This is a genomic window from Ferrovibrio sp. GW821-FHT12F09, assembly GCF_058806775.1.
In genome coordinates this window covers 2,301,485-2,411,461 of sequence record NZ_JBXAPZ010000001.1, presented here as the reverse complement: position 1 = coordinate 2,411,461, position 109,977 = coordinate 2,301,485, and the positions used below count along the sequence as shown (strand labels likewise).

The window sequence follows — 109,977 nt, the reverse complement described above, 5'->3', positions numbered from 1 at the left end:
AAGATGCGGAAATGCGGCAGGTGGTCAATCCGTTCGCCGTTGAAGCTGATCTGACCGGCGCTCGGACGGTAGGCCCCGGCCATCATATTGAACAATGTGGTCTTGCCGGCGCCATTGGGTCCGATCAGGCCAGTGATGGTTCCTGGTTCAATACGGAAGGAAACATCGTCGACGGCCCTGAGGCCGCCGAACTCCTTCACCACCCCCGTCAACTCCAGCATTCCCCGATCTGCCCCCGAAAACACCCGCCGGACCATCGCCCGGCAGTCCCTTGGCCGAAATGACCTAGCCAAACGAGCCTGTCTTTGTTATGCTATCTTTGATCAAAGATCACGGCAAGCCGAAATGCAGCGAACCCGCGCATCCGGTCGGACCGGCGCCAGACGCGGTGCAGACCGCGGATTGGCATCAGAAAGTGGAGGCAGCGCAGCAATGGCACTTCTGTCCAGCATCGGTCTTGGCGTCACGCCTATCCAGCGCGAAACCGTACAAAACTGCATTCATCGCCAGTTGCGCGATCTGTTGATGCGCGGCCGCTTTCAGCCCGGCCAGCCCTTGAAGATCCAGGATATGGCCGACCTCTTCGGCACCAGTACTCAGCCGGTACGCGAGGCGATCCGGCAGCTGGTTGCGGAAAATGCTCTTGAGGCCCTGCCCAATCGCACCGCGCGGGTGCCGGTTTTCAACCGCGAGCGACTGGAAGATCTGCGCCGCGCGCGCATCGCCATCGAAGGCCTGGCCGCCGAACTGGCAACCGCACGGGCCACCAAAGCGGATATCAAGATGCTGGAAAGCCTGGTGGAGGTGGAAACCGCCGCCGATGACGCCGACCAGGCCGAATTGAGCGTGGCCCAGAACCAGCGCTTCCACTTTGCTTTCTATCGGCTGTCAGGCTCTGCCGTGCTGCTGCCGATCATCGAGGGCCTCTGGCTGCAGATCGGTCCGTTCATCCGTAAATCGGCGGAATATTTCGATGCGCGCGAAGGCCGGGGCGCTGAGCACCATGTTGCCGCCCTCTCCGCCCTGCGCCGCCGCGATCCTGCCCGCGTGCGTCGCGCCATCGAGGCCGACATCAACCGGTCGTTCGACATCGCCCGCGATGCGATGTTCCCTGCCGACCGCGCGGCCTGAGAACGCTCATGAGCTACGGCGAAATCAAAGGCGATATACCCGACGGCTTCGAGCTTTATGACCTGCGCGTCGAGGTCGTGGCGCCGCCCGGAGCAAAGCTGCTCTGCAACAGTGTGGCCGGCGATTATTTCGAGGTGCGTGGTGAACTGCTGCATTTCCCGCAGGGCAAGGGCTTCAGTCTGTATAACCTTGCCGCCATCATCCCGATGCTGCCGGCCAAACAGCGCCCGACCGACAAAAACGACTGGATGACCACCGATGCGGACATTGCCTGTCCGGATCCGAACTGTCCGAGCCGGTTCCGCATCACCAGGCTGGGCAAACGCCGCTTCAGTCACGCCGAAACCACGGCAGTCCCGCTGCCCAAGGATTGATCGCCGTTCGGAGGATAAGATTTGTCGCAGGTTGAACGCATCGAGTTGACGCCAGGCTATACGATGTCCCGCCTCCTCAAGGGCGGCTGGCATCTGGCCGGCGGACATGGTCAAGTGGATCGCACCCAGGCGATCAAGGATATGGCCGCTTTCGTCGAGGCTGGCATCACCAGCTTCGATTGCGCCGATCATTATATCGGCGTCGAGGAACTGATCGGCGATTTCCGCCGGGATTATCCCAGCCTCGCCCCGTTGGTCCAGGTTCATACAAAATTCGTCCCCGATCTTGCTTCACTTGCCACCATGAATCGGGAAGGCGTTGTCAGCGTCATCGATCGCTCCCTGAAGCGCCTGCGTGTCGAACAGCTTGATCTGGTCCAGTATTTCTGGTGGGACTGGAGTGTAAAGGGTGCCGTCGATATCGCACTGGTGCTGAGGGATCTGCAGCGTGAAGGCAAGATCGCCCGTATCGGCGTCACCAATTTCAACACGGCCTACCTCGCCGAACTGATTGACGCCGGCGTTCCGGTTGTCGCGAACCAAATTCAGTATTCTCTGGTGGATCGTCGACCCGACTGGAAAATGAATGCCTACTGCCAATCGAAGGGCATCAAGATTCTCACCTACGGCCACCTGCTCGGCGGCTTCTTCTCCGAAGACTGGCTGGGCAAGCCCGAGCCACAGGGTCAGTTCGAGAACCGCTCCTGGACCAAGTACAAACTGATCATCGATGAGTTTGGCGACTGGTCATTGTTCCAGGCACTGCTTGCGGCATTGCAGACCATTGGCAAGCGGCATGGCGTCGGCATCGGCGAAGTGGCCGTGCGCTGGGTCCTGGATCGCCCGAATGTCGCTGGCTGCATCATTGGCGCAACCTCAACGCGCCACCTGGCGCGCAACCTGAAGATTTTCGATTTCGCGCTGACCCGCGAAGACCTTGCCGATCTGGCGCTGATTACCGATAACCGCCGCGGCCCGCCGGGCGACTGTTACCAGCTTGAAAATGATCGTACCGGTCCGCATGGCCGGATCATGCGCTACAACCAGAATGAAGTGAATCAGAAGCCGGCGGCATAAAGAGCCAGCCGGAAACCGCGTGCGTTTGTTTGAGTGGAATGAGGGGGCCGATCCGATGCTCGGGCGGTTCGGATTAAATCAGACAAGACCAAACGGAGGCTTACATGGCGATGAAGCATAATGCGATGCTGGCGGCAGTTGCCGCAGCAGGTTTAACCATCGGCGCACCGGCTTTGGCCTGTCCGGCGAAAATCGGTGCCACCCTGTCGATGACCGGGACCTACTCCACCTTTGGCATCCCGATCAACAACGCCTCCCAGCTCGCTGTCGAGCGCCTGGCTGAAGCGGGCTGGAAGGTCGGCGATTGCAGCAAGCTTGAGTATATTGTGCGCGACGACCAGACCCAGCCTTCGGTCGGTGTGGACGCAGCGCGACGCCTGATCGATCTCGATGGCGTGGCCGCCATTGTTGGCCCGATCAGCTCCGGCGTCACCGGACCGATCCTGTCGTCCGTGACGGTCGAAAAGAACGTCCTCATGATCCCGGCTGCGTCATCCTCACCCACTTTCACCGATATGGCCCGGCAGGGGAAACTGAACGGCCTGTTCTTCCGCGTACAGCCCTCCGATGCGCTGCAGGCCGTGGCTGCCGCCAAGATGGCCATTGATGCCGGCCACAAGAAAATGGTGGTCGTGAATCTGAATAACGACTGGGGCAACAACCTTTCCAAGCAGTTCATTGCCACCTTCAAGGCCATGGGCGGCACGGTGACCGGACAGGTTACTTACAATGCCGAGCAGCCGAGTTACCGCGCCGAAGTGAACAAGGCCCTGGAAGGCACACCCGACAGTCTCTATCTCGCTGCATCGGTGATCGATGGCAGCAAGATCATGCGCGACTGGCTGGCACTGGGCGGCGAGCAGAAATATGTCTTCCCGCTCGGCCTCAATGACCAGAAGTTCATCGATCAGATTGGTGAACAATATCTGAAGAATGCCCTGTTCGTGACGCCTGGTTCGCCGGCGCCAAACTCGGCCACGATCTATCGCGAGGTTTATGAAAAGCGCTGGAACTCATCCGGCGTCGGTCCTGGTCGCGATTCCGGCTACGATGCAGCTTCGCTGATCGGTCTCGCCATGGTTGCCGCGAAAGATTACAAGGACGGCAAGAAAATTGCCGCCGGGCTGCCGAAAGTGACAGACCCGAAAGGCGAGCCGATCACGCTCAGCGCCGATGATCTCAAGAAGGGCATCAAGCTGCTCAGCGAAGGCAAGACCATTCGCTATATCGGGGCCAGCGGTGCGATGAGCTTTGACCAGTATGGTGATGTCAGCACACCCTTCGTGGGCTGGATGGTCGAAGGTGGCAAACTGGTGGCCAAGAAAGATGTCAGCGCCCAGGATGTCGCCGATACCAAAAGCAAAACCGGCACGTGATTCAGCGAGTATGACGGGCAGGCGGGCTGAGATTCAGCCCGCCTGTTACGTTCAGATTTCCATGACAGCGGCCCTGCCAACCGTCGAAATCCGTCACGGTCTGACCCTGCCCCGTCTCATCCGTGGCACCTGGCAATTGCATGAGCGAGCGGGCTGGATTTCGCGCGAGGCCGCCATCGCCGATCTGCTCTCAGGATTCAACCTGGGTTTTACGACGATCGAAGCATCCGACAGTTATGATGGCGTCGAAGAATTGCTCGGCCAGTTTCGCACCGAACTTCTGAACAAACGTGGTCGTGACGCTTTAAAATCGCTCCGTGTCCACACCCGCGTTACACAGACTGGTTCCACGCCGTTGAGTCCGGCGGATATACGCGCCCGCACACACCGCTCCTGTCAGCGCCTAGGCCAGACCCAGCTTGACCTGGTGCAGTTGCAATGGTGGAACCTGACCCTGCCCGGCTGGCGCGAGGCCACACATGTCTTACAGGATTTGCAAGCAAGCGGCGTGATCCTCGATATCGGTCTGGCAAATTTTCCCACCGCTGAAATGCAGTCGATCCTGGCGGATGGCATAAAGCTGCTTTCAAACCAGGTACAGGTCTCTCTGCTCGATCCACGAGCCGGCAATGGCGTTATTGCCGCGTGCCACGCACATCGCATGCAGGTCTTCGGCTACGGTCCTCTGGCCGGTGGCTTCCTGAGCGAGTCCTGGCTCGGCGCGGCCAATCCGGGTTTCGAGCCGAGCGCGGAGAAGCCGTTCGGCAAAGTCTATCGGCAACTGATCGAGCATTTTGGCGGCTGGGACTGGCTGCAACGCCTGCTCGGCGCTCTCAAAACCTGCGCCCTGCGCCACGACACCGATATTCCCGCTGTTGCACTCGCCTGGACTCTGCAGCAAGGAGGCGCCAATGCCCTGCTCGTCGGCATGTCGTCCCATGACCGTGCCATGGCTTATGTCAGGGCAGCACAGCTGGAACTGACCGGTGCTGATATTGCAACCATCGGCACTGTACTGGCCGAACGCGGACCGGTCGATGGCGACGTCGCCGGCGTGGAGCGCGCCGAGATGCAATCCGCTATCGCTGCGAGCTATACGGCCTCGGTCTAGCCTATTCCGGTCGTGCCACCTCTCCGCCATGCTGGGCAGAGATGTCATGCCGCAATTCCCATAATTCCGGGAAGAAGATGTAGCCCATCGTGCCGGCGAGATAGTCCTTGCCGAACGTGCCACCGGTGCCCTTGGTGCGCATGCCGATCTGCCGGCGCACCATCAGGATATGGTTGTACCGCCAGGCCTGGAAACGGCGATCAAGCTCGATGGCATTTTCGGCCAGCGAGAACAGTTCGAAATGTTGCCAGCGCTGGGCGTAGATTTCGAGCAGCGTGAGGCCGGATCGCTCAACTGCAGCAAAAAATGCCTGCCGCAGCGTGACGGGATAGGCCTCGATCATTCCCGGCCAGGCCGCACGCACACTCGCCGTATATTTTTCTCCAGCCAGTTCGCATAACCCGCAGATAACCTCGACTTCACGGAACTGGCGAGATTGCATCCCGCTGGCTCCGGTCAGATAGGGACGGAATTCATGGAAGTCGGGGGCGGAAAGCGTCTCCAGCACCGTCCAGTGCGCATCAGCCAGCCGCATGATCTCGCCGAGCCGCTTCAGCAGCCAGTTGGCTTCGGCCAGGCGATTATCCGCAATCATGGGCAGAATGCGCTTCAGATCGAAGATGATGTGCTTGAACCAGATTTCCAGCGCATGGTGCGTGGTGAGGAAAAGATGTTCCTCCGGATGCGGGGTAATCGGCTGCATGGCGGACAGCAGCGTGTCGAGTTGCAGATGCGCGATATAGCTGAACTGGTCTTTGTTGAGGGGCGCGTCCGCCATGAATCCTCCATTTACGCTGCCGGCCAAGATTAGTTTATATTTAAAGTATATAGATTCTCGGCCAGCAGAGACAGGGATTTATGCTTTAATCCTGCGTGTTCGCGGCCAGCGTGCAACGAAGCCCGAAGGGATGCTCTTCGGCGAGAGCCGCGAAAATCAACCGATCGACCCACTCGCCTTTTATCAGCTCGGCCTTCCGGAAATGGGCCTCGCGCCGGAGCCCCAGTTTTTCCAGTAATCCGGCCGACGCCCCGTTCCGGGCGTCGCATCGGCCAATGACCCGGCGAAAGCCCGCCAGGGAGAACGCAATACGCAAAATGGCCGCCGCCGCTTCGTAGGCCAGTCCCCGCCCCTGATACTGCGGATGCAGGATGAAACCGATCTCGCCCTGCATCAGCTCGCGGTTCACCAGAATCAGCGCCACCTCGCCGACCAAAGCGTCTGTGCCCTTTTCAGTGACGGCCAGAACGAGCTTGTCGCCATCCGCGGCCAGCCCGCGCACGGCCATGCGCGTCTCAAGCAGCAGGCGGCTGTCATTCAGATTGGCGTGAGCCGGCCAGGAGACATACCGAACCACATCCGGCCGGGAATGAATGTCGTGCAGGGCCTGAATGTCCCCAGAGCTGAACCGGCGCAGACACAATCGGTCAGTTTCGATTGGCGCGGCGGGCTGCCACAGCATATCGGTCAAAAGATGCCTCCATCCCAAGCAAACTTATGCCGTGAATTTAACCAGACTAAAATTATTTTACTAAGGTGAAAATTCGGGTAGCTTGCCGGGATGGATCGAGACTCGGGATTCCCCGCCATTGCAGAGCCCGCAGATGACGCCGCCCAGGCGGCTCGCGAGGCGCTGGTGTCGAATCTGGGGGCCGTCATTCGCCAGGAGCGGCAAAAGCGCAAGCTGACCCTGGTACAGGTCAGCGAAAAAGCCCGACTGTCGCCGGCTTTTCTGTCACTGGTCGAGCGCGGTATGGCGACCCCGTCGCTCGGCAGCCTGGCCGGCATTGCCTTTGCTCTTGATCTGCCGGTTTCAACCTTCGTCCATGTCAGTTCTGCTGCCGGGGCCGTGACGCGCGCCAGCCAGCGCGCCCAGTTCGGCATTGAAGCCTCCGGCCTGCGTTACGAGCGGCTGTCCACGGTCTTCCCCGGCCAGCATATGGATGCCGTTATCATTCATGTTCCCCCCGGATACAGCGCCGAGACAATCGCCCATGTCGGCGAAGAGTGGCTGTATGTACTGGCCGGAGAACTGGAGCAGACAATCGACGGCACTACCGTACAACTCGGCCCGGGCGATACCTGCCATTTCCGTGGCGACACGCCGCACTCCTATGGCAACCGCGGCAAAATCCCGACCGCCGTGATCTGGGTCGGTACCGTTCCTGTTTTTCGCAGTGAAGACTCCCAAGGATTTCATCCATGACGTCAGTCGGTAGTTTGGTTCTGGACGTACAGGCCGCCTGGGCAGCGCCGGAGCAGCCCCGCACCCTGCTCGAAGCCGTCGGCAAGGCCTTCGCGCAAACCGTCGGCTTCAAGCTCTATACGGTGACGCAGATCCTGAAGGGCGGCCGTGAGGTGGAACGCATCCACTCGACCAACCAGGACGTCTATCCGGTCGGCGGACGCAAGCCGGTTCTCGCCAATGCCTATAACGAGCGCGTGCGCAGCCAGATGCAGCCCTTCCTGGGCCGCACGGTGGAAGACTTCAAGCCGTTCTTCCCCGATCACGAAACCATCGCCGGCCTGGGCCTGGGCTCGGTAATGAACCTGCCCATCGTCTATGGCGGCGCCGTGCTCGGCACTGCCAACCTGCTCGACAGCCCGCTCGCTTACGACACGCAGCATCTGGAACCGGCCATGACCATTGCCCGGCAGCTGCTGCCGGCATTGCTGACCACTGAAATCTGACATTACTTCTTCGCATCATCTGACCAAGGGGGACCGACAATGAACAGAGTAAGCCTGACGCTGGCCGCGACACTCTTTACCGTCGTCGCAGGCACCGGTTTTGTCGAAGCGAAGACACCCGCGAACCTGCTGGTTGTCGCCAAGAATATCGATGATATCGTCAGCCTGGATCCTGCCCAGGCTTACGAATTCACCAGCGGCGAAGTCGTCGCCAACATCTACAACAAGCTGATCGAATACAATCCGGCCCAGATCGAGACGATCGTGCCCGGACTGGCCGAAAGCTGGAAGATTTCCGACGATGGCAAGACCATCACCTTCAAACTGAAGAGCGGCGTGAAATTTGCCTCCGGCAATCCGGTGCGCCCCGAAGACGTCGTGTTTTCCCTGCGCCGCGTGATCGTGCTGAAAAAGGCACCGGCCTTCATCCTGGCACAGTTCGGCTGGACCGCCGACAATATCGACCAGATGGTGAAGAAGGTTTCGGACAGCGAAGTCGCCATCACCATTGCCGAGAATTTCGCTCCCTCCTTTGTGCTGAACGCGCTAGCCGCCCGCCCCGGCTCGATCGTTGACGAGAAGGAAGCGACGAAGAACGCTAAGGACAACGACCTGGGCAATGCCTGGCTGTCGCGCAATTCGGCCGGCTCCGGCCCCTTCGCGCTGCGCGTCTGGCGCCCGGGCGAGTCTCTGGTGCTGGATGCGAACAAGAACCATGCCGGCGGGCCGCCGAAGATGACGCAGATCGTCTTCAACCATGTGGCGGAAGCCTCGACACAGCGACTCATGGTCGAATCCGGTGATGCCGATATCGCCCGCAATCTCGGCCCCGACCAGATTGCCGCCGTCAAGGACAAGGCCGGGATCAAGGTCGAGACCTATCCCCAGGCCGCTCTGCATTTCTTCAGCTTCAACCTCAAGCACGAGAAGCTGCAGAACCCTGCCCTGTGGGAAGCGATGCGTTACCTCATCGATTATGACGGCATCGCCAACACGCTGCTCCGCGGCCAGATGAAGGTCCATCAGACCTTCTGGCCATCGGGCTTCCCCGGCGCGGTGGAAGACAAGCCCTTCAAACTGGATGTCGCCAAGGCGAAGGACATTCTGGCCAAGGCCAATATCGCACCCGGCCTGTCCATCGACATGGACATGATTTCTTCGGCACCCTTCACCGATATCGGTCAGTCCATGCAGGCGACGATGGCACAGGCCGGTATCAAGCTGAACCTGCTGCCCGGCACGTCGGCACAGGTCATCACCAAATATCGTGCCCGCCAGCATGAAATGATGCTGCTCTACTGGGGCCCGGATTTCATGGACCCTCATTCGAATGCCAAGGCATTTGCCTATAACGTCGATAACGGCGACGGCACACCGCAAAGCACCACCACTTGGCGCAATGCCTGGCTGGTGCCGGAGCTGTCGGCCCGGACCCGTGCGGCACTGGTGGAACGCGACCCGGCCAAGCGCCTGGACATGTACCGCGACCTGCAGCGGGACGTGTTGAAGTCGTCTCCCTGGGTGATGACCTTCCAGGCCCAGGCCCAGGTTGCCCTGCGCAGCGAGGTCAAGGGCTTCATCCACGGGCCGACGAATGATCTGGTGCTGTATCGCAACGTCACCAAGTAAATACCGCTCGGCTGATCTGGCATGATGGGGAGCGCATCCGGATTTCTGCTGTTCCTGCGTGGCGTGGCGACCCTGGTCGTCACGCTCGCAGGGCTCCTCTTTGCCACGTTTATCATCGGTCGGGTGATGCCGATCGACCCGGTCATTGCCGTGGTCGGCGACAAGGCTTCGCAGGAAACCTATGCCCAGGCCCGCGTGCAGCTCGGCCTCGACCGTCCAATCTGGGTACAGTTCGGCCTTTATATCGAAGGCATCGCCCGCGGCGACTTCGGTCAGTCTTCAGCCAGCGGTCAGCCGGTACGCGAGGATATCGCCCGGGCATTTCCCGCCACCCTGGAGCTTGCCACGCTGGCCATCGTGGTCGGCATTGCCGTCGGACTGCCGCTCGGCGTCTATGCGGCTCACAGGCGCAACACCTGGTTCGACCATGCAGCCCGGGTGCTGTCGCTGATTGGTTATTCAACGCCGGTCTTCTGGCTCGGCCTGATCGCCCTGCTGGTATTCTACGCCCAGCTTGGCTGGACCGGCGGACCGGGCCGCATCGGCACGGCTTATCGCTATACTGTCGAGGACTGGAGCGGCCTTCTGCTGATCGACACCTTGCGCAGCGGTGACTGGTCCGCGTTTCGCAGCGCCTTCTCGCATATCATCCTGCCCGGGCTGCTGCTTGGCTATTTCTCGCTCGCCTATATTGCACGCATGACGCGGAACTTCATGATTGAGGAGCTGAATAAAGAATATGTCACCATGGCCCGCATCAAGGGGGCCTCCGAGACCCGCGTGCTGTGGCGGCATGCCTTCCCCAATGCTCTGGTGCCGGTGGTGACCGTCATTGCATTGTCGTTCGGCCATCTGCTGGAAGGCGCCGTACTCACCGAGACCGTCTTTGCCTGGCCGGGCCTCGGGCTTTATATCACCAAGAGCCTGTTCTCGGCCGATATGCCGGCCGTCCTGGGTGGCACTTTGGTCATCGGTATCTGCTTCGTGCTGCTCAACAAGCTGACCGATGTCATCTATCCCCTGCTCGATCCGCGGACGCGCGCCCGATGAGCGCTGCTGCGAATATGCTCGCCCCCAACTCGCGACGCGAAGCACGCCTGATACAGATCAGGATCGGCCTGCGTCGCATCATGCGCAATCCGTCAACCCTGGTCGGTGGGCTCCTGGTCCTGACATTGCTGGTCATGGCGCTGGTTGCCCCCCTGCTCGCCACCCACGACCCGATGGCCCAGACCCTGACCGATCGCCTGCAGCCGCCCGGCGCCGCCCACTGGCTCGGCACCGACCAGCTCGGGCGCGACATCTACAGCCGGCTGTTGTACGGCGCACAGCCCACGTTGCTGATCGTGATTCTCGTCATCGCCTTCTCTGCACCCTTCGGTCTTGCCATCGGCATGATCGCCGGTTATCTCGGCGGCTGGGTCGAAACCCTGCTCATGCGGCTGACTGACATCTTCATGGCCTTCCCGCGCCTGATCCTGGCGCTGGCACTGGTTTCCGTTCTGAAGCCTGGCCTGACCAATGCCGTCATCGCCATCGCGATTACCGCCTGGCCTTCCTATGCGCGGCTGGCGCGCGCCGAAACACTGACACTGCGGCATGCCGAATTCGTCGAAGCAGCCCGCGGCCTGGGCCAGTCCGGTACGCGCATCGTGATCGGCCAGATTCTACCGCTCTGCCTGTCTTCGGCCGCCATCCGCGCCACGCTCGACATGGCCGGCATCATCCTCACCGCTGCTGGTCTTGGTTTCCTGGGCCTGGGAGCACAGCCGCCTATGGCGGAATGGGGTGCCATGATCGGAACCGGGCGCGACCATGTGTTCGATGCCTGGTGGGTTGCAACCGTGCCGGGGGTGGCCATCCTACTGGTCAGCCTGGGCTTCAACCTGCTGGGCGACGGCCTGCGCGATGTCCTTGATCCGAAGCATCACGACTAGGCCCTGCGATGACCGACACTCCGCTGCTGGACATCGACGGCATGACCGTCAGCTTCCCCTCCGACCAGGGGCCGGTATCCGTGGTGCGCGACTTTTCGCTCAACATCGGCCGCGAAAAGGTTGGCATCGTCGGCGAGTCCGGCTCGGGTAAATCGATGACCGCCCGCGCCATTCTGGGCCTGATCCCTAAACCGGGAATGATGACGGCACGATCCATGCGCCTGCGCGGTACGGATCTGTTGTCGCTGGACAAGATCGGCTGGCGGCGTTTGCGCGGCAAGCAGGTGGGGATGATCCTGCAGGATCCGAAATTCTCGCTCAATCCCGTTATGCGGATCGGCGACCAGATCACCGAAACTCTGGTCCTGCACGAAAACATCAGCCGGAGTGAGCAGCGCGAGCGCGCCCTGGCGATCCTGGCCGCTGTGGGCATCGACGACCCGGCCAGGGTTTATGCTGCCTACCCTCATGAACTCTCGGGCGGCATGGGGCAGCGCGCCATGATTGCCGCCATGCTGGTTTCCAGCCCCGATCTTATCATCGCCGATGAGCCGACAAGCGCGCTTGATGTGTTGGTGCGCGAGCAGGTTCTGAAACTGCTGGATGACCTGGTCACCCGGCGCGGCATCGGTCTGATCCTGATCAGCCACGACCTGCCCATGGTGGCGCGATTCTGCGACCGTATTCTGGTAATGTATCGCGGCCGGATCGTCGAACGCCTGGACAGCAAACATCTCGACCGGGCCGAGCATCCCTATACCCGCGGCCTGATCGCCTGCCTCCCCTCGCCTGTCCTGCGCGGTCAGTTGTTGCCGAATCTCAACCGCGACCCTGCCTGGGAAACCGCATGACGACTGCAGCGATTACGGTAGCTGGCGTCGATATCTTTCATGGCGACGGGAAGCAGCGTTTCCATGCCGTGCGCCAGGCTGAACTGACCGTTGCGCCGCGCGAGACATTCGGGCTGGTCGGCGGTTCCGGTTCGGGCAAATCGACCCTGCTGCGTGTGCTGGCCGGGCTGTCCTCGAACTGGACCGGGGCCATCACGGTTGCCAGCGAAACCCTGCCGCCGGGTCAGCGCCCGCCACGCAGCTATCACCGTCATGTCCAGATGGTGTTCCAGGATCCCTATGCCTCGCTCAATCCCCGTCATACGGTGGATCGCATCCTGTCCGAGGGGCTGGTGCTGCACGGCTTCTCCGATGTGGAACGCCGCATCCGCGATCTGCTCGACCAGGTCGGCCTGGGTCCACGCTTTCGCTTCCGCTACCCGCATGAACTGTCTGGCGGCCAGCGCCAGCGGGTTGCGATTGCACGCGCCATAGCACTGGAACCCGAGATCCTTCTGCTCGACGAACCGACCAGCGCGCTGGATGCCTCGGTGCAGGCGGAAATCCTCAACCTCCTGATGGCAATCCGCAAGGAGCGATCCGTCACCTGCGTCTTCGTCAGCCACGATCTGGCCGTGATCGCGCATCTCTGCGACCGGGTCGCTGTGATGGAGAAAGGTGTCATCGTCGAACGGCTGTCGACCGACGACCTGATCGCCCGCCATGTCCAGCATCCATATACGCGCCAGTTGCTGGCCGCTTCGGAAGGCCATATGGCCATTCCACATCCCGACCTTACGCACGGTTAAGCGGGCGTTTTAGCGCCGGGTAACCTCAGGATGATCCAGGCTGCTGGTGTGGCGCGGATCAGCGCCGCCGGGCCGGCCCCAGTTGGTGACCGCCGGACCGAAGAATTCCGCATTGATCTGCAGGAAGGCGCTTTCTCTGGCCGGCAGTGCCATATCTTCGAAAATCGCCTCGACCGGACAGACAGACAGGCAAAGACCGCAGTTGATGCATTCATCCGGGTGGATATACATCATGCGGCCGCCCTCGTAGATGCAGTCGACCGGGCAGACTTTCTGGCAGGCCCCGTCCTTCACATCGATACAGGGAGCCGCCACTACATAGGTCATGGCGCTCAGCAGCCCTGCCAGACCGGTGCGCGTTTTTCCTGAAAGGCCCGCACGCCTTCGTCCGAATCTCTGGATTGCAGCGCCTCGACCAGAGCCGGCAACCGCAGCGCCTGTGCCTCCTGCGGAGTCAGTCGGCCGCCCTGACGCACCATCTGCTTCACAGCCCGCAGACTGAGCGGTGCGCAGGCCAGGATATCGACAAGCCAGCGTTCCACCGCGGCATCCAGATCGGCATAGGGCACAACCTCATTGATCAGGCCCAGGGATTTCGCTTCTGCGGCCGGGATGCGTCGACCGGTGAGCAACAGGCCCATGGCATTGACGTAATGCATCCGGCGCGCCAGCAGGGCAATGCCGCCATCCAGCGCCAGCCGTCCGACCCGCGGTTCAGGCAGGCCCACGGTCGCATGCTCGGCGGCAATGACGATGTCGCAACCCAGCATGATTTCCATACCACCGCCTAGCGCGTGACCATTGAGGCGCGCAATCACCGGAACATTCAGCGTATCGCGCAGCGACAGGCCGCCGAATCCGCCCGGTCGGGGCGCCGCCCAGTATTCCAGCCCGGTCTTGCCGTTGCCGCCCTTCATATCAGCACCCGAACAGAAGGCCCGTTCGCCACTGCCGGTAATGACGACGGCGCGGATATCGCGATCCCGCTCGATCGTTTCCCAGATGCGGATCAACTCGGCTTCGGCGGTTGCATCGATGGCGTTCATCCGCTCCGGCCGGTCGATGGTCACCCGGGCGATATGATCGGCGATATCGAAGCGAATGCTCATGCCACCACCTTGGCATCGCGCAGCCTGGAAATCCGGTCGGATGAATATCCCAGTTCGTTCAGGATGGCGCCGCCATGCTCACCCAACTGCGGCGGCAGATGACGCAGGCGAAAAGCGGTTTCATCCATATGCAGGGGCGAACCAAGCAATTGCATGGCATCGTTCGCCTGCGCGCCGCCGGTCGGCCGCGTCATTGACACCACCATGCCATTGACCGCGGTCTGCGGCGATTCCAGGGCCTGGGCAAGATTCTGCACAGGAGCTGACAGAAGATCCTGCTCCTCCAGCCGGGCCATCCAGTATGCCGTACTGTTGGTCGCGACACGCTCGCGGAACATCGTCTGCAGCAGGCTGCGATTCTCGGCCTGCCGCGCCGGGCTGGAGAAGCGCGGATCCTGCGACAGGTCGGGCAATTCCAGCGCCGCGCAGATATCCTGCAGCGGATTGGCCTTGAAGGCACCGACGATGACCACCGCTCCATCCGTGGTGGCAAAGACGCCGGTCAGCGGCATGCCGCCCCAGTTCAGTTCGCGATTGCGCTGCAGCCACATGGCCGCTTCCTGCATCTGCATCGCCAGCATCGAGTCATACAGCGAGACTTCCACCTGCTGACCCATGCCGGTCTTCTCGCGCTGCAGCAGCGCCAGCAGAATGGCCTGCACCAGATGCATGCCGGCGCTGTAATCGGCCAGCGCCGTCGAATAGATCGTCAGCGGCTGCTCCGGATCGGGACGGCGCGCCATCACGCCGCTCAGGGCCTGGGCCAGGATATCCTGGCCGCCTTTGTGCGAGAGCGGGCCGCTCTGGCCAAAGCCCGAACCGAAGGCGCAGATGATGCGCGGATTCAGGCTGCGCAGATGCTCGTATCCGAAGCCCATACGTTCCATGACGCCCGCGCGGAAATTGTTGACCACGATATCCGCATCACGCACCAGGTCGCGCACGATCTGCCGGCCATCTTCGCTGCGCAGGTCGATGGCAATGCTGCGCTTGTTACGGTTCAGACTGCGGAACACCGGATTATCCAGCCCGTCCGGGTCGCCTGAAATGGCGGTGCGCGACAGGTCCCCGGAACCGGGACGCTCGATCTTGATGACATCAGCACCGTAATCGGCAAGCACCTGGGTCGCACAGGGCCCCAGCATCACCTGGGTGAAGTCGATGACCTTGATCCCGGAAAGCGGCTGCGGCGCAGTGTCTGTTTTCTGCGTAGACGTCATGTCAGGCGGCCTCTCCCAAAGTCGCATTCTCTGCCGGCCGGTCCCCCGGATCGGCACCCTGCTCGCGCAGCTTGCGCTGCAGTTTGGTGACATCCACCGCCGCAACGTCGACACCGGCCTCAACAGCCAGCGCTGCCGCGATACCCGTTGCCTCGCCCATGGCCATGCAAGGCGGGATTTCGCGGGAAACCTTCTGCGCCGAAGAACTGGCCGAATAATGCCGGCCGGCGACAAGCAGGCCCTTCGTTTCCTTGGGCAGCAGGGCACGATACGGCGTGTAATAGTCGCGTCCGCGCGCCACGCTGTCGGTGAAGTGCCGGCGCTCGGCGATGTCTTCCTTGGTTACCACGTAAGCACCTTCCAGCAACCGCGTCTGGCGTATGCCCAACTGCGGCGCGACATCGACAACAACGCAGCGCTCGAAGCCGGGCAGATTCTGGCGGATATAGGATACCAGGGCAGCAATGCGATCACGGCCCATGAAGTCGGCGCGCGTCATGTCTTCGACCTTCAACCCGTCGAGACTGGGCATATGCGGACAGTTGCACCAGACGATGCCAGGCAGCGGTGTCTTGAGCCACCATTTGTCCCAGGAACCGCCCATGATCCGTTTGGCCTCGCGGTCGATCAGGGCAAATTTCTCTGGCTCTTCGAACTCGAAGCGCTCCGCCGCCTCGGTATCCACGCCACCAAGGCGGAAAACCGTCGTTGTGATATAGGAACCACTGATGAAGCCGGCACCAGCCGAGGCTGCCACATCGAGGTCGCCAGTGGCATCGATCACCACGGTCCCCAGAACGGCTTCCGGCCCCGATTTGGTCTGACTGATCACACCACGGATGCGATTGCCGTCCATGATCGCCTGAGAGAACCAGGAATGCAGACGCAACTGAACACCGGTTTCACGCACCAGATCGTTCGAGACGCGCTTCCAGCCATCAGGATCGAAAGCCGTGGCGTAACAGATCGGCTGCGGTTTGACATGGGCATGGAAGTTAAAGACGCCCCAGCGCGACCATTTGCGCCACAGGCCCCAGTCGGCGCGCCATTCGGATTCCGGCGGCGTGACGGCAAGACCGAGCGCCTCCATCCGGGCAATGAATTCGCTGCAGATGCCAAGGACCGATTTCTCGTTGCCATTGCACATATCGTCGAGGACGAGAACCATGCCGCCTGACGCCAGGCCGCCCAGATACGGATAGCGTTCGAGCAGGATCACCGACAGGCCGTTGCGTGCTCCCGCCACGGCCGCCGCCAGACCAGCCGGACCGCCGCCGACCACGACCAGATCGGCGCGGGCCACAACGGGAACCGATTGGCCGGCCTGCTCGACATGGCTTTCACTCATCATGTCTTCACTCCATTGCATGGAAAACGATCACGGCGTTTTGTCGACGCTCCAGCGCACAACACGGCGTTCAATCATCACAATTGCGCCGAAGAACAGCGCCGAAAATGTCGACCCGACCACAATGGTCGCGTAAAGCAGCGGCGAATCGAAACTGTAGGTCGCCTGGATGATCAGGGCGCCGATTCCGACGGTGCTGCCGATCCATTCACCGACGATAGCGCCGATCACGGCTGTGCTGGCCGCGATGCGCAACGCCGAAAACAGATAGGGCAATGCATTCAGAACACGCAGGCGGAAGAAGATTTCCCGCGGCGTGGCTGACAGGACCTTCATCAGCTCCATCTGCTGCGGATTGATGTCACGCAGACCGCGGGTCATGTTGACCAGCGTCGGGAAAAAGCAGATCAACGCGGCAATGGCGATTTTCGGCTCCATGCCGTTGCCCAGCAACAGCACCAGGATCGGCGCCTTGGCGACCACAGGAATGGTGTTGACCATGACCGCAACCGGGAAAAACGCTTCCTCCACGGTCTGCTTGTGAACGAAAACGGTCGCAATGATGATGGCCACCGTATTGCCCAGCAGAAAGCCTAAGAATGCTTCTATGGCGGTCGGCAGCAGATTGCTCATCAGCATGTCGAACCGTGAAACCAGCACCTTGGCCACCGCGATCGGCGACGGCGCGATATAAGGCTTGATCTCGAAAATCTCGACCACCTGCCACCACAGCAACAGCAGAGCGAGCACGGCAACCAATGGCAACAGGCGTTTGCGCCAGGCCAGTCGGTTCTGCTGCTTGAGGAAGTTCGCCTTTTCAACAGCATCGTCATCGAATGCGGACGATACGGCTGGTGCCACGGCAACCATGCGGGTCATCAGCAGCTCTCCAGTACGCGGCGCAGATAACTGGCCAGCTCGACGAAGCGAGGCATCTCGCGCACGGCCAGACTGCGATTCTGCGGCAGATCGATGGTGACCAACTCGCGAATCCGGCCCGGCCGCGCCGCCATCATCAGGACCTGCTCGCCCAGAAACACCGCTTCATAGATGCTGTGGGTCACGAACAGGATGGTCGTACCGGTGCTGCGCCAGACCGACAGCAGCTCCTCATTCAGGCGATCCCGCGTGATCTCGTCCAGGGCCCCGAACGGCTCGTCCATCATCAGGAGTTTCGGACCGGTAATGAGAGCACGGGCAATGGCGACCCGCTGACGCATGCCGCCGGACAGTTCATGCGGATAGGCGCCTTCCCAGCCGGCAAGACCGACAAGCTCCAGCAGTTCCCTTGCCGAGCGCGGCCCCGGACGCGCCTTGCCGCCGCCAACCTCCAGCGGCAATTCGACATTCTGCAAAGCCGTCCGCCAGGGCAGCAGCGCGGCATCCTGGAAGACGAAGCCGATCTCACGATTGCGGCGCGCTTCGGCCGCAGCTGCCCCCAGTACACTCAACTGGCCGGCTGTCGGAGCGATCAGATCCGCGATCACCCGCAGTAGGGTCGACTTGCCGCAACCGGAGGGCCCAAGCAGGGTGAGAAAGCGCCCGACCGGCACCGTGAGGTCTATATTGTCGAGCGCGGTGACCGTACCGCGCTCGGTGGTAAAACGCACAGTGATGCCCTGGCAGGAAACCGCCGGCCTGACGGCCGGTTCGGCACTGGAAACGGGCGGCATTGCCGCCATTGCCATGACGCTCACCGTATCACCCGATCTTCGGACGCTTGTCGCGGGTTGCATCCAGAATCGTGGTGGTGGCAACCTTGTCCAGGCTCGGTGCGCCGGCCGAGAACTGCTTCAGGTCGTCATAGAGGGCGATCTGGCTTTTCCAGACATCCATATCCATGGCGCCCCAGCCATTGGCCTTGGTGTAGCCGGTGAAAGCGAATTTCACCATGATATAGGCAGCTTCGATTTCGTCGCTCTTCGTCAGATTCGGGAATTCCTTGAGCAGCAGATCGACCGACTTCTCCGGATTCTCGTAGGCGTATTTCCAGCCCTTGGCCGTGGCACGGACAAATCCGGTCAACAGATCGGCTTTACGATCCACGGTTTCCTTGGTGGCATAATACGGCAGGGCATAAAGCTTCACACCGTTGTCCCAGAGGCGAAGATCGACGCGTTCGTTTCCCAGTACACGCAAGGCCGACGTATTGGTCTGCCAGCCGGCAAAGGCATCCACCTGCCCGGTCATCAGCGGTGTCATGTCGGCGCCGACAATCACCACTTCCACCTGATTTTCCGGAATCCCGTTCTTGCGCAGCAGGCCGCTCAGCAGCGGGCGGCCAGTGGCCTGGATACCGACCTTCTTGCCGATCATGTCTTTCGGCGAGGTGATCGGCTTTTTCTTCAGCGAGAAGAAGGTATAGGGATGCTCCTGGGCGCCGACGGCGAAGCATTGCACCGGAATGGCCTGAGAGGCTGCCAGCATCAGTGACGGGCTGGAGGAAACCTGGCCGATCTCGTACCGGCCAGACGCCACGACCGCAACACCATCGATGCTGGGACCGCCGGGCTGGATCAGCAGGTTAAGTTTTTCTTCCTCATAATACCCAAGGTGCTTGGCCACCACCTCGCCAAGCTGGTTGCCGCCGCCGATCCAGCCGAGCTGCATGTTGATCGTGGTGGTCTTGGCCTGGGTGTAGCCGATCCGCGGCAACAGGCCGGCAGCCAGGCCGGCGCCGGCCGTCGCCAGCATCTGCCGGCGGTTCATCGCTGCCGTCGCGCGGCGCGCAGAAAATTTCGTCATGGTCCCCGTCTCCCTGTCTGGCAGCCCGTCGCCATACGGCAACGCCAGCCGCGCGCATCGTCGTCGCACGTTTCTCGGTCCGGGCCAGGCTTGGTGTTTTATTGGCGAGATCGGGTTTGCCGCCCCGGTTGAGCAAAAGCCTAGGCCTGTCAGAGCGCTCTCGAAAAGAAGAGATTTTAGCTCGTAGTGATGCTATTTTGGCATCACTGAAACCTGCCCTGTTTATGCCATGCATGCTGCAATTTTACGCTACTTCGACCAGGTGGTCCGCCACGGCTCCATCCGCAAGGCGGCCGAAGCCCTCAATGTCGCCTCCTCGGCCGTCAACCGGCAGATTCTGAAGCTTGAGGAGGAGCTTGGAACCCCGCTGTTCGAACGGCAGCGCAATGGCGTCAAGCTGACTGCCGCCGGCGACATCCTGTTGCGCCATGTCCATGAAACCATGGGCAACTTCAGCCGGGTGCGCGACGAGATCGACAGCCTGGGCGGCCGCGTGATCGGTGGTGTGCATCTACTGGCCCTGGAATCGCTGATGGTTGGCCTGGTCCCGGACGTGGTGAAGAGCGTTTCGGCTAAGCACCCCGGCATCACCTTTTCCGCCATCGGCCGCGATACGGCCGACATCACCACCGAGCTGCGGGCCGGCCGCACCGATATCGGCCTGCTGTTCATCGACCGCCGTCTGGCCGGCATCGAGATCGTGGCAGAATTCCCGGTCTCCTTCGGCGCCGTGATGACGCCGAAGCATCCTCTGGCCAAGCGCCGTCATCTCAATGTGGCTGATTGCGCCGCCTATCCGGTGGTGATGCCGGATTACAAATCGATGCTGGAGCCGGTGATCGAATCGGAATTTCCCCATAGCGGTGCGACCTTCGACTGCCGGGTGATCTCCAACTCCTTCCCCTTCATGGGCAATATCCTGCGGGCTGGGCTGGGCATCGGCTTTTTCTCACCGATCGGTTTCCTCGACGACATCAAGACCGGCCGTCTGGTGCATATCCCGTTCAACGACCCGTTGCTGGCGCGGACCGCCATCGGCGCGGTGGTCCTGAAGAATCGTCCGTTGTCCGCACCGGCAGCCATTGTGCTGGATCATATCCGCGAACATTTCCGGCAGTTGTCCCAGGAACTCAGCCGCCTGCCAAAACCCGGCAGCGTAAAACGGCGATCCTGAACCACCGGCAATATGGCTTGGCAGATTGCACAGGCCTGCATAGCATCGCCTCACACTCAGACGAGGCGAGCATGGATATCGACAGACTCCTGGATCAGGCCATCGCCGTTGCCCGCCACAGCCCTAATCGGCCACGCAAGGTCGGCGCCATCATCGTGCTGGCCGATGGTGAAACCCGGATCGAGGCCTGCAACGACTTTCCACAAGGGGTGCGCGACCTGGAAGAACGTCATGGCGAGGAACGTCTGATCTGGATGGAGCATGCCGAGCGCAACGCCATCTTCGCAGCCGTGCGCCGGGGGCTGAGCACCGATGGCGCCTCGCTGCTGTCGACCTATTTCCCCTGTGCCGACTGCGCCCGGGCCATCGTCCAGTCCGGCATTCGCCGGCTGTATACCCTGCCCGCTGATCTGGACGACCCCGTCTGGGGGGCCGCCTTTCTGCGCTCTCAGGTCATTCTGGCCGAGGGCGGCGTGGAGATTGTCCACATCGACCGTGACCTGAAAACCGTACACGCCCAGACATTGGGCGAGATGGCCTGACGAGGCTTAGCCGGCTTTTTTGACCGGGCTGGCGTCAGGTTCGGCAATATCGCCCACCACACGGACGCGGACGCGCATGGCATTGCCCGGCAGGTAGGCGATCGGCAGATCCTCGATCTCGACCAGCTTCAGGGTGCGACCATCGGCGCCACCATGGACCGCTTTCTCTTCGGCCAGGCCCCGGGCCCGTGACAGAGCCTCGTCGCGGCTCAGGCCGCTGAACACCTGGTCGATCTCGCCCGATACCTGCGCAATGGCGGCGCCCACGGCATTGGCGACCGAGGAATGCTCCACATGCAGCACCTTGCCCACACCGGCGAGCTTTTCCGGAATCAGGAAAGCGCCACCACCGGCCGCGATCAGGGTGACATCATCGGCCTGGGTCTTCATCCGATCGACGCCCTCTTCGAGCATCTCGGTCATACGCTTCAGGGCGCTATCGACCAGGCTGCGCGACAGGTGCTTCACCCGCCCCTTGTCGCCCAGATCGATCAATCCGGCAGCGACACCGATATCCGTGCTGGTCAGCGTCTTGCCGCCGAAGACCAGCGCCTCCTGCGGCAGTTTGTAACCGACGCTGCGCGGTCCAACCGTCAACGGATTCTCGGTGATCAATGTGCCGCCGCCAAGACCGAGCGAGAGCAGATCGGGCATGCGGAACAGCGTACGCACACCACCGATTTCCACCACATTGTTGGCTTCGCGCGGGAAACCGTGTACCAGGCAGCCGATATCGCTGGTGGTGCCGCCGACATCGATCACCATGGCGTCTTCCACCCGGGTGAGAAAAGCGGCGCCACGCATCGAATTGGTCGGGCCGGAAGCAAAGCTGTAGACTGGGAATTCAGCTGCCACATCCGCCAGCATCACAGTGCCGTCATTCTGGGTCAGATAGAACGGCGCGCGAATGCCGGCACCGGCCAACGCAGCCTTGAAAGCATCGGTGGTCTTGCGGCCGAGCTCAACCAGACAGGCATTGAGCAGAGTCACGTTTTCGCGTTCCAGTAGACCGATACGGCCGAGCGTATGCGACAAGGTGATGGAGGCTTCGGGATAGACTTCCCGCACGACCTCGGCCGCCCGCAGCTCATGCTCGGCGGTCAATGGCGAGAAGGTAGCGGAAATACCGATGGAACGAATGCCCGCATCGCGGATACGGCGTGCCGCATCGCGTACCGCATCCTCGTCCAGCGGCATGAACATGCGGCCATCGTATTCATGGCCGCCCTCGACCATGAAGATCATCGGATCGACGGTTTCACGCAAATCCTGCGGCCAGTCGATCATCGGTTCCAGCGATTGCGAAGCCGGCAAACTGATCCGGATGGCAGCCACGCGGATCAGGTCGCGCCGTTGCACCACCGCATTGACGAAATGCGTGGTGCCGATCATCACGGCCTCGATGCCGGCGATGCGGTCGCCAGCCTTCTGCAGCAACTGCTTCAGGCTCTGCACAACGCCGGACATGACATCCTGGGTCGTTCCCGTCTTGATGGCGGCAACGACCGTGCTGTTCTCAACCAGAACAGCGTCCGTGTTGGTGCCGCCCACATCAATGCCAATGCGTTTCATGCTGCAAATACCGATTTGAATTCGAGATCGTAACCGAAGGCCCGCGGCCCCACATGCTGCAGGCCCTTGCCGGTGGTCAGCACCGCGGGCGCCGGCAGGGCGATCACAGTGACGCGTTGGCCATAGCGCAGGGTCTCGGTGCCGATGGCGTCACCCGACACCGTGTCCAGCACGCAGATCAAGTCCGGCGTCATCACCACCGCTTCACCATTCACGGCACCGACGGTGAATTCGTTCTGGAAGTCCAGCACCATGCTTTTGCCGCGATTGGCGTCCAGGCCCTCGATGGTGGCCTTGCCGCGCAGGAAGCCTTCCGTGGCCCGGCGCTGCACGTCGGAAATCTTGCCCTTGAAGACTTCCTTGCCGCCTTCCAGCGCCAGCACGGCAGCAATCGGATCGCTATGCGCCTTGCGCGCCTTCAGAACGGCCTCGCCGATCCGGATCGCCTTGGTCGTGGTGTAGTGGATGCCCCACTGCTTGACTTCCTTGCCGCTGCGCGGCGCCTTGCAGGTGGAGGCAATCGACCCGACCTCGACGCAGATCTTGCGGCTGATCCGCTCCATCCATTTCCAGGTCGTCACCTTGGTGACGAAGGTTTCATGGCCGCGCACATCGCAAAGGCTGAGCGGGTACATCGGCAGGTCGCCAATGGCAAAGCTGGTCATCTGGGCTTCCGGATAGGCCCGGCCCATGGCATCGGCATCCACCACCGGCACCCGCATCTGGGCCGCCACCAGCAGGGGCTGCAACCCGTTGCCGCCGCCGATCTCCACGCTCATCACGGCGCGGAATTTCTTGCCGAGATATTCTTCCATCATCTCGACCGCACGGGCAGCCGTCGCCGGATCGTTCAGCCGTTCCTGCCCCACCAGCGGCGCGCCCATATTGGACACCACGGCCACCAGATCGTCGTCTTTCAGGTCCATCGGGTCCATCAGTGAAACGCGATGACCCTGGGCGTACAGCTTGCGCAGGTTCAGGTAGTTGAGATACGGGCTGCCGCCACCGCCGGTCCCCAGAATCCAGGCACCGATGGCCAGTGGTTCGATCTCATGCTCGCCAATTTCGCGCATCATGCGCCCCCAATCCTTATCCCGACTTCTGCCGAATCCAATGGTGGCCACGCTACGCCGCAAATCCCGTGCTCGGGTATCAGGATCGATACTTAGTAAAGGCTTGTCCCCCCAGCGCAGAGGAGCTTAGATGACAGTATGATTGCTGAGCGCGGGACGGCATTTTTGCCCACGAATTCATCATTGCTCCGCCGTGTGGCGAGCCTGACCGTCGGCCAGACGCCGCGGGCCGATGTGCTGCCCGACATTATGGCCCATATGCCGATTCCGCTGGAAGTCGAGGAGTTTGGCGCGCTCGATGGCCTCAGCGAGGCCGAAATCGCCGACCTTACCCCCCGCGCCGACGAATACTGCCTGGTTACCCGCCTGCGTGACGGGCGCGAGGTGCTGGTCTCCAAGCCCCGGATCACCGAACGGCTGGAAACGATCTGCCGCTCGCTCGACAGCACGCGCTTCGATCTGGTGGTGATCCTGTCCACCGGCCTGTTCAAGGAATTCGAAAGCCCCTGCCCCATGGTGAACGCCCAGCGTGCCATGGAAGCCTCTATCGATGCCATTGCAGCGGCCGGCCAGACCGTGGGGGTGATCTACCCGACGCATCGGCAGATCGCCGAGAATGCCGGATATTCGGTACCCGGCCTGTCGCTGCGCTTCAGCTATGCCGAAAGCGGCGTGGCCGACAGCCTGCGCGAGGCGGCCACCGACCTCGATTCCTGCGACCTGATCGTGCTCAATTCGGTCGGGTTCACCGAGGCCGACCGTGGCATCGTCACCCGGCATACCGGCAAACAGGTGATCCTGGCCCGCCGCATGGTGGCCGGCGCCATCCGCCTGCTGCTGGACCCCGGCATGCGGACATCGGCCCCCGCCGTGGAAAAGCCGCGGGTCAACCACGAGATGGATGAGCGCATCGGCAGGCTGACCCCGCGCGAGCGTCAGGTGATGTCCCTGGTGGCGGAAGGGCTGTCTAACAAGGCCATTGCGCGCCAGCTTGATATCAGTCCGCGCACGGTGGAAATCCATCGCGCCAAGATGATGGAAAAGATGGGAGCTGCCTCGGTTGGCGCCCTGATCCGGCTGGTTCTTGCCTCGCAGCACGCTGATCACTGACGACCGCCCGAACTCTTTCCGGCCCGATTTTTTACCGCAGCGCACAAAAAAGACGCAGGCCCGGCCGGCCGCTTAGGTGTTCATCCGTATTTTGTCCTGTACCGGCCTTCGCATAGCCTTCCTGCTGCAGATCAGGAGTCTCCAGCCAACCGGGAAGGCCGCTTATGTCGCGTACCTCACGTATCGCCTTCGTCACCATCGGCCAGTCTCCGCGCATCGACCTGACGCCGGAAATCCTTGAGCGGGTTGGCAGCCAGGTTGAGGCGGTGGAGTTTGGTGCCCTGGACGATCTCAGCGCCGCCGAGGTGGCCACCATGGCTCCGGCGCCGGGCGAGGCCAGCCTGTGCACCCGCATGCGCGATGGCAGCGAAGTGGTGATCGGCAAGATGCAGACCCGCGACCGCCTGCAGACGCTGTTCGACCGGCTCGACGCCGAGAAATTCGACGCCATCACCCTGCTCTGCACCGGCCATTTCGAGCATCTGGGCAGCAAGACCCTGCTGATCGAATCGCAGCGCGTGGTCGATGCCACGGTCGATGCGCTGTCGCTCGGTTGCCAGAATCTCGGCGTGATCCTGCCCCTGGAACGACAGGTGAAGGAATTCCACGTCCAGTCCGATGATGGACGCAAGGTGAAAGCGACCCATTATTCGCCCTATAGCGGCGACCGCTTGGAAACCGCGGCTCAGGAGGTCGCCGATTGCGACCTCATCGTCATGCATTGCATGGGGTACTCCGAGGCGATGCGGACCAAAACCGCCGCCGTCACCAAGAAGCCTGTGCTGCTGGCCCGTCGCATTGTCGCCGGTGCCGTGCAGCAGATCATCTGATTTTCAGAATCCAAGAGGGGAAGGAGTTTCTGCCATGAAGAAATTTGTCATGCTCGGCCTCGCCGCCGCGCTGCTGTCATCTGCGGCCCTGCCGGCTGCAGCCTTCGAGCGGGTCGGCGATCGCAAGGTCATCGTTTTCGGTGGCCGCCAGCAGGTGCCGGTTCTGGACCCGCATGTGCGCTACGACTGGTCGACCCGCATGATGCAGCAGGGCATCTATGATGCGATGGCCAAGTATGTCGGCAACCCGGCCAAGATCGAGCCCTGGCTGGCCGAAAAGTGGGAATCCAGCGCCGACACCAAGACCTGGACCTTCCATCTGGTCAAGAATGCCAAATTCCACAACGGCGATCCGGTGGATGCCGAAGCGGTGCGGTATTCCTTCGAGCGCGGCCTGAAGCTCAACAAGGGCGTCGCCTGGATGCTGAAGGACTTTCTCGACCCTTCGGGCATCGAGGTGGTGGATGCGCATACTGTCCGCTTTACTCTGAAGCAGTCCTACGCACCGTTCATCAGCTGGATTCCGTGGTGGTATATCGTCAACCCCAAGCAGGTGAAGGCCAACGAGGTCGATGGCGATTACGGCCAGAAGTGGCTGACCGAGAATTCGGCCGGCAGCGGCCCGTTCAAGCAGAAGCGCTGGGAACAGAATGTGCTGCATGAACTGGTAGCCGTGGACGACTACTGGAAGGGTTGGCCGCAGGGCGAGAAGAACCGCCCGGCCGGCGTGATCTACAAGATCATCCGCGAACCCGCCGCCCAGAAGGCCGCCGTGCAGCGTGGCGAGGCCGATATCGTCGAGGGCCTGACGCCGGACGACTTCGACCAGATGAAGAAGCAGAAGGGTATCGTCGTGCAGGATCCGGCCGGCATGACCACCTTCGGCATCAAGATGAATACCCAGCAGGGCCCGACCAAGGATATCAACCTGCGCAAGGCGATTGCCTATGCCATGGATTATGAGGCTCTGATCAAGGTCTATAACGGTGCCGCGATCCTGGAAACCAGCCCCTTCCCGCGTGGCATGCAGGGCCATATCGACGTGCCGGATCGTCCGAAGATGGACCTGGCCAAGGCCAAGGAATACCTGGCCAAGACGGCGACGCCCAATGGCGGCATCGAGCTGGACTACTATCACGTCGCCGGCCTGGAAGAGGCCCGCCGCATCGGCCTCGTTCTGCTCGATAACCTGTCGAAGCTGAACATCAAGGTGAACGTGATTCCGGAACAGTGGCCGAATATGGTGGCCAAGGGTTCGAAACCGGACACGGCCCCGCATATGACCAGCGTGTTCGTCACACCGATCTCGACCGACCCGGACTCGGTGGCCTACCAGTATCACCGCAGTGCCTGGGGTCAGTATTTCGCCATGAGCCACTACGACAACCCGGAGGTCAACGCGCTGATCGACAAGGCGCGCGGGCTGGGCAAGTGGGAAGAGCGCGCGCCGCTTTATGCCGAAATCCAGAAGAAGATCGTGGCGGACCAGCCGGAAGTCTTCGGCATGATCCAGAACCGCCGCTGGGCCCATCGCGACTATCTGAAGGGCTTCGTGTTCAGCCCGGTCCGGTTCACCGGCGAAGTCGACCTGTATCCGCTCTGGATCGACGCCAAGTAAGCAGCGTAACGTAGGGCGGCCGGCTGCCAGGGCCGGCCGCCCGAAACGGAAAGTGCCCCATGCTCCTATTTGTCGGCAAACGGCTGCTGTTGTTCAGCTTCATGCTGTTCGGCCTGCTGACAATCATGTTCATGGTCACCAATGTGGCCCCAGGCGACCCGGCCAAGCTGATGGCCGGCCAGAACGCCACCCAGGACATGGTCGAGACCATCCGCCGCGAATACGGCCTCGACAAGTCGTTACCGGAACAGTTCGTAGTCTATGCCGGCGGCGTGCTGCGCGGCGATCTTGGCCGCTCCATCGTCTCGACCAAGCCGGTGGTCGACGAATTGCTGCGCTATTTCCCGGCCACCTTCGAACTGGTTCTGGTGGCCATGGGTCTCGGCATCCTCGTCGGCGTTCCCTTCGGCATGCTGTCGGCGGTTTACCGGGACAGCTGGATCGACCATGCCGCCCGCATCTTCTCGGTCTCCGGCGTCGCCCTCCCCGCCTTCTGGTTCGGCTTGCTGCTGCAACTCTATTTCGCCGTGCATCTGGAATGGCTGCCGGTTTCGGGCCGGCTTGAACTGATTACGCCACCGCCGGAACCGATCACGCATCTGTATCTGGTCGACAGCCTGCTGCGCGGTGAATTCGACACCTTCCTCGAAGCCCTGCATCACATCATCATGCCGGCGCTGGTGCTGTCCTTCCCCTGTCTGGCCTCGATCCTGCGCGTCAACCGCGCCGAGATGATTGAAGTCCTGCAATCGGATTACATCGTCGCCGCCAAAGCCAACGGCATCCCGGCGCTGCGTATCGTCGCCGTCTACGCGCTCAAGAACGCCATGCTGCCAACGCTCGCGATCATCGGCCTGCGTTTCGGCTGGATGCTGGGCAGCACGGTGCTGGTCGAGACTGTGTTCGACTGGCCGGGCATCGGCCTCTACGCCGTCCAGTCTGCGCTCTACTCCGATTTCAAGCCGGTGCTCGGCGTCACCCTGATGATCGGCTTCTGCTTCATGTTCATCAACTTCCTGATCGATCTGGCCTATGGCTGGCTTGATCCGCGCCTGCGGGAACAGTGATGGCGACCGACCTCACCCCCGCTGTGGCGCCCATGGGCTGGCGCGAACGCCATGCCGGCACCATCCGGCAATGGCGCCTCTATGCCCATCTGTTCAGCCGCAGCTTCTCGTCGATGCTCGGACTGTTTCTGGTCCTGCTGTTCCTGATCCTGGCCGCCGCCGGGCCGAGCCTCGCACCCTATCCGGAAGACACCATGGGTGCCGTAAAGCTGGACCAGCGCCTCCAGCCGCCCTCGATGACACATCCCTTCGGCACCGACGAGATGGGCAACGACATCCTGAGCCGGGTGATCGTCGGCACCCGAACCTCGCTGTGGATCGGCCTGATCATCACGGGCGTCGCGGCCCTGATCGGTGTGCCGCTGGGCATCGTCGCCGGCTATATGGGCGGCCGCATCCGCGAGGTAATCATGCGGATCACCGACATATTCCTCTCCGTGCCCGGCCTGGCGCTGGCGCTGGCCATCGTCGCCTCGCTCGGCCCCGGCATCACCAATTGCGTGATCGCGCTCTCACTGGTCTGGTGGCCCGGCTATGTGCGGCTGATCGACAGCAAGACACTGGCGCTGAAGGAAGAGCTCTATATCGAAGCCGCTCGTGCCATCGGAGCCCGTACACCGCGCATCCTGTTTCACCACATCCTGCCCAACTGCGTCTCGCCGCTGATCGTCAAGGCCAGTATGGACATGGGCATGGCGATCCTTTCGGCCGCCAGCCTTGGCTTCATCGGCCTCGGCGCCAAGCCGCCGAGCCCGGAATGGGGCGCCATGATCAGCGTGGCACGCAGCTACATGCCCGACTGGTGGTGGTATGCGCTGTTCCCCGGCCTGGCAATCTACCTGACTGTTCTGGGCTTCAACCTGTTCGGCGATGGCCTGCGCGACATTCTCGATCCGAAGAGCCGCGGCCGATGACCGCCCTGCTCGATATCCGCGACTACCGTCTCGACTTCGATACCTTCGATGGCGCCTATAAGGTGCTTGATGGAATTGACCTCGAACTCGCCGAGGGCGAGACACTCGGCATTGTCGGCGAGACCGGCTGCGGCAAGTCGGTCTTGGCCAAAAGCATTATGGGCCTGCTGCCCGCGCCACCGGCACGGCCGGTATCCGGCGCAATCACGTTCGAAGGCCGCGATCTGCTGAAATCCGGCCCCGCCGACTGGCGCGCGATCCGCGGCCAGCGCATCGCCATGATTTTCCAGGACCCGATGACCTTCCTCAACCCGGTGCTCACCATCGGGCAGCAGATCTGCGACGTCATCGCCGCCCAGCAGTCGACCAAAGCCCCTGCCCAACGCCTGAGCCGTTCTGACATACGCGCCCATGCCACCCGTATGCTGGAACTGGTGCGCCTGCCTGATGCCGCCGACTTGCTCAACCGCTATCCTCACCAGCTCTCGGGCGGCATGCGCCAGCGCGTGCTGATCGCGATGGCGCTCAGCGGCTCGCCCCGCCTTCTGATCGCCGATGAGCCGACGACGGCGCTGGACGTCACCATCCAGGCCCAGGTTCTGGCTCTGATCGACGATCTGGTGCAGCGCCTGAAACTCGCGGTCATCATGATCAGCCACGACCTCGGCGCCGTGGCCGCGATCTGCAAACGCATCGCCGTGATGTATGCCGGCACGGTGGTGGAAGACGCACCCACCGCAGAGCTGCTGGCGCAGCCGCGCCATCCCTATACCCGTGGCCTGCTCGCCGCCCTGCCAGATATCACTGGCGGCGAGGCAGAACTGACCGGCATTCCCGGCAGCATCCCCAATCTGCTCAACCCGCCGCCGGGCTGCCGCTTCCATCCGCGCTGCCCGCTGGCCACTGACCGCTGCCGCATGGAAAAGCCGCTGCTGCGCGAACTGGCGCCCCGTCACCGTGTGGCCTGCCATCATGCGTGATCCCCTGCTGAAGGCCGAAGGCCTCACCAAACACTACACCGTCAAACGCGGCTCCTTCTCCACCGCCACGGTCAAGGCCGTGGATGGCATCGATCTGCATGTCATGCCGGGAGAGTCGCTCGGCGTGGTGGGCGAGTCCGGTTCGGGCAAATCGACCATCGCCAAGCTGCTGCTGCGCCTGACCGATCCCACCGCCGGCCGCATCCTGTTCGACGGACAGGACATCACCACACTGGAGGGCGAGCCATTACGCCGCCTGCGGCGCGAGATGCAGATCGTCTTCCAGAATCCGCATTCGGCGCTGAACGGCCGGCATACCATCTTCGATGCCATCGCCGAACCGCTGATCGTGCAGGAAGGGTTGCGCGGCCAGGCCCTGATCGCGCGGGTCGCCAGGCTGATGGATCTGGTTCGCCTGCCGCAGACCTTCATCTATCGCTATCCGCATGAACTGTCCGGCGGCCAGAAGCAGCGCGTCTGCATCGCCCGCGCCGTGGCGCTCAATCCGCGCCTGCTGATCCTGGACGAGCCGACCTCGGCGCTGGATGTTTCCGTGCAGGCGCAGATCCTGAGCTTCCTGAAGGACCTGCAGCAGGAGCTCAAGCTCACCTACATCTTCATCTCGCACAACCTTGCGGTGGTGCGGTATCTCTGCGACCGGGTCGCCGTGATGTATCTGGGCTCGGTGCTGGAACAGGGCCCGGCCGCCAGCGTCTTCGACACGCCGCAGCACCCCTATACCCGCGCCCTGATGGCGGCCGTGCCACGGCTTGCGGCGGCGACGCCGCTCGGTCTGCTCGGCGGCGATATCCCCACCGCCAGCCGCATGCCGCCCGGCTGCCGCTTTCACACCCGCTGCCCCGAAGTTATGCTGCCGCTCTGCCAGTCGCAGCAGCCGGCCCTCGCACCCGTCACGCCGGACCATCTCTGCGCCTGCTTCGCCCGCCAGCCGCGCTGAACCGCGGTCGCATCGCTGCGGAGGATCCGGATGACTGCTGCAATCCCTGCCGTGACCCTGCCTTCGGGTGAAACCGTGCCGGCGCTCGGTCAGGGCACCTGGAACATGGCCGAACAGCCGAAGCTGCGGCAGGCCGAGATTGCCGCGCTGCGGCTCGGTATCGATCTGGGCATGACCCTGATCGATACCGCCGAAATGTATGCCGATGGCGGCGCCGAGACCCTGACCGGCGAAGCGATCAAGGGCCGCCGCGATGGCGTGTTTCTGGTCAGCAAGGTGCTGCCGCAGAATGCCAGCCGGCGCGGCACCATTCAGGCCTGCGAGCGCAGTCTGAAGCGACTGGGCACCGACCGTATCGACCTTTATCTGCTGCATTGGCGCGGTTCCCATCCGCTGGCCGATACCGTTGCCGCCTTCGAGGAGCTCCGGCAGGCCGGCAAGATCCGCTATTGGGGCGTCAGCAATTTCGATCCCCGCGACATGCAGGCCCTGCCGCCGGGTGCCGCCTGCGCCACCAACCAGGTGCTCTACAATCTCACCCGCCGTGGCATCGAATACGACCTGCTGCCAACCGCGCAGAAGCAGGGTATGCCGGTGATGGCCTATTCCCCCATCGAACAGGGGCGACTGCTGAAGAACAGGACTCTGCTGGAGGTCGCCGCGCGACACCAGGCGACTGCAGCACAGATCGCGCTCTCCTGGCTGCTGCGTCAGCCGGGCATCATCGCCATCCCGAAAGCCACCGCCGAGCAGCATGTGCGCGACAATCGTGCGGCGACGGGTATCACCCTGACAGCGGAAGACATCGCTGCCCTGGACCAGGCCTTTCCGAAACCGACCAGGGCGCAGCCGCTGGAAATGCTCTAGGCGTCGCGCCCCTACTGATTCAAGGCGGCCCACATCTGCTGGTCGCGCTCTGCCGTCCAGATGCGCGGATGATCCAGCCCCAGCGCTTCGTCATAGGCTCGCGCCACATTGAAGGGCTGGCAGTGGTCGAAAATGGCAAAGTTGCCGAAGCGCGGCCGCATCGCATCGTTGCAGCGATCGAAGGCTTCTTTCAGAGGCAGGCCCTTGGCCGCGCTTTCCGAAACCGAGCCGTACAGCGTCGTCAGGAAATCGCGGGTCAGTTGCAGGCCGTCGCCCACCGCCTTCGGATTGCCCAGCGCATCGCCCCGGCCGGGCACCAGGGCCTTGGCATTGAACGCCGCGATCTTGTCCAGCGTCTGTGGCCAATCCCTGAAATGGGCATCACCGCAATAGCAGGCCGAGTGGTATTCGACCAGATCGCCGGAGAACAGCACGCCGGCATCGGGAACCCAGGCCACCGTATCGCCGGCCGTATGCCCGCGGCCCAGATGCATGATCTCGACCCGGCGCTTGCCCATGTAGAGGGTGAATTTCTGCGGGAAGGTCATGGTCGGCCAGGTCAGGCCCGGGATGCTTTCGGCGGCGCGAAACAGACGCGGGAAGCGGCCATATTCCGAATCCCAGTCTTCCTTGCCGCGCTCGACGATCAGGCTGCGGGTCGCCTCCGAAGCGAGAATCTGTTCGGGCCGGTAGGCCGAAGCGCCCAGCACGCGCACCGCGTGGTAATGGGTCAGCAGCACATACTTGATCGGCTTGTCGGTCACCTTGCGGATATACTCGATCACCTGCCCGGCCATCTTCGGCGTCGCCTGGGTGTCGATCACCATCACGCCATCATCGCCGACGATGACGCCGGTATTGGGGTCCCCCTGGGCCGTGAAAGCATACAGCCCCTCGCCCAGCTGGCTGAAGGTGACAACCTTTTCTTCGGTGTCGGCGGTCGAGGCGAAATTCTTCGACATCATTCTTCTCCCTGGGGACTAGAGACTGCGGGCAATCCGGTTCGCGCCCTGGCCAGCGCATCCTTCAGAACGTCAAGGTCGCCGATATGGTTAGCCAGCAGCAGGATCAGCCGCGCATTGGCCATTTCGCTCTGCGCCGGCGTCAGGCCGCGATGCATCTCGATCAGCGCGGCGTAGAATTCATCCGGCTCGGCGATGGCGGGGTCCGTGTTCAGCGTCATGGCTTACCCATGGCACGGTTGAGGGCGGCGCGCACCAGGGCCGGATCGTAATGGCGCCAGCGGGCGCAGACATGCTGGTCCGGCCGCAGCAGATAGGTCGTGCCCTCCCGCGCATCGAAACGCTGCTGCAGCAGGCCAGCGGCATCCTCGACCGCATCCGGCCCGATGCGTAGGACCGGCACCGGGCAATCGGCTGGCGCCTGGCGACCGAAATGCAGCAGGGTGAAATCCCGCCCGAGCTGCTCCAGCAGCCAGCCATCCCTGCGATGCACCCGCACCGGCGCATCGGCGGCCGGCGCGCCCGGCACCATCGGACCGGCGAAGCTGTCGGTGTCCTGGGTATTGAGGGTGGACTCTTTCAGCACGGCCGGCACCGACAGGCGACCGCTGTTCACCAGGCGGCGGGCAAAGGCGTAGTCTTTCGCCAGCTGCAGCGTCGCATCGCGGAAGACCCGGCTGACGGCGCTGGTCGGCGAGATGAAATCGGTGGCCCGCGTCGAATGCAGGATATTCTCGTCGGCAGCGTATTCGCGTTCGGCGGCATAGCTATCCAGCAGCCGATCCGGCGCCGCGCCCTCCAGCACCAGCGCCAGTTTCCAGGCCAGGTTGTCGGCATCCTGGATGCCGCTGTTGGCGCCGCGGGCACCGAACGGCGATACGCCATGGGCGCTGTCGCCGGCAAACAGCACGCGACCATGGCGGAATGTATCCATCCGCGAACAGGCGAAGGTGTAGACGCTCACCCATTCCAGGGTGAAGGCGACATCCTCACCCAGCAGTGCCCTGATACGCGGGATGACGCGCTCCGGCTGTTTTTCCGCTTCAGGATCGGCGTCGCGCCCAAGCTGGAAATCAATGCGCCAGACATCATCGGGCTGGCGGTGCAGCAGCACGGACTGATTGCGATGGAACGGCGGATCGAACCAGAACCAGCGCTCGGTGGGGAAGGCCGCCGCCATTTTCACATCGGCAATCAGGAAGCGGTCGTTGAACACCCTTCCCTTGCTTTCCAACCTGAGCTGTCCGCGCACGGGACTGCGGGCGCCATCGCAGGCGACGAGATACCGGCAGCGCAGACGATATGTCCCGTCCGGCGTCTCGATGACAATCTCGGCATGATCCGCATTCTGGGTGACCGCAACCACCTTGTTGAGCCAGCGGATATCGAGGTTGTCCAGGCTGCCGGCATGATCGGTCAGATAGCCTTCGACATAATACTGCTGAAGATTGATGAAGGCTGGACGGTGATGACCGGTATCCGGCAGCAGGTCGAAGCTGTAGGCCATATCGTCGCGAAAGAAGACCTTGCCGACATTCCACGACACGCCCTTGTCGACCAGGCGCTGGCCGCAGCCGAGGCGGTCGAAAATCTCGAGCGAGCGTTTGGCGAAGCAGATGGCGCGCGAGCCCGACGACAGCCGGTTACTGTCGTCCAGCAGCACGACCGGCACGCCGCGCTGGGCCAGATCGATGGCCAGTGTCAGTCCCACCGGCCCCGCGCCCACGATCGCCACAGGGTGCACGGCTGGGATCGCCGCGTCCTGATCCGGCGCGCGGCGATATTCCAGGGTCAGGGTCTGGTAATCGACACCCATCCGCGTTCCACCCGATCCGGATTGCTTCCGGTATCCGTCAATACTGCCCAGCGGGCCGCAGAAAAGCGAGGGGTGGAAAAGCAAGGGCCGCGCCTCCTGGGAGGCACGGCCCTGCGGTTTGATCAGAAAGAATGGGGTTTGATCAGAAAGAAACCGACGCGGTCAGCCGACCGCCTCCTTCAGCGTCTTGCCGGCGCGGAATTTCGGCTGCTTCGTCGGCGGCAGATCGATCCGCTCACCGGTTCGTGGGTTACGGCCCGGGCTTGCCGCCCGGGTTCCCACAAAGAAGCTGCCGAAGCCAACGATCCGGACCTCATCCCCGCGGCGAAGCGCCTCGGTGATAAGGTCGAAGACCGATTCCACGGCCCGTTCCGCCTGTTCCTTGCTGAGGCCCGCGCTGTCGCGCACCTGGGCCATCAGGTCCTGTTTATTCACGCTGGCGCCCTCCGGACTGCTGCCTGCGGTCAATGCTTGACCATGCCCTCACGGTCGCCTTCGCCTTCCGGCTCGACCACCGCAGGTTTGTTCAAATCGTCAACGTCTGCCCACTCAATTGGTTTCAATTCCGCCACTAAAGCGTGCTTGAGAACCTCCTCACAGGTGGCCACCGGGACGATTTCGAGACCCTTTTTGACATTGTCCGGGATCTCGACCAGGTCCTTTTCGTTCTCCTTCGGGATCAGAACCTTCTTGATGCCGCCGCGATGGGCCGCCAGAAGCTTCTCCTTCAGGCCGCCGATGGGCAGGACCCGGCCCCGCAGGGTGACCTCGCCAGTCATCGCCACGTCCTTGCGGACCGGGATGCCCGTCAGCACCGAGACGATCGAGGTGACCATGGCCACGCCGGCCGAGGGGCCGTCCTTCGGGGTTGCCCCCTCCGGCACGTGGATATGGATGTCCCGCTTGTCGAAGATCGGCGGCTTGATACCGAAGGCCACCGCCCGGGCGCGCACGAAGGAGCGTGCGGCCTGCACGGATTCCTGCATCACTTCGCCCAGCTTGCCGGTGATGGTCATGCGGCCCTTGCCGGGCAGCATCACCGCTTCGATGGTCAGCAGCTCGCCGCCCACTTCCGTCCAGGCCAGGCCGGTGACCGTGCCGATCAGATCCTCCAGCTCGGCTTCGCCATAGCGGTGACGACGCACGCCGGCATACTTGTCGAGGTTCTTCGGTGTGACCTTCACCGACTTCACGCCCTTCGACAGGATTTCCTTCACCGCCTTGCGGGCCAGGTTGGCCAGCTCACGCTCCAGCGAACGCACGCCGGCCTCACGGGTGTAGTAGCGGACCAAGTCGCGCAGGGCCTCGTCCGTGATCGACCACTCGCCCTTCTTCAGGCCGGCGGCTTCGATCTGCTTGTTGATCAGGTGGCGCTTCGCGATCTCGATCTTCTCATCTTCGGTGTAACCCGGGATGCGGATGATCTCCATACGATCCAGCAGCGGCTGCGGCATGCGCAGGCTGTTGGCCGTGCAGATGAACATCACGTCCGAGAGGTCGTAATCGACCTCGAGATAGTGATCGCTGAAGGTACTGTTCTGCTCAGGGTCGAGCACTTCCAGCAGCGCCGAGGACGGATCGCCGCGGAAGTCCTGGCCCATCTTGTCGATCTCGTCGAGCAGGAAGAGCGGATTGTTGGTCTTCGCCTTCTTCATCGACTGCACGACCTTGCCGGGCATCGAGCCGATATAGGTGCGGCGATGGCCACGGATTTCGGCTTCGTCACGCACGCCGCCGAGCGACACGCGCACGAAGTTGCGGCCGGTCGAGCGGGCGATCGACTTGCCCAGCGAGGTCTTGCCGACGCCCGGCGGGCCGACGAGGCACAGGATCGGGCCTTTCAGCTTGCCCGAACGCTGCTGCACGGCGAGGTACTCAAGGATACGCTCCTTGACCTTCTCCAGACCGTAGTGGTCGTCGTTCAGCACCTTCTCGGCGTTCTTGATGTCCTTCTTGACCTTGCTGCGCTTGCCCCACGGGATCGACAGCATCCAGTCGAGGTAATTGCGGATGACGGTGGCTTCGGCCGACATCGGGCTCATCGAGCGCAGCTTCTTCACCTCGGCCACGGCCTTTTCACGGGCTTCCTTGCTGAGGCGGGTCTTCTTGATACGCAGTTCGATCTCGGCCACCTCGTCGCGGCCGTCCTCGCCCTCGCCCAGCTCCTTCTGGATCGCCTTGAGCTGTTCGTTCAGGTAATACTCGCGCTGGGTCTTCTCCATCTGGCGCTTCACGCGCGAGCGGATCTTCTTCTCGACCTGCAGCACGCCGATCTCGCCTTCCATCATGGCGTAGACGCGCTCGAGGCGTTCCACCACATTGGCGATTTCCAGCAGCTCCTGCTTATCGCTGATCTTGATGGTCAGGTGCGAGGCGACCGTGTCGGCCAGCTTGGAGGCGTCGTCGATCTGGTTCAGTGACACCAGGACTTCCGGCGGAATCTTGCGGTTCAGCTTCACATACTGTTCGAACTGGTTGATCACCGAACGCGACAGCGCTTCGATCTCACGACCTTCGCCGACATCGTCGCTCACCACTTCGGCCTGAACCTGGAAGAAGTCGGCGTTCTCGTTGAACTTGACGATCTTGGCGCGCTGGCTGCCCTCGACCAGCACCTTTACGGTGCCGTCAGGCAGGCGCAGCAGCTGCAGCACCGAGGCGATGGTGCCGACCGTGTGAATGTCTTCGGGGTTCGGATTGTCCTGGCCGGCGTTCTTCTGGGCGACCAGCATGATCTGCTTATCGTCCTTCATGACATCTTCGAGCGCCCGCACCGATTTCTCGCGACCGACAAAAAGCGGCACGATCATGTGGGGGAATACGACGATGTCCCGCAGCGGCAGGACAGGGAAGACTTGGGCGCGGGGTGCTGTAAACATGCTTGGCTTCATCCTGAAGGACGGCTATTGGGAGGCCGGAAAGGCGCCCGATTTTGCCGCCTGATGGCAGTTAAGATGGGAATTCCGGCAAGGTCCGTCAAGCCACGGTCCCTGCAACAAAAGGCATAGTGATGATACAACCCGAGTCGCAACCGAACGAGATACTGGAACTGGCCCTGCTTGACGTTCGCGGCGGACAGACCCGGGCCTTTGAAACCGCACTCAGCGAGGCTTTGCCGCTGATCCGGCGCCAACCCGGCTGTCTGAAAGCCGAGATAAGGCCCTGTGTGGAAAACCCAAACAGATACCTGTGCTGGTGACCTGGGTCACACTGGCGGCCCATGAAACCGGCTTCCGCCAATCGCAGGATTACCGCCGGTGGCGCGCCTTACTGCACGGATTCTACGAACCTTTTCCCGTCGTGGAACATTACGGGCCGCCACTCGGCTGAGCGCGGCCCGCAACTTATCAACAGGGTTAACGCCGTCAGAAAGCAGCAACGCCGTCAGGCGCTGACGTCTTCCTGCTTGCGGTCGGCGTAAATCAGCAGCGGCTTGGCGCGGCCCTCGACCACGTCTGGCGCGATCACCACCTCCTCGACACCGTTCATATTCGGCAAATCGAACATCGGGTCGAGCAGGATCGATTCCAGGATCGAGCGCAGGCCGCGGGCGCCGGTCTTGCGGGCAATCGCCTTGCGCGCCACCGCACCGACGGCTTCTTCGGAGAAGGTGAGCTTGACGTCTTCCATCTCGAACAGGCGCTGATACTGCTTGATCAGGGCATTCTTCGGCTTGGTCAGGATGTCGACCAGCGCCGGCTCGTCCAGATCGTTGAGCGTGGCGATCACCGGCAGACGGCCGATGAATTCCGGGATCAGGCCGAACTTGAGCAGATCGTCCGGCTCGACTTCTGCCAGGATCTCACCCGAGCGGCGCTCGTCCGGACCACGCACTTCGGCGCCGAAGCCGATCGAGGTGCCCTTGCCGCGACCGGCAATGATCTTCTCCAGGCCGGCAAAGGCGCCGCCGCAGATGAACAGGATGTTGGTGGTATCCACCTGCAGGAATTCCTGCTGCGGATGCTTGCGGCCGCCCTGCGGCGGCACGGAGGCGACCGTGCCTTCCATGATCTTCAGCAGGGCCTGCTGCACGCCCTCGCCCGACACGTCGCGGGTGATGGACGGGTTGTCGGACTTGCGGCTGATCTTGTCGACTTCGTCGATATAGACGATGCCGCGCTGCGCCCGCTCGACATTGTAGTCGGCCGACTGCAGCAACTTGAGGATGATATTTTCCACGTCCTCGCCCACGTAACCGGCTTCGGTCAGCGTGGTGGCGTCAGCCATGGTGAAGGGCACTTCCAGGATGCGGGCCAGCGTCTGCGCCAGCAGGGTCTTGCCGCAACCGGTCGGGCCGACCAGCAGGATGTTCGACTTGGCCAGTTCGACGTCGTTGTTCTTGCCGCCATGGCCGATGCGCTTGTAGTGATTGTGCACCGCGACCGAGAGAACCTTCTTGGCGTGGTTCTGGCCGATCACATAATCGTCGAGCACCCGGCAGATTTCCTGCGGGCTCGGCACGCCGTCCCGGGTCTTCACCAGAGCGGACTTATGCTCTTCACGGATGATATCCATGCAGAGCTCAACGCACTCGTCACAGATGAACACCGTCGGACCGGCAATCAGCTTGCGCACCTCGTGCTGGCTCTTGCCGCAGAACGAGCAGTACAAGGTGTTCTTGGAGTCACCGCCGCTCAATTTGGTCATACCTGCTCCACTGAGCGGGCCGGCGCCGGGCGACGCAGGCCCCTATTCCATCGAATCGTCATCATAAGGAAGCCACGCTCCGCACACAACGGAGATAGGCCCCCGAAGCCCCCACCAAAAGCCCGGAAAGGGGTCACATTACGATGATTTAACGCCCTCAGGCCGCCCGGCAAGCCGGCTGGCTGCCCAAGCGCCTGACATAGCGGCGAAAATCGCCGCCGGGCCGTACCGGGAACGAACCGTCCCTTACTTCTTGGGAGCGGTTTCGGGGCGCTTCTCCGCAACTTCGTCGACCAGACCAAAAGCCTTGGCTTCGGTCGGGGTCAGGAAACGGTCGCGTTCCATCGCCGTCTCGATCTTGTCCACATCCTGGCCGGTATGCTTGGCATAGATGGCGTTCAGGCGGTTGCGCAGATTCAGGATTTCCTGGGCGTGGATTTCAATGTCCGCCGCCTGGCCCTGGAAGCCGCCCGAGGGCTGATGGACCATGATCCGGGCATTGGGCAGGGAATAGCGCATGCCCTTCTCACCCGCCGCCAGCAGCAGCGAGCCCATCGAGGCCGCCTGGCCGATGCACAGCGTCGAAATCTTCGGCCGGATGTACTGCATCGTGTCGTAGATCGCCAGGCCGGAGGTCACCAGACCGCCGGGGCTGTTGATATACAGCGAGATTTCCTTGTTCGGGTTCTCGGCTTCCAGGAACAGCAACTGCGCCGTCACCAGGGAGGCCACCGCATCGTTGACCGGGCCGACCATGAAGATGATCCGCTCTTTCAGCAAACGGGAGTAGATGTCGTAAGACCGCTCGCCCCGGTTGGTCTGCTCGACCACCATCGGGACCAGCATGTTCATGTAAGTATCGACCATCTTTTCCATGGGACGCCCTGCAACTGAGAAATTTGTTCCCTTAATGTGGCGCAGACCCCCGCGTCCTTCAATGGCCCGGGACTGGGAACTTGCCCAACCGGAGGCCTGTTAGCGTCTCGGCTGACGAAGGAGGTGCCAATGGCCGACTGTGCATTCTGGCAATGCCTGTACACGCCCGGGCATGATGCGGCCTGCCTGGCCCGTCGCGGCACGGACGGCTGGCTGCTGCACGGAACCACCGTATTCCGGCACGAGGCTGGGCCCGCTTCCGTCAATTATGCCGTCGAGATCGACGCGGCATGGCGGAGCCGGCGCGGCACCGTACAGGGCTGGCTGGCTGGCCGCCGGCTGGATCACGTGATCGAGCATCGGCCCGGCAATGGCCCTCTGGGTGGCTGGTATCTCGACGACAGGCTGATCGACGAGCTCGGCCATCTTGTCGACCTTGATTTCGGCTTCACCCCAGCAACCAACCTGCAGCAGCTGCGCCGCGCAGACCTCAAGCCGGGCCAGACCATCGACATGTCAGTCGTCTGGTTCGATCTGAATGAGACTGGCCTGGTCGCGCTGCCCCAGCATTACGAGCGCCTTGATGAGACGCGCTATCAGTATGCCTCGCCGTCGGGACCCTACGAAGCGGTTCTGGAACTTGCGCCGAACGGCTTCACGAAAACCTATCCCGAGCTCTGGCGGATGGAGTCCTGAACGAAAATGAAAAAACGCCGGGCAAGCCCGGCGTTTTCCTTACATTGGCATAGGATCGGACGATCAGGCGACCGCCTCGACCTCCTTCTGCAGTTCTTCCTTGCTGACCGGCTTGTCGGTCACGGTGGCCATCTCGAGGATGAAATCGACCACCTTGTCTTCGAAGATCGGGGCGCGCAGGCTGTTGGCGGCCTCCGGGTTCTTCTGGAAATACTCCATCACCTGGCGCTCCTGGCCGGGGAAGCGGCGGGCCTGCTCGACCATCGCGCGGGTGACTTCGTCGGGCTTCACTTCGATGTTGTTGACGCGGCCGACTTCCGACAGCAGCAGACCGAGGCGGATGCGGCGCTCGGCGATCTTGCGATACTCGGTCTTCAGTTCGTCCTCGGTCTTCTTTTCTTCGGTCAGTTCGGCTTCCAGGCGCGCCTTGTCGCCGCTGATCTCGGTCCAGATCTGCTGGAATTCCATATCGACCATGCCTTCCGGCACGGCGAAGCTGTTCTGCTCAGCCAGCTGGTCGAGCAGGCCGCGCTTCAGCTTCATGCGCGACAGGCTCTTATACTCCTGGCCCAGGTCGCGCTTGATGTTCTCCTTCAGCTCCTGCAGCGAGCCGAGGCCGAAACGCTTGGCCAGCTCGTCGTCGATCACGACAGCGCCGGCGCCGCGGACTTCCTTCATGGTGCAGGCGAATTCAGCCGGCTTGCCGGCGAGGTCGGCATTGCCGTAATTCTCCGGGAAGGTGACGGTGACGGTCTTGTCGTCGCCGGCCTTCAGGCCGACCAGCTGGTCCTCGAAGCCGGGGATGAAGCTGTTGGAGCCCAGCACCAGCGGATAATCGCTGGCGGTGCCGCCTTCGAACTTCACGCCGTCGACGCTGCCCGAGAAATCGATCACCACCTGGTCGCCCTTTTCAGAGGCGCGCTCGACCTTCTCGTAGGTCTTCTGCTGGTCCGACAGGCGGGTCAGGAATTCATCGACTTCCGTATCGGCCGGCTCGACCACCAGACGCTCAAGCTTGATCGCCTTGTAGTCGCCGGCCGGGATTTCCGGCAGCACCTCGATGGCGATGGTGCATTCGAAATCCTTGCCTTCCTCGAAGGTCTGGATGTCGACCTTGGGCTGCATCGCCGGACGCAGGTTCTTTTCTTCCAGGGTCTGCTGAAGCGCGGTGTTCACCGACTCTTCCATCGCCTCGCCCAGCAGGGCGCGACCATACTGCTTCTTCACCAGCGCGGCCGGCGCCTTGCCCGGACGGAAGCCCGGCATGTTGACCTGGGCGCGGATGGTTTCCAGCTTCTGGTTGACGGTGCTTTCCAGCGCGGCGGCGTTGATAACCACCTTGTATTCGCGCTTCAGGCCGGAGGCGCTGATTTCCGTGATCTGCATGACCGAACTACCTGTCTCTTCGTAAGAAATTTCGTGGCGCCAGCGCTGCCGGGAAACTGGTGCGGGCGGAGGGACTTGAACCCACACGCCTTGCGGCACAGGAACCTAAATCCTGCGTGTCTACCAGTTCCACCACGCCCGCTTTTCCCGCGCCGGGGCCGGCGCGAAGGCGGAAGTCTATAGCACGGTCAATACGGCCGCGCGAGGCTTTTGGGGGGTTTTCCGCAGGCCCGGAAAACCGGGATTAACGGCTTGTTTCAGCTGGGCTTTTTGGCCGGGCGCTGGTCGCAGCGCAGCATCGCCGCGCGCTCGGCGAACCACTTGTCGCTGTAGCCGCAATCGCGGAACTCGTCATAGAACGGCCCGCCGATCGTGTAATGCACGATGGAGACGTCCTTTTCATAAGGATCGTAGTCGGCCAGGTGGTTCCAGCGATGCGGCAGGTCGCCGATCTGGTGGTCGCCGTCCAGCCATTTGAACTGGTGCAGCTGCAGCCCGGTGGCGGTGTTGACGAAATCGGGCGTCAGCGCCGTGCATTTGGCGCAGTTGAACAGCATGACGCTGGACCAGTTCTTCTTCTCGTATTTGGTCTGCACCTTGTCGAGGAACTTCAGGTCCTCGGCCGGCACATGGTTGTGTTTGACCACCTGCACGGCATAGCGCTCGTCGCGCAGGTCCCACAGCTTGGCGATGTCGTCCACCACCGCCATGTCGTCGTCCATGAAGATCGCCCAGCCCTCGAAACCGGCCAGATACGGGGTCAGGAAGCGGGAAAACGAGAAATCGGTCGACTGGATGGCGTCATGCGGGCGCTTGTAGATGCCCTGGAGCTGGTTCAGCGCCAGATGGGTGATGGCCACCGGCTGCGAACTGTTGCGAATGATGCTGTGGGCGGCGACGCTGGAGGCCACCGGGGCCGCCCGGCTGTAGCCGATAAAGACGCGAATCATCCTGACTCTCCCGAAGATCCTCCGTGCTTACCCTACCAAACTCTACCAATTATTAACGGCGGCGGTCTGCCGTTATCCCCGGACGGGTTCCGGATGCTTCCCGATAGTTCCGGATGCTTCCCGCAGCTTCCCCCGACCTTCGTTTGCGTTCGTTTCGCTTCGTTTGGGCTTCGATTGCGTTCGCTTGGCTTCGTTCGGCTTCGTTCGGCTTCGTTCGGCTTCGCGTTAACTAAAACATCCACTCAAAGTGGTAATTTTAACTTTCTTAATATAGAACTTAAAGAGAACATTTCAATGGGCATTTTCCGAACCTCTGGCTGGCCCTGCCGCGACTACCCCGGCTGAGCGGTCCCGGAGGCCGAAGCCCTGGCGTCACGGCGCAGCGTGGCAGTCCGCTTGCGGTACCAGATGATGACACCCGTAACCGACAGCGCTGCGACGACGATGCCCATGACCGAAACAACGATGCGCCCCGGCAGGCCGAGGATGCGGCCTGAATGCAGGGGAAACTGCAGGCGTAAAAAGACATCGCCCGCGGTGCCCTGCCACGGAAGCTGCTCGCCGCGCGATCGTCCGGTCTCGCTGTCGAAGTAGAGCACTGTCGCGCCTCCGGCCGTTGACGCGAATTCATCGCCCGGCACGAAGAAGCTCACGCCATACACGCCGAAGCGGTCGGCATACGACACCTTCCCGACCGGCGCCGTCCAGCCGCGCCGGTCGGCCTCGCTACGGCCGATATCCGCGATGCCGGAAAAGGAAATCGCCGGATGTCCCGGATCAGGTGTCACGCGCCGGTACTGCCTGTCGTAAGGACCAGGCGTCAGGCCGGAGAGGAAAGACATGAGAGGCCGGGCGGCTTCGTTATACAGATTGATCGACGCACCGCTGAGCGCGAGCACGAACAGCAGTATCCAGGTCCACAGGCCGAAGGCGCGATGGATATCGAAATTGATGCGATACGCACTGCCACCGGTCTTGATAACCCAAGCCGGTCGCCAGCGCGCGAACCAGCCGCGTGCCAGCCGCCGCTCCACCGCCGGCAGCCGATCGGCCCTGGCAGCGCGGCCGGGCGGCAGCGTGAGCCAGAAGCCGACAAAACAATCCAGCATCCAGATCACGGCGATTGCGCCCATCAGCCAGATGCCCCAGCGCGCCGGCAGGTGAAGCGAATAATGGAAAATGTACAGGAAGGGAATCAGGTGCGCACGATCGACACGGCCTGCACCGTATTGGCGCTGGCCGAGAACTGTGCCGGATGACGGATCGATGAAAATCTGGTTGTAGCCGATGACGAAATGCGTGCCCGTCGCGGGATCGATACGCGGCGCGACATAGGCCAGCGCGGCGCGCCCCGGCGCATCCGGCACCTGGATAGTGGTGACATAGATCTGCGGCCTCGCCGCCTGCACCGCCGACACCAGCTCGCCGAGCGGACGATCCGGCCCGACAGCAGGAACCCGGAACAGATCCGGGTTCAGCCATGTGTCAAGTTCGGCATGGAAGGCGACGATGCTGCCCGTCAGCCCGGCGACCACCAGAAAGACGGCGAGCGCCAGGCCGGCATACCGATGCAGCTTCGTCAGGATGACGCGGCGCACGAACCCCCGTCACCAGGCATATTTGAGCGTGGCGAGCACCACGCGCCTGCCGCCGAACTGGCATCCGGTCAGGCTGGCGCAGTTGGATACATATTCCTTGTCGGCAAGGTTAGCACCATTGATGGCGATCTGTGCCCCCGCCAGCGACGGACTCAACTGCTTCAGGTCATAGCTGACCTCGGCATCGAAGACCGTGAAGCTCGGAACCTCGAAGCTGTTCGTGGTATCGCCGAAGGTCGCGCCGATATAGCGGCCGCCCACGCCCAGGCGCAAACCGGCCATCGGCCCATACTTGAAAGTGTAATCCGTCCACAGCGCAGCCATGTTGGTCGGGACAGCCGTTGGCGTCTTTCCCCGGTCCGTGCTGTTGCTCTTCGTCACTTCTGCATCGGTATGAGTATAGGCGGCGACCAGGTTCCAACCTTCGGTCAGGCTTGCCTTGCCTTCCAGTTCAAAGCCTTTTGAGCGCACCTCGCCGGTCTGGATCCTGAAACTGGTGTTTGCCGGGTTGGGTGTGGTGACATTCTCGCGGCGCAGGTCGTAGGCCGATGCCGTGATAAAGCTGTTGTATCCGGTCGGCTGGTATTTGACGCCGATCTCGTACTGCGTGCCGGTCTCCGGCTTGAAAGGCTGCCCGGCGATATCGGTGCCGGAAACAGGCAGGAAGGATTCGCTGTAGCTCACATACGGCGCCAGGCCGTTGTCGAACAGATAGACCACGCCTGCACGTCCGGTGAAGGCATTGTCGGTCATGTCCGTCTTCGTATTGCCGAGACGGTTATCGGTCTGGGCCCGCGCCCAGTCATGACGGCCGCCGAATGTCAGCACCCAGTTCCTGTCGAACTTCACCTGGTCCTGCAGATACAGGCCGAGCTGATCGGAATGCATGTCGGTGCTGGTCGTGATGGCCGGCATCGCGATGCTGCTGCCATAGACCGGATTGAACATGTCCAGGGTCGTCACCGCCGTGCCACCCAAGCGATGATCCACGGTGGTGCCATAATAGTCGGCCCCCATCAGCAGGGTGTGGTCGATATTCGCGGTCTTGAACTTCACCTCAGCCTGGTTATCGAGCGTGGCGATCTGGGCGTCGCCGAAGGTTACCGACGTGCTGCGATTGATGGTGCGCTGGTTCGCCTGGATGCCGGTTACGCGGATGAAGCGCCGGTCGACTTCCATGTCTCGGTAGCGGGCATTCTGGCGCAGGGTCCATGAGTCGCTCAGCAGATGTTCGAGCTGATATCCGATCGATGTTGCTTCGTTGGTCATCTGGTCGAAATTCGGCTCGCCGACGAAGAGGCTGGAGGGAATCTTGCCGTTCGGGTTGGACAAGACGGAACCGGCTGCGGGCACGCCCGTATTGAAGGCGCCGTCCTGGCGGATGTAGTCGGCGAAGAGCGTCAGGCTGGTCGCGTCCGTCGGATTCACGGACAGTGAACCCGCGACGAAGACACGGTTGTCCTTGGTATAATCGACCTGCGTGTCGCTATCGCGGCCGAGCGCCGTCAGCCGATAGCTGACCTTGCCATTCCCGATCTGGCCGCCTGTATCGCCTGCAATCTGCTTGCGGTCGAAGTTGCCGCCCTGCACTTCAACTTCACTGAATGGCGTGCCGGTCGGGCGCTTGGTGACGCTGTTGACGATGCCGCCGGGAGAATTCATGCCATACAGGACCGACGCCGGGCCGCGCAGAACCTCGACCCGCTCCAGAGCGTATGGCTCGGTGATGTCGTAGCCATAGAAATCCGTGGTCGAGCGGCGCAGGCCATCCTGGTACAGGTTGCCAGCGAACTGCGTGAAGCCGCGAATGATCAGGCCGTCATGCACGGCCTGCACGCCGGCCGATTCCGTCCGGATACCGGAGGTATAGCGCAGCGCTTCGGCCACCGTGCGAGGCTTCTGCGTCTCGATCTGGTCGCGCGTCACGACCGAGATCGCCTGCGGCGTCTCGATCAGTGGCGTGTCGGTCTTGGTTGCGGTCGCACTGCGTTTTGCCACGAAGCCATCCACCGGACCCCAGGCGGTTTCAGGGGCGCGCTGGCCCTGCACCGTCAGGGTCGGCAGCACTGTGTTGCCGCTGCCGCGCGGCGCTTCCACCAGGCTCAATCGGCCGGGGCCGGTCTGGCTGTAGGTATAGCCGGTGCCGTCCAGCATGCGGGCCAGCGCTTCCTGCGGCGTCATCGAACCCGAGACGGCCGCGCTGCGCAGGCCCTGCACCTTGGCGGAATCATAGACGATCTGGATGCCGGCACGGTCGGCCAGTGCCAGCAGGGCGCGGTTGAGGTCCTGGGCCGACAGGTTGAACTCGATACGCTGTCCAATCTGCATTTGTGCCTGCGCAGCCGGGACGGCTGCCATCAGCCCCACAGCCAGTGCCATTGCACCCAGCGTCGCGCCCAGACGGTTGCACGACATCGGTCCCGGCAGTGTCGGCCGGGTAAAAGGCTTCGCCCCCATACTCAAATCCCCCTTACGCCCATATGACTATGCGCAAATGCCTTGCAGTTGCGACTTCATTACGAGGACGTGCCAGGGCGCAGAACCGAGTAAGGCTTTTTATAAAATGTTGTTTTGAGGCTGATTTCTGCTGTCAGTAGATCACAGCCAGCAGCGGCAGCAGCCGCGCCTGGGCTTTCAACTCGCTGGCAATGGCTTTCACGGCGCCATCGATATCGTCGGTATTGAAGATGCCACTGATCCGCCGGTCGGCCAGGCTGCGATCGGCAATCACGATCTGCCCGCGCCGGTAGCGGTTCAGCGCGGCAATCACCTCAGACAGCGGCTGCTGGTCGAAGATCAGTTTGCCGCGCTGCCAGGCCGTCATGCGGGCCACATCCGCCGCATCGAGCGGCGCGATTCTCCCCGCGGTGTCATAGGCAATCGCTCGGCCGCTCGGCAACACGGTCCGGTCGGTCTGGTTTGTCGTGCCAGTCGCGACTTCCACTGCATGTTCGGTGACGGCGACCTGCACGCCGTCCGCTAAAAGCTCGACAGAAAACTGCGTGCCCAGAGCGCGGGTCGAACCGTTCCGGCCCGCCACCACAAACGGGCGGCCGCCCGCGGTAGCCAGCGGCGCGACGGTGAAATAGGCCGAACCGGAGAGCAGTTCGACGCGGCGCTCGGTGCCCGAGAAATTCAGGGCCAGCGCAGAGTCCGGTGCGAGATCCGCCGTGCTGCCATCGGGCAATTTAACGCTGCGCATCGTGGCTGGCGCGGCGGCATAATCGGCGCGCAGCAGCAGAACGGGATTGCCGAACCAGAATGATGCGGCCGCAACGATCACCGCAATCGAGGCCGCCATCGCGCTGATGGCCGGCCAGTGACGCACACGGCCCGGCCGTGCCGGCTGATCCAGCAGAGGCGCGATATCCTGCCGCAGATATCCCGGCTCACGGCCCACCGCGGCCATCCGATGCCATGCTGCCTCGGCCGCGTCGAAGGCGGTGCGATGGGCGGTACTGCGGTTCAGCCAGATCTCGAACCTGCGCTGCTCGGCGGGACTGAGGGCGCCGCCAAGCTGTCGCGCAAGCCATTCGCTGGCTTCATCCGCGACGGTGTTATCCGGATCGACGAGCGGGTTCACGATGCTGGTCCACGACATGCTTTCATCACGAAGACGATTCATTACTAAGACGATGGGGGCGTCCGAATCACGTAACTCTGGTGGCAAGACTCAATCCGACTGCAACTTTATGCGTCTGGTGACATGCCGGATCGCCCGGCTCAGATGCTTCTGGACCGTACTGGTTGAAACATCCAGCGCGGCGGCGGCCTCGGCATAGCTCATGCCTTCTGCGCGCACCAGAAGAAAGGCCTGGCGCGTCAGCAGGGGCAGTTCGGCGACAATGGCCTGCAGGCGCTCCAGCTCCTGCCGCGCCTCATAGGCGCGGTCGATGGCCGGTGCGTCTTCGGCGACTTCGGCCATCGCGTCATGGGCGGTGGGCGTCGTCTGCTGGCGGCGCTCCATGCGGATATGATCGATCGCCAGGTTGTTGGCGGTGCGGAACAGGTAGGACCGCTCTTCCAGGATGACGCCGGAGCCGTTCTGCTGGGCGAAGCGGATGAAGGTTTCCTGCGTCAGGTCGGCAGCCAGCTCCATATTCCGGAGCTTGCGGTGCAGGTAGGCCTGGATCTCGGCCCGATGGGCGAGAAACAGACGTTTTAAATCCCTGCCTGGCACCCTGTCCGCCTTACCCTGACCCCGAAGACCGACAGAATAATGCTAGTGATAACCAGTCGCAACAAATAACCGTGGTGAATCGCCCGACTACGGTATTATAATACCACTATCGCCGCGGGGTCCCGGCGTCTGGCATATTGGCGCAGCACGGGGCGCTGCATGTTCATACCGAAGCTGATCACCTGTCTGCGGGAAGGCTATGGCCTGGCCGTGCTGCGGCGCGATGCGCTGGCGGGGCTGACGGTGGCCATCGTTGCCCTGCCGCTGGCCATGGCGATTGCCATCGCCTCGGGCACCACGCCGGACAAGGGCCTGGTCACCGCGATTGTCGCCGGCTTCCTGATCTCGGCGCTGGGCGGCAGCCGCCACCAGATCGGCGGGCCGACCGCCGCCTTCGTCATCGTCGTCTATGGCGTGATCGAGACACATGGCTTCGACGGCCTGCTGATCGCCACCCTGATGGCCGGGGCCATGCTGATCCTGCTCGGCGCGCTGCGACTGGGCACGCTGATCAAATACATCCCCTATCCTGTGGTTGCCGGTTTTACCGCCGGCATCGCCCTCACCATCCTCTCCACCCAGGTGAAGGATTTCTTCGGCCTCGACCTCGCCCGTGTGCCAGCCGATTTCCTCGCCCGCTGGAGCGACTATGCGCGCGCAGCACCCAGCATCGACCCGATCACCACCGCGATTGCGCTGGTCACGCTGGGCCTCATCCTGATCCTGCGCAGTTGGAAACCGGCCTGGCCTGCCATGCTGATCAGCATCGTCATCGCAACCGTGCTGGTGCATCTGCTGGACCTGCCGGTCGAGACCATCGCCGATCGTTTCGGCGCCATCCCCAGCCAGTTGCCCGCACCATCGATCCCCGCCGGCATGACCTGGCAGCGCCTGCTGGACCTGCTGCCCAGCGCCATCACCATCGCGCTGCTGGCCGGCATCGAGAGTTTGCTGTCCTGCGTGATCGCCGACCGCCTCACCGGACGGCAGCACAAATCCAATATCGAACTGATCGGCCAGGGTGTGGCCAATATCGCCTCGGCGCTGTTCGGTGGCCTGCCGGCGACCGGCGCGCTCGCCCGCACCGCCACCAATATCAAGGCCGGCGCTGTAACACCGGTGTCAGGGATGCTGCATGCCGCCTTCCTGCTGCTGTTCATGTGGCTGCTGGCGCCGCTGGCCGGCATGGTGCCGCTGGCGGCGCTGGCCGGAATGCTGGTGATCGTGGCCTGGACCATGAGCGAGGCCGAACGGCTGCCGCAATTCCTGCGGGCCACCCGCGGCGAGCAACTGGTGCTCGTCGTGACCTTCGTGCTGACCGTGGTGGTGGACATCACGGCAGCACTGCTCGCCGGCGTGGCGCTGGCGCTGCTGCTGAAGCTGCCGGCTATGATCCGCGCAAGGCGGCCAACGGACGCCTGACCGCATCGGGCAGGTCATCGGCGATCAGTCCGGCGCCAGCTTCCGATGCCGCCGCACCATGCAGCCAGACGGCGGCGCAGGCCGCCTCGAAAACCGGCATGCCCTGCGCCAGCAGCCCGACGCAGAATCCGGCGAGCACATCGCCGGCCCCGGCCGTTGCCAGATCAGGAGACGCATTCGTGTTGATCGCCGCCTGCCCGTCAGGACTGGCGATCACGGTGTCGGCGCCCTTCAGCACGACCACGGCGCGGCTCAGCCGCGCGGCGGCGCGTGCCCGCGCCAGCTTGGGCAGGTCAACCAGATCGGGAAACAGACGCGCGAATTCGCCGTCATGCGGCGTCAGGATCGTGGGTCCCCTGACGGCGGCGAATAGCGCCTTCGGGGTGTCGGCAAAGACGGTGAGCGCATCGGCATCCAGCACGACACTGCGTTTGGTGGCCAGCGCCGCCAGCACCGCCTGCCGCGTCGCCATGCCACCGCCATTGCCGGGGCCGAGCAGCAGCGCATTGCAGCGCGGATCGGCGATCCTGCGGCGCCAGTCGGGGATACCGTCGCAGCGCAGGCGCATCAGCGCATCGGGACTGCCGGCCTGCAATATGGCTGCCTCAGGCTGCGCCAGCGTCACCAGCCCCGCACCGATGCGCAACGCCGCATGGCCGGAGAGCCGCGCGGCCCCGGCCAGCGCACCGCCGCGCACCAGCGCATGGCCGCGCGCAAATTTGTGGCCGTCAACCTGCCGCACCGGCAGACGGTGTTTCCACAGCGCCGGATCGTTGCGCCACTGCTGCGGCGCGATGGCGTCCAGAACGCCATCGGGAATGCCGATATCGGCCACATGCAACGCGCCGCAGAGCAGACGGCCCGGCAGCAGCAGATGGCCGGGCTTGGGCCGGAAGAAGGTGACCGTGCGGGTGGCGCGGATCGCCGTGCCACGGATTTGGCCATCGTCGCCATGCAGGCCGCTGGGCAGATCGACGGCAATCACCGGCTTGCCCTTGGCATTCACCGCCTCGACCAGCGCCAGGGCTGCGCCGTCGAGAGGTTTGCTGAGCCCGGCGCCGAACAGCGCATCGACAATGATATCGGCCTGCATGACCTGCGCCGGCGTCGCGGCGATCACCGGGCCGGTCCAGCGCTGCGCCATCGTGGCCGCGTCGCCCTTCAGTGCATCGCGCGGCCCGAACAGCAGCAGCCGCACGGTGCGGCCGGCCGCCTGCAGCAGCCGCGCCGCGACGAAACCGTCGCCGCCATTGTTGCCCGGACCGCAGAGGATCAGCACGCTGCCCTGCGGATGATGCCGCTGCACCATGCGCGCCACGGCGGCGCCGGCCGCTTCCATCAGTTGCACGCCCGGCAGGCCGGCAGAAATGGCGGCGCGGTCGGCTGCCGCCATTTCCGAAACCGTCAGCAGGGCGGCATTGGCGTTCATGCGATCTGCGGCCGCGGCTTGTGCCAGTCGGTCGCCGCTTCATAGGCCGCGCCGGCGCGCAGCAGCAGCTCTTCGCGATGCATCGGCCCGACCAGTTGCAGGCTGACCGGCAGGCTAGATTTCGAGAAGCCGCAGGGGATCGACAGGCCCGGCTGCTGGGTCAGGTTGAAGGGATAGGTGAAGGGTGTCCATTCAGTCCAGTAGGCATCGCCCATGCTTTCGGGCGCCAGGCGACCGGCGGTGAAGGGCAGCACGGCAAGGCTGGGCGTCAGCAGCAGGTCGTATGTCTCATGGAAACGCTTCATCAGCACGCCGAGTTTGCCGCGCTCGTTCTGCGCCTGCAGGTATTCCTTCGTGGTGATCTTCGCACCCGCCTCGGCGGTCTTCTGCAAGCCGGGATCAAGCAGCGCGAATTTCTCTTTCGAGAGCGCCATGGTGGCGTTGTGCGCGCCAAGGAACCAGTGCACATGAAACATTTCGATGGGATCGGGGAAACCCGGATCGACCTGCTCGACGATAGCCCCCAGAGCGGCAAACTGCTTCGCCGCCACATCCACGGCCGCCGCGATCTCGGGATCGACTTTGGCAAAGCCCAGCGTCGGGCTGTAGGCGATCTTCAGCCCCTGCACGCCCTCGTTCAGGTTTGACGTGTAGTCGCGGCCATCGTAAGGCAGCGCGAACCAGTCGCGCGCATCGGGCTTCACCATCTCGTTCAGCATCAGGGCCGCATCGCGCACCGTGCGCGTCATGGGCCCGAGATGCGCGACGGTGCCAAACGGGCTGAGCGGCGCGGCCGGCACGCGGCCGAAATTGGGTTTGAGCCCGACGATGCCGGTGAAGCCGGCCGGAATGCGGATCGAGCCGCCCCCATCGGTGCCGACGGCAAAAGCCCCCAGCCCGGCCGCCACCTGCGCCGAGGCGCCGCCGGACGAGCCGCCGGGCGTGAGGTCGGTGTTCCACGGATTGCGCGTTATGCCGGTGAGTGGAGAATCCGTGACACCTTTCCAGCCCAGCTCCGGCGAGGTGGTCTTGCCGAGGATGACGCAGCCGGCCTCGCGCAGGCGCGCGGTGACGGGGGCATCCTCATCCCAGGCCTGATCGGGATCGACGGTCTTCGAGCCGCGCAGGGTCGGCCAGCGCCGGGTCAGGATGATGTCCTTGATCGAGGCGGCAACGCCATCGACGGGGCTGAGCGGCCGGCCGGTTTTCCAGCGCGCCTCGGAGGCTTGCGCATCGCGCAGCGCAGAGCCCTCGTCCACCAGGTTATAGGCGTTGAGCTTCGGGTTGACGGTGGCGATGCGCTTCAGCAGCGCCTGCGTCACCTCCACCGGCGACAGCGTGCCGGCACGGAAGGCATCGGCCTGGTCGGCCGCCGGCAGGTAGCACAGGTCTTCACTCATCGGATATCCCCGGTCAACGCGGCTGGAGGGTCATCGGCAGGCCGGGCGACGGCCGCAGGGTGATCTTGGCCACCGGTGCGACCTCCGCACCCGGCACCAGACGCGCACGCAATTTCTGCGCCAGCGTCGCCAGGATCAGCACCGCCTCGATCATCGCAAAGCCCTGCCCGATGCAGATGCGCGTTCCGGCGCCGAACGGCAGATAGGTGTAGCGGCGGCGCTGCGCGGCCTTGCCGGGGGCGAAGTTCTCCGGATCGAAGCTGTCGGGGTTCTGCCAGTACAGCCGGTGCCGCTGCATGATCCAGGGCGAAACAATCACCATGGTGCCGGCCGGGATGGCCATATCGCCAAAGCGATCATCGGCGACGGCCTGCCGCGCCGTGGTATGGGCCGGCGGGTAGAGTCGCATCGTCTCCTCGATCACCATGCGGGTATAGACCAGCTTCTCGTAATCGCCATAGACCGCCGCGCGGCCGCCCAGCACGGCATCAAGCTCGGCATGCAGCTTTGCCTCCACGTCCGGCGCATGGCTGAGCAGATACCAGGTCCAGGCCAGCGCCGTGGCCGTGGTCTCATGCCCGGCAAGGAAGAAGGTGGCCATCTGGTCGCGCACCTCGCGGTCGTCCAGCGCCGCTCCGGTTTCCTCATCGCGCGCGGCCAGCAGAAGGCCGAGCAGGTCTGAACCCAGATCGCCGCCATTCTGCGTGGCCCGCTCGCGCCGGCGCTGGATCAGGCCGTTGATGATGGCATCCATGTCGGCCAGCGCACGCTGGCCCTCGCGCGCATCGGGACGCGGCACCCAGCGCGGCAGCCCGAGCAGATCCGGGATATTGGGCCGCACTGTGACCTGGTAACGATCCATCGCTGCGCCCACAGCCGAAACGTCGGTGCCGTCATCCGAACCGAACATGGTGCGGGCGATGATATCCAGCGTCAGCAGCATCATCTGCTCGGCCAGGTCTATGCTCTGCCCCGCCGGCAAGGCGGTCAGCCGTGCGGCCAGCTTCGCTGAGAAGTCGGTCATGATCTCAGCAAAGCCGGCGAGCCGGCGCGGCTGGAAGATCGGCGCCATCATGCGGCGCTGGCGCTTCCACTCCGCGCCTTCGCTGGTCAGCAGGCTGTTGCCCAGACCGGGCTCCAGCAGGCGCTTGCCCACAGGATCGCGCTCGTAGTTCGCCGCATTGTCGAGCATGACATGGCGGATCAGATCCGGGTGGTTGGCCAGGATCATCGGCTTGAAGCCGAGACGGTAGAGGATGATGTCGCGCTCGAAGGCGTCTTTCGTGTAGGTGCCGACGGTATTCTCGCGCAGGGTCCGCAGCAGCTTGAACAGCGGCAGGCGCCGGTCGTGCCGTGGCGGAAATGCCGGAATGAAGGGCAGCGTATCGGCGGCGGTCATGCGGTTTACAGTGTCGTCGTCATGCCGCCATCGACGGTGAGCAGATGGCCGTTCACATAGGCGGCCGCCGGCGAGGCCAGGAACAGCGCGGCGCCGGCCAGTTCCTCGGGTTTGCCCCAGCGCCGCAATGGCGTGCGGTCGTTGACGAATTTCACGAACTCGGCGTTCTTCATCAGCTCGAGATTCAGCTCGGTCTCGAAATAGCCCGGCGCAATGGCATTGCAAGTAACGCCCGATGGCCCCAGCTCGGCGGCGAAGGCCTTGGTCAGGCCGAGAATGCCATGCTTGGCCGCCGAATAGGCGGGAATGCTGGCACGGCCCTTGATCGACAGCACCGAGCCGATGTTGATGATGCGGCCATGGCCGCGCCTGGCCATGCCGAGGCCGGCGGTGCGCGAGAGCGCGAAGGCCGCCGTGAGATCGACCTCCAGCACCTGGCGCCAGTCGTCCAGCGTATAGTCGCCGAGCGACTTGCGGATATTGATGCCGGCATTGTTGACCAGGATGTCGAGCTTGCCATGGACCTTCTCGATGGCGGCAATCGCCGCCTCGCCGGCGGGAATATCGGCGACGTCGAAGGCCGCGATCTCGGCCATGCCGTGTTTGCGCACCACCTCGGCTGCCGTTTCAAGGGTCTCGACATGGCGGCCGTTCAGCACCACCAGCGCGCCGGCCTCGGCAAACAGTTTGGCGAATTCCAGTCCGAAGCCCCGGGACGCTCCGGTGATCAGGGCGACCTGGCCGCTGAGATCGAACAGACGCTGCATCATGCCCATGATTGTTCCTCCGCTGCCGCAGAGTTTAGCGTTTTGGGCGTGGGATGCCAGCCTGCCGGCGTCAGAGGAACAGGGCCAACACGCCGGTATAGCCGTAGAGCCGGGCCTGGGCGATTTCGCCGCCGCAATACATGCCGACCAGCGGCAGATCGGGGAAGACGGTCTGGATGCGGGCCAGCTCGCTCGGATTCTGCACGAACTGGTCCTGGCAGCGCGCCATGCAGGAATACCACAGCGCCCCGCGCGGCACGCGGTCGCCGCAGCGGCGCTTGAGATCAGTGAGCATGCGGTCCATGTCGCGGCCCGCACTCTCGATATCGCGGCGACAGAAGAAGATCTGGTCGCCCTCCTCCACCATGGCGCCGATGGCGAGGCCGCCGGCCTGCGGATCGATGCCGACGATGTTGCGCACCAGGTAATCCGGCCGGTCGGCGCCGGTGATCGGCAGGCCAACCATCAGGCCGCTGCTGAGCTTGCGCAGATCGGTCAGCGACTGCACGGCGAAGCTGTCGCGCAGTACGTCATAGGCCGGCTTGGAATCCAGTTCGAGAATCACATTGCCGTCGGCGGCGGTGATGCTGTGCATCTCGCCGATCTGGGTGCAGCCCTGGGTCAGGCCGGTCAACACCGGCTGGGCATCGGAGAAGACCAGCCCCGACATGCCGCCCTCAACCGCGCCATCGGCCCATTGCGGACGCGGGCCACGCGCCGCGATCAGGCCGCCAATCAGATAGGCGCCGCAGGCCTCGGCAAAATCCTCGATCAGTTCAGGCAGGGCCGGAACCTGCGGATCGGCATGCACGATGCCGAGCCAGCCCTGCGGCCGCTCGGTCGGACGCTTGAAGATGGTGGCGCTGCCTTCGGGCACGGTGCCGACCAGGCAGGCGACGACGGGCTCGTCGCAGAATTCGGTATCGCCGGCGGCAACGCTGTAACCACAGGCGGCAATCATGGCGGAGATGCCGGTCGCCTCGGACAGGCGTTTCAGGATTTGCGGCAGGCGGTCGGCCATGCGGTCGCTGACATAGACGAAGCCGACATTGGCGGAGTCCGGCAGCGGCATGAGCTGCAGCAGACAGCCATCCACGGCCATCCGCCAATCCTCCGCGGCGCCGACTCCAAGGCGGAATCGCGAGCCTGTGGTCTGTTCGCTCATCGCCATCCTCCTGTGCTGCCGATCACAGTATAATAGACTGGCGGCTGCCGAAATGGGTCAAACCGTGAAATGATGCAATTGTTCCAGCCGGGAAACTGTCATGTTGCACCGCTTCTGCCTGCTCCTCATCCTGATCGCCTTGCCGGGCCTGGCCGCGGCAGCCGACCTGACCAGCCCGGTCGGGCGCTGGAAGACCATCGATGACGAGACCGGCAAGGAACGCAGCATTGTCGAGGTCAGCGATACCGGCACGGAGCTGCAGGGCCGCATCCTGAAAATCTTCTACCAGCCCGGCGACAAGATCGATCCCGTTTGCGAATTGTGCGAAGGCGAGATGAAAGACAAGCCGGTGATCGGCCTGACCTTCCTCTGGGGCCTGAAGCGTGATGGCAGCGACTGGACCGGCGGCGCCGTGCTCGATCCGAAGAACGGCAAGATCTACAACGCCAGGGTCAGCCTGACCGATGGCGGGAGCAAGCTGCGGATGCGCGGCTATATCGGCACGCCGCTGCTCGGTCGCACGCAGGTCTGGCTGCGCGAAGCCGACTAAATCCCGGAAAGATGTTTCGCCAGCGCGGCTGACAGCCCGATGCTGGGCACCTGGGGCGGCAGCGCGAAAGTGCCGGCCATCGCCTTGTCGAAGTTCGATGCCGCCACCGCCTCGGCCATGCGCATCACCGCGACGGTGCTGTCGATCACCGGCACCGGCACGCGGTCACGGATCATCGGCACCAGGCCGGCCAGACCGGCGCCACCAAGGATGACATGGTCAGCGCCGTCTTTCGCCGCAGCCACACAGGCATCGGCCAGCAGCGTCATCGCCGCATCGGGGTCGCGTGCGATATCGCCGCCGGTGGGCGCGACGGTCTGCACCGAGGCGAGCTTGTCGCTCATGCCGCGGCTGGCGACGAATTCGCGCAGCATCGGGCCCCAGCGTTCGCCGCCGGTGACGATGCCGAATGCCTTGCCCAGGCTGGCCGCCAGCTGGATCGAGGCATCGGCCATGCCGACCACCGGCACGGGGCAGATCTCGCGCAGGCCGTCCAGGCCCGGATCGCCGAAGCAGGCCAGCACCACGGCATCGAAGCTGCCGTCATCTGCCTGGGCCCAGGCATCGAGAGCGGCATGGGCGGCAATGGCGTAGGAACTGCGCGTCGCCACATAGGCCGCGCCGAAGCGGCCGGTGACGCCGACCAGGTCTGTACCGGGCGCGACCACGCCGCGCGCCACATCCAGAACCTTGTCGGTCATCGCCTGAGTGGTGTTGGGATTGATCAGCAGCAGTTTCATCAGCCCAGCTCGAAGGTGGTGATCCCGTAGAGGCCCGCCATCTCGACCACGGGCGCCGCTCCCTTATACATGCGCGCCGTCTCGAATGCAGGCGTCAGTCCGGCGGCTTCGGCCAGTTTCACGGCTGCGGGATTGGTTTCGGGCACATCGAGGAAAACCGGGCCGGGGCAGTTCTCGCAGAGCGCTGCGAACAGACTTTCGGCAATCGCCGGCGTTTCGGCATAGAGCGGTCCGATCTTGTGGCCATCGCGGCAGGGCCGGATGGTGCCGAGCCCGCTTAAATGTCCATCGGTGATGCTGGCGAGGCTGCGATGGCCGGGCGCAGACAGCCAGCCGGCCAGGAAACCGTCCCGCGGGGCCGGAAAGAACCTGCGGTCATAGGCGGCCAGACGATCAAAGCCGATTCCGGCCGGATCGAGGAACCGCTGCGCCTTATCCAATTTCGGGATGCCGCCATAGCGGATATTGCGATGGGCCAGCGCGAAACCGGATTTGCGGTAGTTATCCTGCTGCGCCACCACGCCATCAAGGCCGATGGTGCGATCGCCCAGATGCGCAAGGCCGGCCTGCCATACCGCCATGCCCTTCCCCTTGCCGCGCCAGGCCGGCGCCGCAATATAGAAACCGAGAAAGCCGTAACCGGCGCCATAGCGCACCACGGCGATGCAGGCGACCGGTTCGCCATCCTGCAGCCCGACCAGGAAGCCATGCGGATCGGCGGCATGGAATAAAGCCGCATCCTGCAGGCCGGGATTCCAGCCCTCGGCCGCCGCCCAGTCGACCGCAGTGTCGAGCTGGGCGCGGCTCATCACCTGAACGCTGAATCCGGCAGACATTGTTTGTTTATACGCCCCTGCCGGCATCCGAGCCATGGCGCGCGCGTCGCCAGCGCACAAAGCTGACCGCCCCCAGCGCCAGAATGATGATAAGAAAGGAAAAGCCACTGGTCACCGTGCCCAGCGCATAGAGCACCGGCGTGGTGACATTGGTGGTCATGGCATAGATTTCCAGCGGCAGCGTATTGTCGGTGCCCGCCGTCATCAGGCTGCGGGCGAATTCATCGTAGGACAGGGTCAGGCCGAACAGCGCGATGCCGATCAGGCTGGGCAGGATGATCGGAATCACCACATGGCGGATCACCTGCCAGGGCGTGGCACCGAGGTCGCGCGCCGCTTCCTCATAGGATTTGTTGAAGCGGTTGAAAATGGCAAACATGATGAGCAGCCCGAAGGGCAGCGTCCAGGTCAGATGCGCGGCCAGGCCGGAGGTGTACCAGGTGGTGTCCCAGCCGAGGATGCGGAACTGCAGGCCGATGCCGAGGCTGACCAGGATGGACGGCACGATCAGGCTGGCAATGGCCAGATAGAAGACGAGCCCTGAGCCACGGAAGCGGTGGCGGAAGGCCAGGCCGCCGGCCAGCGCAATCGCCACCGTCAGCAGCATGACGATCACGCCCAGCGCAAATGACCGCGCGAAGCTGCCCGCGAAATCGCCGACCATCTGCTTTTCGGTCAGATTGCGGAACCAGTTGACCGAGATGCCGCGCATCGGGAAGGTCAGGCCGCCCTCCGGCCCCTGGAAGGACAGGATGAAAATGGTCGACATCGGGCCGTAGAGGAACAGCACGAACAGGATGAAGAAGGCGCCCAGCGCATAGAAGCTCTTGCCACGCTTGCGATCCTGCATGGCTACAGCTCCTTGCGGATATCGACGATCCGCATCATCGCACCGACCATCAGCAGCACCACGACCAGCAGGATCACCGCATTGGCGGCGGCGGCCGGATACTGCAGCAGCGATATGGCATTGGCCATCATCAGGCCGACCGAGGCGCTCTGGCCGCCGCTCATGAAGCGCACGGTGACAAAATCACCCATCACCAGGGTTACGACGAAGATCGAGCCGATGGCTATGCCGGGCTTGCACAGCGGGATGATGACATTGGTCAGAACCTGCAGGCCACTGGCGCCGGCATCATAGGCGGCCTCCATCAGCGAACGGTCGATCCGCATCATCGAGTTGAAGATCGGCACGATCATGAACAGCGTGTAGAGATGCACGAAGGCCAGAACCACGGCGAAATCGGAAAACAGCAGAAATTCCAGCGGTTCCTTCACGATGCCGGTACCGACAAGGGCGGAGTTGAGCAGGCCGTTGCGACCCAGGAAGGGAATCCAGGAAATCATCCGGATGATGTTCGAGGTCAGGAACGGCACCGTACAGATCAGGAAGCAGGCCGTCTGCCAGGTATCGCTGCGCACATGGAAGGCCAGGAAATAGGCGATGGTGAAGCCGATGGCCAGCGTCACCACCCAGACAATGGCCGCATAGCGCAGGGTATTGAGGTAGGTGCGCAGCGTAACCGGGCTGCCGAGCAGCTCCGTGTAATTGGTCAGCACGAAATCCGGAATGATGCGCGCGAAATCGTAATCCCAGAAGCTGACCACCAGGATGGTCAGGATGGGCATAACCAGGAAAGCGCCGAAGACAAAAGCCAGCGGCGCGACCTGCAGATACGGTGTGTAATTGATGCGTTTCATGGAAGCGCCGCGCAGGCTTCAACCTGCGCGGCGTGTCCTTCAGATCAGGCGGCGATGAACTCGTTCCATTTCTGAACCATGTAGCGGTCCTCATCCATCACGGCGTTCCAGCAGGCGACCTTGCCCATGCGGTTCTCGAAAGAACCGCCATCGCGCACGGCGCCGGCCTTTTCGAGCAACTTGCCATCCGGACTCATGATATCGGCCTTGGCCGGCTGGCCTTCCATCCAGAAGGCCCATTCCTCCGGCGACATATGCTGCTTGGCGGTATCCAGCACCGCCGAGTAGTAGCCCTGGCGGTTGAGGTAAGCGCCGACCCAGCCCGAGAGATACCAGTTGATATACTCATAGGCGGCATCGAGTTCGAGGCCGGTCAGATGCTTGGCGATGCCCAGACCGCCGCCCCAGGCGCGATAGCCTTCGGCCAGCGGCTGGTAGACACAGGGGATGCCCTTCGACTTCACGGCGGTGACGGCCGGCGACCACATCGACTGGATGATCACCTCGCCCGAAGCCATCAGGTTGACCGATTCATCGAAGGTCTTCCAGAAGGCGCGGAACTGTCCGGCCTTCTTGGCCGCGGTCATGATGGCGATCGTCTTGTCGATCTCGCCCTTGGTCATGTTGCCCTTGTCGCCGTACTTGATCTCGCCCATGGACTCGCAGATCATGGCGGCATCCATGATGCCGATGGACGGGATGTTCAGGATCGACGCCTTGCCCTTGAATTTCGGGTCCATGATGTCTTTCCAGTTGGCGATCGGACGGCCAACCAGATCCGGGCGGATGCCCAGCGTATCGGCGTTGTAGATCGTCGGGATCATGGTCATCCACTGGGTCTGCGACTTGGCGAACTTGGTGGAATCCTTACCCTCGACAAAGCCGACCGTGTGCGGCGCCGTGCCCTGGGCGATCACGCTGTCGGGCTTGAGCTTGCCACTGAGGAACAGCGGTACGATCTTATCGACATTCTTGATCTTGCTGGTGTCCATCGGCTGCATCACGCCGGCCGGGAACACCTTTTTGCAGATCCAGTATTCGATATCGGCGATATCGAAGGATTTCGGCTGCGTCACCGCGCGCTGGGCGACGGCGTCGGAATCCAGCGCCGTCATCTGCAGGGTGATGCCGGTATCGACCTTGCACTTCTCGGCAATGGCATTGAGGTTGGACACGCCGGTGCCGAACTGGCGCAGGGTGACATTCTTGATGTTCTGCGCCCAGATGGTGGGAAAGCCGGTGATGGCCCCGCTGCCCGCCGCCAGACCGACACCGGCCGCCGCGCCTTTGAGAACCGTTCGGCGATTCATGCCACGCTTCATTTCCGTCGTTCCTTTATTCTTGCCGGACATGTCGTCCTCCTCTGTTGTCACGCGGCTGGAGCCGCTTGCCTACTCTTCAAGAATGTGAACGCTCTCCTGCGGCCAGGAGACGGCGACGCGATCGCCGAGCGCGACCGGCGCGGCGAAAAACGTGCTTTCATCAACTGCAACCGAGAATTCGTCCTGGTCGACGCTGAAACCGGCGTCGCCGTCGGGACTGATCCCGACATGGACAATGCTGCCCAGATACTCCACGGCGCGGACCGTGCCGGCGAAACCCGCCTGACCGCCAGCAGCCGGCACCAGGGATGCATGATCGGCGCGGACCGACATGCGACGCCGACCCGAGCCATTGGCCGGGTAGTCGAGAATGTTGTGACCGCCGATGAAACGGGCGACGAAAGGCGTGCGAGGCCGGTTGAACACATCGCGCGCGCTGGCGGCCTGTTCGATCCGGCCCCTGTTCATCACCACCACCAGATCGGCGAGCGCCATGGCCTCTTCCTGGCTATGGGTGACATGAATGAAGCTGATGCCGAGTTCCTTCTGCAGGCGCTTCAGTTCCTCGCGCATCTTGGCACGCAGGAACGGATCGAGCGCCGAAAGCGGTTCGTCCAGCAGCAAGGCGCTCGGACCGGTGATCAGGGCACGGGCGAGTGCGATACGCTGCTGCTGACCACCGGACAACTGCGCCGGCAGACGTGCGGCATAATCCTGCATATCGACCAGACGCAGCAGTTCCATGGCCTTGGCGCGCCGCTCGGCTTTTTTCACGCCTTTCATCTTCAGGCTGAAGGCGACGTTATCGACGCAGTCCAGATGCGGGAACAGCGCGTAATTCTGAAACATCATGGCGGTGCCGCGCTGGGCCGGCGTCAGGTCGTTGATGACGCTGTTGCCAAGCAGGATATCGCCGCTGCTGATATCCTCATGACCGGCGATCATGCGCAGCGTGCTGCTCTTGCCGCAGCCGCTGGGGCCGAGCAGACAGCAATAGGTGCCGGCCGGAATTTTCAGGTTTATCGAGTCGACGGCGATGGCGTTGCCGTAGCGCTTGAGCACGGCCGCCAGTTCTATATCGCCCTTATTCGCCATTACGGTGTCCGCAGGAGGGTCATTGCCTGGGAACGATGCAAGGCAAATGCCAGCCGGTCGCAGGCGGGCTTTCCGCGCCAACCTGTCGATTGTATGCAATCGATGTATTCATCTCGGGCAGGGCCGCCCGCACGACTGGTTATTATTTGGGCTTACGCTCAAATTCGGCGCACTCAATGCCCGCGCCTTTACTCCGTCAACACTATCCGGCGCCCTGTCTCCGCCGCCTCATAAACCGCAAGCGTGGTACGCAAAGTCCAGGCCCCATCGCTGGCGTCGATGATCGGCATGGCCCTGCCCCGGATGACATCGCAGAAATGCGCCAGCTGGTTGACCAGAGGGTCGGTCCGTTCAAACGCAAGGCGATCTGCCAGCAGGGGCGCATTCCAGCCCCGCTCAGCCTCATAGCGCCAGTGCCGCATGCTCGGCACCGCCAGCGCGCCTTCGGTGCCGGCGATGAAGTAGCAGTCTTCCTGGCCGTTCCCTTGCGGGGGCGGATAGGCCGGGTTCTCGCGTGCGGTCAGCTCCCAGCTCCAGGGGGCCGCAGCGGAATCGGACAGCGTGATGGTGCCCAGCCCGCCATCGACAAGCTGGAAATTGATCACGGCGCTATCCTCGACCGCAAAGCCGCGCAGGCGGTTGGCGGTCATGGCCTGCAGCGATGCGAAATCGCCACAGATGAAGCGCAGGTCGTCGATCGCATGGATCAGGTTGATCATGATCGGTCCGCCGCCAGCCTCGCGCCGCCAGGCCATATCGAAATAGGCATCCGGCTTGAGGAAGGTGACGAAAGCCGTGACAGTGGCCAGACGTCCGATACGACCCTCGCGCACCAGTTTGCGCGCTTCCTGCAGGATCGGGCTGTGGCGGCGATGATGTCCCACCAGTGTGGCGACGCCGTGTTTTGCCGCTGCCGCAATCACCTGCCCGGCTTTCTCGGCGGTTTCCGTCACCGGTTTTTCGATCAGCACCGGAATGCCCCGCCGGATACAGGCCATCGCATTGTCGGCATGGGCCACATTGGGCGTGGCGATGATCGCGCCATCCGGTTTCTCGGCCGCCAGCATTGCGTCGAGGTCCGTGTAATACGGCGCGCCCTGCTCTTTCGCATAATCTGCCGCCTGCGACGCGGGATCGACAATGGCCGCGAGCTGGCAGTCCCCTGACTCCCGTATCCGTTCGATATGGGCACGGCCGATCAGACCGGCGCCCGCCACGGCGATGCGCAGGCGCGCCGGCATCAGGACACTGCTGCCGGCTGCAATCCGCCACCCAGGAACAGCGCGGCGATGCGCGGATCGGCCAGGATGCTGCTTGCCGTGTCCTCGATCCGGGTCTGGCCGAGTTCAAGCACCAGGCCGTAATCCGACATCTGCAGCGCCTGTTTGGCATTCTGCTCGATCAGCAAAACGCTGACGCCCCGGTCGCGGAGGCCGGTGAGGATGCCGAAAACCTCCTGCACCATCAGCGGCGACAGGCCGATGGAAGGCTCGTCTACCAGGATCAGTTTCGGATCGAGCAGCAGGCCGCGCGCCACTTCCAGCAGCTTCTGCTGGCCGCCCGAGAGCGTCGAGGCCTGTGCGTTGGCCTTCTGTGCCAGCATGGGAAAACGGGTCATCATCGCCTCGACCCGCCCGGCCAGACCGGACTGGTCGGCCAGCGCCACGCCACCGAGCTCCAGGTTATGCCGCACCGTCAATTCGGGGAAAATGTTGCGGCCCTGCGGGATATAGCAGACGCCGGCATCCAGCATCTGGCGGGGTTTGAAACTGGTGACGTCGCGCCCTTCGAGGCGGATGCGACCCGACCGGATGTCAAGCAGGCCGAAGATCGCCTTGAACATGGTCGACTTGCCAGCGCCGTTCGGCCCGATCACCGTGGTGATGCTGCCGCGACGGATCCGCGCCGCGGTACCGTTCAGGATCGTCATCTTGCCGTAGCCGCCGACGACGGCATCCAGTTCGAGAATGAAATCACTGTCGCTAATGAAATCGCCGTCGCTCATGTCAGTGCCCCAGATAGGCTTCGATCACCCTGGGGTCGCGACGGATCGCATCCGGCGGCCCTTCGGCGATGATCCTGCCCTCGGCCAGCACCAGGATGCGGGTGCAGAGCGACATGACGAATTCCATATTGTGCTCGATGACGACGAAGGTGGCATTGCTTTCGCGGTTGATCGCCTGCAGCCGCTCTTTCAGGCTGGCCAGCATGGTGAGATTGACGCCGCCGGCCGGCTCGTCGAGCAGCACCAGACGCGGGCCGGCCATGAAGGCCATGGCCGCATCCAGCAGTTTCTGCTGGCCATAGGACAGCCCGCCGGCTTTCTCATCGGCCAGATGGCCGAGGCGGAAGAAGTCGATCATCCGGTCGGCATCCGGTGTCAGCCCCGCATCGCGCGGACCGAACAGACGGCGCAGGCGCGACTGGCGATGCTCCTGCCCGGCCAGGATCAGGTTCTCGCGCACGGTCAGCTGCGGGAAGACCTGCAGCAGTTGGAAGGTGCGGCTGATGCCGCGGCGATTGAGTTCGGAGGGTCGCAGCCCCGTCACCGTTTCACCATCGACCGTGACTTCGCCCTTGCTGGGCACCAGCTGGCCGAGGATGCAGTTGAACAGCGTCGACTTGCCGGAGCCATTCGGCCCGATGATGCCGAGAATCTCGCCCTCATGCACATCGAAGGACACATCCTGCACGGCCTGCAGGCCACCGAAGGACTTCGACAGGTCGCGGACTTCCAGCACCGCATTCATGACACCACCTTCACGGCGGTCTGACGGCGCAGGGCCGCGACCAGCCGCATATAGAGGCCGACGATGCCGCCCGGCGAAAAGGTCATCATCAGCATGACCAGAACGGCATAGATCAGCAGGTAGTAGCCCTGTGCGAAGCGCAGCCATTCCGGCAGCAGAACGGCAACGGCCGCCCCGATGAACGGGCCGATGAAGGACCCGGCGCCACCGACCACCACCATCAGCAGGAACAGGAAAGACGGCCCGAGTGCAAAGGGATTGGGATCGATGAATTCCACCAGCGGGGCATAGAGCGCCCCGGCAAAGCCGCCATAGGCCGAGCCGATGGCGAAGGCGAGCAGCGTATAGAGCCGCACATCGACGCCCAGGCTTTCCGCGCGGATCGGGTTCTCGCGCAGTGCCGTGAAGGCGCGGCCCCAGGGCGAACGGATGATCCACCAGAGCGCAAAGGTCAGCAGCGCTGTCACGCCCAGCACGAACCAGTAAAAATAGAGATAGGGCCGCATGCTGATGCCGAACAGGCTCGGGCGTTTGATATCCGACAGGCCCATCACGCCGCCGGTCAGCCATTGTTCATTGCGGAAGACCAGCCAGGCCAGCACGGCGAAGGCCAGGGTCACAAAGGCCAGATAATGTTTCTGCACGCGCAGTGCCGGCACGCCGAGAACAATGCCGATCACGAAAGCCGCGGCGCCCGAAAGCAGGAAGGCGAAGCCGAAGGGCATGCCCGCCTTGGTCAGCAGCGCAGTGGTATAGGCGCCAATGCCGAGGAAGGCTGCCTGCGCCAGGGTTTCCTGACCGGCATAGCCGACGATCAGGTTGACACCCATGGCGGCAATCGCCGTCACCAGCCACAGCGTCATGATGTAGGTGCCGTAGCGCTTCAGTCCCGGATAAGGCAGCCCCAGGCCGGTAAGGTCGACCGGAGCCAGGATCAGGACGACGCCAAGCAGAACGAGCAGCGGCAGCAGCCAGCGGGAGGACGCGCTCATACCGCCCGCTCCTCTTTGCGGCCCAGCAGGCCCTGCGGCCGGAACAAGATGAAGAGGACCAGCAGCACCAGCGGTACGGCCTGGCGATATCCGGTGGAGACATAGGCGGCGGCCAGATTGTCGACAATGCCGACCAGCAGGCCGCCGGCAATGGCGCCGCGCACCTGGTTGAAACCGCCGACGATGGCGGCCACGAAGGCCGCGAGCCCCAGATGCTCGCCGTTGGAGAATTTCACCAGATAGATCGGCGAGATCAGCAGCGACGCCATGGCGGCCAGGCCGGCATTGATCAGGAAGGTGTACATAATCATGCGCTCGACCGGCACGCCGAGGATGCGGGCGACCGCGGGATTCTGCGCCGTGGCCTGCATCTGCCGGCCGGTCCGGGTGCGGCCAAGAAACCACTGCAGGGCGACGATGACACCCAGGGCGATGACCAGCACGCCGATCTGCGACAGCGACAGACGGATGCCGAACAGATCGATCAGCGCATCCGGGAAGATATAGGGAAAGGGCTGCGCTTCGGCGCTGTAGACATCCTTGGCGCCTTCCTTCAGCAGGATGCCGAGCGCGATGGTGGAAATCACCAGCGGCAGCACGCCCTGTTTCAGCATGGGATCGACCACCACGATCTTGAACACCACGCCCAGCAGCAGCACCGCAACCAGGATGGCGGTCAGGCTGGCGGCCCAGAACGGAAAGCCGAACCACTTCATGGCGGCCAGCGCGAAAAAAGCCGGCAGCATGACGAACTCGCCCTGGGCAAAGTTGATGGTCTGCGAGGTCTGCCAGAGCAGGGTGAAGCCGATGGCCGCCAGGGCGTAAATCGCACCGGTAGCAAGGCCGGCGATCACCAGCTGAAGTAAGTCCGTCATGGCCTGTATCCCTGTTGGTGTCGCAGCCTGGCCGCGGGCCGCAGCATCGGAGCCGCGTCCGGCCGGCGGCAAAGCCACCGGCCGGATCGTCGCGATTACGGCTTCAGCTTCGGCAGGGTCTGGGTGATGACCTGCTTGCCGCCCTTCACTTCCGCCAGGAAGCTGATGCGGTCGATCTCGCCCGTCGCATCCCAGGTGCCTTCCATCAGGATGCCCGGGGTCTTGTCCGGCGTGATGGTCAGGCCATGCAGGGCCGCGGCAATCGCCTTGGCGTCCAGCTTGCCGGCCTTCTCGGCGGCAGCCTTCACCATGAAGACGGCGATATAGCCCTTCATGCCGTTGTGATCGGGCTTGTACTTGTACTTGGCTTCGAACTTCCTGCCGAATTCCTGTACGGCCGGGATCGGGGCATCGACGGTGAGGCCGACATGACCCTTCACGCCGTTGGCGGCGTCACCGGCCAGATCGATGACCTTCTGGCCCAGCAGGGTGGTTTCGCCGATCATCGGCTTGTTCAGATTCTGCTTCTTGGCTTCGAGCAGGAAACGGGCGCTTTCTTCTTCATTCAGATAGATAAAGACTGCGTCGGCATTGGCGCTCTTGAGCTTGATGACATCGGCGGCGAAATCGGCCTGGCCGGCTTCGGTCGAAACATCGGCCGCCACCTTGATATTGCGGATACCCAGTTCCTTGATGATGGCGTCGCGGCCGCCCTTGCCGAAATCGTTGTTCACATAGACGACGGCGACCGACTTGGCCTTTTCGCCATCGCGCAGATAATTGGCCAACTTCGGCATCGAGACATTCTGGCCGAACGAGGTGCGGAAGATGTATTTCGAGCCCTGCGCCGTCAGATCGCCGGCCTCACCGCCCATGATCTGCGCCACTTCGGCATCGGCCGTCAGCTGCATGGTGGCCTTCACCGAACCGGAATAGATCGGGCCGAAAATGACCAGAGGCTTGTCGTCCAGTGCCTTCTGGATGGCGGCACGCGCGACACCGGGATTGGTCTGGGTGTCGACGATCAGGGCTTCCACCTTCTTGCCCAGGATGCCGCCGGCGGCATTCACCTCGGCAATCGCCATATCGACGCCGTTTTTCCAGTTCGTTCCGACGGTGGCGCCGCCACCGGACAGTTCGATGATATTGGGCAGCACAATGGTGTTCTGCGCATAGGCCGGCGTGGCGGCCAGCAGACCGGCAGCGACCAGCGCTCCGACCAGTTTCGGATTGAGCATCGTTTCCTCCTCGTTTTGTTGGCTGAGACCCGGCGAGCCGACCGCAGCAGGGCGCTACTGTGAAACGAGCGGAAGTTAACGTCAATTACCAAGGTATTCCAGTATGCAAACCTGGGGTTATTTTTGGCAGTCGCCCGGCTGCGCCGTTTGCGGTGCCGGGGACCATAATGGCCCGCAGACTTCAAACGCACGCAGGACCTGTGTCGCTCTGCCTGTCGTCAGGACGGCTTGCGCGGTTCCAGCGATCGCGAGGCTTCGACAAACCAGTCCGGCTTGTCGGTGGTCCAGACTTCGCCCCAGAGATGACCCGCCCCGGTGATCTCGATCGTCTCGCCGGAGATGAAGGCGCCCGCCGGCCCACCGGCAAACAGGATCGCTTCGGCGATCTGCCAGGGATTGCCCGCCTGACGCAGGGGATTGCCATTCTCATAGCGCGCCCGCACCTCAGGCGCATAGACATTCCAGCCCTCGGAGCGGATTGCGCCGGGTGCGATGCAATTCACGCGGATGCCCAATGGTCCCCACTCCACCGCCACCGCTTCGCTGAAAGCGATGACGCCGGCGCGTGCCGCGCAGCTATGCGCCACATTATGCAGGCCGCGCGGGGAAACCACCACATTGACGATGCTGCCGGAACGGCCGGCATCGCGCCACCGGCGCGCAGAGACCTGCATCAGGTTGAACGCCCCGTTCAGATTGGTGTCGATAACGGCCCGCCACCCCTTCTCGCTGTAGTCGATCGCCGCCTGCGGAAACTGGCCGCCGGCGGAATTGACCACGATATCCGGCGGACTACCCCAGGCCCCCTGCATGGCATCATACAGACCTTCGACGGCATCGCGCTGACGAACATCGACCGGCAGGGCGATGCAGTCGAGCCTGCGCGCCGCCATGGCATCGGCAACGGGTTGCAACCGCTCCAGTTTGCGGCCAGCGATAACAATCCGCGCCCCCAGCCGCGCCGCCAGCCAGGCCGTGGCGCGCCCGATCCCGCCACCACCGCCGGCCACCAGAACCGTCAGGCCGGCCAGGGAACCGGCAGCAAGATTGGTCGGGTGGTCTGCCAGCATGGCATCCGACAGCTCCAGGGGTTGTTCGCTCATGATGGTCAGCTCTTCAGAATTTCGCCGCTGATGATCATCTTGCGGACCTCGGTTGTGCCCGCGCCGATTTCCAGCAGCTTGGTGGCGCGGAACAGGCGGTTGATTTCAGACTCCCAGATATAGCCGCTGCCGCCATGAATCTGCACGGCATTGTCGAGCACCTTGTTCATCGTATCGGCCGCATACATCACCGATGCTGCCGTCAGGGCATGAATGCTGCCCCGGCCGCCGCCGCCAACTTCCAGGTCGTTGGCCTCGGCCAGCACGCGATAGGTGAAGACCCGCATGGTTTCCACCATCACATACATGTCGGCGATACGGGACTGGATCATCTGGAAATCGGCAATCGGACGGCCGAACTGCTTGCGGGTGCGCGCGTATTCGATGCTCAGCGCCAGCGCGCGCTCCGAAATGCCGAGACAGATCGGTGCGATCATCGCGCGCTCCAGATCCAGCCCACTCATCACCACAGAGACGCCACGATTTTCACCACCCACCACATTGGCAGCCGGCACACGGCAATCGTCAAAAACCAGTTCCGCTGTCTGGCTGCCACGGAAGCCCATCTTGGTCAGCTTCTGCGCCACCTTGAAGCCGGGGAAATCCTTCTCGACGATGAAGGCCGAGATGCCTTTCGCGCCGTCAGCCGGATTGGATTTGGCATAGACCAGCAACACATCAGCCACCGGTCCGTTGGTGATGTATATCTTGGTGCCATTGAGCAGGTAGTCATCGCCATCGCGCCGCGCCGTGGTCCGCATGGAGCCCAGCGCATCCGAACCGGCGCCCGGTTCGGTCAGGCCAAGCGCGCCCGTCTTGCTGCCATCGCACAGGCCCGGCAGGTATTTCGTGCGTTGCTCGTCATTGGCATTGCGGAAAATATTGTTGAGACAGAGATTCTCATGCGCGACCCAGCTCAGGGCCAAGGCATGGTTCCAGCGCGAGAAGGCCTGTAGGATCAGGCCGCTGGTCATCAGGTCGGAGCCGACACCGCCGAATGCCGGATCGACGGTGATGCCGAAATAACCTGCCTTGCCCAGTTTCGGGAAGGCGTCCTGCGGCCACCATTCCTCGTTGTCCATGCGCGCCGCCAATGGATACAGTTCCTGCTTCGCGTAGCGATCGGCCGCATCCAGAATGCCGCGCTGATCGGCGGTGAGCGAGAACTGCGAATCCGATTCTGCAACTGCCATGGGTTCCTCCTCAAAGACTTTTTATTGACCGGTAAAATTCGGCGAACGTTTTTCCTGGAAAGCGCGCATGCCTTCTTTGGCGTCTTCACTGCGCGCCATCGCCGGCAGCATCAGCTGGGCATATTCCAGCGCTTGCCGCACCGCCATGTCGCGCATGGCATGAAACCCCTGCTTGCCGAGCCGTATGGCGGTCGGCGAACGCGCCGCCAGTAGCGTCGTCAGTGCCTCGATGCGCGCATCCAGCCCGGCGGCCGGCACCACTTCGTTGACGATGCCCCAGTCCATGGCGCGCTGCGCCGGGATCGCTTCGCCGGTCATGCACAGCTCCATGAAGCGGCGCAACGGCATGACCCGCAGCATGTATGGCATGATCATCATGGGAAAGAGGCCGATCTTGCTTTCCGGCGTGCCAAACGTGGCCGTATCGGCAGCGATCGCCATGTCGCAGGCGCAGACCAGGCCAAAACCGCCCGCCAGGGCATGGCCATTGACCCGCGCAATAATCGGCAGGTCGCAGTCTTCCATCAGCTTGAACAAATCGACGATGTAGTTTCGCGGATTCGCAGGGTCGACCGTGAAGGGCGCACCATCGGCAGTCGGTGCCAGATCGCCACCGGCACAGAAGGCCCTGTCACCCGCCCCGGTCAGCACGATGACCCGGATATCCGGATTGGCCTGGGCGGCGCGAATGCCATCGGCGATGCCGGTCGCCACGGCCGCATTGATGGCATTCCGGCGCTCCGGCCGATCGATCACGATATGCTGCACCGCGCCCGATGCCCTGAGACTGACGCTCATCGCCCCGCTCCTTCTTCCGCCGGGAAGCTGCCGCCGCCATCGGCACATCGATGACGGCCCACTTCCTCCCGCATGCCAAATGAATTATATTCATTATGAACGACCCCACGACACCGCATGAGCAGGCGCGTATGGCGAAGCCGAAAAAACGACGAGCAAGTCGTCTGCCGCGCGAACGGCGTGAAGCCGATATTCTGGCTGCGGCCCGCATCGTGTTTCGCCTGCGCGGATATGAAAACGCCTCGATCTCCGAGATCGCCGAGCGTGCCGGTATCGTTGAAGGCTCGATCTACCGCTATTTCACCAACAAGCGCGAACTTCTGATCCGCGTCATCGAAGAGTGGTACAGCGGCATGATCGCCGAGGACGAAGAGCATCTTGCCGCCGTCCAGGGCACCCGGAACCGCCTGCGTCATGCGATCTGGCATCACCTGAAGGTGCTGCATGAAGAACCCGGCCTGAGCCGTCTGGTGTTTACCGAGTTCCGGCCCGATGCCGCCTATCGCCAGACCCAGATCTTCGCCCTGAACCGCCGCTACACCACGCGCGTACTGGATATCGCACGCGCCGGTATTGCCTCGGGGGAGTTCCGCAGCGATGTCTCTCCGGCGCTGGTGCGCGACCTGATCTTCGGCTGCATCGAGCATCACACCTGGGCCTTCCTGCGCGGTGAGCGTGAGTTCGATATCGAGAACATGGCAGACACCATCACGAGCCTCGTCTGCCAGGGACTGACCGCAGAGCTGTCCAACACCAGTCCAGTCGCAAAAAAACGGGCGCGTGCACGCTAACGGCTCCGCCGCTTCGCGATAAACGCATCCAGAAGCGCCATCGTCTGCGGCGTCGCCGCCAGTGTCGATACCTGTTCGGCTTCCATGGCAAGTTGCTGCTGCGCACTGGCTGACGGACTGGCAGCCAGAAGTGCCTTGAGCGCCGCCAGAGCGGCTGGCGACATGGCCGCCAGACCGCGCACAACGTTCTCCACCTCGGCCGGGAAGATGGCGTCCTCATATATCCGGGCAACAATGCCGAGCCCCAGCGCCGTTTCGGCATCCAGCGCCGGATTCAAGGCCATGATTTCAAACGCGCGGCGCATGCCAACCGCACGTGGCAGGAAATAGGAGAGGCCGCCATCGGGCGACAGACCGGAAGCGCTGTAGGCGCTGGTGAACCGGGCCGAACGCGACGCCAGAATCATGTCGGTGCTGAGCGCCAGACTGAAACCACCGCCGGCGGCGATTCCGCGCACCGCAGCAATCGTCGGCAGTGGGCCATGATGCAGCTTCAGAATGCCGACATGGAACAGCGTCGCCATCTTCAGGACATGTGCCTTCAGATCGGCACGATGGGCGATAAAGTCATCGATATCGCCGCCGACACTGAAGAAATCCCCCTGCGCTTCCAACAGGACGACGCGTGCACCGCGATCATCCAAGCAGCGATCGACCGCATCGACAAAGGCCAGGCACCAGTCGAGGTCGATGGCATTGCGGCGGTCGGCGCCGGTCATGACAATGCGGGCGATACCATCGGCGATGCTGGTCTGCAGGCGATTGCTTGCGGTCATGCTCCCTCCCCGTTACAGCCGCAGCACGCCGTAGCCCGGCGTACCGAATGGCGCATTCATCGCCGCCGAAATGGCGATACCCAGGGCATTACGGGTATCCACCGGGTCCAGCAGGCCATCATCCCAAAGCTCCGAGGTGGAGTGATAGGCCGACAATTGCGCCTGATAGGCTGCCAGCGTCTGATCCCGCAGCGCCTGCATATCGGCCGACGTCTCGGTCAGGCCGTTGCGTTCCAGCTGCCGGAGTTTGACATCGACCAGCGTGTTCGCGGCCTGCTCGCCGCCCATTACGCCGATCTGATGATTCGGCCAAGCGAAGAGGAAGCGCGCATCGAAAGCGCGGCCACACATGCCGTAATTACCGGCGCCGAAGGAGGCATGGCACATGACGGTGAACTTCGGCACATGGCTGCAGGCCTGCGCCATGATCATCTTGGCACCATCCTTGGTGATGCCAGCGGCCTCGTAATCGCGCCCCACCATGTAGCCGGTGATATTCTGCAGGAACAGCAAAGGCGTGTTGTTCTGATTGCACAGTTCGATGAAATGCGCGCCTTTCAATGCGCTTTCATTGAACAGAACACCGTTATTGGCCAGGATGCCGATCTTGTAGCCCCAGATATCGGCATAGCCGCAAATTAAGGTGGTGCCATAGGCCGGCTGGTATTCGTGGAAGCGGCTGCCATCGACCAGACGGGCAATCACCTCGCGCATCTCGAAGCCTTTTTTGATCGAATCCGGAATGATGCCGTAGAGCTCGTCTGGATCGTAGAGCGGCGGTTCGACGGCCACTGCAGGCAGCAGGGTTTTCGCCTGCGGTTCCCATTGCGCGACAATCTCCCGCCCGATGGCGATGGCCTCCAGTTCGGTGGCGGCCGGATAATCACAGGTGCCGGAAACCCTGGTATGGAGATCAGCGCCGCCGAGGTCATCGGCCGTGACAACGGCGCCCGTCGCCGCCTTCACCAGCGGTGGGCCGGCCAGGAAGACGGCGCCCGTGCCGCGAACGATGACATTGTAATCGCTGAGCGCCGGTATATAGGCGCCGCCGGCCGTGCAATGACCGAACACCAGAGCCAGTTGCTTGATGCCGGCCTTGCTGAGCAGCGACTGGTTGCGGAAGATGCGTCCGGCCATATGCTTGTCGGGGAAAACCTCCGACTGCATCTGCAGAAAGCCGCCGGCGGAATCGCAAAGATGGATAACGGGCAGCCGGTTCTCGAGCGCGATTTCCAGGCAGCGCACGATCTTCTTGACTGTCAGCGGAAACCACGCGCCACCCTTGATCGTCGGATCATCGGCATGAATCATCACTTCGCGTCCGGCCACGATGCCGATGCCGGTGATGCTGCTGGCGCCGGGAGATGCGCCGTCATAGGCCATATTGCCGGCCAGGGTCGACAATTCCAGAAACGGCGTGGCTGGATCCAGTAGGCGTTCCAGACGCTGCCGGGGCAACAGCTTACCCTGCCCCGCCAGCCGGTCGATGTCGCGCCGGGGTCGGTCGGTGCGTGCCGCCGACTGCATCTTGCGCAGTTCCTCCGCCAGCGCACGGTTCGCGCTGTACCGGCGGCGGAATTCTTCGTCGCCGGTGCGGATCGATGAGCGGATGATCCCCATGGCTTACCCCTGCTCCCGTGCCGGTTCCGGTGCCGCAAATGTGACCAGGGCCGCACCGCGATCAAAGCTGTCATTGCTGGCCACATGGACGGTGGCAATACGGCCGGCCCGCGGCGATGCAATCGTCATCTGCATTTTCATGCTTTCGATGGTCAGAAGCCGATCCCCCTCCTGCACGTCACTGCCGGCTTCGATATGCACAGCCACCACGGTGCCCGGCATCTCGGCCAGGATTTCGTTGGCCGCTGCGGCTCTCGCGCCGCGTTCGCCCGGCAGATCGGCGCGATGCAAGACATAGGTACGGCCGGCGATGCGGAGCCAGGTGTCGTTGCCCTGCACCAGCCGCCAGCCGCGCACAACTGTGCTGCCGATCTCCAGCGCGAAACTGCCGGCGGCAGCGTCCAGTTGGGTCAACACGACGTCTGCGCCATTGACCCGCAACACCAGCGCCGGATGCCGGGTCGCTATGGTGACCTGCAGGTCCTGAGTATCGGCAGTGAAAGATGTCAGCATGATGCCTCTCAGTTCCGCCAGTGACCGATAGCCGCATGCAGCGCCGGCACCGCGAACAGCGCCGGCTGCAGATCGGCCTGCACCAGGGTCGCGGCGGCAGCGGCGATGGCCAGCTGGGCCGGATCGGGAGCGGGTTGACGCAGATCCTGCTCATGCTCCAGCAGGAAGCCCGTATGCAGCCGGCCTTCCAGGAAAACCGGATGCGCCAGCACGCGCGCCAGGTAATCGGCGTTGTTGGCCACGCCCAGAACCGCGATGTCTGCCATGGCGGCCTGAAGCCGCGTCGCCGCCATCGAGCGATCCTCGCCATGGGCAATGACCTTGGCCAGCATGGAATCGAAGGCCGGCGTGACCGACTGTCCTTCGCGGATGCCGCTGTCGAACCGCAAACCCGGGCCCGATGGCGCACGCAGCAGACCGATGTGGCCGATGGCGGGACGGAAATCCTTATCCGGCTCTTCAGCACACAACCGGCATTCGATCGCATGGCCGTGACGCTTCAATTCAGACTGCGCGAACGGCAGACCTTCACCCGCCGCGACCTTGAGTTGCAATTCGACCAGGTCGATGCCATAAACAAACTCCGTCACCGGATGCTCGACCTGCAGTCGGGTGTTCATCTCCAGGAAATAGAAATCTCCGTCGGACGCCAGGATGAACTCGACGGTCCCGGCATTCCGGTATTTCGCCGCGGCAGCCAGCTGCACGCCCGCTGCACAGATCCGTGCGCGCAGGTCATCGGACAGGTTCGGCGCCGGCGCCTCCTCGACGATCTTCTGATACCGGCGCTGCAACGAACATTCGCGTTCGCCAAAATGCAGGACATTGCCGGTGCCGTCGCCCAGAACCTGCACTTCTATATGGCGGGGCTTCTCGATCAGACGTTCGGCGTAGATCCGGGGATCGCCGAAATAGCGCTCGGCCTCGCTGCGCGCCAGCAGGACCGCCTCTGCCAGTTCGGCGGCGTTACGAACAACCTTCATGCCCTTGCCGCCGCCGCCGGCCGAGGCCTTGATCAGCAGCGGAAAGCCGAGGGCACTGGCAGCGGCCGGCAGATCGCCGGTGCCGTCGATCTGGATACTTGGCGCGACCGGCACGCCCTGTGCGCGGGCAAAGTCCCGCGAGCGGATTTTATCGCCCATCAGCAGCATGGTTTCAGCATCGGGGCCGACAAAGGTGAAACCGGCCTTGGCGACCAGGGCAGCAAAGCCGGCATTCTCCGACAGGAAGCCATAGCCCGGGTGAATGGCATCGACAGCCTCGGCCCGGCAAACAGACAGAATCTGTTCCTGATCCAGATAGGCCGCCGTCGGGACCGCGCCGAACAGTTCAACGGCGGTATCCGCCATGGATACATGGGGCGCGTTGCGATCCTCGTGGTGATAAACTGCGACAGCCCGCAGGCCCAATCGCTGCACTGTCCGTATTACGCGACAGGCGATTTCGCCGCGGTTGGCCACCAGCACAGTCCGGAATGTCGTCACGCCAGGGCCTCCGGTATTAATGAACCAAGTTCATTATGCGATGCTGCGTTTGCGCGAACAGCCATGGGCATCTCAGGCGAGCCAGCGCCGGCGGCGGCGATAGTGTTTGACGGCGTGATAATCGACGCGATGCGCGCCACCCAGATAGGCCGCCTGCACATCCGGATTGGCTTTCAGCACATCCACCGCGCCATGCATCACCACCCGTCCGTTCTCGATCAGATAGGCCGTCTGCGCCACATCCAGGGCGGCGGCGGCATTCTGCTCGACCAGCAGAACTGCAACCTTCGTTTCCGTGTTGATGCGGCGGACGATGTCAAAAATTTCGTCGACCAGATACGGCGCGAGGCCCAGGCTGGGCTCGTCCAGCATGATCAGCTTCGGTTCGGTCATCAGAGCGCGGGCAATCGCCAGCATCTGTTGCTCGCCGCCGGAAAGATAGCCGGCCTTGGCCTTGGCGCGCTCCGCCAGTCGCGGAAACAGCGTGAACATCTGGTCGATCAGGGTGCGGACATGGGCGCGGTCACGGTGCATCGTGGTCGCGGCAATCAGATTCTCGGCTGGCGTCAGATGGCCGAAGACCCGTCGTCCTTCCAGGCAGTGGACGATGCCGCAGCGAACCCGCTCGGGCGGATCGAGGCGCAGGATATCCCGCCCCTCGAATGTCACCTCGCCGCGGGTCACCGAACCGCGCTCGGGCTTCAGCAAACCGCTGATGGTCTTCAGGACCGTACTCTTGCCAGCACCATTCGCACCGAGCAAGGCGACCAGACCGCCAGCGGGCACGGCAATGGAAATGCCCTTCACCGCCAGGAAGACCTGGTCGTAGACGACCTCGATGTTGTTCAGCTCGAGAAGCGGCATGGCAGCGTGACTGTTCTCCGGCAGCAGAAAGACCGGCCCGGCACCACCGAAGCAGCGCCGGGCCGAGTGGTTACTTGCCCGTCTTGGCAAACTCGGACGAATATTTCTTCACTTCTGTCCAAACGACATCCTGGTTGGCAGAGAACCAGTCGGTCACCGGCACAAACTTGGCGCCATCCCAGCGGGAGATCCTGCCCTTGCCGCCACCCTGGTGATCCGCCGTGGAGATCGTGGTCGCCGGGATCATGCCGTCGGCCGTGAAATCCTTGATGCCGTGCAGGCCGGCATTCAGCCATTCACCCGTGATGGGTCCGTTCGGATTCTTCTCGAAAGCCTTGCGCACGCCTTCGACAATCAGGGCCGTGATCATGACGCCATAGCTGTAATAAACCGTGCCGACCTTGTTCTCGGGTCCCGATCCCTTACCGGCGGCAATCACGGTCCTCTGGATTTCCTGGATCGGCTTGGCCTCACGACCCAGCACGCAGGGATCGACCTTGAGCACGCCCTTGGCCTGGTCGCGGCCGACCACATCCATATCGGATTCCGAGACCCAGACGCTGGACGACAGGCGGTCCATGCGGATGCCGTTGCGGATAGCTTCGGTCAGCGCCACGGTCTGGCCGACGCCAGCACCCCAAAAGATGACCCAGTCCGGCCGCGCCCGGCGAACCTGCGGCCAGATCGCCGACTGGTCATTGCCCGGCGGCGTGTAGGGGAAAGTCTGCAGCTCGTAGCCGAGCTTGTCGCGCAGCGCTTCGAGAATCGGCAGCGGTTCTTTGCCAAACGGCGTGTCGATATGCACGAAGCAGATCTTCTTGCCCTTCAAATCGCCGTCGGTCTGCCGGAAATAGTCGATCAGCAGGCCCATCTGCGTCCAGTAATTGGGCGACAGCGGGAAGATATACGGAAAGACCGAGCCATCGGCGGCATCGGAACGGCCGGAGAAGGCCGTAATCATGTTGACCTTGTCCTGCAGAACGCGGGTGACAAGCGCGCGCGCAACCGGCGTCGAGAGCGGATCGACCAGCACCGTGCCCTGCCCCTTGGCGCGTTCATAGGACTCGATGGCGCGCGGCAGATCATTGCCATGATCGGTGACTTCGGCCGCGATCTTGTAGCCGTTGATGCCGCCGCGCTCGTTGATCAGCGTAATATAGTCGCGCTGGCCCTGGCTGTATTCCGCGGTCACAAAGGTATAAACGCGGGTGAAGTCCTGGGTCATCAGGAAGCGGATGGTCTTGTCCTGGCCGAAGGCGATCTTCACCGGCAGGTTGGCCAAAATGGCGGCGGCGGAAGCGCCGGCAATCAGGTTGCGACGATCGATCTGCATAGTTTCTCTCCCATCTTCTGGTTATACGCGGTTGATTGGCTCACCGTTGGGCATGGCGGAATGGCCACACCAGAAAGTAATTCCGGGCATTGTTGTAGATCTTGGCCAGGCCAAGCGGTTCCCAGAGCAGGAAGGCGATGATCAGGCCGCCATAAAGCATCATGGGCACATGCGAACGCAGATCGGTGCTGATCGACAGATCCATCGTCGTTGCCAGCAGGCCGATAACGTTGTTCAGGACAATCGGCGCAAACAGGATCAGGGCGGCCCCGAAGAACGAGCCCAGCACGCTGCCCATGCCGCCGACAATGACCATGGCCACCAGCTGGATCGAAAGCTCGATGTGGAACTGGTCCGGCGAAATGCTGCGCAGATAGCAGACGGCCAGGACCGATCCAACGACACCGCCGATGAAGGAGCTGACCCAGAAGGCCAGCAGCTTGAAGCGGAAGGTGTCGACGCCGATCACTTCGGCCGCATAATCCTTCTCGCGCACCGCCGCCAGCGCCCGGCCGAAGCTGGTGCGCCGCACATTCAGCATGAACAGGGTGACAAGAATGCAGACGGCCAGCGCCATATAATACGTCGCGGTATCGCCGACGATGGGAATGCCAAAGAACCGCACGGCGGGAACGGTGATCGTGGCCTGTCCGCCACCGCTGATCGCCGGCACATGGGAGATGACGAAATCGACGATGTACTGCATGGCCAGCGTCGCCATCGCCAGATACAGACCCTTCACCCGCAGGGCCGCTGCGCCGAACACAATGCCGACGGCGGCACTGATCAGCCCGCCGGCCAGCATGGCCAGCTCCAGCGGCGCGCCGGCCCGCACCAGATGCACCGACCCATAGGCGCCCATCCCGATCACAGCGCCATAGCCCAGATGGACCTGCCCCGCCGTGCCCATCAGCAGGTTGAGGCCCAATGCCGCAGTGGCCCAGATGATCCAGGGCAGCATGTAACCGACCAGGTAAAGCCGATCCAGCAGATAAGGCGCGGCCAGCGCCAGCAGCAGGACCAGCAGCATCAATCGCCGGTCCAGCGGCAATGGCCAGATCTGCCGCTCATCGCGGTAGCGGGTAAAACGGATACCGGCGCGGCGATAGAACATCAGATCCTCTCGATATGCTCACGGCCGAACAGGCCATGCGGCTTGAGGAGCAGGGTCAGCAGGATGATGGCGGAGGCGACAATGTCCCGGGTGCCGCCACCAACGATCGGATCGAGCACGCCGGTCGCGATGCTTTCCGCAACACCGACAATCACGCCGGCGATCAGCACGCCCGGAATGGAATCGAGGCCTCCCAGGATGGCGATGGCCAGCGCCTTGATCAGCAGCAGCGACAGGGACCAGTCGACGCCCTGCGTCGCCCCCCAGATCACGCCCGCAACCGTGGCGCTGGCCGCAGCCAATCCCCAGGAAATCGCAATCGCACGTTCCACGCGGATTCCGACCGCCCAGGATGCCGTCTGGTCATCGGACACCGCCCGCATGACCACGCCAAGCCGCGAGTTGAACAGGAACAGCGACAGCAGGATCATGACGAAGGCGACGCCGCCCCCGATCATCGTGGCGCGATTGAGGAGTAGTTCACCAAAGAAAATCGGCGCATTGGGAATGCCGATATCGAGCCGCTTGACCGCAGATCCGGCCAGGCCGGGCAGCAGGCCGCGCAGCATGATCTCGATGCCAAGCGTCAGCATGATGGCCATGATGACCGGCTGGCCGATCATGCGCCGCAGCGCCAGCCGCTCCGTCGCCATACCGAAGCCGAACATGATGATGAGAGCGACGGGAATCGCCAGCCAGATCGGCAGTCCGAGCGGGCCGGAAATGGCCCAGGTAGCGTAGCCGCCAGCCATCGCCAGCGCACCCTGCGCCAGATTCGCCAGCCCCGATGTCTTGTAGATCAGTACAATCCCGAGCGCGACGAGGGCGTACATCAGGCCAACGAAGATACCGTTGATACCGAGTTCCGAAAGCAGCAGAACATCCATCAGACCGGCACCTCCCGAACCGCCAGTACGCGACTGAGCTTGCCGCGCGTCCCATCCTCGTAGGTAATCTCGGCGTCGAAGGCGACCTCACCGGTTCCGGTATAGAGCGCCCGGATCAGGGCGTCGTAACGGCTTTCGATGACGGTACGCCGCAGCTTGCGGGTCCGGGTAATTTCGCCGTCATCCGCATCGAAATCCTTGTGCAGATTGACGAAGCGCCGCACACGCAGCCCTTCGGGCTGCATCGCGTTCAGCCGGCGGATGACATCGGCAACGAGATTGTAAACATCATCATGCTGCGACAGGTCGGCATAGGAGGAATAGGCGATCGCGCGCCGTTGTGCCCAGTGCCCTGTCGCTTCCATATCGATACAGACGATGGCCGTCAGGTCGGCGCGCCCGCTACCGACAACGGCGACATTGCGCACATAGGGGCTGAACTTGATGCGGTTCTCGATGTAATTGGGAATATAGCGTTCGCCGGCAGCGGTGCGCACCACCTCGCTGACGCGGCCCAGCACCACCAGATGACCGTCGTCATCCAGGTATCCGGCATCACCGGTATGCAGCCAGCCGCCCTCCAGCGCCTTTGCGGTGGCTTCGGCATCATCGAAATATCCATGAATGACCGAGGCCGAGCGGATCAGGATTTCGCCGCTGTCATCGATCCGGATATCGACATTGGGCATCGGGCGCCCGACGCTGTTGAGCTTGACCTGGCCTTCGCTTTGCGCCGCCGACAGGGCCGATGTTTCGGTCTGGCCGTAGAACTGCTTCAGCTTGATGCCCAGGGCGCGGAAGAACAGGAAGGTATCCTCCCCCATCGCCTCGCCGCCGGTGAAGGCCCGTTCGGCACGCGACAGCCCCAGCAGATCCTTGATCGGACCATAGACCAAGGCCTCGCCGAACAGGTGCAGCACACGCTCGCCCAGGTTGGGTTTCTGGCCGGTGAGCCGGCGGCGCTCTAGCTCGATAGCGCGCGGCATGAAGAAATCGAACAGACGACGCTTCAGCGGCGTCGAATCCGCCATGCCAACCTGGATGCGGGTCAGCATGTTGTCCCAGGCCCGTGGCGCCGCGAGATAGAAGGTCGGTGCGATGGCGCGCAGATCCTGCAGCACGGTTTCCTGCCGCTCGGGGATATTGATGGTGGCAACCAGCAGCAGGCCGGCGCCGAGCGTGAACACAAAATCGCCAACCCAGGCGGTCGGCAGATAGGCGAACAGCTCTTCATGCTGGCGGAAATAATCGCCCAGCTCGGCATTGCGAATGCCGCCCACAACATTGCTGTGCCGCAACGGAATGCCTTTGGGCAGGCCCGTGGTGCCGGAAGAATACAGCAGCACGGCGATATCATCCGGCCTGCTGCGTGCCAGCAGATCAGCCGCCAGTCCGCTCTCGGCTTTCAGGCGATCCCGACCCTGGGCTTCCACTTCGGCCAGCGACAGCACGCCTTCCGGCCGGTCCTGCCCCAGACCGCGCGGATCGTCGAACAGGATGACCCGCGGCCGGCCCGACCGTTCGCGCAGCCCCAGCAGCTTGTCGACCTGCTCCTGGTCCTCGGCCACAGCCAGCGCCGGATCGCCGAAGCGGGTGTAGGTTTCCAGCTCATCGACCGGCACATCCGGGAAGATCGGCGCGGGAAAGGCCCGCAGCACATTGGCGGCCAGCATGGAATAATAAAGATTGGCGCGGTTGTCGCCGACCACGATAACTGCATGGCCCGGTGCCACCCCCAGCATCTCGAACCCGGCGGCGAGCGCCAGAACACGGTCGCGCACCGCGCTCCAGGTCTCTTCCTGCCAGATCCCGAAATCGCGCTCGCGGAAAGCAATGCGATTGCCATGTTCGAGTGCATTGCGGGCCAGCGCGGCGACCAGCGTCTCGGGCGCAGCCGGATTTGCCGTGGTCATCGTGTTTCCTCGATGACACGCGCCGCAGCCCGTTTGCCCAGATAAGCCGCGATCACTTTCGGGTCGGCGATGGCGGCCTTCGGCTCGCCCTGCGCGATGATCTCGCCATAGCTTAGCACCACGATGCGGTCGCAGATGGCCGTGACCACATCCATGTGATGTTCGATCAGCAGGATGCTGACATTGCGCTCATCGCGGGCATCCAGGATGAACCGGGCGATATACTCCTTCTCTTCCTGGTTCATGCCGGCCATCGGCTCGTCGAGAATCAGGAAGCGCGGTTCCGCCACCAGGGCGCGCGCCAATTCGACACGCTTCTGCAGACCCATCGGGATGACCTCGACCGGTTCGTCGCGGATATCCTGCAGCTGCATGAAATCGATCACATCCTCCGCAACCCGGCGGTGCGCGATTTCGTTGCGGGCGGCCCAGACCCAGTAAAACAGCGTGGACAACGCGCTGGGCTGCATATGCACATGCCGGCCGAGCAGAATATTGTCGAGCACGCTCATGCCCCGGAACAACGCCAGATTCTGGAAGGTGCGCGCCACGCCCTGATGCGCGATCCGATTCGGCTTGCGGCCCGTGATGTCCTCGCCGAACAGATGGATAGTGCCGGCATTGGGCGGATAGAAACCGGTAATGACATTGACCATCGTGGTCTTGCCCGAACCGTTCGGTCCAACCAGGCCGAATATCTCACCCTTATCGACATGCAGATCGATGCCCTTCAGGGCCTTGAGACCGCCGAACGAGCGCTCGATCCCACGGCAGTCCAGTATCCGATCCGGATCAGGCTGCTGCACAGGTCACACAGAATCGCATAGCCACACGGGCATCGCGCCGGGCGAGATCACGCTTGTTTCCTCCACGTTTTATTCGGCTTCTGCGAGCCTTTGTGTCACAAGCTGGTTCTTATTGAATGCGGTTCATTAAGAGGAGTCAATCACCATTTCAGTGTCGGGTTTGTTTTAGAAATTGCAAAGCCTGACCGTGCTGCAGCGCACTGTCTCAGCTTGTCGAAAATCAAACGCACAAAGAATAAGGAGCGATGAGCAGTCAGTCGCTCATTGGGCCTGCAAGGATGATCGCTTGAGAAAACAGATATCTACCAGCCAATGCTCATCAGCATGGCGTTACCACTGCTGCCGCTGTTTCTCTACGGACTGCGCATTCGGTGATCCGCCACTTCCAGCACAGCGGCTGAACCAGTCTCGCCGGCATGGAAAATCGACAGGATGGCCGCAGCTGTTGCGGACAGTCTCCCGCACTGCCCCGACCTTCTCCGGCACGGCATATTTTCTGGAATCCGGGGAGCCGATCATATGACCGTTCATTGGCAACTCCCGGTTGCCCGGACAGAGTGCAGCAGAACCGGTTGAACGGGTTTGGGGGACCGTGGCAGGCCGGGCAGCCAGCAGAAGCGCGAATGCCCGCCGAACGAAAATGGCCGACCAACGGTTAAACCATTGATCGGCCATTAAAATTAATGGGGCGAGGAACGGGACTTGAACCCGCGACCCCCAGAGCCACAATCCTGCGTGATCGCAGCAATTTCAATGACGGTTTGCAAAAAGCCGTCCGCAGGATTACGCCGCTGCATGATGTCTGTCCTGCGATTTGCAATCCTCGCCGCGCTGCCGATTCTCACCATCGCCGCCCTGCCCGCCCGTGCCGAACCGCCGCGCCATGAATCGATTCCGGGTGAATACCGCCTGGCCGGCACGGTGCTGCAGGTGGAAGACGGCGACACGCTGACCATACGCGGCGCGCGCCATGGCAAGCGGCATCGCATCCGCCTCTCCGATATCGACGCGCCCGAGACGCGCCACAGGGATCGCGCCGGCCAGCCATTCGGCCAGGCCGCCGGCGCTGCCCTGCGCAGCCTCGCGCTCGGCCGGCAGGCCGCGGCCGAATGCTTCGAAGCCGACAGCTATGGCCGCCATGTCTGCCTGGTTTATATCGACGGCCGCCAGGTGAACGCCACCCTGCTCGATGCCGGCCTCGCATGGCCGGCCGAGCGCAGCGCCTGGCAGCGCGACCCGCAAACCCCGGCGCGCGCCGCCGCCGCCCAGGCCGCCGGCCGCGGCCTCTGGGCCGGGCCCGACAGAATCGCGCCCTGGGCCTGGCGCCGTGTCTGCTGGCAGCAGCAGGTCTGCCCCAACGGGGAGTAGCACCGGCGCCGGCCGGCCCCATCATCTTGGGGTTAGCTAAGTGAATATTTTCCTGTAGAATGGCGGCGATGTTCTGCTTTATGTCTCACGGCATGCCATACCGTGTCGACACCATCCAGTCCTGCCGCGCCGCCCGCCGCCTCGCCCGCCTGCAGATCGATCTCTATGCCGTCTGCGACACGTGCAGCGGCCACTGGATGGTCAACAAGGCCGAGGCCGTGCGCGAACTGGGCGAGGCCGCCACCATCCTGTCGCTGATCGGCCGCGCCCGCTGCCAGCTCTGCGACTCCGGCCGCTGCTGCGATGTGATGCTGGATATCGGCAAGGATGTATCCGACCCGAGTAAGCGGCCGGCGACATGGACCTTCGGCAGTTTCGAAAAGGCCGATGGCGACAGCGTGTTCGGCACGGTACGGCCGCACCGCCGTGGCAAGCCGCGGCCCGAGCGCAAGCCCTGGGAATGGGACGAAGGCTGATGTGCAACGCCGTCGCCATCTTCACCGACCTGCGCGTGATGGCCAGCCGCTTCGGCGCCCAGCGCAGCAGCGGCATGCCCGAGCGTTATCCGCCGCGATCACTGATCAAGCCGAAGGACACCCTGCCGGTGATCGCCCTCGGCCGCGATGAATCGCCCGAGGCCTTGGCTGGCCGCGCGGGGCCGGGCCGCCTGGTGCGCAAACTGGTGCCGATGCGCTGGTGGCTGGTGCCGCCGTTTGAACCGGTGCCGGAAACCAAGCTGACCACCTTCAATGCGCGCGCCGAGAAACTCTCTCGCGGCCCGGTCTTCGGCCCCAGCTTCCACATGCAGAAGGGCAAGGGTGGCCGCTGCCTGGTGCCGTTCGACCAGTTCTATGAATGGAGCGGCCCGCGCCGGCCGAACACCATCCGCGTGCGCAGCAACCGCATGCCGGCCTTTGCCGGCCTGTGGGCGCACTGGCAGCCGCCGGCGGGCTCGCCGCATGCGCCGCTGCTCAGCTGCACCATCATCACCGTGCCGGCGAACGAGACCGTGGCCCCGTTCAACGATCGCATGCCGGCGATCCTCGACGAGGACGCATGGCCGATCTGGCTGGCCGAGACCGCCACCGGCGACCGCGAACTGGTCGACCTGCTGCAGCCCTATCCCGATGACCGCATGACGGCCACCGAGGGCGCGCCGTTCTGACGCGCGCGAAACAAAAATCCGAGAACCGCAGCACAGACTCGGCAAAGATTTCGCATTCTGAAAGAGTCAAGCGAAGAAAGTTTCAGAGAGGTGTAATTTCTCTCCTTGAAAGCGCGATCAGCGGAACCCACCTTATCCGGCGACAAAAAACGCGGCCGGATCATATCCGCCGCGTGAGTTGTCCGGCGATCGCCAACCAGTGGCTAGGCGATCGACCAGGTGACTTAGATTAGACTCGTGTTTAAGCATCCCGAGACTATCCCCTAGGACAACTGGCCCGCAAGCCCTCGCCGCAGGCAAGTCGGCGATTTCACTTGCATTTTCCGGACGACCGCGAGTCGGCGGCCGGAAACCCCGGCTTCGCCAATGGCGGTGCTGGTCGGGGAAGAACTGTCCATAGAGGAAAATGAAACAATGACTCTGCACCTTATTACCTACGACCTGGTGAAGTACAAGGATTACCCGAAGCTCTGGGAAGCCCTCGAAAAGGCCGGTGCGCAGCGCGTGCTGCTGTCGGTCTGGCTGCTCAACACCACATCGACCTCCAAGCAGGTCTATGACTGGCTGCTGCAGTTCATCGACAAGGATGACCGCATTATGGTGGCGCCCACCACTAAGGGCGCCCTCCAGTATCGCGCGATGAATGGCATCAACGAGTACCTCGCCAAGGTCGCGTAAACGAAAAAAAGCCCCGCCCTGCACCGGCAGAATGCCGGGCAGGACGGGGCCAGTCGTTACAGGGAGGAGCCGGCCGGAGCCGGTCGTGGCACCCCTTGCGGGGATCTCAGGCCGGCCGATGATCCTCGGTCGCGGTCAGGGGATTCCTACTTCGTCTTGCCGGTAACCTTTTCGGTGGTGCGCAGCGCGCCGAGGCCCAGCATGGCGAAGACCAGTTCCTGCAGCCCGGCGATCTCGCTGACCGGATAGGCAACGACGCCATCGGCCAGCAGGCACAGCTTGACCCAGATCACCGAAGCCAGGGCGAATTGCGGCCAGTAGAACAGCGCCAGAGACAGCGCGCAGACCCAGCCCACGGCCGGGCGCCAGCCCGCCACGAACCAGTTGCTGCTGGCCGCCTCGATCTTGTTCAGCTCGACCTGCAGTTCCGCCGGATGCTGCCGCAGCTTCTCCAGCACGGCCTGCGCCTGCGCCTTCTCGTCGTCGCTGGTGAACAGCTTGTCGAACACGTTGCCGATCGCCTCGATCGGCGCGGCAACACCCTTGCCGGCCTCGGCCGCGCCGCCGCCCAGCAGACTCATCAGCCAGCCCATCTCACTTCACCTGGCCGGTCAGGTGCATGTAGGCGACGCGCAGCGCGATCAACACCCACCACGCCCACGAGATGCCGCCGATGATCCACAGCCAAAGGCCGACGGCATTGGCCCAGATCAGCGCGCCGATCAGCCAGAGGCCGAACAGCAGCGACAGACCGGTGCCCAGCAACGCGACCCCGACCCAGATGATTGTAGTGCCCCAGCTTCCGTCCATGGTCTTACCCCCTCAGTTCGAAATGCGGCAGATCCACAAAGCGTTCGTCCGGGTCGCCGTCATGGCGCGCCTTGCCGTCGCCATCCCAGTCGCCGCCCCAGCGCAAGGCCACACCCAGCCTTTCGGCATGGGCCCAGATATGGTCGCGCAGCGCGCGGAACACCGCGTAGAGCCGCGCATCGATCTCGGCCGCCGGCCGGCACGCCGCCTTCTGATCGGCCAGCCAGCCCCAGGCATTGCGGCCATCGATCACCGGCAGGATGTCGACGGCGCGCGACGGCAGCCGGTTATGCTCGCCCTGCGGCCATTTCAGTTTCGACAGGCCCTTGGCAAAGGCCTCGTTCTGCTCGGCCTCGTTGCGATGGCCGCAGGCGATGCCGAAGTCATGCGGCGCATCGGCGATGGCGGCGCGCATCACGCGCTGCAGGTCGGTATGGCAGCTGTTCAGCCGCGCGATGCTGGTGGCGCCGAAGTTAAACATGGCCGTTGCCCTTGGTGGATTTCTTGCGGATGGCCAGCAGGATCAGGGCCTCGATGCCCTTCGGCCCGAACCAGGCGGTCATGCCCACGATGGCCAGCTGCATCTTCGGGCCGGTCTCGACAAACTCGGCGGCGCCGGCGCCGACGAAGATGCAGAACACCGCCGTCAGCGCTTCGAAGACCAGGTGCCAGGACCAGAATTCGCGGCGGCCGTCCTGCACCATGTGCCAGTGCCACAGCATCCGGGCGGCGCCGGCCGGCACGAACAGCAGGATGAAGGTGCTGCCGGCATCGATCAGCGAGGCGATCACCTTTTCCATTACAGCGCGCCCTTACCGGAAGGCGCGACAGACGGCGCGGCAGACGGCGCCGGCTTCGTCCGCTCGGCCCAGCCGTCGCCGCCGGTCTCGATGCAGCTCCAACCTTGCAGCGTGGTGCGGATCAGGCTCCAGCTGCCGGATGTGGGATTGACCAGCAGTTCGGCGATCGCAGTCTCGCCGACCACGCCGGCCGCCCAGGGCTGTTCGCCGAAGCGGTCCTCCAGCATCTGCACGATCTCGGCGCGCGGGCCGCAGAGCCGCCGCGCCGTCGTCGGCTGCGCCAGCGCCGGCGCCGCCAGGTCGATCAGGCAAAACCCGCAAAGACCAAAAATCGCCGCTGCCGCGGCCAAGGCTGTCCGCTTCATGTCGCATCCTCCCCCAAGGTGTCGGATCAGGTCAGATCGTCGGATCGCTGTTTTCGGGCCAGCCGGACTCGATGGCGATGGCGTCCAGGTCTGCGGCGGCTGCCGCCGCCAGGCAGAGGTCCTTCTTGTCGCGGGCGCACTGCACCACGGCGGCGAACCAGCTGCCGCAGGCCTGCGCCAGCGCCAGGCCATCGGCCGGCGTCGGCAGCGGCACGCGGTCATTCTCGACCGTGATCCAGCCGGTCTGGTAATCCTCCGGCCAGGTCAGGCCCGGCAGGCCCAGCGCCACGCCGATCGCCGTGGTGGCCATGCCGCCCAGATCGGCGCGCGGACCATCGCCGTTGCGGCGATCGAGCAGCGCGATATGCAGGCCGCCGAACAGTTTTCCCGCCCGCAGCAGCCGGTCGCGCTCGGCATCGACCATGGCGATGCGGGCCGTCACCAGCGCCGAAAGCGGCTGCGCGCGCGCCGCCTCGAAAGCGGCTTCCTGTTCCGGCGACAGTTCGATCTCTTCGCCGTTGCGCATGATCTTCATGGCGCGCTCCTATTTCTTGCGGCCATAGAGGGCCGCCACGCCGGTGATGGTGCCGCTGCTCGGCAGCAGGCGCAGCGCGTTGACCGCGCTTGCGGTCAGGATCGCGCCGGTAGCATGGAAAAAAGCATTACTGGCATCGCCGCTGGCCGGATGGCTACTCGCATAGATGACCTGCTTGCGGTAGGTGCCGCTGGCCGGCCGCATGATGCCGATGCGCGAATAGAAACTGCTGGCGGTCGAGGTGTCGCCGTCGATAGGCTGGCCACTCAGTTCTATTTGCGCCACCCCGCTACCGCCCACCGGTCCAATCGGACCATCGATGTTGCTGGTCGAGGCATAGCCGCCCCAGCGGTAATTCGTGCCGGCGAGGAAGTTCGAGCCGCCGTCGGTCGAGCCGCGCAGATACATGGTGGCATCGACTGACAGATCGGCCGAGACATAGAGTTCGTATTCGTCATAGGTCGCGTCCAGCCCCGTGGTGAAATCCACCGCCGACACGGCGCTGAAACTCTGCGCCTGGATCAGGGTCACGCCCGCTGCCACCTGCGCATACAGCAGATCGGCGCCGGCGCCGGCCGACTGCAGCACAAAGCCCGCCGTGCCCGGCACCAGCATCTGCCAGCCCGCCGCCTTGCGGGTCAGGATGGCGCCGCGGGTATTGCCGAAGACCGCATCCAGCAGCGCCGTCAGTTGCCGGAACGGCCCGCCGCCGGTCAGCAGGGCGTAGTAGTCGCCCGAGCCCGGCGCCGGCACCAGGCCGCGCTTGCCCGGCGTGCTGGGGCTGCCGGTGGTGGCGCCGGTGAAGACGCCGACGGCGCCGCCGCCGAGCCGGATATCGTCCAGGTCGGTATCGTCGATCGCCGTCATGCCCACGGTCAGGCGCACACGCGCCACCGGCAGCAGGCCTTCCGCCAAGGCCGGATCGGCCGGGCTGGCGGCTTCCGCGCCGGCCTGCACGCCGAGGCTACCATCCTCGGTATTCACATAGACGATGTCGTGGCGCGGATTGGCCACCGGCGCCACCAGCATGGCGGTGCTGCGCGCGGCGAACTCGGTCACCAGGCCGGCGATCTTCAGCGCGCCGGCGCCCACCCGCACGGTCATGTTCGGCACCGCCGGACTGCCGGCATCGTTCTGGTGCGGCGCAAAGGCGCCGGCGATGCGATCATGGATCGCCGCCGTGCCGTCGAGCGCCGCCTTGTATGCGCTGGGCGGCTGCACGGTGAAATCAGGCAGCGGTGACGAGACGGTCATGCTTATGCTCCGGTGAATTCGGTGGCGAGCCGGCCGCCGACGCTGGCGCCGGCGCTGGACAGCACATGCAGGGTGGCGCCGGTGCTGGTCAGGGCCGACCAGTAGGCGAGCCGCGCCGCCGGCGGCGAGCCGGGCCCCAGTTCCGGCGTCAGCTTCGGCGTCGGCACGGTGAAGAAGGGCGGATCGAAGGTCACCGCCGTGCCGCCCGGCGCGATGGTCAGGATGCCGAGATTGAGGCTGCGCGGCGCGATGTCGAAGACCGGCTGGAAGCCGCCGAGATAGGCCGCGCCGCTCTGCGGCGACAGATGCACGCGGGTCAGGGCATAGCGCCCGTCGATCGGTCCCACCGTCCAGGGCTCGAAACCGTCATAGCTGCCGGCCGCCGTGCGGTAATCGATCTCCAGCTGCGCCGCGGCGCTGCCGGCGGCGCCGGGGCCCAGCGCCGCCTGGATATCGGCGAACACCCGAACATCCTGCGCATCGAAACCGAAATCCAGCGCGCGCGCCTGGTAATAGGCATCGCTGACCGGATCGGGCACGAATTCGTCGAACACCCGCCAGCCCAGCGCCGCATTGTCGCCGGTCGATTCCGGCACCAGCCGGCGCGTCGGGCCATGCAGCACCAGATCGGTCAGCGTGCCGCGCCAGCGCGGCGCCTCGTCGGTATCGGCGATGGTGACATTGCCGCCGGCGGTGACGGTCAGGTTGTACGTTGCGGCATTGGCTGAATAGTTGCCGCTGGTATCGCGCGCCTTGATGCCGACCACCCAGCTGCCCGGTGGAATCGCCGAGTTGGTCACCAGGGTGCCGCGCGTGGTGGAGGTCACCACCGTGGCGTTTTCCCAGACGAACGGCGCCGCCATGTAGCGGATTTCGTAGCCGTTCAGATCGAGGTCGGGCACCTGGTTCCAGCGCTCGGTGACCACGTTGTCATTCTGCTGCGCCGAGAATCCGGTGACATCGGCCGGCAGCGCCGTCTTGCCGATCACCGTATGGCTGGCGCCGGCCTCGGCCGGCACCCAGTCGGACTTGACGCCGGCCGCATTCACGCTGCGCAGGCGCACGGCATACTGCGCGCCATCCTGCACATCCAGCAGGAACAGCTCGGTCACATCGCCGCCGACAAACTGCGACGGCTGGAAGTCCTGCTGCGGGCTGTCGCCCAGCCGGCGATACTGCAGCTCGATCCGGCCGCCCGAGGTGACGAACACATCGGCCGGTGCGGTCCATGTGGCGCGGATGCGCGAAAACACCGTGCCATCGGCGCGGATGAACAGCTGGTCGGTGCCGCTCTGCAGCGCCAGGGCGGTCGGCGGCGCCACCGTGAAGGGATCGGGCAGGTCGGTGGCCGGCGCCGGCGTCAGCGTCGCCTCGTCGACGGTTTCATCCCAGGCAAAGACGCTGGCGTCGATCTCGGTCAGCGACAGGTCGACGCCCAGGCGCTGGTCCTCGCCCTCGCCGCGGCCGTCGCGCGAGACGAAACCCAGCGTCGTCGCCTCGAAGGTTTTTCCCGTCCAGCCCCACAGCCGGTTGCTCAGCGCTACCGTATCCATCGCCTGGGCCAGCAGGCCGCGCAGACTCAGCGGCCAGCGCGTGGTCACCTGACGGCGCAGGCGCTCCAGGGCGATGCGGGCGCAGCGCTGCGCCATCGATGGCGAGTTGGTCCAGGGCAGTTCGTAATCGAGCCAGATATCCTCGCCGTTATCCTCGGCCACATAGGCGGCGCTGATATAGGCCGGATAGTCGGTGGCCTGGAAATTGTCGTCGGGATTGGAAAAGATGCCCTTGATGCCGTTGGCCAGGTCGCGGCGCGAACGGCGCGTCTGTACGGTGATGCCGCCGTCGCAGTCGCCTTCGTCGAAACTGACGGTTGCCATGCGCCAGACACCGGCATAGAGGTGCCACTGGCCGCCGCTCCAGACCAGGCCGCCGGCCATGGCCGACAGCATGTCCTCCAGTATCTCGCGCGGCTTGTCGCTGGTGCGGAAACTGCCGTTCAGGGTGTAGCGCGGCTCGGCATTGACGGTTAGCGCCACGATGCCGCTGCTGTCGGCCGACAGCGCGATCGCGGTGCCGGCGCGGGCATCCGCCAGGCTCAGCGCCAGGCGGCCGCGCAAGTAATCCAGCGGCATCCAGAAATAGTCGGTGCCGGCGGTCAGGCCGCCCGGCAGTACACCGGGCGGCGAGCCGGCCGGCGCCACGCGCAGGCGGGTGCCAAGACGCAGGGCGGCATCGCGGCTGGCCACGGTCAGCACGCCGTCCGCTGCTGTCGCGGTGAAGTCGACGCTCACCGGCTTGCGCGCCACCATTTCGTCGCAGGCATTGGCGGCAGCGATCAGCGCGTCGTCGTAGATTTCGAAACTGGTGGCGCCCAGGCCGCCATCCACCGCCGGGGTGCGGATATAATCGGCGATGCACAGCGGCGGATTGTCGGTGAAGCCGGTGAAGTCCGGCGAGGCGGCGACGCGCGGATCGCGGATGCCATAGGCGGTATCGAGGATCACCGAGGCATTCGGCAGCGAGCCGGGGAACTTGTCGCTGCTGTATTTCAGCCGCAAATACAACTTGGTGCAGCCGGTCTGCCGGTGCCGCTCGGTCCACTTGTCCGGGCAATGCTCGATCAGCTTGGCCTTCCAGGTGGCGTCCGTCGCCGGCGTGCCCAGGCCGAACCAGCAGGACACATAGCCGGCATATTTGCCGGTGGCGTTGCCGTCATCATCCAGGGGAACGACTTCATCATCCAGCAGCAGGGCCCGCACACCGCGGCACGGATGCCCCAGCACCGTCACCACCATATGCAGATATTCGCGGCTGCTGCCGCTGGTATGCAGGAAGGTCTGGCCGCCCGACAGCCGCGTCTGCCCGTAGGCGCGGCTGCGCACCATGATGGCCTGGCGCACCGACAGCGTGCGGTCCTGCACGGCGGCGGCGAACCCACCGGCATCCTGGCTTTTCGGTTTCTTCGCCGTCGCCGCGGTCACGGCGGTGCTGATCACCGTGGTGACCACCGAGGTGATGAAGGCGGCCAGCGAGATATAGCCGGCTGCATAGCTGGCGGCGGCGACGGCGACGGCGGCTATGGCCGGCGGCATCGTCAGCCCACCCGCCAGGCGCGGCGGCAGCTGCGCAGGGTCACGCGCACCAGGCCGCGATCCTGCAGGAATATCGCCGTGCGGCCATCGGGGGCGGTCACGCCCAGCGCCGGATCGGGCACATCGGCCAGCACCAGGTCGCCGCGCTGCGCCAGCAGCCGCGGAATCTCGACGCCGCCCCACTGGCTGCGAAAGGCCTCCGCCGCCGCATCCATCGTGGTGACGCCGAAGAGACTGCGCATGCGGCGCAGCGCGCCGGGGCCGCTGCTGTAATGGCCGCGCAGGCCGGTCGTGAAATCGCCGCCGGTGACGGCCTCGGCCGCGCCGAGCGCGAACAGCACGCAGTCGTGATGCCCCCAGGCAAAGGGCTGCTGTTCGGCGGCGGTCAGATACAAGGCCAGTCGTTGCGGCCAGTCGCTCAGCCTTGCGATCGCGGCCATCAGTCTCTCCCGCCAGACAGGTCGATGCCCGGCAGGTCGATGTCCGACCCGGCGGCCCGTGATCCTGCATCCTGGGCCTGCAATGCGGTGGCATGGCCGGCATTGGCCGGCGCGCCGACCCAGTCCAGCCCAACCGTGGATGGCCGGCCGGACAGCCAATGCTGCACCGACAGGAAGGCGGCGCCACTGGCAAACACCGTCAGGTCATGCCAGTCCTGCGGCCCCACCCGCACACCCCGCCCCCACCAGCGCGACAGGCCATCGGGCCGGCGGTCCTGCAGGTGATCGAGCGGGATGGCGCTGACGCCGTTGACGCGGAAATCGTAGTCTCCCGCCACATGCATCTCGATCGTGTCGACATGCGGATGACGATGTGGCGGCACCGTGCTGTGCGGCGGAAAGATAAACAGCTGCACCTGGAAGGCGCCATGCCGGTACAGCGCCAGGCCGGGCAGATTGCCGGCCCAGACAAGGCCATCGGCCGGCGCCATCGGCATGGCGGCGCCATGGACGCCGAACCAGGCGAGGAAATCCTGCAGCGGATCGGCCGAACCGGCAGCCGGCGCAAAAGGCGGCGCCGGCATAGCCCCGCTGCGCAGCCAGCGCGGCAGGCTGGAACGCCGGCTGTTCGTGGCGGGATTTGTCATGCCTTGCCCCAGACGCCGTTCCAGTCCTGCAGGCCCGGCACGAATTCAAAGCCGAGATCATCGGCATCGGCGATTTTCTGATCCTCGCTGGTGTAGCGCCGCTCGCGCGGGCGCTCCAGGTCGATCAGGCGGTTCTCGGCGGTGATGCGGATGGTGACGGTGGCGCCGTCATCCACGATCTCGGGCACATCGGTCAGGCCGCCGAATATCTGCTTGGGCGTGCCGTCGAAGCGGTTGCCCTGCAGCACCCCGAGCCAGACCCGCGCGGTGCGGCCCCAGCGCATGGAGGCAAGGCTGATCGCCAGCAGGTCGGACGGGATGCCGGCCAGTTCGAAGGTGACGCCGCCGGCTTTCAGTTCGGCGGTTTCCTCGATCGCCGAAATCTTGCCGAAAATGCCGGTGCCCAGGAAGGTCTTGCCATCCCATTCCAGGTTGCCGATGCCGTTCCAGCAGCGCACCGGGTTGTCGGGATCGGCCGTGCCGATCTCGGCCAGCAGCACCGGTTCCAGCACGGCATCGGACAGCGGCAGGTCGGTATCGCGGCTCATGATTCAAGCTCACTCATGATCTGGGCTCACTCGTTGCCGAGGGCTTCGAAGATGCTGAAACCGAGCCCGTAGATTTTCGCCTCGCCGACATCCCAGTCCATTTCACCGGGCATCATGCGGAACACGCCCTGCGGATTGACCAGGGTCACCGCCTCGCCATGAGCGATGTTGCGCCGCAGGCGCGGCCAGATATCCAGCGCGGCATAGCCGCCGGCATCGGCATTCACGGCGGTCAGGTTCACATGCAGGGTCGCCGTGCTGCCGGCGCCAAGCATCAGGTAGTCGCGCGGGCGCAGCACATTGGCGGCCAGCGGTGTCCAGCCCGCGGTGTACAGAACCTCATCGCGCACCAGGTTGCGGCTCGGGCTGCCGCTGCTGGCGGCGACCGGATTGCCGGCACCGCTGCCGCGCGGCAGGCGCTTGGAAACGTCGCCGAACAGGAAGGTGCCGAAACTGCCTTTCAGGCTCAGCCGGAAGGCGATCCAGGCGTCGGCCTGTTCCTCGGTCATCGGCGGCAGCATGCAGTCGAAGGCCCAGAGCTGGCCCTGGTGGCGCTGCACCTGCTGCTGGAAGGTGAAGGGCGAGCGGTTGATGCCGATCGCCTCGGCGGCACGCACCTTCAGGCTGCTGAAGGTCGGCGCGGCCGGCATGGTCAGGGGATAGGTGATGGTCATTTCCAGGCCGAACGGTTGCGCTGCCAGTCGGAACGCGAGGCATTCACCGCACGTTTCTCGATGCTGCCGTTCATGTCGCGCACCGTCTGCTCCAGCCGTCGCATGCCATCGCTGTCGGCACCGCGCGCATCGATATAGACGGTCGGGCCACCGCCAAGGCTGCCGACCTGGTCGCTGCGCAGCACCTGCTCGCCGCCACGGAAGTTGACGAATTCCGTACCGCGCTCGCCCACCTTGGCCCAGCCGGCCGCTGCGCTGCTGGTGCCGGTGGCGTAGCCGCCGAGCGCCATGACGTAATCCGCCGCCATGGCGGACGAATAGTCGCCACCCGGGCCGCCGCCACCGCCGAACAGGCTGGAGAAGAAACCGCCGAGACCGCCGCCGCCTCCCCCGCCACCACTGCCGGCGGTGGAGAACACGCTGGCCATGGTCTTCTGCAGCTGCAGCAGCGCCGGCTGCAGCACCAGCATGTCGAAAATGGCATCGGTCAGGTCCAGCACGGCATTGCGCAGGATATCGGCGCCGGTGGCGCCTTCGCGGAAGCCGCGCTTCAGGTTGCTGCCGATCACGTTGGTCAGCTCGCGGGCATTTTCATTCGAGCGCCGCACCTGCTCGTTGACGCCATCGGTGCTGCGTTTGATCTCCTGCTGCGCATCCACGTAATCGGTGGCCAGCTGGCGCGCCTGCTCGGCGGTCAGCGCCAGATTCTCGCGCAGCAGCGACTGGGTGCGGATCACGATCTGCAGCTCGCGGTCGAACAGGTAGAAGCTGCCGGTCAGATCGTCGAAGGCGACCGTGGATTTGGCCGCCGCCTCGGCCTGCTCGCGCAGCAGCCGCACATCCTCGTCATTGGCCTGCGTCACCTTGATGACCTGGCCGCCCAGCGCCGCCGCGGCCTGCTCGGCCGCCAGCATGGCGTCGACCTGCTCGCCCAGCGCATTGGCGAAGGCCTTGACGTTCTCGGTCTCGGTTTTCTGCGCCTCGATGCGGCGGGTCTGCACGCCCAGGCTGTTGATCAGCGCCACCTGTTCGGCATTCAGCGCCGACACGCCCTTGCTGCGCAGCATGGCCAGCGCTTCCTCGGTGGCCCGCGCGCGCGCCTTCACCTCTTCGGAGGCATTGACCGTGTCGGCCTCGGCCTTCAGCGCCGCGACCTTTTTCTGCAGCTGGTCGGTGACGCTCTTGATGGCGTCGGATTCTTCCTTGCTCTGCGGGTTGCGGTTGGCGCCGCCTGCGCCCGTCCCCGCGCTGCCGGCCGCGCCCGGGGCCGCGGCCGAGGGCTGCCGCAGCCGGTCGGCCAGGGCCAGCAGGGCCTGGTAGCGCGCCTGTAGCTCATCCAGCTCTTTCTGCAGCGGGCCGTTCTTCAGCTTGCCGATATTGCCGAAGGGACCGAGATTTTCGTTTTCCTTGATCTTGGACTGCAGCTCGGTGATGCGCACCAGCAGCGAGCCCAGTTCGTCATCGATGCTGGCGATCGAGCGCGCCGTGTCCGGGCGGAAACGCTCGAACAGCAGGTTGATCTTGGTGATCAGGTCGAGCAGGCCGGGTGCGGCGAAAGCCGCGCCCAGCTGCGACAGTTTTTCGAACTGCTTGACCAGCGCCGCCAGCTGGTCCGCCGCCTTGTCGGCATCGGCGATCATGGTCTCGTTGATCACCGCGCCGGCATTGCGCGCCTCGGCGGTGAATTTGCGGATACCATCGGCGCCGCCGGTCAGCAGCGGCAGCAGCCGCTGGCCCGACTTGCCGAACAGGTCGACCACCAGCGCGGCGCGGCGCGCCGGATCGTCGATCTTCGACAGGCCATCGGCCACATCCAGCAGGATCGCTTCGGTGCTGCGCAGATTGCCGGCCGCATCCAGGATGCCGACATCCAGCTTGGCAAAGGCATCGATCGCCGCCTTGTTGCCATCGGCGGCATCGCCGATGGTGCGGCTGATGCGGGCCAGGCCGGATTCCAGCTCCTGGGTGCTGACACCGGCCTGGGTGGCGGCATACTGATAGGCCTGCAGCGCATCGGTGCTGATGCCCAGCTGCTCGGCCAGTTCGCTCAGGCCGCCAACGGCATCCAGCGAGCGTTTGGCAAAGGCGGCCAGGCCGACCACGCCGAGGCCGCCGGTGAAGACCGACGCCGCCGAGGCGACGCTGCGGAAGCCTTTTTCGATATTGGCCAGCGAACGGTTCATCTGCACGCTGGTGCTGGCCAGATTCTGGCGCACCCGTGCCAGGCCGGAATCGAACTGCCCGGTATTGGCGACGAAATCGGCGGACACCACACCGGCTTTGGTCATGCGGCGCCGCCTTTCCCGTCAATGCTTCGTCTGTTTGGACTTGAACCAGGCCGCAAGTTCGGCCTCGGTCATGCCCGCCGGTTTCCGCACCGGCCTGGGCAGCAGGCTGTCCAGCGCCGGCAGTTTCTTGGCGCGGGTCAGGGCCGCCAGGTTCCAGGCCAGGCTGACGCGCTGGCTGTGGACGCCGCCGGCCAGCCGCACGGTCTGGTGCGGCGTCAGGGACCAGAATTCGGATGGCGCGATCCCGGCAGCCGCAGCCACCTCGAAAGCCGTCTGTAGAGTGTCGCCATCCGCCCCGGAGGGTTTTCCGGGGCATCCTCCGGCATGCCGTCCATACCCCAGATCGCCAGATCGAGCGCCGCCTTGACCGCGCTCAGGGTCGGCATCAGCGGCGGCGACAGCGCCCGGATGCTGTCGGCCGTCAGGTCCGGATGATGGCGGCGCAGGCCGATGCTGACCAGCACCGCCAGCTTCGGCATGTCCATGCCGGTCAGCACCAGGCCCAGCACGCCGTCGCCGACCTCGTCCTTGATGCGGGCCTGCGCATCCCAGTCATAGACCAGGATGCAGTTGCGCCCGCCCAACTGGATTGCCGCTTCGCCGCGGTAGCGGTTCGGCATGGCTTACGGATCCAGCGGGCCGAGCGGCTCGCCCGAAATCTTGATGCTGAAATTGCCGTCGGTCTTGGCATCGACGCCGCCCGACAGCGGATTGCTCTTCACGCCGCCGTTGAACAGGAAGTATTTGCCGTCCGACAGCGCGAACTTGAACTGGCGCTGGGCGCGGTCGGCCTTGGCGGCGCGCATCTGGATCTGGCCCGGGTCCTCGGGCAGGTAGTTGCCCGAGAAGGCGAAGTTGCCGAAATCCTGCAGGCCGGTCAGGAATTCCTTGGCGGTGGAATCCAGATCGGTGACATCGATATCGGAGGCCTCGCCGTCAAAGGCGGTGAAACTCTGCATGCCCTTGACCTGCACCCAGGCCGTGGGCGAGCCCACGCCGATATAGAGCTTGGAGCCCTGGGTTTCGATAGCGCCATTCGCAGCGGCCATGATGATAGTCCTTTCTGTTTTTCGGGTTAGTCGGGTTCGGTGCCGGTGACGAGATATTCCAGCAGCACACGGTGCAGCATCGGATCGATATCGGATTCCACCAGGTCGGTGCTGCCGATGCGGGCCACCGCCTTCACGATGCAGAGCAGCGCCGGACTGTCGGCGCTGACCGCCACCGCGCCGTGGTAATCGCTGATCGCGGCATGCACGGCGCGCGCCGCCTGCTGGGCCAGCAGATAGGTCCGGGCATAGACATCGATCTGCACGCGCGGCTGCAGCAGGCCGCTTTCGCCATCCAGGTCGCGGGCGATATCGGGCTTGTCGACGCCAAGCACCACGATGTAAGGCCCGGCGACATCCTGGCCGGCCAGACCGGGATAGACCCGTGTGCCCGCCAGCGCCTGCACGCCCGCATCCGCCGCCAGCAGTTTCAGGATCGCCAGCGCCAGCATGGTCAGCGGCTCCGGAGCAGCGCACGGCGGACGCTGCCGTATTTGCCGGCCAGCCGGGTCACCTCGCGTTCCAGCCCCTTCAGCAGGCCACTGCGCATGACATCGAAGGCTTCCGGTGCGGTCTGGTCGAAGGCCGGCCGGAACCAGGGATGGGCGCGCATGCGGCTGGTGCCGTATTCCAGGAACCAGCCCCAGAAGGCGCGGCCGGTGCTGACCGTGTAGCCGACCAGGCCGCGGCGCAGACGGCGCCAGCGGCGCAGGCGCAGGTTGCGCGACAGCCGGCCGTATTTCCGGCTCGCAGCCGAAGCCTGTTCGCCGCGCGGGGCATTGGCGCGCGCCGCTTTCAGGGTCGGCTGCGCCGCCGACCGCACGGCGGTGTCGTAGACGCGGGATTCCATCGCATCGGGCAGTTCGCGCGCCAGCGCGATCAGGTCTTCGAAACCCTGAAGGCTGGTCTTGACCTGCATCATGGCGAAAGCAGCCCCTTAAGCAGCGGTATTCCTGACCACGACCACCCGGGCCAGGATCTGCAGCCATTCGCGGCGGCCGATCTCGGCCGGCCGTCCGGCGATGTCATACTCGACGCCCTCGCAGACCAGGCGGTGCTGTTCGGTCACATCGCTGCGCCAGCGGATATGAAACTTGGCGGTCGCTTCGCTGTTCACCTGCTGCGCGGCGAAAACCTCGCGGCCCAGCAGGTCCAGCCGTTCGGCCCAGACCTCGGCCAGTTCGACATAGGTGACGATTTCCTGGTTGGCGAAGTCGCGCGTCTTCACCGGACGCAGGATGGTCAGGCGACGGTCAAGCTGGCCGATCTTCATGAGAGGTCCCTATCGCTGCGCGCATGGGGTGGTGCGGCGGCCACGCGCGCAGCGTCAGCCAAAGAGATCGACACGGTAGGGCGCCAGCAGCGTCGCCACCGCCAGCGGCAGTTCGGTCACGATATTGCCGACATTGACCGCTTCGCGGTTCTGGTAGAGGTGCCCCAGATGCAGCAGCATCGCCTGGGTCAGCGGCTTGGGCACATCGCCGATCGCATCATTCGCCGCGTCATAACCGCAGGTGAAGGCGATGCAGACGCTGTCCGGGCTGCGCCGCGCCGCCGGCCAGCTGCGGCCATAGGCCGGCGCCAGCCGGCCCCGCATGCCCTTGCGCAGGATGAAATCGCTGCCTTCGGTCAGGGTCTGCGGCACCCCGGCGCTGTCGGTATAACTGACGCTGTCGACGCTCTGCAGCGGCGGCAGCGGCAGGCGGATTTCACCGCCGGTGCCATCAGCGCCGCAGGGAAAACCGTCAAGCCACAGTTCCCAGGACTGGGTCACCAGGGCACGGCCGAGGATGCCGGCTTCGCCGTCCAGATGCTGGCGCATCGCGGTGATCAGGCCCTGCACCAGCGCATCGTCGGGATGGCTGGCGGGCGAGCCGCTGGCATCCAGCTTCAGGTGCAGGCGCGCCTGGGCCAGGGTCAGCGGCTCGGTGGTCGGCGGCGTCACCAGCACCAGTGCCATATCAGCCCTCGCCAATCCCGAGATACCGCTGCGCCCAAGGCGCCATCAGATGCTTGCGCGGGCCTTTGAAATGCACCACGCAGGCCGGCGACGGATCGATGCTGGTGGCCGGCGTGTCGTTGAACTGCCGCATCGGTGCGAACTTCACCCGCATGCTGCAGCGCCACTGCACGCCATGCTCGGCCGGAATCGGCGCCAGCGCCTGGCTGAGTGCAATCATGTCATCGCCCCAGACCGGGCCGCAGGCGGCGGCGATATCGGCATACAGCGCCGCGACGCCGGCCAGCGCATGATCGGGGATGAAAACCGCGCCGTTGTTGATCGGCCAGCGATGGCTGGGCCGCCGGCTGGTGACCAGCAGGTCGAAACTGCCATCGAATACCGGCGTGAGGTCGCGGGTCACCAGGCAGTCGGCGCCGACCAGCACGACGCGGCCGTCGGCGTGGCGCGCGCGATCCAGCAGGAACTGCGCCTGGCCGCGGCAGAAGGCCTGCATCAGGTTGACCGGCAGGTCGGTGACATAGGTTTCAAGATCGCCCTGCTGGCGGTCGCTGATCACGACATGGCGATGACCGGCGCGGTCGCAGCTTTTCTGCAACAGGCGCAGCAGCGGCAGATAGTCGACGGCATCCGGAAACTGATCCGGACGCGGCGCGTAGAAGCTGGCGACGGTGATCCTGCTCATTGCCACACCGCCACCGCCGCCTTCGACAGTGCCATCCTGCCGGCCGGCACATCGCTGACCACCAGGGCGCCGGCAGCAACAACCCCACGGGCGCCGATGGTGATGCCCGGCGTCAGCACCGCGCCGGCGCCGATGCGGGCGCCGGCGCCGATGCGCGGCCCCGCGACGGTGGCCGGATCGAAATCGTAACGGGCCGGATCGAGCTGGCGTTGGTTCGCCATCACCACGCCGGGACCGAGGAAGGCGCCGGGGAAGATGACCGTGCACCCGATCACCACGCAGGCATCGTTGATCCGCACATCATGGCCGATTTCGCAGTCATAGCCGATGCGGCTGCCGCCGCCGATCGCGCAGCGGTCGCCGATGCGGCTGCCCTCGCGGATCACCGCGCCGTCGCCGATCAGGCAGTTCTCGCCGATATGCACATCGGCATAGATGCGCGCGCCGGCCATGATCACGGTGCCGGCGCCGATCTGCACCCGGGCGGATTTGACCGCCGGCTGGCGGGCCAGCGCCGGCGAGGCCTGCGGCATCAGCCCGATGCAGACGAAGGGCCCGATGGTGACCGCGTCACAGACGATCTGCACGGCCGGATTGAACCAGGCCGTCAGATCGATGCCGTCGCGGCAGGCGATCGCTTCGTCTCCGGTGATCGAATGCGCATTCATACCAGGCCTTCCGATCTCAGATGGCGCCAGCAGGCGCCCAGCGCCAGTTCGCGCAGCGACCACTGGCACCAGGCCAGGTCGGCCATGAACTGCGCGCGGTCCTCGGCCGGCGGCAGGGCGATCCGCTCGATATCGTCCAGTGCCGCGCAGCCGTTCAGCAGGCTGGCAACCCCGGTTTCGGCAAAGACCGGCACGCCGAGCAGCAGGGCGTCCACCGCCACATTGCTCTGCCGCGTGACCACCGCATGGGCGGTAGTGAGCAGCATGGCGATCGGATCGGCGGTATTCATGCGGATGCCCTGAATCGCCGGCGGCGCGCCGACCTTGCGATAGGGTTTCGGTCGATAGACCAGCGGCCGGCGGGTGATGCCCAGCAGCCGCTGCAGTACGGTTTTTTCCCAGGACTGGAACGGCACGCCATCGCGCAGGCCGGATTTCGGACCCGAGGCGGCAACCACGATACTGTCGCCGGCCATGCGCGACGGCCGCACCGCCAGGCGATGCGCGGCGAAACGGTCGGCCGGCATCGGCCGCCGCCGGAAATAGGCGGTCGGATGCGGCGAACCGACACTGACCTTGACGAAGGTATCGAGACCGCGCAGATGCCGGCCGAAATACGGCAGGTCCATGGTGACGACACGGCGTCCGGTGGTCGCGGCACTGGCCGCCACCTGCGCGGCGGCGCCGAACCAGCCATAGACCACCAGCACATCGCAGTCTTCCATGCCGGTGACACGGTCGCCGGCGGCCAGCACGCCGGCGCGAAAGGCCGCGATGGCCTCGTCATGGGCCGGCTTTTCGGTCATCCAGCTGAAGGCAACTTTCATGGTGCAGCCTTCACGACAACAAGGCCGCGAAGGGCGCGCCGGTGGCGATCTCGTCCACGCTCCACTGGTTGCTGGCGGCCAGGGTCAGCGCCGGCAGGCGGTCACCCAGAAACGGCACATCCAGATCGGCGGTGATGCGTTTGGCCGCCGCCGCCGCGATCCAGGCCGGTGCGGCATAGAAAACCGGGATGCCCGCCAGCAGGGCCGTCAGTCCGCCATTGCTGCACCAGACCACGCAGGCATGGGCGCCCTGCAGTTCGGCGCGCAGGGATATGTCGCTCTCGGCCGGCGGAACATTGCCGGGATGCTGGCGCACGTTCACCGGCCGGCGGGTGCGGTTGCGCAGATCCTGCGCCATGCGCTCGGCCCAGTTGGGCGGTGACGCCATCAGATCGGAGCCGATGCCGCGCTGGCCCAGCACCAGGATATGGTCACCCTCGCGCCGCCAGGGCCGCAGCTGCGACAACAACGATCCGGTGCCGGTGCGGCTGGCGTCATACTGGCAGCCATGGTGATGCTGGTTCGGGCTGATCGCGTAGAGCCGGCGGCCGAGATTGTCCTGACCGAAATAGCCGTTCTCGGCCACCAGCACGCGGGCGCCGACCGCCTCGAAGGCGCGCGCCATCCGCTCGCGTTCGGCATAGCGGTTCCAGATCACCAGCACATCGCCGCGATTGGGGTGCATGCAGTAGTCATGGCTGACGCGGTAGCCGCATGCCGCCAGGCCGGCATCGAAGGCCTCGCGGCGGTAATGCACCGCCGCCTGCAGCAGGTTATAGGCCACTGGTTGCATGGACAGGCCTGTCAGGTGGAACGGTGAAGACAGCAGCGATCTCGGTGGCGAGGTCGCCGCGCGGAAAACAGTCGATCGCCGAGCCCGGCGTGCAGTTGACGACACTGACGCCGGCGGCGCGCAATGCCGGCAGCGCGCCGGGAAACAGGCTGCGCCAGCGGTCGAGATCGGGCTGGCAGGGATTCTCCAGGCCATGGCCATGGTCGCCATGCCAGTGCGATTCCTGCGCCGGGCCGCGCCGCATGTCATAGCCGAGCAGCAGGATGCGACAGGCGCCCAGCAGCAACGCAAGGTTCAGCGCCTGGAAACCGGAGTTGTTGCCCTGGTGGATGCGCAGGGGATCGAGCGACAGGCCGGGCTGGTCTTCGCTCGGCACGCGCAGGATATCGGGCCGCTCGGCGCAGATGGCCGCATCCTGGCTGACCCTGACGCCGGCAAAGCCGGCGGTGTCGTAGGCGCGCCAGAAGCGGTCATCGGCCGCATAGAGCAGATCCGCGCCCGGGATCAGTTCCCAGGCGCGGTTGATGGTTATGACGCGGCAGCGGCCGGCGGCGCGGCTGCGCCGGAGGTGGTCGAGGTCGCACCGCCCGCGGGGGCTGGCGAGGCTTGGTCCGCCGGCGACGCAGACGACGGTTGCGCCGGGCCAGAGTCGGGGGACGGGCGGCCATCGGCCGATTTGTCCTTCTCGGCAGCTTCCTTCTCGGCTGCCGCCTTCTCGGCTGCCGCCTTCTCGGCTGCGGCTTTCTCGGCGGCGGCTTTCTCGGCGGCGGCGCGGCGCTTGGCTTCGGCCGTCGCCTTCAGGTCCAAAGGGTCGGGCTTCACCCAGCCCTCGGCATCGGCGATCAGGGCGCAGCGGTCGGTCATGTCCTGCGCCACCGGCTTGCCGGCCGGATCGGTCTTCGGTTCGTATTCGATGACCGCGATGCCGTCAGGCGAGAATTTGAAGCTGCGAACAACAATGCGTTTGGGCATCGCGCCCTCCGTGTTTGGCTGTATCGGGAGATTGGCGATCGGGAAAAAGGAGCGGTCACTGCCCGCCGCAGAGGAAACGGCGGGCAGTGACCAGGCAGCGCGGCCAGCCCCAGCAGCGGCCGCGACAGGGGTGTGCGGGGATCAGGCCGCGTCGGCCACCGGTGCGATGGACGGATGACCGAGAATCATCAACACGCTGATCGGCGTGGCGCCGGGCGTGTTGGCAGCGGTGGCCACAACGCGGGCATACCGCTTGGTGCCGCGATACCCCACCGTGTAGGCCAGATCATCCTCGGCAGCAGCGTCGATGCGGGCGAAGATGCCGTTGGCCACATTGCCCTCGCCGACATTGCGGCCATTGGGCAGGATCATGTCGGCCTCGGCCACGGCGGTGAAACCGCTGTTGACCGTGTCCGATTCCTGCAGGGCCAGCGTCCAGACCGGCGAGGGAGAATTCGCCGCATTGGTCACCGCGCCGACGGCCGCGGCGATCAGCGCCGAACCAAAACCGGCAAGATCGATGCCATTGGTCGGCGTTTCCGTCGCGGTAACGGTCTTGGCCCAGTGAAGGACGGTCTTCAGATTGGAAATGAGGTCGCGCTGCATGGGTGTCTCCTTCAGGCTGCGCGTGAAAAGGAAGGGCCGGCAGTCTGACTGCCGGCCCCGGGTTTCACTTCACTGTGAGAGTGCGCGCCCGCTCAGGCGGCCGCGAACTTCAGCAGCTTGATGGCGTCGAAGTTGTTCACGTCGCCGCCGACACGCTTGCGCATGTAGAAGCCGACATAGGGCTTGTTGGTGAACGGATCGATCAGCACCACCAGGCCCAGCCGATCGATGATCAGATAGCCTTCCTGCCAGTTGCCGAAGGCGATCGACAGGCTGTCGGCCGCGATGTCGGGCATATCCTCCATTTCGCTGATCGGATAATTCAGCAGGCTGGAGGGCTGGGCCGCCTGGATGCCCGGCTGCCAGAGATAATGGCCATGCGCATCCTTCAGTTTGCGCACAGCCGCAACCGTCAGGCTGTTCATGGTCCACCGCGCACCCTGGCGATAAGCCGCCTTCAGGGCGTAGATGGCGCTGATCAGCGCATCCGGATTGGCCGCGCCATCGGCGGCGCCACCCGAGATGGTCGGGAAGGCGCCGGCCGCACCGATGGGGATATACTGCAGCTTGCCCCAGGGGCGGTTCGCCTTGTCGCTGGTGGTCACCGCATCGGCGCCATAGGCCAAGAAGCCTTTGGGCCGCGTTTGGCCGTTGCCGCTGACAAAGCCGGTGTTTTCGGTGCGCACCATCTTGTCCAGCGTCTTGCCCTCCAGCCAGGCCGCCGGATTGATCAGCACCGCATCTTCCAGCATTTTCTGGGTCAGATGCGGGTAGGCATACTGCTCATGCACCTCGATACGCTGCATGCCAAGCGTCGGCGTATCGGTCTGGGTGCGCGGGGCCCGCTCACCGACCCAGCCGCCGCTGGTGGCGTCATTGGTGTCCAGCGGCTGCTCCCAGGCGTCGCGGGCGATGGTCTGCACGCGGGCGATCTGACGCATCGGCGAGGTTTCGAACAGGCGCTTCTGGAACTGGGTCGACACCTCCGGCGGCACCGCATAGCCGCCCGAGGGATCGCTGCCGACCTGCAGGGCATTCCGCAGGTCAGACGACAACATGTTGACATTGCCGTTGCAGGCGATCAGGTGGTTGAAGGCGGCGGTATACTTGGCATAGGCCTCGATATCGACGCCCTTGACCAGCGCGGCCGAGATTTCCTGCGGCGAGGCATCGCGCAGCGCCATCACCTCGCGCACGAAGGCGCGGGCATTCTTCTCGGCATTTTCGTTGGCGGGATTGGCGGTGCCGCCGGCGGTCAGGCGGGCGATATGACGCGCCTGGTCATCCATAGCCTTGGTCTGCGCGTCCACAGATTCCTTCAGCTTGGCCTGCAGGTCGGTGATCGAAGCATTGATCCGGTCGGCGGTATCCTTGTTGCCCTTGTCGTTGGCGGCCTTGAAGGCCTCCCAGGCGCCATTGATCGCGCCAACAATGGCGGCCGGATCGGTGAGATCGGGTTTGATCAGCGGTTCAGCCGGGCCGGCATAGGCCGGCATGGTGAGTGCGGTGGTTGCCGCCAGCGCGAGCGCGGCGGTCTTCAGATGCGAGCGAGCCATGAAGCTGGCCTTTCCTGTCAAAATTGTTGTTCGGAGGGTTCAGCCCCGGGCGGTGGCCAGCAGCCGGTCAAGCTGGGCCTTCAGCGCGGGATTGCGAGCAGCGTCCCACTGGTCGCGGTCGTCGACCGGTTCCGGCGTCCCGCCGGGTCCGGTCTGGAAGCCACGCGCCACGATGGCGCGGGCTTGGGATCTCGAAGCGCCCGCATCCCGCAGGGCACGCTCGAAATCACGTTCGGTGCGCGGCGCATAGTCGGCCGCCTTGTAGAGTGCGGCCACGGCGGCCGGCAGTTTGGAGAAGGGCGACAGGTCGAAGCGGGCCTGCTCGCCATCTTCCGCCGCCGTCTTGGCCATCACGGTGTCGGCGAAGCCCAGCTCCACGGCGCGGTCAGCGCCAAGCCAGGTTTCATCCGCCATCATCTGGCGGATCTCGGATTCGCTGTTGTCGGCGCGGCCGGCATAGGTGGCGACCAGGCCGGCGTCGATGATCTTCAGGTCCTCGGCCTTCTTAGCGAACACCCGGTGGTCGCCGATGCCGATGGTCCAGGCATTGTGGATCATGAAGAAGCCGTTCGGCGCGATCTCGATAGTGTCGCCTGCCAGCGCCACCACGCTGGCGATTGAGGCGGCCAGGCCGACCACCTGCACATTGACCTTGGCCGGATGGGCCAGCAGATCGTTATGCATGGTGATGCCGTCGAAGACGCTGCCACCCGGCGAGTTGATGCGCAGGTTGATCACCGGCGCGGTGATTTCATCCAGCTTGCGCTTGAAGCTCTTGGCGTCGGTGCCCCACCAGCCGATTTCATCATAGAGATCTATATCGACGGCCTCGGCCTGCGCGCGCGTGTCGAAGCGGCGGCCGCTGGCACGGTTGAAATACGGACGCCGCTGCATCTCGGCCATCAGGCCGGCCGGCAGCGTGATGCCGGCATGGGCGCGGGTGGCCAGCGCGGCCGCCAGGATGTGACGCGGAAAGGTCATGCCGGGTCTCCGGGTTTCGGGGCAGGCTTGTTCTGGTTGTTCATGTTGGCGGCGACGATGTATTCATCGCCGCCAGGATCGGTACGTCTGTTGAAGTTCATCAAACGCCGCCATTCATTGGCGTTGATCACGCCGTTCTGCCGCATCAGCTGCAAGCCTTCCTGCTGGGTCTTGAAATCGCCGCGCAGCAGGGCCGCAACCAGGAATTCGACAAAGCGCTTGGGATCGCCCTGCAGCACATGCAGGTTGATGCCATCCTGCACCAGCACGAACAGCGGCATCATGGTGTAGATAACGAAGCCGAGCGACTGATGCTCGATGTTGCTGAAGGTCGAGCGGTCGAGATCGGCGACCATGTGCGGCGGTACACCCCAGATGCCGCAGATTTCGCTGCGCGACAGCTTGCGGCTGTCGAGGTATTCCGCATCCTCATGCGACATGCTGACGGGTTTGTAATCCAGACCCTGGTCAAGCACAGGCGTGGAGAATATCTGCTCCCCGCCGGTGACCAGATGCCAGTCCTCACGGGCTTCCTTCTTGCCCGGCGCCGTCATCTTCTGTTCAGTTTTAAGCACGCCCAACGGCCGGGCGCCGTTGGCATAGAATTTCGAGTTGTGGTCGCGCATGGTCTGCGCGTCACCATAGGTTTCGCGGTGACGCTGGATCGGCGAAATGCCGTCGATGCCGTCGCGACTGTACTGCCACAGGTGCAGGATTTCCGAGGGTTCGAACCGGATCAGCGCACCTGACGGATGACGGTATTCAAAATGGAACTTTAACGTGACCGGATCCTGCACCTTGCGGGTGCGATCCGGGTGCAGGCGATTGAGGTTCAGCACGCGACCGCCGACACCACGCACGATATGGGCGTAGAAGCGACCACGGTAGAACAGGTCGCCGCCCAGCAGCATCAGCCACTGCGACGCGGTCAGGCCTTCCATCGGCGAACTGCGCAGCACGAAATAAAGCGGATTATCCTGGTCCCGTTCGCGATCTTCGCCCGACAAACGCAGATACAGGATCAGCGGCAACTGCGCCATGCTGGTGCAGATGACCCGCTCGCAACCCGCCACCACCGACAGGCGGGATGCAGATTCCTCGGTCACCACGGCACCGCTGGCCGAGGCCATACCAAC

Annotated in this window: 116 protein-coding genes and 1 tRNA gene (2 of these 117 only partly in view); 31 read left to right on the top strand and 86 right to left on the bottom strand. The window is 63.9% G+C overall.

Features of this window, described 5'->3' with window-relative positions:
- A protein-coding gene (locus AC1ROB_RS11980; protein WP_492970939.1) for an ABC transporter ATP-binding protein crosses the window boundary here: on the bottom strand, positions 1-221 show its 5' end (the start). The gene continues 538 nt to the left of window position 1, outside the view; 221 of the gene's 759 nt are visible here — the first part of the coding sequence; the start codon lies at positions 219-221; the stop codon falls past the left edge of the window.
- Positions 222-432: 211 nt separating this feature from the next.
- On the opposite strand from AC1ROB_RS11980, the gene AC1ROB_RS11975 reads away from it, so the two are divergent.
- From AC1ROB_RS11975 to AC1ROB_RS11955, 5 genes are all read left to right on the top strand, one after another.
- Positions 433-1,131, top strand: a complete 699-nt coding sequence (locus AC1ROB_RS11975; RefSeq protein ID WP_492970940.1) for a GntR family transcriptional regulator — start codon at positions 433-435, stop codon at positions 1,129-1,131.
- Positions 1,132-1,139: 8 nt separating this feature from the next.
- The gene (locus AC1ROB_RS11970) at positions 1,140-1,505 is read left to right on the top strand and encodes a TIGR04076 family protein (protein ID WP_492970941.1); all 366 of its coding nucleotides are present in this window, start codon (positions 1,140-1,142) and stop codon (positions 1,503-1,505) included.
- 63 nt (positions 1,506-1,568) lie between these two features.
- Positions 1,569-2,582, top strand: coding sequence for an aldo/keto reductase (locus tag AC1ROB_RS11965; RefSeq protein ID WP_492970942.1), 1,014 nt, complete (start codon positions 1,569-1,571; stop codon positions 2,580-2,582).
- A 104-nt stretch (positions 2,583-2,686) separates the two neighbouring features.
- Positions 2,687-3,958, top strand: coding sequence for an ABC transporter substrate-binding protein (locus AC1ROB_RS11960; protein ID WP_492970943.1), 1,272 nt, complete (start codon positions 2,687-2,689; stop codon positions 3,956-3,958).
- 61 nt (positions 3,959-4,019) lie between these two features.
- A complete protein-coding gene (locus AC1ROB_RS11955) occupies positions 4,020-5,069 on the top strand; it encodes an aldo/keto reductase (RefSeq protein ID WP_492970944.1) in 1,050 nt (349 codons plus the stop codon).
- A gap of 1 nt (position 5,070) precedes the next feature.
- Here AC1ROB_RS11955 and AC1ROB_RS11950 read toward each other — a convergent pair whose 3' ends face one another.
- Positions 5,071-5,847 (bottom strand): tryptophan 2,3-dioxygenase family protein, encoded by a 777-nt coding sequence (locus tag AC1ROB_RS11950; RefSeq protein WP_492970945.1) that lies wholly within the window; start codon positions 5,845-5,847, stop codon positions 5,071-5,073.
- Between the two features lie 85 nt (positions 5,848-5,932).
- Complete coding sequence (locus AC1ROB_RS11945) at positions 5,933-6,529, bottom strand: GNAT family N-acetyltransferase (RefSeq protein ID WP_492972199.1); 597 nt, start codon at positions 6,527-6,529, stop codon at positions 5,933-5,935.
- Positions 6,530-6,703: 174 nt separating this feature from the next.
- Here AC1ROB_RS11945 and AC1ROB_RS11940 point away from each other — a divergent pair, with 174 nt between their 5' ends.
- Genes AC1ROB_RS11940 through AC1ROB_RS11910 form a run of 7 tightly spaced genes read left to right on the top strand, consistent with a single transcriptional unit; the run spans position 6,704 to position 12,963 of the window.
- Positions 6,704-7,273 carry a helix-turn-helix domain-containing protein gene (locus tag AC1ROB_RS11940; RefSeq protein WP_493031432.1) on the top strand — a complete coding sequence of 190 codons (570 nt, stop codon included), beginning with the start codon at positions 6,704-6,706 and terminating at the stop codon, positions 7,271-7,273.
- Complete coding sequence (locus AC1ROB_RS11935) at positions 7,270-7,758, top strand: hypothetical protein (RefSeq protein ID WP_492970947.1); 489 nt, start codon at positions 7,270-7,272, stop codon at positions 7,756-7,758. The genes AC1ROB_RS11940 and AC1ROB_RS11935 overlap by 4 nt, the downstream gene beginning before the upstream one ends.
- A gap of 39 nt (positions 7,759-7,797) precedes the next feature.
- Positions 7,798-9,387 carry an ABC transporter substrate-binding protein gene (locus AC1ROB_RS11930; RefSeq protein ID WP_492970948.1) on the top strand — a complete coding sequence of 530 codons (1,590 nt, stop codon included), beginning with the start codon at positions 7,798-7,800 and terminating at the stop codon, positions 9,385-9,387.
- Between the two features lie 21 nt (positions 9,388-9,408).
- Entirely contained in the window at positions 9,409-10,437 is a 1,029-nt protein-coding gene (locus AC1ROB_RS11925; RefSeq protein ID WP_492970949.1) for an ABC transporter permease, read from the top strand.
- The gene (locus AC1ROB_RS11920; protein ID WP_492970950.1) at positions 10,434-11,324 is read left to right on the top strand and encodes an ABC transporter permease; all 891 of its coding nucleotides are present in this window, start codon (positions 10,434-10,436) and stop codon (positions 11,322-11,324) included. The genes AC1ROB_RS11925 and AC1ROB_RS11920 overlap by 4 nt, the downstream gene beginning before the upstream one ends.
- 8 nt (positions 11,325-11,332) lie before the next feature.
- Entirely contained in the window at positions 11,333-12,175 is an 843-nt protein-coding gene (locus AC1ROB_RS11915; RefSeq protein ID WP_492970951.1) for an ABC transporter ATP-binding protein, read from the top strand.
- Complete coding sequence (locus AC1ROB_RS11910; protein ID WP_492970952.1) at positions 12,172-12,963, top strand: ABC transporter ATP-binding protein; 792 nt, start codon at positions 12,172-12,174, stop codon at positions 12,961-12,963. The genes AC1ROB_RS11915 and AC1ROB_RS11910 overlap by 4 nt, the downstream gene beginning before the upstream one ends.
- Positions 12,964-12,972: 9 nt before the next feature.
- Here the strand turns inward: AC1ROB_RS11910 and fdxA are convergent, their stop codons facing one another.
- The 7 genes from fdxA to AC1ROB_RS11875 are packed head-to-tail and all read right to left on the bottom strand — an operon-like array spanning position 12,973 to position 19,385.
- Positions 12,973-13,290, bottom strand: coding sequence for a ferredoxin (gene fdxA, locus AC1ROB_RS11905; protein ID WP_492970953.1), 318 nt, complete (start codon positions 13,288-13,290; stop codon positions 12,973-12,975).
- 5 nt (positions 13,291-13,295) lie between these two features.
- Positions 13,296-14,072, bottom strand: coding sequence for an enoyl-CoA hydratase-related protein (locus AC1ROB_RS11900; protein ID WP_492970954.1), 777 nt, complete (start codon positions 14,070-14,072; stop codon positions 13,296-13,298).
- Positions 14,069-15,292 (bottom strand): CaiB/BaiF CoA transferase family protein, encoded by a 1,224-nt coding sequence (locus tag AC1ROB_RS11895; protein ID WP_492970955.1) that lies wholly within the window; start codon positions 15,290-15,292, stop codon positions 14,069-14,071. The genes AC1ROB_RS11900 and AC1ROB_RS11895 overlap by 4 nt, the downstream gene beginning before the upstream one ends.
- Position 15,293: 1 nt before the next feature.
- Positions 15,294-16,643: an FAD-dependent oxidoreductase gene (locus tag AC1ROB_RS11890; protein ID WP_492970956.1), complete on the bottom strand. Its 1,350-nt coding sequence runs from the start codon at positions 16,641-16,643 to the stop codon at positions 15,294-15,296.
- Between the two features lie 27 nt (positions 16,644-16,670).
- Positions 16,671-17,519, bottom strand: a complete 849-nt coding sequence (locus AC1ROB_RS11885; RefSeq protein ID WP_492970957.1) for an ABC transporter permease — start codon at positions 17,517-17,519, stop codon at positions 16,671-16,673.
- Positions 17,519-18,328 (bottom strand): ABC transporter ATP-binding protein, encoded by an 810-nt coding sequence (locus AC1ROB_RS11880; protein ID WP_492972200.1) that lies wholly within the window; start codon positions 18,326-18,328, stop codon positions 17,519-17,521. Before AC1ROB_RS11880 ends, AC1ROB_RS11885 begins: the two co-directional genes overlap by 1 nt.
- A gap of 13 nt (positions 18,329-18,341) precedes the next feature.
- Positions 18,342-19,385 (bottom strand): ABC transporter substrate-binding protein, encoded by a 1,044-nt coding sequence (locus AC1ROB_RS11875; RefSeq protein ID WP_492970958.1) that lies wholly within the window; start codon positions 19,383-19,385, stop codon positions 18,342-18,344.
- 229 nt (positions 19,386-19,614) lie between these two features.
- On the opposite strand from AC1ROB_RS11875, the gene AC1ROB_RS11870 reads away from it, so the two are divergent.
- Together AC1ROB_RS11870 and AC1ROB_RS11865 are read left to right on the top strand one after the other, a co-directional pair.
- Entirely contained in the window at positions 19,615-20,559 is a 945-nt protein-coding gene (locus tag AC1ROB_RS11870) for a LysR family transcriptional regulator (RefSeq protein WP_492970959.1), read from the top strand.
- Positions 20,560-20,630: 71 nt separating this feature from the next.
- The gene (locus AC1ROB_RS11865; protein WP_492970960.1) at positions 20,631-21,101 is read left to right on the top strand and encodes a deoxycytidylate deaminase; all 471 of its coding nucleotides are present in this window, start codon (positions 20,631-20,633) and stop codon (positions 21,099-21,101) included.
- A 6-nt stretch (positions 21,102-21,107) separates the two neighbouring features.
- Here the strand turns inward: AC1ROB_RS11865 and AC1ROB_RS11860 are convergent, their stop codons facing one another.
- Both AC1ROB_RS11860 and AC1ROB_RS11855 read right to left on the bottom strand, forming a co-directional pair.
- Positions 21,108-22,673: a hydantoinase/oxoprolinase N-terminal domain-containing protein gene (locus tag AC1ROB_RS11860; RefSeq protein WP_492970961.1), complete on the bottom strand. Its 1,566-nt coding sequence runs from the start codon at positions 22,671-22,673 to the stop codon at positions 21,108-21,110.
- Positions 22,670-23,749, bottom strand: a complete 1,080-nt coding sequence (locus AC1ROB_RS11855) for an S-methyl thiohydantoin desulfurase family protein (RefSeq protein ID WP_492970962.1) — start codon at positions 23,747-23,749, stop codon at positions 22,670-22,672. Before AC1ROB_RS11855 ends, AC1ROB_RS11860 begins: the two co-directional genes overlap by 4 nt.
- A gap of 192 nt (positions 23,750-23,941) precedes the next feature.
- Between AC1ROB_RS11855 and AC1ROB_RS11850 the strand changes: the two genes are divergently transcribed.
- The 8 genes from AC1ROB_RS11850 to AC1ROB_RS11815 all read left to right on the top strand — a co-directional run bounded on the left by AC1ROB_RS11850 (position 23,942) and on the right by AC1ROB_RS11815 (position 32,090).
- Positions 23,942-24,856: an AroM family protein gene (locus tag AC1ROB_RS11850; protein WP_492970963.1), complete on the top strand. Its 915-nt coding sequence runs from the start codon at positions 23,942-23,944 to the stop codon at positions 24,854-24,856.
- 164 nt (positions 24,857-25,020) lie between these two features.
- Entirely contained in the window at positions 25,021-25,686 is a 666-nt protein-coding gene (locus AC1ROB_RS11845; RefSeq protein WP_492970964.1) for an AroM family protein, read from the top strand.
- 34 nt (positions 25,687-25,720) lie between these two features.
- A complete protein-coding gene (locus tag AC1ROB_RS11840) occupies positions 25,721-27,304 on the top strand; it encodes an ABC transporter substrate-binding protein (RefSeq protein WP_492970965.1) in 1,584 nt (527 codons plus the stop codon).
- Positions 27,305-27,363: 59 nt separating this feature from the next.
- Positions 27,364-28,371, top strand: coding sequence for an ABC transporter permease (locus tag AC1ROB_RS11835; RefSeq protein WP_492970966.1), 1,008 nt, complete (start codon positions 27,364-27,366; stop codon positions 28,369-28,371).
- A complete protein-coding gene (locus tag AC1ROB_RS11830; RefSeq protein WP_492970967.1) occupies positions 28,371-29,285 on the top strand; it encodes an ABC transporter permease in 915 nt (304 codons plus the stop codon). The genes AC1ROB_RS11835 and AC1ROB_RS11830 overlap by 1 nt, the downstream gene beginning before the upstream one ends.
- Positions 29,282-30,265 carry an ABC transporter ATP-binding protein gene (locus AC1ROB_RS11825; protein ID WP_492970968.1) on the top strand — a complete coding sequence of 328 codons (984 nt, stop codon included), beginning with the start codon at positions 29,282-29,284 and terminating at the stop codon, positions 30,263-30,265. Before AC1ROB_RS11830 ends, AC1ROB_RS11825 begins: the two co-directional genes overlap by 4 nt.
- Entirely contained in the window at positions 30,258-31,223 is a 966-nt protein-coding gene (locus tag AC1ROB_RS11820) for an ABC transporter ATP-binding protein (protein WP_492970969.1), read from the top strand. The genes AC1ROB_RS11825 and AC1ROB_RS11820 overlap by 8 nt, the downstream gene beginning before the upstream one ends.
- Before the next feature lie 30 nt (positions 31,224-31,253).
- The gene (locus AC1ROB_RS11815; protein WP_492970970.1) at positions 31,254-32,090 is read left to right on the top strand and encodes an aldo/keto reductase; all 837 of its coding nucleotides are present in this window, start codon (positions 31,254-31,256) and stop codon (positions 32,088-32,090) included.
- An 11-nt stretch (positions 32,091-32,101) separates the two neighbouring features.
- On the opposite strand, the gene AC1ROB_RS11810 is transcribed toward AC1ROB_RS11815, so the two are convergent.
- From AC1ROB_RS11810 to lon, 5 genes are all read right to left on the bottom strand, one after another.
- Positions 32,102-33,052, bottom strand: coding sequence for an MBL fold metallo-hydrolase (locus AC1ROB_RS11810; RefSeq protein WP_492970971.1), 951 nt, complete (start codon positions 33,050-33,052; stop codon positions 32,102-32,104).
- The gene (locus AC1ROB_RS11805) at positions 33,052-33,273 is read right to left on the bottom strand and encodes a DUF2783 domain-containing protein (RefSeq protein ID WP_492970972.1); all 222 of its coding nucleotides are present in this window, start codon (positions 33,271-33,273) and stop codon (positions 33,052-33,054) included. The genes AC1ROB_RS11810 and AC1ROB_RS11805 overlap by 1 nt, the downstream gene beginning before the upstream one ends.
- Positions 33,270-34,868: an FAD-dependent oxidoreductase gene (locus AC1ROB_RS11800; RefSeq protein ID WP_492970973.1), complete on the bottom strand. Its 1,599-nt coding sequence runs from the start codon at positions 34,866-34,868 to the stop codon at positions 33,270-33,272. The genes AC1ROB_RS11805 and AC1ROB_RS11800 overlap by 4 nt, the downstream gene beginning before the upstream one ends.
- 162 nt (positions 34,869-35,030) lie before the next feature.
- Positions 35,031-35,303 carry an HU family DNA-binding protein gene (locus tag AC1ROB_RS11795; RefSeq protein ID WP_492970974.1) on the bottom strand — a complete coding sequence of 91 codons (273 nt, stop codon included), beginning with the start codon at positions 35,301-35,303 and terminating at the stop codon, positions 35,031-35,033.
- A 29-nt stretch (positions 35,304-35,332) separates the two neighbouring features.
- Entirely contained in the window at positions 35,333-37,747 is a 2,415-nt protein-coding gene (gene lon, locus AC1ROB_RS11790) for an endopeptidase La (RefSeq protein WP_492970975.1), read from the bottom strand.
- A 131-nt stretch (positions 37,748-37,878) separates the two neighbouring features.
- On the opposite strand from lon, the gene AC1ROB_RS11785 reads away from it, so the two are divergent.
- The gene (locus AC1ROB_RS11785) at positions 37,879-38,067 is read left to right on the top strand and encodes an antibiotic biosynthesis monooxygenase family protein (RefSeq protein ID WP_492970976.1); all 189 of its coding nucleotides are present in this window, start codon (positions 37,879-37,881) and stop codon (positions 38,065-38,067) included.
- A 185-nt stretch (positions 38,068-38,252) separates the two neighbouring features.
- Here AC1ROB_RS11785 and clpX read toward each other — a convergent pair whose 3' ends face one another.
- Both clpX and clpP read right to left on the bottom strand, forming a co-directional pair.
- Entirely contained in the window at positions 38,253-39,515 is a 1,263-nt protein-coding gene (gene clpX / locus AC1ROB_RS11780) for an ATP-dependent Clp protease ATP-binding subunit ClpX (protein ID WP_492970978.1), read from the bottom strand.
- A gap of 246 nt (positions 39,516-39,761) precedes the next feature.
- Positions 39,762-40,382 (bottom strand): ATP-dependent Clp endopeptidase proteolytic subunit ClpP, encoded by a 621-nt coding sequence (clpP, locus tag AC1ROB_RS11775; RefSeq protein ID WP_492972201.1) that lies wholly within the window; start codon positions 40,380-40,382, stop codon positions 39,762-39,764.
- 138 nt (positions 40,383-40,520) lie between these two features.
- Between clpP and AC1ROB_RS11770 the strand changes: the two genes are divergently transcribed.
- The gene (locus AC1ROB_RS11770) at positions 40,521-41,087 is read left to right on the top strand and encodes a putative glycolipid-binding domain-containing protein (RefSeq protein WP_492970979.1); all 567 of its coding nucleotides are present in this window, start codon (positions 40,521-40,523) and stop codon (positions 41,085-41,087) included.
- A 63-nt stretch (positions 41,088-41,150) separates the two neighbouring features.
- Here AC1ROB_RS11770 and tig read toward each other — a convergent pair whose 3' ends face one another.
- The 7 genes from tig to AC1ROB_RS11735 form a co-directional block, all read right to left on the bottom strand.
- On the bottom strand, positions 41,151-42,473 hold the full coding sequence (tig, locus tag AC1ROB_RS11765) for a trigger factor (RefSeq protein WP_492970980.1): 1,323 nt from the start codon (positions 42,471-42,473) through the stop codon (positions 41,151-41,153).
- Positions 42,474-42,530: 57 nt separating this feature from the next.
- Positions 42,531-42,615 (bottom strand) — tRNA-Leu (locus AC1ROB_RS11760).
- A 115-nt stretch (positions 42,616-42,730) separates the two neighbouring features.
- Entirely contained in the window at positions 42,731-43,423 is a 693-nt protein-coding gene (locus AC1ROB_RS11755) for a hypothetical protein (protein WP_492970981.1), read from the bottom strand.
- Positions 43,424-43,755: 332 nt separating this feature from the next.
- On the bottom strand, positions 43,756-45,021 hold the full coding sequence (locus AC1ROB_RS11750) for a PepSY-associated TM helix domain-containing protein (protein WP_492970982.1): 1,266 nt from the start codon (positions 45,019-45,021) through the stop codon (positions 43,756-43,758).
- Positions 45,022-45,030: 9 nt separating this feature from the next.
- Positions 45,031-47,349 carry a TonB-dependent siderophore receptor gene (locus tag AC1ROB_RS11745; protein ID WP_492970983.1) on the bottom strand — a complete coding sequence of 773 codons (2,319 nt, stop codon included), beginning with the start codon at positions 47,347-47,349 and terminating at the stop codon, positions 45,031-45,033.
- Between the two features lie 262 nt (positions 47,350-47,611).
- Positions 47,612-48,622 carry a FecR family protein gene (locus AC1ROB_RS11740; protein ID WP_492970984.1) on the bottom strand — a complete coding sequence of 337 codons (1,011 nt, stop codon included), beginning with the start codon at positions 48,620-48,622 and terminating at the stop codon, positions 47,612-47,614.
- A 72-nt stretch (positions 48,623-48,694) separates the two neighbouring features.
- Positions 48,695-49,201, bottom strand: a complete 507-nt coding sequence (locus AC1ROB_RS11735; RefSeq protein WP_492970985.1) for an RNA polymerase sigma factor — start codon at positions 49,199-49,201, stop codon at positions 48,695-48,697.
- A 159-nt stretch (positions 49,202-49,360) separates the two neighbouring features.
- Here AC1ROB_RS11735 and AC1ROB_RS11730 point away from each other — a divergent pair, with 159 nt between their 5' ends.
- On the top strand, positions 49,361-50,623 hold the full coding sequence (locus AC1ROB_RS11730; protein ID WP_492970986.1) for a SulP family inorganic anion transporter: 1,263 nt from the start codon (positions 49,361-49,363) through the stop codon (positions 50,621-50,623).
- Here AC1ROB_RS11730 and AC1ROB_RS11725 read toward each other — a convergent pair.
- The 5 genes from AC1ROB_RS11725 to AC1ROB_RS11705 form a co-directional block, all read right to left on the bottom strand.
- Positions 50,589-52,052 (bottom strand): NAD(P)H-hydrate dehydratase, encoded by a 1,464-nt coding sequence (locus tag AC1ROB_RS11725; RefSeq protein ID WP_492970987.1) that lies wholly within the window; start codon positions 52,050-52,052, stop codon positions 50,589-50,591. The two genes, AC1ROB_RS11730 and AC1ROB_RS11725, sit on opposite strands and share 35 nt — an antisense overlap.
- A complete protein-coding gene (locus AC1ROB_RS11720) occupies positions 52,049-53,452 on the bottom strand; it encodes an amidase (RefSeq protein WP_492970988.1) in 1,404 nt (467 codons plus the stop codon). Before AC1ROB_RS11720 ends, AC1ROB_RS11725 begins: the two co-directional genes overlap by 4 nt.
- Positions 53,453-53,465: 13 nt before the next feature.
- Positions 53,466-54,851, bottom strand: a complete 1,386-nt coding sequence (locus AC1ROB_RS11715) for a cytochrome P450 (protein WP_492970989.1) — start codon at positions 54,849-54,851, stop codon at positions 53,466-53,468.
- Positions 54,852-54,856: 5 nt separating this feature from the next.
- Positions 54,857-55,627 carry an SDR family oxidoreductase gene (locus AC1ROB_RS11710; protein WP_492970990.1) on the bottom strand — a complete coding sequence of 257 codons (771 nt, stop codon included), beginning with the start codon at positions 55,625-55,627 and terminating at the stop codon, positions 54,857-54,859.
- Between the two features lie 61 nt (positions 55,628-55,688).
- Positions 55,689-56,783 (bottom strand): FIST signal transduction protein, encoded by a 1,095-nt coding sequence (locus AC1ROB_RS11705; RefSeq protein WP_492970991.1) that lies wholly within the window; start codon positions 56,781-56,783, stop codon positions 55,689-55,691.
- A gap of 100 nt (positions 56,784-56,883) precedes the next feature.
- Between AC1ROB_RS11705 and AC1ROB_RS11700 the strand changes: the two genes are divergently transcribed.
- The gene (locus AC1ROB_RS11700) at positions 56,884-57,333 is read left to right on the top strand and encodes a DUF2147 domain-containing protein (protein ID WP_492970992.1); all 450 of its coding nucleotides are present in this window, start codon (positions 56,884-56,886) and stop codon (positions 57,331-57,333) included.
- Here the strand turns inward: AC1ROB_RS11700 and AC1ROB_RS11695 are convergent.
- The 15 genes from AC1ROB_RS11695 to AC1ROB_RS11625 form a co-directional block, all read right to left on the bottom strand.
- A complete protein-coding gene (locus AC1ROB_RS11695; RefSeq protein WP_492970993.1) occupies positions 57,330-58,073 on the bottom strand; it encodes an aspartate/glutamate racemase family protein in 744 nt (247 codons plus the stop codon). The two genes, AC1ROB_RS11700 and AC1ROB_RS11695, sit on opposite strands and share 4 nt — an antisense overlap.
- A complete protein-coding gene (locus tag AC1ROB_RS11690) occupies positions 58,073-58,909 on the bottom strand; it encodes a GNAT family N-acetyltransferase (RefSeq protein ID WP_492970994.1) in 837 nt (278 codons plus the stop codon). The genes AC1ROB_RS11695 and AC1ROB_RS11690 overlap by 1 nt, the downstream gene beginning before the upstream one ends.
- A gap of 7 nt (positions 58,910-58,916) precedes the next feature.
- Positions 58,917-59,759 (bottom strand): ABC transporter permease, encoded by an 843-nt coding sequence (locus AC1ROB_RS11685; RefSeq protein ID WP_492970995.1) that lies wholly within the window; start codon positions 59,757-59,759, stop codon positions 58,917-58,919.
- A 2-nt stretch (positions 59,760-59,761) separates the two neighbouring features.
- Complete coding sequence (locus AC1ROB_RS11680; RefSeq protein ID WP_492970996.1) at positions 59,762-60,613, bottom strand: ABC transporter permease; 852 nt, start codon at positions 60,611-60,613, stop codon at positions 59,762-59,764.
- 44 nt (positions 60,614-60,657) lie between these two features.
- On the bottom strand, positions 60,658-61,965 hold the full coding sequence (locus tag AC1ROB_RS11675; RefSeq protein WP_492970997.1) for an ABC transporter substrate-binding protein: 1,308 nt from the start codon (positions 61,963-61,965) through the stop codon (positions 60,658-60,660).
- A 39-nt stretch (positions 61,966-62,004) separates the two neighbouring features.
- The gene (locus AC1ROB_RS11670; RefSeq protein WP_492970998.1) at positions 62,005-63,030 is read right to left on the bottom strand and encodes an ABC transporter ATP-binding protein; all 1,026 of its coding nucleotides are present in this window, start codon (positions 63,028-63,030) and stop codon (positions 62,005-62,007) included.
- Positions 63,031-63,218: 188 nt separating this feature from the next.
- Positions 63,219-64,271, bottom strand: a complete 1,053-nt coding sequence (locus tag AC1ROB_RS11665; RefSeq protein ID WP_492970999.1) for a Gfo/Idh/MocA family protein — start codon at positions 64,269-64,271, stop codon at positions 63,219-63,221.
- Entirely contained in the window at positions 64,271-65,035 is a 765-nt protein-coding gene (locus AC1ROB_RS11660) for an ABC transporter ATP-binding protein (RefSeq protein ID WP_492971000.1), read from the bottom strand. The genes AC1ROB_RS11665 and AC1ROB_RS11660 overlap by 1 nt, the downstream gene beginning before the upstream one ends.
- A 1-nt stretch (position 65,036) precedes the next feature.
- Positions 65,037-65,780 carry an ABC transporter ATP-binding protein gene (locus AC1ROB_RS11655; RefSeq protein ID WP_492971001.1) on the bottom strand — a complete coding sequence of 248 codons (744 nt, stop codon included), beginning with the start codon at positions 65,778-65,780 and terminating at the stop codon, positions 65,037-65,039.
- Positions 65,777-66,772, bottom strand: coding sequence for a branched-chain amino acid ABC transporter permease (locus AC1ROB_RS11650; RefSeq protein ID WP_492971002.1), 996 nt, complete (start codon positions 66,770-66,772; stop codon positions 65,777-65,779). The genes AC1ROB_RS11655 and AC1ROB_RS11650 overlap by 4 nt, the downstream gene beginning before the upstream one ends.
- The gene (locus tag AC1ROB_RS11645) at positions 66,769-67,647 is read right to left on the bottom strand and encodes a branched-chain amino acid ABC transporter permease (protein WP_492971003.1); all 879 of its coding nucleotides are present in this window, start codon (positions 67,645-67,647) and stop codon (positions 66,769-66,771) included. The genes AC1ROB_RS11650 and AC1ROB_RS11645 overlap by 4 nt, the downstream gene beginning before the upstream one ends.
- A 95-nt stretch (positions 67,648-67,742) precedes the next feature.
- The gene (locus tag AC1ROB_RS11640) at positions 67,743-68,885 is read right to left on the bottom strand and encodes an ABC transporter substrate-binding protein (protein ID WP_492971004.1); all 1,143 of its coding nucleotides are present in this window, start codon (positions 68,883-68,885) and stop codon (positions 67,743-67,745) included.
- A gap of 218 nt (positions 68,886-69,103) precedes the next feature.
- Positions 69,104-69,988, bottom strand: coding sequence for an SDR family oxidoreductase (locus tag AC1ROB_RS11635; RefSeq protein WP_492971005.1), 885 nt, complete (start codon positions 69,986-69,988; stop codon positions 69,104-69,106).
- A gap of 5 nt (positions 69,989-69,993) precedes the next feature.
- On the bottom strand, positions 69,994-71,181 hold the full coding sequence (locus tag AC1ROB_RS11630; protein ID WP_492971006.1) for an acyl-CoA dehydrogenase family protein: 1,188 nt from the start codon (positions 71,179-71,181) through the stop codon (positions 69,994-69,996).
- Between the two features lie 21 nt (positions 71,182-71,202).
- Entirely contained in the window at positions 71,203-71,979 is a 777-nt protein-coding gene (locus AC1ROB_RS11625) for an enoyl-CoA hydratase-related protein (protein WP_492971007.1), read from the bottom strand.
- A 131-nt stretch (positions 71,980-72,110) separates the two neighbouring features.
- Between AC1ROB_RS11625 and AC1ROB_RS11620 the strand changes: the two genes are divergently transcribed.
- A complete protein-coding gene (locus AC1ROB_RS11620) occupies positions 72,111-72,770 on the top strand; it encodes a TetR/AcrR family transcriptional regulator (protein WP_492971008.1) in 660 nt (219 codons plus the stop codon).
- Here the strand turns inward: AC1ROB_RS11620 and AC1ROB_RS11615 are convergent.
- The 10 genes from AC1ROB_RS11615 to AC1ROB_RS11570 all read right to left on the bottom strand — a co-directional run bounded on the left by AC1ROB_RS11615 (position 72,767) and on the right by AC1ROB_RS11570 (position 84,080).
- Positions 72,767-73,546, bottom strand: coding sequence for an enoyl-CoA hydratase/isomerase family protein (locus AC1ROB_RS11615; RefSeq protein WP_492971009.1), 780 nt, complete (start codon positions 73,544-73,546; stop codon positions 72,767-72,769). The two genes, AC1ROB_RS11620 and AC1ROB_RS11615, sit on opposite strands and share 4 nt — an antisense overlap.
- Positions 73,547-73,558: 12 nt before the next feature.
- Entirely contained in the window at positions 73,559-75,166 is a 1,608-nt protein-coding gene (locus tag AC1ROB_RS11610; RefSeq protein ID WP_492971010.1) for an acyl-CoA carboxylase subunit beta, read from the bottom strand.
- A gap of 3 nt (positions 75,167-75,169) precedes the next feature.
- Positions 75,170-75,679: an acyl-CoA carboxylase biotin carboxyl carrier protein subunit gene (locus AC1ROB_RS11605; protein ID WP_492971011.1), complete on the bottom strand. Its 510-nt coding sequence runs from the start codon at positions 75,677-75,679 to the stop codon at positions 75,170-75,172.
- 8 nt (positions 75,680-75,687) lie between these two features.
- On the bottom strand, positions 75,688-77,163 hold the full coding sequence (locus tag AC1ROB_RS11600) for an acetyl-CoA carboxylase biotin carboxylase subunit (protein WP_492971012.1): 1,476 nt from the start codon (positions 77,161-77,163) through the stop codon (positions 75,688-75,690).
- Between the two features lie 72 nt (positions 77,164-77,235).
- On the bottom strand, positions 77,236-78,027 hold the full coding sequence (locus tag AC1ROB_RS11595) for an ABC transporter ATP-binding protein (protein ID WP_492971013.1): 792 nt from the start codon (positions 78,025-78,027) through the stop codon (positions 77,236-77,238).
- 70 nt (positions 78,028-78,097) lie between these two features.
- Positions 78,098-79,360, bottom strand: coding sequence for an ABC transporter substrate-binding protein (locus tag AC1ROB_RS11590; protein WP_492971014.1), 1,263 nt, complete (start codon positions 79,358-79,360; stop codon positions 78,098-78,100).
- Positions 79,361-79,400: 40 nt separating this feature from the next.
- Positions 79,401-80,474, bottom strand: a complete 1,074-nt coding sequence (locus AC1ROB_RS11585; protein ID WP_492971015.1) for a branched-chain amino acid ABC transporter permease — start codon at positions 80,472-80,474, stop codon at positions 79,401-79,403.
- Complete coding sequence (locus tag AC1ROB_RS11580; RefSeq protein ID WP_492971016.1) at positions 80,474-81,361, bottom strand: branched-chain amino acid ABC transporter permease; 888 nt, start codon at positions 81,359-81,361, stop codon at positions 80,474-80,476. The genes AC1ROB_RS11585 and AC1ROB_RS11580 overlap by 1 nt, the downstream gene beginning before the upstream one ends.
- Complete coding sequence (locus AC1ROB_RS11575; RefSeq protein WP_492971017.1) at positions 81,361-83,274, bottom strand: AMP-dependent synthetase/ligase; 1,914 nt, start codon at positions 83,272-83,274, stop codon at positions 81,361-81,363. Before AC1ROB_RS11575 ends, AC1ROB_RS11580 begins: the two co-directional genes overlap by 1 nt.
- The gene (locus AC1ROB_RS11570) at positions 83,271-84,080 is read right to left on the bottom strand and encodes an ABC transporter ATP-binding protein (protein ID WP_492971018.1); all 810 of its coding nucleotides are present in this window, start codon (positions 84,078-84,080) and stop codon (positions 83,271-83,273) included. Before AC1ROB_RS11570 ends, AC1ROB_RS11575 begins: the two co-directional genes overlap by 4 nt.
- 795 nt (positions 84,081-84,875) lie before the next feature.
- Here AC1ROB_RS11570 and AC1ROB_RS11565 point away from each other — a divergent pair.
- From AC1ROB_RS11565 to AC1ROB_RS11550, 4 genes are all read left to right on the top strand, one after another.
- Positions 84,876-85,448 carry a thermonuclease family protein gene (locus tag AC1ROB_RS11565; protein WP_492971019.1) on the top strand — a complete coding sequence of 191 codons (573 nt, stop codon included), beginning with the start codon at positions 84,876-84,878 and terminating at the stop codon, positions 85,446-85,448.
- Positions 85,449-85,516: 68 nt separating this feature from the next.
- On the top strand, positions 85,517-85,924 hold the full coding sequence (locus AC1ROB_RS11560; RefSeq protein WP_493031429.1) for a hypothetical protein: 408 nt from the start codon (positions 85,517-85,519) through the stop codon (positions 85,922-85,924).
- A complete protein-coding gene (locus AC1ROB_RS11555) occupies positions 85,924-86,613 on the top strand; it encodes an SOS response-associated peptidase (protein WP_492971021.1) in 690 nt (229 codons plus the stop codon). The genes AC1ROB_RS11560 and AC1ROB_RS11555 overlap by 1 nt, the downstream gene beginning before the upstream one ends.
- Before the next feature lie 414 nt (positions 86,614-87,027).
- Positions 87,028-87,291: a CRISPR-associated endonuclease Cas2 gene (locus AC1ROB_RS11550; RefSeq protein ID WP_492971022.1), complete on the top strand. Its 264-nt coding sequence runs from the start codon at positions 87,028-87,030 to the stop codon at positions 87,289-87,291.
- Positions 87,292-87,437: 146 nt separating this feature from the next.
- On the opposite strand, the gene AC1ROB_RS11545 is transcribed toward AC1ROB_RS11550, so the two are convergent.
- From AC1ROB_RS11545 to AC1ROB_RS11400, 30 genes are all read right to left on the bottom strand, one after another.
- Positions 87,438-87,872, bottom strand: a complete 435-nt coding sequence (locus AC1ROB_RS11545) for a 3TM-type holin (RefSeq protein ID WP_493031427.1) — start codon at positions 87,870-87,872, stop codon at positions 87,438-87,440.
- A 13-nt stretch (positions 87,873-87,885) separates the two neighbouring features.
- Positions 87,886-88,101, bottom strand: coding sequence for a hypothetical protein (locus AC1ROB_RS11540; RefSeq protein WP_492971024.1), 216 nt, complete (start codon positions 88,099-88,101; stop codon positions 87,886-87,888).
- A gap of 4 nt (positions 88,102-88,105) precedes the next feature.
- The gene (locus tag AC1ROB_RS11535) at positions 88,106-88,582 is read right to left on the bottom strand and encodes a M15 family metallopeptidase domain-containing protein (protein ID WP_492971025.1); all 477 of its coding nucleotides are present in this window, start codon (positions 88,580-88,582) and stop codon (positions 88,106-88,108) included.
- Positions 88,575-88,901 (bottom strand): phage holin family protein, encoded by a 327-nt coding sequence (locus AC1ROB_RS11530; RefSeq protein ID WP_492971026.1) that lies wholly within the window; start codon positions 88,899-88,901, stop codon positions 88,575-88,577. Before AC1ROB_RS11530 ends, AC1ROB_RS11535 begins: the two co-directional genes overlap by 8 nt.
- A complete protein-coding gene (locus AC1ROB_RS11525) occupies positions 88,901-89,266 on the bottom strand; it encodes a hypothetical protein (RefSeq protein ID WP_492971027.1) in 366 nt (121 codons plus the stop codon). The genes AC1ROB_RS11530 and AC1ROB_RS11525 overlap by 1 nt, the downstream gene beginning before the upstream one ends.
- A 31-nt stretch (positions 89,267-89,297) precedes the next feature.
- Complete coding sequence (locus AC1ROB_RS11520) at positions 89,298-89,801, bottom strand: DUF4376 domain-containing protein (RefSeq protein ID WP_492971028.1); 504 nt, start codon at positions 89,799-89,801, stop codon at positions 89,298-89,300.
- Between the two features lie 9 nt (positions 89,802-89,810).
- A complete protein-coding gene (locus AC1ROB_RS11515; protein WP_492971029.1) occupies positions 89,811-91,055 on the bottom strand; it encodes a hypothetical protein in 1,245 nt (414 codons plus the stop codon).
- 2 nt (positions 91,056-91,057) lie between these two features.
- Positions 91,058-94,147, bottom strand: a complete 3,090-nt coding sequence (locus AC1ROB_RS11510) for a phage tail protein (protein WP_492971030.1) — start codon at positions 94,145-94,147, stop codon at positions 91,058-91,060.
- A gap of 2 nt (positions 94,148-94,149) precedes the next feature.
- A complete protein-coding gene (locus AC1ROB_RS11505; protein WP_492971031.1) occupies positions 94,150-94,587 on the bottom strand; it encodes a DUF6950 family protein in 438 nt (145 codons plus the stop codon).
- On the bottom strand, positions 94,587-95,234 hold the full coding sequence (locus AC1ROB_RS11500; RefSeq protein ID WP_492971032.1) for a cupin domain-containing protein: 648 nt from the start codon (positions 95,232-95,234) through the stop codon (positions 94,587-94,589). Before AC1ROB_RS11500 ends, AC1ROB_RS11505 begins: the two co-directional genes overlap by 1 nt.
- The gene (locus tag AC1ROB_RS11495) at positions 95,231-95,782 is read right to left on the bottom strand and encodes a hypothetical protein (protein ID WP_492971033.1); all 552 of its coding nucleotides are present in this window, start codon (positions 95,780-95,782) and stop codon (positions 95,231-95,233) included. Before AC1ROB_RS11495 ends, AC1ROB_RS11500 begins: the two co-directional genes overlap by 4 nt.
- A 26-nt stretch (positions 95,783-95,808) precedes the next feature.
- Positions 95,809-96,456, bottom strand: coding sequence for a hypothetical protein (locus AC1ROB_RS11490; protein WP_492971034.1), 648 nt, complete (start codon positions 96,454-96,456; stop codon positions 95,809-95,811).
- Positions 96,453-98,744, bottom strand: a complete 2,292-nt coding sequence (locus AC1ROB_RS11485; RefSeq protein WP_492971035.1) for a phage tail tape measure protein — start codon at positions 98,742-98,744, stop codon at positions 96,453-96,455. Before AC1ROB_RS11485 ends, AC1ROB_RS11490 begins: the two co-directional genes overlap by 4 nt.
- Before the next feature lie 18 nt (positions 98,745-98,762).
- Positions 98,763-99,005, bottom strand: coding sequence for a hypothetical protein (locus AC1ROB_RS11480; RefSeq protein ID WP_492971036.1), 243 nt, complete (start codon positions 99,003-99,005; stop codon positions 98,763-98,765).
- Positions 98,960-99,364, bottom strand: a complete 405-nt coding sequence (locus tag AC1ROB_RS11475) for a hypothetical protein (protein WP_492971037.1) — start codon at positions 99,362-99,364, stop codon at positions 98,960-98,962. The genes AC1ROB_RS11480 and AC1ROB_RS11475 overlap by 46 nt, the downstream gene beginning before the upstream one ends.
- A 3-nt stretch (positions 99,365-99,367) precedes the next feature.
- A complete protein-coding gene (locus tag AC1ROB_RS11470; protein WP_492971038.1) occupies positions 99,368-99,793 on the bottom strand; it encodes a phage tail tube protein in 426 nt (141 codons plus the stop codon).
- 26 nt (positions 99,794-99,819) lie between these two features.
- Positions 99,820-100,245: a tail completion protein gp17 gene (gene gp17 / locus AC1ROB_RS11465; RefSeq protein WP_492971039.1), complete on the bottom strand. Its 426-nt coding sequence runs from the start codon at positions 100,243-100,245 to the stop codon at positions 99,820-99,822.
- A 2-nt stretch (positions 100,246-100,247) separates the two neighbouring features.
- Positions 100,248-100,715: an HK97-gp10 family putative phage morphogenesis protein gene (locus AC1ROB_RS11460; RefSeq protein WP_492971040.1), complete on the bottom strand. Its 468-nt coding sequence runs from the start codon at positions 100,713-100,715 to the stop codon at positions 100,248-100,250.
- Between the two features lie 15 nt (positions 100,716-100,730).
- Positions 100,731-101,066, bottom strand: a complete 336-nt coding sequence (locus AC1ROB_RS11455) for a phage head closure protein (protein WP_492971041.1) — start codon at positions 101,064-101,066, stop codon at positions 100,731-100,733.
- A gap of 54 nt (positions 101,067-101,120) precedes the next feature.
- Positions 101,121-101,753, bottom strand: coding sequence for a head-tail connector protein (locus AC1ROB_RS11450; protein WP_492971042.1), 633 nt, complete (start codon positions 101,751-101,753; stop codon positions 101,121-101,123).
- A gap of 1 nt (position 101,754) precedes the next feature.
- Entirely contained in the window at positions 101,755-102,438 is a 684-nt protein-coding gene (locus AC1ROB_RS11445; protein WP_492971043.1) for a hypothetical protein, read from the bottom strand.
- A complete protein-coding gene (locus AC1ROB_RS11440; protein ID WP_492971044.1) occupies positions 102,435-103,106 on the bottom strand; it encodes a DapH/DapD/GlmU-related protein in 672 nt (223 codons plus the stop codon). Before AC1ROB_RS11440 ends, AC1ROB_RS11445 begins: the two co-directional genes overlap by 4 nt.
- Positions 103,103-103,933, bottom strand: coding sequence for a hypothetical protein (locus tag AC1ROB_RS11435; protein ID WP_492971045.1), 831 nt, complete (start codon positions 103,931-103,933; stop codon positions 103,103-103,105). The genes AC1ROB_RS11440 and AC1ROB_RS11435 overlap by 4 nt, the downstream gene beginning before the upstream one ends.
- A gap of 10 nt (positions 103,934-103,943) precedes the next feature.
- Positions 103,944-104,726 (bottom strand): hypothetical protein, encoded by a 783-nt coding sequence (locus AC1ROB_RS11430; protein ID WP_492971046.1) that lies wholly within the window; start codon positions 104,724-104,726, stop codon positions 103,944-103,946.
- Complete coding sequence (locus AC1ROB_RS11425) at positions 104,707-105,102, bottom strand: hypothetical protein (RefSeq protein ID WP_492971047.1); 396 nt, start codon at positions 105,100-105,102, stop codon at positions 104,707-104,709. Before AC1ROB_RS11425 ends, AC1ROB_RS11430 begins: the two co-directional genes overlap by 20 nt.
- 152 nt (positions 105,103-105,254) lie before the next feature.
- A complete protein-coding gene (locus tag AC1ROB_RS11420) occupies positions 105,255-105,698 on the bottom strand; it encodes a hypothetical protein (protein WP_492971048.1) in 444 nt (147 codons plus the stop codon).
- Positions 105,699-105,839: 141 nt separating this feature from the next.
- On the bottom strand, positions 105,840-106,304 hold the full coding sequence (locus AC1ROB_RS11415) for a hypothetical protein (RefSeq protein WP_492971049.1): 465 nt from the start codon (positions 106,302-106,304) through the stop codon (positions 105,840-105,842).
- Positions 106,305-106,396: 92 nt separating this feature from the next.
- The gene (locus tag AC1ROB_RS11410; RefSeq protein WP_492971050.1) at positions 106,397-107,860 is read right to left on the bottom strand and encodes a phage major capsid protein; all 1,464 of its coding nucleotides are present in this window, start codon (positions 107,858-107,860) and stop codon (positions 106,397-106,399) included.
- 39 nt (positions 107,861-107,899) lie between these two features.
- Entirely contained in the window at positions 107,900-108,841 is a 942-nt protein-coding gene (locus tag AC1ROB_RS11405; protein WP_492971051.1) for a head maturation protease, ClpP-related, read from the bottom strand.
- Positions 108,838-109,977, bottom strand: the 3' portion of a protein-coding gene (locus AC1ROB_RS11400; RefSeq protein WP_492971052.1) for a phage portal protein. The gene runs 135 nt beyond the window's last position; the window shows 1,140 of its 1,275 coding nt (coding positions 136-1,275); its start codon lies off the right edge, out of view; its stop codon occupies positions 108,838-108,840. The genes AC1ROB_RS11405 and AC1ROB_RS11400 overlap by 4 nt, the downstream gene beginning before the upstream one ends.

Bases quoted from the DNA above. Each gene is read 5' to 3' on its own strand.
- AC1ROB_RS11975 (WP_492970940.1), top strand. From the start codon at position 433: ATGGCACTTCTGTCCAGCATCGGTCTTGGCGTCACGCCTATCCAGCGC.
- AC1ROB_RS11970 (WP_492970941.1), top strand. From the start codon at position 1,140: ATGAGCTACGGCGAAATCAAAGGCGATATACCCGACGGCTTCGAGCTT.
- AC1ROB_RS11965 (WP_492970942.1), top strand. From the start codon at position 1,569: ATGTCCCGCCTCCTCAAGGGCGGCTGGCATCTGGCCGGCGGACATGGT.
- AC1ROB_RS11960 (WP_492970943.1), top strand. From the start codon at position 2,687: ATGGCGATGAAGCATAATGCGATGCTGGCGGCAGTTGCCGCAGCAGGT.
- AC1ROB_RS11955 (WP_492970944.1), top strand. From the start codon at position 4,020: ATGACAGCGGCCCTGCCAACCGTCGAAATCCGTCACGGTCTGACCCTG.
- AC1ROB_RS11950 (WP_492970945.1), bottom strand. From the start codon at position 5,847: ATGGCGGACGCGCCCCTCAACAAAGACCAGTTCAGCTATATCGCGCAT.
- AC1ROB_RS11945 (WP_492972199.1), bottom strand. From the start codon at position 6,529: ATGCTGTGGCAGCCCGCCGCGCCAATCGAAACTGACCGATTGTGTCTG.
- AC1ROB_RS11935 (WP_492970947.1), top strand. From the start codon at position 7,270: ATGACGTCAGTCGGTAGTTTGGTTCTGGACGTACAGGCCGCCTGGGCA.
- AC1ROB_RS11930 (WP_492970948.1), top strand. From the start codon at position 7,798: ATGAACAGAGTAAGCCTGACGCTGGCCGCGACACTCTTTACCGTCGTC.
- AC1ROB_RS11925 (WP_492970949.1), top strand. From the start codon at position 9,409: ATGATGGGGAGCGCATCCGGATTTCTGCTGTTCCTGCGTGGCGTGGCG.
- AC1ROB_RS11920 (WP_492970950.1), top strand. From the start codon at position 10,434: ATGAGCGCTGCTGCGAATATGCTCGCCCCCAACTCGCGACGCGAAGCA.
- AC1ROB_RS11915 (WP_492970951.1), top strand. From the start codon at position 11,333: ATGACCGACACTCCGCTGCTGGACATCGACGGCATGACCGTCAGCTTC.
- AC1ROB_RS11910 (WP_492970952.1), top strand. From the start codon at position 12,172: ATGACGACTGCAGCGATTACGGTAGCTGGCGTCGATATCTTTCATGGC.
- fdxA (WP_492970953.1), bottom strand. From the start codon at position 13,290: ATGACCTATGTAGTGGCGGCTCCCTGTATCGATGTGAAGGACGGGGCC.
- AC1ROB_RS11900 (WP_492970954.1), bottom strand. From the start codon at position 14,072: ATGAGCATTCGCTTCGATATCGCCGATCATATCGCCCGGGTGACCATC.
- AC1ROB_RS11895 (WP_492970955.1), bottom strand. From the start codon at position 15,292: ATGACGTCTACGCAGAAAACAGACACTGCGCCGCAGCCGCTTTCCGGG.
- AC1ROB_RS11890 (WP_492970956.1), bottom strand. From the start codon at position 16,643: ATGATGAGTGAAAGCCATGTCGAGCAGGCCGGCCAATCGGTTCCCGTT.
- AC1ROB_RS11885 (WP_492970957.1), bottom strand. From the start codon at position 17,519: ATGACCCGCATGGTTGCCGTGGCACCAGCCGTATCGTCCGCATTCGAT.
- AC1ROB_RS11880 (WP_492972200.1), bottom strand. From the start codon at position 18,328: ATGGCAATGGCGGCAATGCCGCCCGTTTCCAGTGCCGAACCGGCCGTC.
- AC1ROB_RS11875 (WP_492970958.1), bottom strand. From the start codon at position 19,385: ATGACGAAATTTTCTGCGCGCCGCGCGACGGCAGCGATGAACCGCCGG.
- AC1ROB_RS11870 (WP_492970959.1), top strand. From the start codon at position 19,615: ATGCATGCTGCAATTTTACGCTACTTCGACCAGGTGGTCCGCCACGGC.
- AC1ROB_RS11865 (WP_492970960.1), top strand. From the start codon at position 20,631: ATGGATATCGACAGACTCCTGGATCAGGCCATCGCCGTTGCCCGCCAC.
- AC1ROB_RS11860 (WP_492970961.1), bottom strand. From the start codon at position 22,673: ATGAAACGCATTGGCATTGATGTGGGCGGCACCAACACGGACGCTGTT.
- AC1ROB_RS11855 (WP_492970962.1), bottom strand. From the start codon at position 23,749: ATGATGCGCGAAATTGGCGAGCATGAGATCGAACCACTGGCCATCGGT.
- AC1ROB_RS11845 (WP_492970964.1), top strand. From the start codon at position 25,021: ATGTCGCGTACCTCACGTATCGCCTTCGTCACCATCGGCCAGTCTCCG.
- AC1ROB_RS11840 (WP_492970965.1), top strand. From the start codon at position 25,721: ATGAAGAAATTTGTCATGCTCGGCCTCGCCGCCGCGCTGCTGTCATCT.
- AC1ROB_RS11835 (WP_492970966.1), top strand. From the start codon at position 27,364: ATGCTCCTATTTGTCGGCAAACGGCTGCTGTTGTTCAGCTTCATGCTG.
- AC1ROB_RS11830 (WP_492970967.1), top strand. From the start codon at position 28,371: ATGGCGACCGACCTCACCCCCGCTGTGGCGCCCATGGGCTGGCGCGAA.
- AC1ROB_RS11825 (WP_492970968.1), top strand. From the start codon at position 29,282: ATGACCGCCCTGCTCGATATCCGCGACTACCGTCTCGACTTCGATACC.
- AC1ROB_RS11820 (WP_492970969.1), top strand. From the start codon at position 30,258: ATGCGTGATCCCCTGCTGAAGGCCGAAGGCCTCACCAAACACTACACC.
- AC1ROB_RS11815 (WP_492970970.1), top strand. From the start codon at position 31,254: ATGACTGCTGCAATCCCTGCCGTGACCCTGCCTTCGGGTGAAACCGTG.
- AC1ROB_RS11810 (WP_492970971.1), bottom strand. From the start codon at position 33,052: ATGTCGAAGAATTTCGCCTCGACCGCCGACACCGAAGAAAAGGTTGTC.
- AC1ROB_RS11805 (WP_492970972.1), bottom strand. From the start codon at position 33,273: ATGACGCTGAACACGGACCCCGCCATCGCCGAGCCGGATGAATTCTAC.
- AC1ROB_RS11800 (WP_492970973.1), bottom strand. From the start codon at position 34,868: ATGGGTGTCGATTACCAGACCCTGACCCTGGAATATCGCCGCGCGCCG.
- lon (WP_492970975.1), bottom strand. From the start codon at position 37,747: ATGTTTACAGCACCCCGCGCCCAAGTCTTCCCTGTCCTGCCGCTGCGG.
- AC1ROB_RS11785 (WP_492970976.1), top strand. From the start codon at position 37,879: ATGATACAACCCGAGTCGCAACCGAACGAGATACTGGAACTGGCCCTG.
- clpX (WP_492970978.1), bottom strand. From the start codon at position 39,515: ATGACCAAATTGAGCGGCGGTGACTCCAAGAACACCTTGTACTGCTCG.
- clpP (WP_492972201.1), bottom strand. From the start codon at position 40,382: ATGGTCGATACTTACATGAACATGCTGGTCCCGATGGTGGTCGAGCAG.
- AC1ROB_RS11770 (WP_492970979.1), top strand. From the start codon at position 40,521: ATGGCCGACTGTGCATTCTGGCAATGCCTGTACACGCCCGGGCATGAT.
- tig (WP_492970980.1), bottom strand. From the start codon at position 42,473: ATGCAGATCACGGAAATCAGCGCCTCCGGCCTGAAGCGCGAATACAAG.
- AC1ROB_RS11755 (WP_492970981.1), bottom strand. From the start codon at position 43,423: ATGATTCGCGTCTTTATCGGCTACAGCCGGGCGGCCCCGGTGGCCTCC.
- AC1ROB_RS11745 (WP_492970983.1), bottom strand. From the start codon at position 47,349: ATGCAGATTGGACAGCGTATCGAGTTCAACCTGTCGGCCCAGGACCTC.
- AC1ROB_RS11740 (WP_492970984.1), bottom strand. From the start codon at position 48,622: ATGTCGTGGACCAGCATCGTGAACCCGCTCGTCGATCCGGATAACACC.
- AC1ROB_RS11730 (WP_492970986.1), top strand. From the start codon at position 49,361: ATGTTCATACCGAAGCTGATCACCTGTCTGCGGGAAGGCTATGGCCTG.
- AC1ROB_RS11725 (WP_492970987.1), bottom strand. From the start codon at position 52,052: ATGAACGCCAATGCCGCCCTGCTGACGGTTTCGGAAATGGCGGCAGCC.
- AC1ROB_RS11720 (WP_492970988.1), bottom strand. From the start codon at position 53,452: ATGAGTGAAGACCTGTGCTACCTGCCGGCGGCCGACCAGGCCGATGCC.
- AC1ROB_RS11715 (WP_492970989.1), bottom strand. From the start codon at position 54,851: ATGACCGCCGCCGATACGCTGCCCTTCATTCCGGCATTTCCGCCACGG.
- AC1ROB_RS11710 (WP_492970990.1), bottom strand. From the start codon at position 55,627: ATGGGCATGATGCAGCGTCTGTTCGATCTCAGCGGCCAGGTCGCCCTG.
- AC1ROB_RS11705 (WP_492970991.1), bottom strand. From the start codon at position 56,783: ATGAGCGAACAGACCACAGGCTCGCGATTCCGCCTTGGAGTCGGCGCC.
- AC1ROB_RS11700 (WP_492970992.1), top strand. From the start codon at position 56,884: ATGTTGCACCGCTTCTGCCTGCTCCTCATCCTGATCGCCTTGCCGGGC.
- AC1ROB_RS11695 (WP_492970993.1), bottom strand. From the start codon at position 58,073: ATGAAACTGCTGCTGATCAATCCCAACACCACTCAGGCGATGACCGAC.
- AC1ROB_RS11690 (WP_492970994.1), bottom strand. From the start codon at position 58,909: ATGTCTGCCGGATTCAGCGTTCAGGTGATGAGCCGCGCCCAGCTCGAC.
- AC1ROB_RS11685 (WP_492970995.1), bottom strand. From the start codon at position 59,759: ATGCAGGATCGCAAGCGTGGCAAGAGCTTCTATGCGCTGGGCGCCTTC.
- AC1ROB_RS11680 (WP_492970996.1), bottom strand. From the start codon at position 60,613: ATGAAACGCATCAATTACACACCGTATCTGCAGGTCGCGCCGCTGGCT.
- AC1ROB_RS11675 (WP_492970997.1), bottom strand. From the start codon at position 61,965: ATGTCCGGCAAGAATAAAGGAACGACGGAAATGAAGCGTGGCATGAAT.
- AC1ROB_RS11670 (WP_492970998.1), bottom strand. From the start codon at position 63,030: ATGGCGAATAAGGGCGATATAGAACTGGCGGCCGTGCTCAAGCGCTAC.
- AC1ROB_RS11665 (WP_492970999.1), bottom strand. From the start codon at position 64,271: ATGCCGGCGCGCCTGCGCATCGCCGTGGCGGGCGCCGGTCTGATCGGC.
- AC1ROB_RS11660 (WP_492971000.1), bottom strand. From the start codon at position 65,035: ATGAGCGACGGCGATTTCATTAGCGACAGTGATTTCATTCTCGAACTG.
- AC1ROB_RS11655 (WP_492971001.1), bottom strand. From the start codon at position 65,780: ATGAATGCGGTGCTGGAAGTCCGCGACCTGTCGAAGTCCTTCGGTGGC.
- AC1ROB_RS11650 (WP_492971002.1), bottom strand. From the start codon at position 66,772: ATGAGCGCGTCCTCCCGCTGGCTGCTGCCGCTGCTCGTTCTGCTTGGC.
- AC1ROB_RS11645 (WP_492971003.1), bottom strand. From the start codon at position 67,647: ATGACGGACTTACTTCAGCTGGTGATCGCCGGCCTTGCTACCGGTGCG.
- AC1ROB_RS11640 (WP_492971004.1), bottom strand. From the start codon at position 68,885: ATGCTCAATCCGAAACTGGTCGGAGCGCTGGTCGCTGCCGGTCTGCTG.
- AC1ROB_RS11635 (WP_492971005.1), bottom strand. From the start codon at position 69,988: ATGAGCGAACAACCCCTGGAGCTGTCGGATGCCATGCTGGCAGACCAC.
- AC1ROB_RS11630 (WP_492971006.1), bottom strand. From the start codon at position 71,181: ATGGCAGTTGCAGAATCGGATTCGCAGTTCTCGCTCACCGCCGATCAG.
- AC1ROB_RS11625 (WP_492971007.1), bottom strand. From the start codon at position 71,979: ATGAGCGTCAGTCTCAGGGCATCGGGCGCGGTGCAGCATATCGTGATC.
- AC1ROB_RS11620 (WP_492971008.1), top strand. From the start codon at position 72,111: ATGGCGAAGCCGAAAAAACGACGAGCAAGTCGTCTGCCGCGCGAACGG.
- AC1ROB_RS11615 (WP_492971009.1), bottom strand. From the start codon at position 73,546: ATGACCGCAAGCAATCGCCTGCAGACCAGCATCGCCGATGGTATCGCC.
- AC1ROB_RS11610 (WP_492971010.1), bottom strand. From the start codon at position 75,166: ATGGGGATCATCCGCTCATCGATCCGCACCGGCGACGAAGAATTCCGC.
- AC1ROB_RS11605 (WP_492971011.1), bottom strand. From the start codon at position 75,679: ATGCTGACATCTTTCACTGCCGATACTCAGGACCTGCAGGTCACCATA.
- AC1ROB_RS11595 (WP_492971013.1), bottom strand. From the start codon at position 78,027: ATGCCGCTTCTCGAGCTGAACAACATCGAGGTCGTCTACGACCAGGTC.
- AC1ROB_RS11590 (WP_492971014.1), bottom strand. From the start codon at position 79,360: ATGCAGATCGATCGTCGCAACCTGATTGCCGGCGCTTCCGCCGCCGCC.
- AC1ROB_RS11585 (WP_492971015.1), bottom strand. From the start codon at position 80,474: ATGTTCTATCGCCGCGCCGGTATCCGTTTTACCCGCTACCGCGATGAG.
- AC1ROB_RS11580 (WP_492971016.1), bottom strand. From the start codon at position 81,361: ATGGATGTTCTGCTGCTTTCGGAACTCGGTATCAACGGTATCTTCGTT.
- AC1ROB_RS11575 (WP_492971017.1), bottom strand. From the start codon at position 83,274: ATGACCACGGCAAATCCGGCTGCGCCCGAGACGCTGGTCGCCGCGCTG.
- AC1ROB_RS11565 (WP_492971019.1), top strand. From the start codon at position 84,876: ATGATGTCTGTCCTGCGATTTGCAATCCTCGCCGCGCTGCCGATTCTC.
- AC1ROB_RS11560 (WP_493031429.1), top strand. From the start codon at position 85,517: ATGTTCTGCTTTATGTCTCACGGCATGCCATACCGTGTCGACACCATC.
- AC1ROB_RS11555 (WP_492971021.1), top strand. From the start codon at position 85,924: ATGTGCAACGCCGTCGCCATCTTCACCGACCTGCGCGTGATGGCCAGC.
- AC1ROB_RS11550 (WP_492971022.1), top strand. From the start codon at position 87,028: ATGACTCTGCACCTTATTACCTACGACCTGGTGAAGTACAAGGATTAC.
- AC1ROB_RS11545 (WP_493031427.1), bottom strand. From the start codon at position 87,872: ATGAGTCTGCTGGGCGGCGGCGCGGCCGAGGCCGGCAAGGGTGTTGCC.
- AC1ROB_RS11540 (WP_492971024.1), bottom strand. From the start codon at position 88,101: ATGGACGGAAGCTGGGGCACTACAATCATCTGGGTCGGGGTCGCGTTG.
- AC1ROB_RS11535 (WP_492971025.1), bottom strand. From the start codon at position 88,582: ATGTTTAACTTCGGCGCCACCAGCATCGCGCGGCTGAACAGCTGCCAT.
- AC1ROB_RS11530 (WP_492971026.1), bottom strand. From the start codon at position 88,901: ATGGAAAAGGTGATCGCCTCGCTGATCGATGCCGGCAGCACCTTCATC.
- AC1ROB_RS11525 (WP_492971027.1), bottom strand. From the start codon at position 89,266: ATGAAGCGGACAGCCTTGGCCGCGGCAGCGGCGATTTTTGGTCTTTGC.
- AC1ROB_RS11520 (WP_492971028.1), bottom strand. From the start codon at position 89,801: ATGAAGATCATGCGCAACGGCGAAGAGATCGAACTGTCGCCGGAACAG.
- AC1ROB_RS11515 (WP_492971029.1), bottom strand. From the start codon at position 91,055: ATGACCGTCTCGTCACCGCTGCCTGATTTCACCGTGCAGCCGCCCAGC.
- AC1ROB_RS11510 (WP_492971030.1), bottom strand. From the start codon at position 94,147: ATGCCGCCGGCCATAGCCGCCGTCGCCGTCGCCGCCGCCAGCTATGCA.
- AC1ROB_RS11505 (WP_492971031.1), bottom strand. From the start codon at position 94,587: ATGGCCGCGATCGCAAGGCTGAGCGACTGGCCGCAACGACTGGCCTTG.
- AC1ROB_RS11500 (WP_492971032.1), bottom strand. From the start codon at position 95,234: ATGACAAATCCCGCCACGAACAGCCGGCGTTCCAGCCTGCCGCGCTGG.
- AC1ROB_RS11495 (WP_492971033.1), bottom strand. From the start codon at position 95,782: ATGAGCCGCGATACCGACCTGCCGCTGTCCGATGCCGTGCTGGAACCG.
- AC1ROB_RS11490 (WP_492971034.1), bottom strand. From the start codon at position 96,456: ATGACCATCACCTATCCCCTGACCATGCCGGCCGCGCCGACCTTCAGC.
- AC1ROB_RS11485 (WP_492971035.1), bottom strand. From the start codon at position 98,744: ATGACCAAAGCCGGTGTGGTGTCCGCCGATTTCGTCGCCAATACCGGG.
- AC1ROB_RS11475 (WP_492971037.1), bottom strand. From the start codon at position 99,364: ATGCCGAACCGCTACCGCGGCGAAGCGGCAATCCAGTTGGGCGGGCGC.
- AC1ROB_RS11470 (WP_492971038.1), bottom strand. From the start codon at position 99,793: ATGGCCGCTGCGAATGGCGCTATCGAAACCCAGGGCTCCAAGCTCTAT.
- gp17 (WP_492971039.1), bottom strand. From the start codon at position 100,245: ATGCTGGCGCTGGCGATCCTGAAACTGCTGGCGGCGGATGCGGGCGTG.
- AC1ROB_RS11460 (WP_492971040.1), bottom strand. From the start codon at position 100,715: ATGATGCAGGTCAAGACCAGCCTTCAGGGTTTCGAAGACCTGATCGCG.
- AC1ROB_RS11455 (WP_492971041.1), bottom strand. From the start codon at position 101,066: ATGAAGATCGGCCAGCTTGACCGTCGCCTGACCATCCTGCGTCCGGTG.
- AC1ROB_RS11450 (WP_492971042.1), bottom strand. From the start codon at position 101,753: ATGGCACTGGTGCTGGTGACGCCGCCGACCACCGAGCCGCTGACCCTG.
- AC1ROB_RS11445 (WP_492971043.1), bottom strand. From the start codon at position 102,438: ATGAGCAGGATCACCGTCGCCAGCTTCTACGCGCCGCGTCCGGATCAG.
- AC1ROB_RS11440 (WP_492971044.1), bottom strand. From the start codon at position 103,106: ATGAATGCGCATTCGATCACCGGAGACGAAGCGATCGCCTGCCGCGAC.
- AC1ROB_RS11435 (WP_492971045.1), bottom strand. From the start codon at position 103,933: ATGAAAGTTGCCTTCAGCTGGATGACCGAAAAGCCGGCCCATGACGAG.
- AC1ROB_RS11430 (WP_492971046.1), bottom strand. From the start codon at position 104,726: ATGCAACCAGTGGCCTATAACCTGCTGCAGGCGGCGGTGCATTACCGC.
- AC1ROB_RS11420 (WP_492971048.1), bottom strand. From the start codon at position 105,698: ATGCCCAAACGCATTGTTGTTCGCAGCTTCAAATTCTCGCCTGACGGC.
- AC1ROB_RS11415 (WP_492971049.1), bottom strand. From the start codon at position 106,304: ATGCAGCGCGACCTCATTTCCAATCTGAAGACCGTCCTTCACTGGGCC.
- AC1ROB_RS11410 (WP_492971050.1), bottom strand. From the start codon at position 107,860: ATGGCTCGCTCGCATCTGAAGACCGCCGCGCTCGCGCTGGCGGCAACC.
- AC1ROB_RS11405 (WP_492971051.1), bottom strand. From the start codon at position 108,841: ATGACCTTTCCGCGTCACATCCTGGCGGCCGCGCTGGCCACCCGCGCC.